The 113,531-nt window shown below is 66.7% G+C and carries 93 protein-coding genes and 2 tRNA genes (1 of these 95 running past the window's edge); 57 read left to right on the forward strand and 38 right to left on the reverse strand.

The window, feature by feature from the left end; all coding sequences use genetic code 11:
- Window positions 1–4: 4 nt before the first annotated feature.
- A tRNA-Asp gene (locus JHD77_RS01025) sits at window positions 5–81 on the forward strand.
- 287 nt (window positions 82–368) lie between these two features.
- Here the strand turns inward: JHD77_RS01025 and JHD77_RS01030 are convergent.
- Together JHD77_RS01030 and JHD77_RS01035 are read right to left on the reverse strand one after the other, a co-directional pair.
- The gene (locus tag JHD77_RS01030; protein ID WP_003116451.1) at window positions 369–1,406 is read right to left on the reverse strand and encodes an AraC family transcriptional regulator; all 1,038 of its coding nucleotides are present in this window, start codon (window positions 1,404–1,406) and stop codon (window positions 369–371) included.
- A complete protein-coding gene (locus JHD77_RS01035) occupies window positions 1,403–2,521 on the reverse strand; it encodes a carbon-nitrogen hydrolase family protein (protein ID WP_003113936.1) in 1,119 nt (372 codons plus the stop codon). Before JHD77_RS01035 ends, JHD77_RS01030 begins: the two co-directional genes overlap by 4 nt.
- A 214-nt stretch (window positions 2,522–2,735) precedes the next feature.
- Here JHD77_RS01035 and JHD77_RS01040 point away from each other — a divergent pair, with 214 nt between their 5' ends.
- The 3 genes from JHD77_RS01040 to JHD77_RS01050 all read left to right on the forward strand — a co-directional run bounded on the left by JHD77_RS01040 (window position 2,736) and on the right by JHD77_RS01050 (window position 7,488).
- Window positions 2,736–4,775 carry an NADPH-dependent 2,4-dienoyl-CoA reductase gene (locus JHD77_RS01040; protein ID WP_003103513.1) on the forward strand — a complete coding sequence of 680 codons (2,040 nt, stop codon included), beginning with the start codon at window positions 2,736–2,738 and terminating at the stop codon, window positions 4,773–4,775.
- Between the two features lie 336 nt (window positions 4,776–5,111).
- On the forward strand, window positions 5,112–6,551 hold the full coding sequence (locus tag JHD77_RS01045) for a hypothetical protein (protein ID WP_003119759.1): 1,440 nt from the start codon (window positions 5,112–5,114) through the stop codon (window positions 6,549–6,551).
- Between the two features lie 37 nt (window positions 6,552–6,588).
- Entirely contained in the window at window positions 6,589–7,488 is a 900-nt protein-coding gene (locus tag JHD77_RS01050) for a 1-aminocyclopropane-1-carboxylate deaminase/D-cysteine desulfhydrase (protein ID WP_003091346.1), read from the forward strand.
- On the opposite strand, the gene JHD77_RS01055 is transcribed toward JHD77_RS01050, so the two are convergent.
- Window positions 7,489–8,454, reverse strand: coding sequence for a DUF1853 family protein (locus JHD77_RS01055; protein WP_031756474.1), 966 nt, complete (start codon window positions 8,452–8,454; stop codon window positions 7,489–7,491).
- Between the two features lie 124 nt (window positions 8,455–8,578).
- Here JHD77_RS01055 and JHD77_RS01060 point away from each other — a divergent pair, with 124 nt between their 5' ends.
- From JHD77_RS01060 to JHD77_RS01105, 10 genes are all read left to right on the forward strand, one after another.
- Window positions 8,579–9,466 carry an NAD(+) kinase gene (locus tag JHD77_RS01060; protein ID WP_003091343.1) on the forward strand — a complete coding sequence of 296 codons (888 nt, stop codon included), beginning with the start codon at window positions 8,579–8,581 and terminating at the stop codon, window positions 9,464–9,466.
- Window positions 9,466–10,446 (forward strand): metallophosphoesterase, encoded by a 981-nt coding sequence (locus tag JHD77_RS01065; protein WP_003091336.1) that lies wholly within the window; start codon window positions 9,466–9,468, stop codon window positions 10,444–10,446. Before JHD77_RS01060 ends, JHD77_RS01065 begins: the two co-directional genes overlap by 1 nt.
- Entirely contained in the window at window positions 10,443–11,303 is an 861-nt protein-coding gene (locus JHD77_RS01070) for a rhomboid family intramembrane serine protease (RefSeq protein ID WP_003104987.1), read from the forward strand. Before JHD77_RS01065 ends, JHD77_RS01070 begins: the two co-directional genes overlap by 4 nt.
- 83 nt (window positions 11,304–11,386) lie before the next feature.
- Window positions 11,387–11,650 (forward strand): YeaC family protein, encoded by a 264-nt coding sequence (locus tag JHD77_RS01075; protein ID WP_003104989.1) that lies wholly within the window; start codon window positions 11,387–11,389, stop codon window positions 11,648–11,650.
- Complete coding sequence (locus tag JHD77_RS01080; RefSeq protein ID WP_003091329.1) at window positions 11,650–12,483, forward strand: DUF2797 domain-containing protein; 834 nt, start codon at window positions 11,650–11,652, stop codon at window positions 12,481–12,483. Before JHD77_RS01075 ends, JHD77_RS01080 begins: the two co-directional genes overlap by 1 nt.
- 18 nt (window positions 12,484–12,501) lie before the next feature.
- The gene (pepN, locus tag JHD77_RS01085; protein ID WP_003104992.1) at window positions 12,502–15,159 is read left to right on the forward strand and encodes an aminopeptidase N; all 2,658 of its coding nucleotides are present in this window, start codon (window positions 12,502–12,504) and stop codon (window positions 15,157–15,159) included.
- A 446-nt stretch (window positions 15,160–15,605) separates the two neighbouring features.
- Window positions 15,606–17,570 (forward strand): DUF1302 domain-containing protein, encoded by a 1,965-nt coding sequence (locus JHD77_RS01090; RefSeq protein ID WP_003104994.1) that lies wholly within the window; start codon window positions 15,606–15,608, stop codon window positions 17,568–17,570.
- Between the two features lie 58 nt (window positions 17,571–17,628).
- Window positions 17,629–18,996 carry a DUF1329 domain-containing protein gene (locus tag JHD77_RS01095; protein ID WP_034022135.1) on the forward strand — a complete coding sequence of 456 codons (1,368 nt, stop codon included), beginning with the start codon at window positions 17,629–17,631 and terminating at the stop codon, window positions 18,994–18,996.
- 179 nt (window positions 18,997–19,175) lie between these two features.
- Window positions 19,176–20,273: a WD40/YVTN/BNR-like repeat-containing protein gene (locus JHD77_RS01100; protein WP_023091158.1), complete on the forward strand. Its 1,098-nt coding sequence runs from the start codon at window positions 19,176–19,178 to the stop codon at window positions 20,271–20,273.
- Between the two features lie 12 nt (window positions 20,274–20,285).
- The gene (locus JHD77_RS01105) at window positions 20,286–22,667 is read left to right on the forward strand and encodes an efflux RND transporter permease subunit (protein WP_003104998.1); all 2,382 of its coding nucleotides are present in this window, start codon (window positions 20,286–20,288) and stop codon (window positions 22,665–22,667) included.
- Window positions 22,668–22,737: 70 nt separating this feature from the next.
- Here JHD77_RS01105 and cprS read toward each other — a convergent pair whose 3' ends face one another.
- The 9 genes from cprS to JHD77_RS01150 all read right to left on the reverse strand — a co-directional run bounded on the left by cprS (window position 22,738) and on the right by JHD77_RS01150 (window position 32,716).
- Window positions 22,738–24,033: a cationic peptide sensor histidine kinase CprS gene (gene cprS, locus JHD77_RS01110; RefSeq protein ID WP_003105000.1), complete on the reverse strand. Its 1,296-nt coding sequence runs from the start codon at window positions 24,031–24,033 to the stop codon at window positions 22,738–22,740.
- Window positions 24,030–24,701: a cationic peptide response regulator transcription factor CprR gene (gene cprR / locus JHD77_RS01115; protein ID WP_003091311.1), complete on the reverse strand. Its 672-nt coding sequence runs from the start codon at window positions 24,699–24,701 to the stop codon at window positions 24,030–24,032. The genes cprS and cprR overlap by 4 nt, the downstream gene beginning before the upstream one ends.
- 61 nt (window positions 24,702–24,762) lie before the next feature.
- Window positions 24,763–25,842: an alpha/beta hydrolase fold domain-containing protein gene (locus JHD77_RS01120; protein WP_003105002.1), complete on the reverse strand. Its 1,080-nt coding sequence runs from the start codon at window positions 25,840–25,842 to the stop codon at window positions 24,763–24,765.
- Window positions 25,843–25,895: 53 nt separating this feature from the next.
- Entirely contained in the window at window positions 25,896–27,527 is a 1,632-nt protein-coding gene (locus JHD77_RS01125; protein ID WP_003113945.1) for a BatD family protein, read from the reverse strand.
- On the reverse strand, window positions 27,524–29,284 hold the full coding sequence (locus tag JHD77_RS01130) for a VWA domain-containing protein (protein ID WP_003119769.1): 1,761 nt from the start codon (window positions 29,282–29,284) through the stop codon (window positions 27,524–27,526). Before JHD77_RS01130 ends, JHD77_RS01125 begins: the two co-directional genes overlap by 4 nt.
- Window positions 29,281–30,303, reverse strand: coding sequence for a vWA domain-containing protein (locus JHD77_RS01135; protein WP_004350938.1), 1,023 nt, complete (start codon window positions 30,301–30,303; stop codon window positions 29,281–29,283). Before JHD77_RS01135 ends, JHD77_RS01130 begins: the two co-directional genes overlap by 4 nt.
- The gene (locus JHD77_RS01140) at window positions 30,296–30,790 is read right to left on the reverse strand and encodes a DUF4381 domain-containing protein (RefSeq protein WP_003107434.1); all 495 of its coding nucleotides are present in this window, start codon (window positions 30,788–30,790) and stop codon (window positions 30,296–30,298) included. The genes JHD77_RS01135 and JHD77_RS01140 overlap by 8 nt, the downstream gene beginning before the upstream one ends.
- Window positions 30,787–31,725, reverse strand: a complete 939-nt coding sequence (locus tag JHD77_RS01145) for a DUF58 domain-containing protein (RefSeq protein WP_003091295.1) — start codon at window positions 31,723–31,725, stop codon at window positions 30,787–30,789. Before JHD77_RS01145 ends, JHD77_RS01140 begins: the two co-directional genes overlap by 4 nt.
- A 10-nt stretch (window positions 31,726–31,735) precedes the next feature.
- A complete protein-coding gene (locus JHD77_RS01150; protein WP_003103494.1) occupies window positions 31,736–32,716 on the reverse strand; it encodes an AAA family ATPase in 981 nt (326 codons plus the stop codon).
- 339 nt (window positions 32,717–33,055) lie between these two features.
- Between JHD77_RS01150 and JHD77_RS01155 the strand changes: the two genes are divergently transcribed.
- The 12 genes from JHD77_RS01155 to pelG all read left to right on the forward strand — a co-directional run bounded on the left by JHD77_RS01155 (window position 33,056) and on the right by pelG (window position 53,843).
- The gene (locus JHD77_RS01155) at window positions 33,056–33,826 is read left to right on the forward strand and encodes a hypothetical protein (RefSeq protein WP_003091293.1); all 771 of its coding nucleotides are present in this window, start codon (window positions 33,056–33,058) and stop codon (window positions 33,824–33,826) included.
- A 272-nt stretch (window positions 33,827–34,098) separates the two neighbouring features.
- Entirely contained in the window at window positions 34,099–38,961 is a 4,863-nt protein-coding gene (gene gdhB, locus JHD77_RS01160; protein ID WP_003103491.1) for an NAD-glutamate dehydrogenase GdhB, read from the forward strand.
- 147 nt (window positions 38,962–39,108) lie between these two features.
- Window positions 39,109–39,552, forward strand: coding sequence for a MarR family winged helix-turn-helix transcriptional regulator (locus JHD77_RS01165; protein WP_003109601.1), 444 nt, complete (start codon window positions 39,109–39,111; stop codon window positions 39,550–39,552).
- A 42-nt stretch (window positions 39,553–39,594) separates the two neighbouring features.
- On the forward strand, window positions 39,595–40,167 hold the full coding sequence (locus JHD77_RS01170) for an isochorismatase family cysteine hydrolase (protein ID WP_003103486.1): 573 nt from the start codon (window positions 39,595–39,597) through the stop codon (window positions 40,165–40,167).
- A 12-nt stretch (window positions 40,168–40,179) separates the two neighbouring features.
- On the forward strand, window positions 40,180–41,166 hold the full coding sequence (locus tag JHD77_RS01175; protein WP_031756479.1) for an FUSC family protein: 987 nt from the start codon (window positions 40,180–40,182) through the stop codon (window positions 41,164–41,166).
- A 481-nt stretch (window positions 41,167–41,647) separates the two neighbouring features.
- Window positions 41,648–44,494 (forward strand): bifunctional glycoside hydrolase 114/ polysaccharide deacetylase family protein, encoded by a 2,847-nt coding sequence (locus tag JHD77_RS01180; RefSeq protein ID WP_031756481.1) that lies wholly within the window; start codon window positions 41,648–41,650, stop codon window positions 44,492–44,494.
- Entirely contained in the window at window positions 44,472–48,053 is a 3,582-nt protein-coding gene (locus JHD77_RS01185) for a tetratricopeptide repeat protein (RefSeq protein ID WP_003119775.1), read from the forward strand. Before JHD77_RS01180 ends, JHD77_RS01185 begins: the two co-directional genes overlap by 23 nt.
- Before the next feature lie 39 nt (window positions 48,054–48,092).
- A complete protein-coding gene (locus JHD77_RS01190) occupies window positions 48,093–48,611 on the forward strand; it encodes a pellicle/biofilm biosynthesis outer membrane protein PelC (protein ID WP_003091288.1) in 519 nt (172 codons plus the stop codon).
- A 5-nt stretch (window positions 48,612–48,616) separates the two neighbouring features.
- Window positions 48,617–49,984: a PelD GGDEF domain-containing protein gene (locus JHD77_RS01195; RefSeq protein ID WP_003116463.1), complete on the forward strand. Its 1,368-nt coding sequence runs from the start codon at window positions 48,617–48,619 to the stop codon at window positions 49,982–49,984.
- Entirely contained in the window at window positions 49,962–50,951 is a 990-nt protein-coding gene (locus tag JHD77_RS01200; protein WP_003116464.1) for a tetratricopeptide repeat protein, read from the forward strand. Before JHD77_RS01195 ends, JHD77_RS01200 begins: the two co-directional genes overlap by 23 nt.
- Window positions 50,948–52,471 (forward strand): GT4 family glycosyltransferase PelF, encoded by a 1,524-nt coding sequence (pelF, locus tag JHD77_RS01205; protein WP_003103472.1) that lies wholly within the window; start codon window positions 50,948–50,950, stop codon window positions 52,469–52,471. The genes JHD77_RS01200 and pelF overlap by 4 nt, the downstream gene beginning before the upstream one ends.
- 1 nt (window position 52,472) lies before the next feature.
- The gene (gene pelG, locus JHD77_RS01210) at window positions 52,473–53,843 is read left to right on the forward strand and encodes an exopolysaccharide Pel transporter PelG (protein WP_191519424.1); all 1,371 of its coding nucleotides are present in this window, start codon (window positions 52,473–52,475) and stop codon (window positions 53,841–53,843) included.
- 40 nt (window positions 53,844–53,883) lie between these two features.
- Here the strand turns inward: pelG and JHD77_RS01215 are convergent, their stop codons facing one another.
- Complete coding sequence (locus tag JHD77_RS01215) at window positions 53,884–54,114, reverse strand: hypothetical protein (RefSeq protein ID WP_003091282.1); 231 nt, start codon at window positions 54,112–54,114, stop codon at window positions 53,884–53,886.
- A gap of 125 nt (window positions 54,115–54,239) precedes the next feature.
- Here JHD77_RS01215 and JHD77_RS01220 point away from each other — a divergent pair, with 125 nt between their 5' ends.
- Window positions 54,240–54,716: a helix-turn-helix domain-containing protein gene (locus JHD77_RS01220; RefSeq protein WP_009313801.1), complete on the forward strand. Its 477-nt coding sequence runs from the start codon at window positions 54,240–54,242 to the stop codon at window positions 54,714–54,716.
- Window positions 54,717–54,753: 37 nt separating this feature from the next.
- The gene (locus tag JHD77_RS01225) at window positions 54,754–55,230 is read left to right on the forward strand and encodes a helix-turn-helix domain-containing protein (protein WP_003115353.1); all 477 of its coding nucleotides are present in this window, start codon (window positions 54,754–54,756) and stop codon (window positions 55,228–55,230) included.
- Between the two features lie 116 nt (window positions 55,231–55,346).
- Here the strand turns inward: JHD77_RS01225 and JHD77_RS01230 are convergent, their stop codons facing one another.
- From JHD77_RS01230 to JHD77_RS01240, 3 genes are all read right to left on the reverse strand, one after another.
- A complete protein-coding gene (locus JHD77_RS01230) occupies window positions 55,347–57,251 on the reverse strand; it encodes a M14 family metallopeptidase (RefSeq protein WP_003103223.1) in 1,905 nt (634 codons plus the stop codon).
- 167 nt (window positions 57,252–57,418) lie between these two features.
- Window positions 57,419–58,420, reverse strand: coding sequence for an alpha/beta fold hydrolase (locus tag JHD77_RS01235; RefSeq protein ID WP_003103224.1), 1,002 nt, complete (start codon window positions 58,418–58,420; stop codon window positions 57,419–57,421).
- A 71-nt stretch (window positions 58,421–58,491) separates the two neighbouring features.
- On the reverse strand, window positions 58,492–59,373 hold the full coding sequence (locus tag JHD77_RS01240; RefSeq protein ID WP_003113960.1) for a DUF6685 family protein: 882 nt from the start codon (window positions 59,371–59,373) through the stop codon (window positions 58,492–58,494).
- 152 nt (window positions 59,374–59,525) lie between these two features.
- Between JHD77_RS01240 and JHD77_RS01245 the strand changes: the two genes are divergently transcribed.
- A complete protein-coding gene (locus JHD77_RS01245) occupies window positions 59,526–59,747 on the forward strand; it encodes a DUF2835 domain-containing protein (protein WP_003103227.1) in 222 nt (73 codons plus the stop codon).
- 56 nt (window positions 59,748–59,803) lie between these two features.
- Window positions 59,804–60,832 (forward strand): quinone-dependent dihydroorotate dehydrogenase, encoded by a 1,029-nt coding sequence (locus tag JHD77_RS01250; RefSeq protein ID WP_031756483.1) that lies wholly within the window; start codon window positions 59,804–59,806, stop codon window positions 60,830–60,832.
- Window positions 60,833–60,919: 87 nt separating this feature from the next.
- Here the strand turns inward: JHD77_RS01250 and rmf are convergent, their stop codons facing one another.
- Window positions 60,920–61,132, reverse strand: coding sequence for a ribosome modulation factor (gene rmf, locus JHD77_RS01255; RefSeq protein WP_003103238.1), 213 nt, complete (start codon window positions 61,130–61,132; stop codon window positions 60,920–60,922).
- 460 nt (window positions 61,133–61,592) lie between these two features.
- Here rmf and rlmKL point away from each other — a divergent pair, with 460 nt between their 5' ends.
- Window positions 61,593–63,770 carry a bifunctional 23S rRNA (guanine(2069)-N(7))-methyltransferase RlmK/23S rRNA (guanine(2445)-N(2))-methyltransferase RlmL gene (rlmKL, locus tag JHD77_RS01260; protein ID WP_003103239.1) on the forward strand — a complete coding sequence of 726 codons (2,178 nt, stop codon included), beginning with the start codon at window positions 61,593–61,595 and terminating at the stop codon, window positions 63,768–63,770.
- A gap of 69 nt (window positions 63,771–63,839) precedes the next feature.
- On the opposite strand, the gene dacB is transcribed toward rlmKL, so the two are convergent.
- Window positions 63,840–65,270, reverse strand: a complete 1,431-nt coding sequence (gene dacB / locus JHD77_RS01265) for a D-alanyl-D-alanine carboxypeptidase/D-alanyl-D-alanine endopeptidase (RefSeq protein WP_003160657.1) — start codon at window positions 65,268–65,270, stop codon at window positions 63,840–63,842.
- A 310-nt stretch (window positions 65,271–65,580) separates the two neighbouring features.
- Between dacB and JHD77_RS01270 the strand changes: the two genes are divergently transcribed.
- The 3 genes from JHD77_RS01270 to JHD77_RS01280 all read left to right on the forward strand — a co-directional run bounded on the left by JHD77_RS01270 (window position 65,581) and on the right by JHD77_RS01280 (window position 69,213).
- Window positions 65,581–65,925 carry a YggL family protein gene (locus tag JHD77_RS01270; RefSeq protein WP_003091271.1) on the forward strand — a complete coding sequence of 115 codons (345 nt, stop codon included), beginning with the start codon at window positions 65,581–65,583 and terminating at the stop codon, window positions 65,923–65,925.
- Between the two features lie 425 nt (window positions 65,926–66,350).
- Window positions 66,351–66,974, forward strand: a complete 624-nt coding sequence (locus tag JHD77_RS01275; RefSeq protein WP_003091268.1) for a response regulator transcription factor — start codon at window positions 66,351–66,353, stop codon at window positions 66,972–66,974.
- Between the two features lie 13 nt (window positions 66,975–66,987).
- Window positions 66,988–69,213, forward strand: coding sequence for an ATP-binding protein (locus JHD77_RS01280; protein ID WP_031756485.1), 2,226 nt, complete (start codon window positions 66,988–66,990; stop codon window positions 69,211–69,213).
- Window positions 69,214–69,223: 10 nt separating this feature from the next.
- Here the strand turns inward: JHD77_RS01280 and JHD77_RS01285 are convergent, their stop codons facing one another.
- From JHD77_RS01285 to JHD77_RS01300, 4 genes are all read right to left on the reverse strand, one after another.
- Window positions 69,224–70,555: a deoxyguanosinetriphosphate triphosphohydrolase gene (locus JHD77_RS01285; RefSeq protein ID WP_003091265.1), complete on the reverse strand. Its 1,332-nt coding sequence runs from the start codon at window positions 70,553–70,555 to the stop codon at window positions 69,224–69,226.
- A 116-nt stretch (window positions 70,556–70,671) separates the two neighbouring features.
- Window positions 70,672–70,995: a hypothetical protein gene (locus JHD77_RS01290; RefSeq protein WP_003103249.1), complete on the reverse strand. Its 324-nt coding sequence runs from the start codon at window positions 70,993–70,995 to the stop codon at window positions 70,672–70,674.
- A gap of 13 nt (window positions 70,996–71,008) precedes the next feature.
- Window positions 71,009–71,389, reverse strand: a complete 381-nt coding sequence (locus tag JHD77_RS01295; protein ID WP_003091263.1) for a phage holin family protein — start codon at window positions 71,387–71,389, stop codon at window positions 71,009–71,011.
- A 3-nt stretch (window positions 71,390–71,392) separates the two neighbouring features.
- Window positions 71,393–71,722, reverse strand: a complete 330-nt coding sequence (locus tag JHD77_RS01300; RefSeq protein ID WP_003091262.1) for a DUF883 family protein — start codon at window positions 71,720–71,722, stop codon at window positions 71,393–71,395.
- A gap of 469 nt (window positions 71,723–72,191) precedes the next feature.
- On the opposite strand from JHD77_RS01300, the gene JHD77_RS01305 reads away from it, so the two are divergent.
- On the forward strand, window positions 72,192–73,400 hold the full coding sequence (locus tag JHD77_RS01305; protein ID WP_003091258.1) for an ammonium transporter: 1,209 nt from the start codon (window positions 72,192–72,194) through the stop codon (window positions 73,398–73,400).
- Between the two features lie 184 nt (window positions 73,401–73,584).
- Here JHD77_RS01305 and opdQ read toward each other — a convergent pair whose 3' ends face one another.
- The 4 genes from opdQ to JHD77_RS01325 all read right to left on the reverse strand — a co-directional run bounded on the left by opdQ (window position 73,585) and on the right by JHD77_RS01325 (window position 77,430).
- Window positions 73,585–74,850 carry a porin OpdQ gene (gene opdQ, locus JHD77_RS01310; protein WP_003091257.1) on the reverse strand — a complete coding sequence of 422 codons (1,266 nt, stop codon included), beginning with the start codon at window positions 74,848–74,850 and terminating at the stop codon, window positions 73,585–73,587.
- 168 nt (window positions 74,851–75,018) lie between these two features.
- A complete protein-coding gene (locus tag JHD77_RS01315) occupies window positions 75,019–75,885 on the reverse strand; it encodes an MBL fold metallo-hydrolase (RefSeq protein ID WP_003109616.1) in 867 nt (288 codons plus the stop codon).
- Complete coding sequence (locus JHD77_RS01320) at window positions 75,885–76,817, reverse strand: pyridoxamine 5'-phosphate oxidase family protein (protein WP_031756487.1); 933 nt, start codon at window positions 76,815–76,817, stop codon at window positions 75,885–75,887. The genes JHD77_RS01315 and JHD77_RS01320 overlap by 1 nt, the downstream gene beginning before the upstream one ends.
- A gap of 16 nt (window positions 76,818–76,833) precedes the next feature.
- Complete coding sequence (locus JHD77_RS01325; RefSeq protein WP_003116471.1) at window positions 76,834–77,430, reverse strand: glutathione S-transferase family protein; 597 nt, start codon at window positions 77,428–77,430, stop codon at window positions 76,834–76,836.
- 165 nt (window positions 77,431–77,595) lie between these two features.
- Here JHD77_RS01325 and JHD77_RS01330 point away from each other — a divergent pair, with 165 nt between their 5' ends.
- The 3 genes from JHD77_RS01330 to JHD77_RS01340 all read left to right on the forward strand — a co-directional run bounded on the left by JHD77_RS01330 (window position 77,596) and on the right by JHD77_RS01340 (window position 80,209).
- Entirely contained in the window at window positions 77,596–78,153 is a 558-nt protein-coding gene (locus JHD77_RS01330) for a TetR/AcrR family transcriptional regulator (RefSeq protein WP_003103255.1), read from the forward strand.
- Between the two features lie 45 nt (window positions 78,154–78,198).
- Window positions 78,199–78,438, forward strand: a complete 240-nt coding sequence (locus tag JHD77_RS01335; protein ID WP_003113967.1) for a glutaredoxin family protein — start codon at window positions 78,199–78,201, stop codon at window positions 78,436–78,438.
- 367 nt (window positions 78,439–78,805) lie between these two features.
- Window positions 78,806–80,209 carry a cytochrome C Snr1 gene (locus JHD77_RS01340; protein ID WP_003103259.1) on the forward strand — a complete coding sequence of 468 codons (1,404 nt, stop codon included), beginning with the start codon at window positions 78,806–78,808 and terminating at the stop codon, window positions 80,207–80,209.
- A gap of 57 nt (window positions 80,210–80,266) precedes the next feature.
- On the opposite strand, the gene JHD77_RS01345 is transcribed toward JHD77_RS01340, so the two are convergent.
- From JHD77_RS01345 to mobA, 3 genes are all read right to left on the reverse strand, one after another.
- A tRNA-Pro gene (locus tag JHD77_RS01345) sits at window positions 80,267–80,343 on the reverse strand.
- A gap of 153 nt (window positions 80,344–80,496) precedes the next feature.
- Complete coding sequence (locus JHD77_RS01350) at window positions 80,497–80,718, reverse strand: YgdI/YgdR family lipoprotein (RefSeq protein WP_003091247.1); 222 nt, start codon at window positions 80,716–80,718, stop codon at window positions 80,497–80,499.
- A gap of 131 nt (window positions 80,719–80,849) precedes the next feature.
- On the reverse strand, window positions 80,850–81,446 hold the full coding sequence (gene mobA, locus JHD77_RS01355) for a molybdenum cofactor guanylyltransferase MobA (protein ID WP_003109495.1): 597 nt from the start codon (window positions 81,444–81,446) through the stop codon (window positions 80,850–80,852).
- A 66-nt stretch (window positions 81,447–81,512) separates the two neighbouring features.
- On the opposite strand from mobA, the gene moaB reads away from it, so the two are divergent.
- The gene (gene moaB / locus JHD77_RS01360; protein ID WP_003091240.1) at window positions 81,513–82,052 is read left to right on the forward strand and encodes a molybdenum cofactor biosynthesis protein B; all 540 of its coding nucleotides are present in this window, start codon (window positions 81,513–81,515) and stop codon (window positions 82,050–82,052) included.
- On the forward strand, window positions 82,049–83,266 hold the full coding sequence (locus JHD77_RS01365; protein WP_003116473.1) for a molybdopterin molybdotransferase MoeA: 1,218 nt from the start codon (window positions 82,049–82,051) through the stop codon (window positions 83,264–83,266). Before moaB ends, JHD77_RS01365 begins: the two co-directional genes overlap by 4 nt.
- Window positions 83,267–83,294: 28 nt before the next feature.
- On the opposite strand, the gene gliR is transcribed toward JHD77_RS01365, so the two are convergent.
- Complete coding sequence (gene gliR / locus JHD77_RS01370; protein WP_003116474.1) at window positions 83,295–84,326, reverse strand: AraC family transcriptional regulator GliR; 1,032 nt, start codon at window positions 84,324–84,326, stop codon at window positions 83,295–83,297.
- 176 nt (window positions 84,327–84,502) lie between these two features.
- On the opposite strand from gliR, the gene JHD77_RS01375 reads away from it, so the two are divergent.
- From JHD77_RS01375 to JHD77_RS01395, 5 genes are all read left to right on the forward strand, one after another.
- Window positions 84,503–86,098, forward strand: a complete 1,596-nt coding sequence (locus JHD77_RS01375; RefSeq protein WP_003119788.1) for an FAD-binding oxidoreductase — start codon at window positions 84,503–84,505, stop codon at window positions 86,096–86,098.
- 5 nt (window positions 86,099–86,103) lie between these two features.
- Window positions 86,104–87,684, forward strand: coding sequence for a glycerol-3-phosphate dehydrogenase/oxidase (locus JHD77_RS01380; protein WP_023084104.1), 1,581 nt, complete (start codon window positions 86,104–86,106; stop codon window positions 87,682–87,684).
- 20 nt (window positions 87,685–87,704) lie between these two features.
- A complete protein-coding gene (locus tag JHD77_RS01385; RefSeq protein WP_003160647.1) occupies window positions 87,705–89,264 on the forward strand; it encodes an FGGY-family carbohydrate kinase in 1,560 nt (519 codons plus the stop codon).
- A gap of 74 nt (window positions 89,265–89,338) precedes the next feature.
- Window positions 89,339–90,247 carry a lipid kinase YegS gene (gene yegS / locus JHD77_RS01390; RefSeq protein WP_003091230.1) on the forward strand — a complete coding sequence of 303 codons (909 nt, stop codon included), beginning with the start codon at window positions 89,339–89,341 and terminating at the stop codon, window positions 90,245–90,247.
- 102 nt (window positions 90,248–90,349) lie between these two features.
- Complete coding sequence (locus tag JHD77_RS01395; RefSeq protein ID WP_003113973.1) at window positions 90,350–91,156, forward strand: MOSC domain-containing protein; 807 nt, start codon at window positions 90,350–90,352, stop codon at window positions 91,154–91,156.
- Window positions 91,157–91,199: 43 nt separating this feature from the next.
- On the opposite strand, the gene JHD77_RS01400 is transcribed toward JHD77_RS01395, so the two are convergent.
- Together JHD77_RS01400 and slt are read right to left on the reverse strand one after the other, a co-directional pair.
- Window positions 91,200–91,586: a lysozyme inhibitor LprI family protein gene (locus JHD77_RS01400; protein WP_003118100.1), complete on the reverse strand. Its 387-nt coding sequence runs from the start codon at window positions 91,584–91,586 to the stop codon at window positions 91,200–91,202.
- A 56-nt stretch (window positions 91,587–91,642) separates the two neighbouring features.
- Window positions 91,643–93,571, reverse strand: a complete 1,929-nt coding sequence (slt, locus tag JHD77_RS01405) for a lytic transglycosylase Slt (protein ID WP_003119793.1) — start codon at window positions 93,569–93,571, stop codon at window positions 91,643–91,645.
- A gap of 225 nt (window positions 93,572–93,796) precedes the next feature.
- Between slt and JHD77_RS01410 the strand changes: the two genes are divergently transcribed.
- Together JHD77_RS01410 and JHD77_RS01415 are read left to right on the forward strand one after the other, a co-directional pair.
- Entirely contained in the window at window positions 93,797–95,719 is a 1,923-nt protein-coding gene (locus tag JHD77_RS01410) for an ATP-binding cassette domain-containing protein (protein ID WP_003091215.1), read from the forward strand.
- 149 nt (window positions 95,720–95,868) lie between these two features.
- A complete protein-coding gene (locus JHD77_RS01415) occupies window positions 95,869–96,555 on the forward strand; it encodes a DUF6901 family protein (RefSeq protein WP_003091213.1) in 687 nt (228 codons plus the stop codon).
- Window positions 96,556–96,584: 29 nt separating this feature from the next.
- On the opposite strand, the gene JHD77_RS01420 is transcribed toward JHD77_RS01415, so the two are convergent.
- Complete coding sequence (locus JHD77_RS01420) at window positions 96,585–97,022, reverse strand: universal stress protein (RefSeq protein ID WP_003091210.1); 438 nt, start codon at window positions 97,020–97,022, stop codon at window positions 96,585–96,587.
- 207 nt (window positions 97,023–97,229) lie between these two features.
- Between JHD77_RS01420 and JHD77_RS01425 the strand changes: the two genes are divergently transcribed.
- Window positions 97,230–97,664 (forward strand): hypothetical protein, encoded by a 435-nt coding sequence (locus JHD77_RS01425; protein ID WP_003119794.1) that lies wholly within the window; start codon window positions 97,230–97,232, stop codon window positions 97,662–97,664.
- Window positions 97,665–97,680: 16 nt separating this feature from the next.
- Here the strand turns inward: JHD77_RS01425 and JHD77_RS01430 are convergent, their stop codons facing one another.
- A complete protein-coding gene (locus JHD77_RS01430) occupies window positions 97,681–98,499 on the reverse strand; it encodes a hypothetical protein (RefSeq protein ID WP_003119795.1) in 819 nt (272 codons plus the stop codon).
- A gap of 427 nt (window positions 98,500–98,926) precedes the next feature.
- Here JHD77_RS01430 and fadB point away from each other — a divergent pair, with 427 nt between their 5' ends.
- The 6 genes from fadB to JHD77_RS01460 all read left to right on the forward strand — a co-directional run bounded on the left by fadB (window position 98,927) and on the right by JHD77_RS01460 (window position 106,498).
- Window positions 98,927–101,074: a fatty acid oxidation complex subunit alpha FadB gene (gene fadB / locus JHD77_RS01435; protein WP_003118095.1), complete on the forward strand. Its 2,148-nt coding sequence runs from the start codon at window positions 98,927–98,929 to the stop codon at window positions 101,072–101,074.
- A 30-nt stretch (window positions 101,075–101,104) separates the two neighbouring features.
- The gene (gene fadA / locus JHD77_RS01440) at window positions 101,105–102,280 is read left to right on the forward strand and encodes an acetyl-CoA C-acyltransferase FadA (RefSeq protein WP_003113978.1); all 1,176 of its coding nucleotides are present in this window, start codon (window positions 101,105–101,107) and stop codon (window positions 102,278–102,280) included.
- 193 nt (window positions 102,281–102,473) lie between these two features.
- A complete protein-coding gene (locus JHD77_RS01445) occupies window positions 102,474–102,737 on the forward strand; it encodes a DUF1653 domain-containing protein (RefSeq protein WP_003109484.1) in 264 nt (87 codons plus the stop codon).
- Between the two features lie 90 nt (window positions 102,738–102,827).
- Window positions 102,828–105,434 carry a type I DNA topoisomerase gene (gene topA / locus JHD77_RS01450; protein WP_003091201.1) on the forward strand — a complete coding sequence of 869 codons (2,607 nt, stop codon included), beginning with the start codon at window positions 102,828–102,830 and terminating at the stop codon, window positions 105,432–105,434.
- 106 nt (window positions 105,435–105,540) lie between these two features.
- Window positions 105,541–106,059, forward strand: coding sequence for a DUF6586 family protein (locus JHD77_RS01455; RefSeq protein WP_003113979.1), 519 nt, complete (start codon window positions 105,541–105,543; stop codon window positions 106,057–106,059).
- Window positions 106,060–106,264: 205 nt separating this feature from the next.
- The gene (locus tag JHD77_RS01460) at window positions 106,265–106,498 is read left to right on the forward strand and encodes a hypothetical protein (RefSeq protein WP_003109483.1); all 234 of its coding nucleotides are present in this window, start codon (window positions 106,265–106,267) and stop codon (window positions 106,496–106,498) included.
- Window positions 106,499–106,519: 21 nt separating this feature from the next.
- Here JHD77_RS01460 and sulA read toward each other — a convergent pair whose 3' ends face one another.
- Window positions 106,520–107,005, reverse strand: a complete 486-nt coding sequence (sulA, locus tag JHD77_RS01465) for an SOS-induced cell division inhibitor SulA (RefSeq protein WP_003091197.1) — start codon at window positions 107,003–107,005, stop codon at window positions 106,520–106,522.
- An 11-nt stretch (window positions 107,006–107,016) separates the two neighbouring features.
- On the reverse strand, window positions 107,017–107,631 hold the full coding sequence (gene lexA / locus JHD77_RS01470) for a transcriptional repressor LexA (RefSeq protein ID WP_003091196.1): 615 nt from the start codon (window positions 107,629–107,631) through the stop codon (window positions 107,017–107,019).
- A gap of 231 nt (window positions 107,632–107,862) precedes the next feature.
- On the opposite strand from lexA, the gene psrA reads away from it, so the two are divergent.
- The 3 genes from psrA (at window position 107,863) to JHD77_RS01485 (ending at window position 110,513) form a co-directional block, all read left to right on the forward strand.
- Complete coding sequence (gene psrA, locus JHD77_RS01475; protein ID WP_003091195.1) at window positions 107,863–108,564, forward strand: transcriptional regulator PsrA; 702 nt, start codon at window positions 107,863–107,865, stop codon at window positions 108,562–108,564.
- 201 nt (window positions 108,565–108,765) lie between these two features.
- Window positions 108,766–109,764 (forward strand): beta-N-acetylhexosaminidase, encoded by a 999-nt coding sequence (nagZ, locus tag JHD77_RS01480; RefSeq protein ID WP_003118092.1) that lies wholly within the window; start codon window positions 108,766–108,768, stop codon window positions 109,762–109,764.
- Between the two features lie 11 nt (window positions 109,765–109,775).
- Window positions 109,776–110,513, forward strand: a complete 738-nt coding sequence (locus tag JHD77_RS01485; protein ID WP_003091193.1) for an S-methyl-5'-thioinosine phosphorylase — start codon at window positions 109,776–109,778, stop codon at window positions 110,511–110,513.
- Between the two features lie 45 nt (window positions 110,514–110,558).
- Here the strand turns inward: JHD77_RS01485 and JHD77_RS01490 are convergent, their stop codons facing one another.
- Both JHD77_RS01490 and mfd read right to left on the reverse strand, forming a co-directional pair.
- Window positions 110,559–111,188: a CsiV family protein gene (locus tag JHD77_RS01490; RefSeq protein ID WP_015649141.1), complete on the reverse strand. Its 630-nt coding sequence runs from the start codon at window positions 111,186–111,188 to the stop codon at window positions 110,559–110,561.
- A 10-nt stretch (window positions 111,189–111,198) separates the two neighbouring features.
- A protein-coding gene (mfd, locus tag JHD77_RS01495) for a transcription-repair coupling factor (protein ID WP_003113980.1) crosses the window boundary here: on the reverse strand, window positions 111,199–113,531 show its 3' portion. 1,114 nt of this gene lie beyond the right edge of the window; the window shows 2,333 of its 3,447 coding nt (coding positions 1,115–3,447); its start codon lies beyond the right edge, outside the window; its stop codon occupies window positions 111,199–111,201.

Consider the following 113,531-nt stretch of genomic DNA (forward strand, 5'->3'; position numbering starts at 1 on the left):
ACGCGCAGCGGTAGTTCAGTCGGTTAGAATACCGGCCTGTCACGCCGGGGGTCGCGGGTTCGAGTCCCGTCCGCTGCGCCATACATCTTCACCACGCCGAGGCGGGGTGAGCCACGAAGAAAGCGGCCAATGGCCGCTTTTTTCGTTTCCGTCGTCCCCTGCGCCTTCCGTTTTCTCCTTGTTTGCCGGATTTCCTGCTCCGTCGGTCCGCGCGCGGTAATCCCGCTGTCATCTTCCTCGTCTACAGCTGAAAGACACAGACGAACGAAAGGTGATCCGCGATGGACGACTACCAGGAAGAACTGCTGGAGCAGCATGCCGCCGAATGCGATCTGCCAGAGCCGGCGGACGACGCCACCGAGATGTGATCAGGCGCTCTGTCGCTGGGCGCGGCGGAATTCGCCGGGCGTCTGCCCGCTCCAGCGCTTGAAGGCGCGCTGGAAGGCTTCCGCCGAGGCGAAGCCGAGCAGGTAGGCGATTTCGCCGAAAGCCAGGTCGGTCTCGCGGATGTAGACCATCGCCAGGTCGCGGCGGGTGTCGTTGAGGATGCTGCGGAACTGGGTGCCTTCCTCGGCCAGCTTGCGCCGCAGGGTCCAGGTCGGCAACTTGAGGCGCGCGGCGATTTCCTCGAGGTCCGGTTCGCGACCATTGAGCATCGGCCCCAGCAGGCGGCTGACGCGCTCGCGCCAACTGCGGGTGCGGGTCAACTGCTCCAGTTCGCGGTTGCAGAGTTCCAGCATCTGGCTCCAGGTGCTCGGACAGTGCTCGGCATTCGCCAGGGCCAGGCTGGCCTGGCTCAGGCGCAACTGGTTGGTCGGCGCGCCGAATTCCACCGGGCAGCCGAAGAATGCCTCGTAGCGCTCGGCCCAAGGCGGCGCTGGATATTCGATCTCCACCCGCTCCGCTTTCAACGGCTGCCTTGCCAGGGCGCCGAGATGGCTGATCCAGCCTGCCAGCACCGAATCGACGACGAAGCGGTTATAGGCGTTGTAAGGGCTGATCGAATAGAAGCGCAGCCAGGCGCCGCCGGCGTCTTCCACCAGGCTCGACTGGCCCCGGTAGTTCTGCGCGTAAAGCGGTTCCAGGTGGATCATTGCCCGCGCGGCGGCGCGCAGGTTGGGCGCCTGGGCGACGCTGACGCCGGCCAGGCCCATCTGTCCGAGACGGCTCAGGCGGCCCATCTGCAGGCCGAGGGCGGGGTCGCCGCTGAGCTGTATGGCGGCATGGCCGAGGCGCATGTAGCGAGGGATCGACAGGCGCGCCCCGGGTTCGGCCAGGCGCCGCTGGTCGAGGCCGTACTGCTCGAGCAGTGGTGCGGGCTCGACGCCGGCGGCGAGCAGGGCGTCGGCCAGCGCCTGGACGAAGCCGACCGAGAGGTCGCCGAGGCGAACCCGGGGCGCGCTCATAGCCAGAGATTGACCAGTTGCGCACCGCCGCCGGGATTGGCCTGGCGCATGCCCTGCGACGAACCGAGCAGGCTTTGGCCGTCTTCGGTGACGTTCCACAGGCGGCTATGGGCGAAGGCCACGGCGGCGCCGCGCGCACCGCTGGCCAGCAGGCGCTCGCCGACCGCCAGGCGCTGCCAGGCCTCGGCGTTGCTCAGGCTGTTCGGCGCCAGGCGTACGTCGCCGGGAACCAGCTCCGCATCGAAGCCGGGCCAGGGCTGCTGCCAGCGACCGCTCTGGTTCAGGGCGGCGGGGATCGCCAGCAGTTCGACGCCCTGTTCGACCAGGGTGGCGTAGGTGTCCGGGTACCAGCTGTCGGTGCCGATCAGCACGCCCAGGCGTCCTGCCGGCGTATCCAGCACCTGCAGGCGCTCGCCGCGACCGTTGTTGAGGTAGCTCAGTTCGTGGCGGGTCGGGAACACCTTGCGTTGCGGCTGGCCGAGCGGCCGGCCATCGGGACCGAAGGTCAGGCTGACGTTGTACAGCTGGCCGGTGCCGGGACGCAGCTCGCCGTCCTCGACCTCGGGGTCGGGCAGGACGATGGAGCCGGCGACCACCGTCACCTTGAAATCATGGGCGAGCCCGCCGAACAGGGTCTGGTAGTCGTGGGCCATGTCCACCGCCTTCATCCGGAACAGGGTGTCGGTGAGACGCTGATCGCCGCGCGCGGTGATCCAGCCGCGCGCCACCTTCAGTGGGTTGCTCGCGGCCATCCAGTCCATCGCCGTGGGCCAGTCGGCAGCGGCGTAGACCTCGGGCTTCTCGCCGCTGGCCACCAGCCAGGTGCCGACATGCTCGGGGAACACCACCACCGTGCGCTCGTTGAGCAGGCCCTGGCGGCGGGCATTTTCCAGGTAGGCGTGGAATTTCAGTTGCAACCGTTCGGCGCTCTGGTAGTCCGGCGTGAACAGTTCCGGCTGGACCGCCAGCAGGTTGCCGCGCTCGCCGGGCTGGCCCTGGACCACGCTGACCTGGCTGCGCAGGTCGGACAGGTAGTGGCCTACCGGGCGGCGTTCGGCCCAGCCGGCGTAGGCGGCGAAGAGGGTGATGAGGATCAGGAAGATCAGCTTGCGCATGCGGGTCTCCAAGGCAGCCCACAGGGTAGGGGAGTGGCGTCGGCTTGCCAAGCATCCCTGTGCATTCCGATCAGTAACTTGTCATTTAGGATCATTGAGCGCTCCGGTGGCGCTCCTTAGAGTCGTCGCCATACCGACCGCTGCCCGTCCCGCGCATTGCGCCCGAGGCCGCGGCATATCCGTGAACGCGTTTCGCCCGATGTGGAGACCCCCGATGACCGCCGCCGTTCCCTATCCGCACCTGCTCGCCCCGTTGGACCTCGGCTTCACCACCCTGCGCAACCGCACCCTGATGGGGTCCATGCACACTGGCCTGGAAGAGAAGCCGCAGGGCTTCGAGCGCATGGCGGCGTACTTCGCCGAACGCGCCCGCGGTGGCGTCGGCCTGATGGTCACCGGCGGCATCGGCCCGAACGAGGAGGGCGGCGTGTATTCCGGCGCGGCCAAGCTGAGCACGCCGGAAGAGGCGGAGAAGCACAGGATCGTGACCCAGGCGGTGCATGAGGCGGGTGGCAAGATCTGCATGCAGATCCTGCATGCCGGCCGCTACGCCTACAGCCCGAAGCAGGTGGCGCCGAGCGCGATCCAGGCGCCGATCAATCCGTTCAAGCCCAAGGAACTCGACGAGGAAGGCATCGAGAAGCAGATCGCCGACTTCGTCAACTGCGCCAGCCTGGCCCAGGTCGCCGGCTACGATGGCGTCGAGATCATGGGGTCGGAAGGCTACTTCATCAACCAGTTCCTCGTGCAGCACACCAACCAGCGCACCGACCGCTGGGGCGGCAGCTACGAGAACCGCATGCGCCTGCCGGTGGAGATCGTCCGCCGGGTGCGCGAGGCGGTGGGGCCGAACTTCATCATCATCTATCGCCTGTCCATGCTCGACCTGGTCGAGGGCGGCAGCAGCTGGGACGAGATCGTGCTGCTGGCCAAGGCCGTCGAGAAGGCCGGCGCGACCCTGATCAACACCGGTATCGGCTGGCACGAGGCGCGCATCCCGACCATCGCCACCAAGGTGCCGCGCGCGGCCTTCACCAAGGTCACCGCCAAGCTGCGTGGCGAGGTCGGCATCCCGCTGATCACCACCAACCGCATCAACACTCCCGAGGTGGCGGAGAAGGTCCTGGCCGAGGGCGATGCCGACATGGTCTCCATGGCCCGGCCGTTCCTCGCCGACCCGGATTTCGTCAACAAGGCCGCCGCCGGCCACGCCGAACGGATCAACACCTGTATCGGCTGCAACCAGGCCTGCCTCGACCACACCTTCGGCGGCAAGCTGACCAGTTGCCTGGTCAACCCGCGCGCCTGCCACGAAACCGAGCTGAACTACATCCCCACCACCAGGCCGAAGAAGATCGCCGTGGTCGGCGCCGGCCCGGCCGGCCTGGCCGCCGCCACCGTGGCCGCCGAGCGTGGGCACCGGGTCAGCCTGTTCGACGCCGCCGGCGAGATCGGCGGGCAGTTCAACGTGGCCAAGCGGGTTCCCGGCAAGGAAGAGTTCCACGAGACCCTGCGCTACTTCCGCAACAAGCTGGAGAGCACCGGTGTCGAACTGCACCTGAACCGCCGGGTCGACGTGGACGACCTGGTCGCGGGCGGCTACGACGAGATCGTCCTCGCCACCGGCATCGTTCCGCGCACACCGGCGATCCCCGGCATCGAGCATCCGAAGGTGATCAGCTACCTGGATGCGATCCTCGAGCGCAAGCCGGTGGGTGGCAAGGTGGCGGTGATCGGCGCCGGCGGCATCGGCTTCGACGTCTCCGAATTCATCACCCATGCCGGTCCGTCCACCAGCCTGGAGCGCGAGGCGTTCTGGAAGGAGTGGGGGATCGATACTCGCCTGGAAGCCCGCGGCGGCATCGCCGGGGTCAAGGCCGAGGTGCATCCGGCGGCGCGCCAGGTGTTCCTCCTGCAACGCAAGAAGAGCAAGGTCGGCGACGGCCTCGGCAAGACCACCGGCTGGATCCATCGCGCCGGCCTGAAGAACAAGCAGGTGCAGATGGTGAATGCCGTGGAGTATCTCGGGATCGACGACGCCGGCCTGCATATCCGCGTTGCCGAGGGCGAGCCGCAGGTGCTGCCGGTGGATACCGTGATCGTCTGCGCCGGCCAGGACCCGCTGCGCGAGTTGCAGGACGGCCTGCTGGCGGCCGGCCAGAGCGTGCACCTGATCGGTGGCGCCGACGTCGCCGCCGAGCTGGATGCCAAGCGCGCCATCAACCAGGGTTCGCGCCTGGCCGCCGAACTCTGAGAGCCTTTCCGCGATCTGTTGCGTAGCGGAGAAACTGCGTTGAAAACGGCTTTTCTCCAGCTCGCACAGGTTCTGCGTATCGCCCCTGTCCGCCCTCGTCGGCGCGGCGGGGCGCTGCGCACCGGTTCGGTGAACGGTGGCGCTCTGCCACGGTGATCTCCGTCCGCTCAAAACCCGACCGCTTCACAATTTCCCCTACCGCTCGGCGGGCCGTCCGGCATCGCCCGGGTGTCTGCCAACCCAGTCACATTGCCCGCGACATTTTTTCCCCTAGACTTGCCCGAACAACGAGATAGCGCCTGTTTTTCAGGTGACATGCCAGATGGGTACTGCCGGATGCGGGCCGCCTCGCCAGGCGTTCGAGGGTTAGCGATGAGCATGCAGAAAAAGCCACAGATGGCGGAGGCCGTGCTGTTCTTCAACGACAGCGGCGTCTGCAAGGAAATGCTGTATCCCGAATTCGAGGCGCTGCTCGATGGCCTGGTGCGCATGCCGGAATACGCCGACCGGCAGATGCACCTGGCCTATGTGTTGATCAATCCGCGCCTGCAGGCGCGGGCGGCGGTGTTCTTCTATCTCGATTTCGACGAGCAGGGCGGCGCCGACACCGGCTGGAACCTGCCTCTGCGCAACCTCGCCGAACGCGCCGGACGCGGCCCCGACATGGGCGGCGGGCCGATCCGCCTGGCCTGTCGCAGCCAGTGCCCGGTGTCCTGGCACCAGATGCACCTCTGGGACCCGGAGAGCAGCGCCGGACGCAACCATTTCGTGCTCATCCGCGACGCGCTCAGGCGCAACCAGCTGGGCCTGCTGGTGGACGAAGAGCCTGCCGCGGTGGAGCCGCAGCGGCTGCAGATGGCCGCCGAAGAGCAATGGTACGCCGCCGGTCCCGCCGCCCCGAAGGCACCGCCCGCGGAGCCTCCGCGCAAGCAGGAGGACGAGCAGACGGCGCGCCTGGCGCAACTGGTCAAGCAGCAGCGACAACAGCTCGCCGCCCTGGCCCGGCAGCAGGAGCAGCGCCTGGCCGGGCTCGCCCGGCAGCACGAAGAGGAACTGGCCAGGCGCGAACAGGACGCCCGCGGGCAACTGGACATCCTGCGCAGCGAAGTGCTCAGCCTGCAACAGGCCCTGGAACGGCAGGCGCGGGAGAACGCCGAATTGCAGCAGCGTCTGCTGGAGCAGGGCGAGCAGTTCCAGCGCAACCGCGAGGAACTGACCCGGCAACTGCGTTTCATCGAGAACCAGGGGCGCAACGAGACCGACCTGCTGCGCTCGGAGTTCGCCGACGAACTGGAGGCTCGAGTGGCGGCGGCGGTGGCCGGCTACAAGGAGCAGGTCTCGATCCGCGACGTCGAACTGGCCTACCGCAACGAGCTGGACCAGCAACTGGAGCAGGAACTGGCCGAGCTGCGCGCCGAGCGCGACCGTCTGGCCGCCCAGGGGCCGGAGCAACTGCTGGAGCGTCTATCCGGCCAGGGCGTGGTATTCGTCGCCTACCATCCCGGCGCCGGGCACCTGACCATCCCCTTGCAGGACATCCCGCGTTACCAGGACAATCCGCTGGCCTACGCGGCGGCCAAGTGCTTCGTCTCCGAGAGCCAGTACCGCCAGTGGCTGGACCACTTCCAGCAGCCGCGCTGCGAGGCGCTGCTGCCCGGCGGCGAACGCTGCAACCTGCCGCTCGACCGGGTCGACAACCCGGCGCGCTTCGTCGCCGGCGACACCAACTGCTGCGCCCGGCACAAGACCACGGGGCGCCTGCGCACCGTGAGCTGACTCCTTGCCGTTTCCCCACTGGTCACCGCATACACCCTTGCAGCGTCTCGAACTCGACTGGCTGCAACGGGCCGGGGTCGAACTGGCGCTGCTGCGCCTGGACCAGGCCGATCCGCTGATCTCCGGCAACAAGGGGTTCAAGCTCGCGCCACACCTGGCGCTGGCCCGCGAGCAGGGGCTGGACGGCCTGATCAGCCTCGGCGGCGCCCACTCCAACCACCTGCACGCGCTGGCCGGCGCTGGCGCGCGTTTCGGTTTCCGTTGCGTCGGCCTGTTGCGCGGACACGAAGTCGATACGCCGACGGTGCGCGACCTGCGCAGTCTCGGCATGGAACTGCACTGGCTCGGCTACGGCGGCTATCGCCAGCGGCATGCCGCCGGCTTCTGGCTTCCCTGGCGGGAACGTTACCCAGGCTTGCTGCCGGTCGCCGAGGGCGGTGGCGGGCTGCTGGGCGCGCGCGGTTGCATCGGGCTGGTGGAGCGCATAGCGACCCAGTTGCCGACGCTCGGCTGGGACGATTACGACGCGATCTGGGTGGCCGCCGGTACCGGTACGACACTGGCCGGCCTGGTGCTCGGCGAGGCCGGGCGGCATCCCGTGGTGGGCGCGCTGGCGGTGCCGGAGGACCACGGCGTCGCCGCCCAGGTCGCGGCGACCCTTGCCGAGGCGGGCTGGGCCGATACCGGCTATCGCCTGCTGGACGCCAGCCGTGGTGGTTTCGCCCGCCTCGATGGGCGATTGGCGCGGTTCATCGTCGAGTTCGAGACGGCCAGCGGCGTCGCCCTCGAACCGCTGTACACCGGCAAGCTGCTGCTCGCCCTGCGCGAGGCCGTGGAGAGCGGCGCGGTGGCTCGCGGCAGCCGGTTGGTGGCGCTGCACAGCGGAGGCCTGCAGGGCCGCCGGGCATTGCAGGAGCGTTTGCTGGCGTTGCTCTGATCAGGCATCCGCGGCCTGGCGCGCGCTACCCCACAGGCTGAGCCCCGGTGGCCAGTCGTCGCTGGCCAGGAACAGGCGCTCGGCCTCTACCCAGTAGCCGTCGCGCGGCACCACCCTTACCAGCATTTGCGGACGTGCCTCGCCGGCGAAGGTGATGTTCCAGTAGGCGCCGTCGCGCGGTGGGTCGAGCGGGTCCTGCCGCCGCATGGCCGGCGCCAGCCAGTGCTCGCGCGACAGATGCAGCCAATGCTGCCCGGTCTGCGGTCCGGCCAGGCTGGCCAGGTACGCCGGCCAGTCGCGCTGGCGGAGCCAGCGGCCACGCAGATGCCGTGGCTCGATGTCGGCGGGCAGGCTGCCCGGCCCGGGCCAGGGATGGAACAGGTAGCCGCTCAGCCACAATGCGGAAACGGCCGATTCGGCGCCATGGGCGGCCAGCACCTGGCGACCCTCGCGGGTCGCCGCCAGCGGCAACTGGTGTCGGCAGAGGTGTTCCAGCTTGCGTGACAGGCGGTCCTGGCCGCCGGGCCCGAGCCAGTCGCCGGGGCCGGACTGGGGCCCCAGGTAGAGTTTGATCGCCAGTTCCAGGTGGTGGATGCCGTCGTCGTCCCGCAGCAGCAGGTCGAGTTCGCCAAGGGTATGCCCGCCGTCGCGCACCGGCAGGTTGGCGGCGATCAGGCGCACGTCCGGGGCTTGTTCCAGGGCGAATTGCCAGAGATGTTCGTAGTACAGGCCGAGACGCTGCCGTGGCCATTGCGCGAGCCAGGCGGCGAGGTGCTGCGGCTGTCGCTCCTGTTCGCGCAACCAGGCGGCCAGGCGCTCCGGTTCCTGGCGCCAGCGGCTGGCGGCGAGCGGATGGCGCTGCGGCTCCGGGGTCCGGCGCAGCAACGGCGGGGCGAGCAGGGTCCAGGCCAGGTCGCGGACGGCCGGGTGGCGCAATTCGTCGAGCAATTCGGTCAGCAGCGTCATACCCAGAGGTTAGCCGGGTTGCGCCACTCGCGGCGATTTCCCATACATGCGCGGGTTTGCCGCTGTCCGCGGCTTTCGCCCATAATCCGCTCTATCCCGCCCGCCAGCTTTTCGCAGGAACCGCATGGAACCCTTTCGCAATATCGGCATCATCGGCCGCCTCGGCAGCACCCAGGTGCTGGACACCATTCGCCGGCTGAAGAAATTCCTGATCGATCGCCACCTGCATGTGATCCTCGAGGACACCATCGCCGAAGTCCTGCCCGGACACGGCCTGCAGACCTGCTCGCGGAAGATCATGGGCGAGATCTGCGACCTGGTGGTGGTGGTCGGCGGCGATGGCAGCATGCTCGGCGCGGCCCGCGCGCTGGCCCGGCACAAGGTGCCGGTGCTGGGGATCAACCGCGGCAGCCTGGGCTTCCTCACCGACATCCGCCCGGATGAACTGGAGGCCAAGGTCGGCGAGGTGCTGGACGGCCAGTACATCGTCGAGAGCCGCTTCCTCCTCGATGCCCAGGTGCGTCGCGGTATCGACTCGATGGGGCAGGGCGATGCGCTCAACGACGTGGTCCTGCACCCGGGCAAGTCGACCCGGATGATCGAGTTCGAGCTGTATATCGACGGCCAGTTCGTCTGCAGCCAGAAGGCCGACGGCCTGATCGTCGCCACGCCCACCGGTTCCACCGCCTACGCGCTGTCCGCCGGCGGTCCGATCATGCATCCGAAGCTGGATGCCATCGTCATCGTGCCGATGTACCCGCACATGCTTTCCAGCCGCCCGATCGTGGTGGACGGCAACAGCGAGCTGAAGATCGTCGTGTCGCCGAACATGCAGATCTACCCGCAGGTCTCCTGCGACGGGCAGAACCATTTCACCTGCGCCCCCGGCGATACCGTGACGATCAGCAAGAAGCCGCAGAAGCTGCGCCTGATCCACCCCATCGACCACAACTACTACGAGATCTGCCGGACCAAGCTCGGCTGGGGCAGCCGCCTGGGCGGAGGCGACTGATGCAACTCGACCCCGGACGTGGCTACGACCTGATCGGCGATGTCCACGGCTGCGCGCATACCCTGGACCGCCTCCTCGACCTGCTCGGCTACCGCCTGCAGGGCGGCGTCTGGCGCCATCCGCGGCGCCAGGCGCTGTTCCTCGGCGACATCGTCGACCGCGGCCCGCGCATCCGCGAGGCCCTGCACCGGGTGCACGCGATGGTCGACGCCGGCGAGGCGCTGTGCATCATGGGCAACCACGAATTCAACGCGCTCGGCTGGAGCACCCCGGCGGCGCCCGGCAGCGGCCGCCAGTACGTCCGCGAGCATACGCCGCGGCATGCCCGGCTGATCAAGGAGACCCTCGAGCAGTTCGAGGGCCACGACGCCGACTGGCGCGACTTCCTCGGCTGGTTCCAGCAACTGCCGCTGTTCCTCGATGCCGGGCGCTTCCGCATGGTCCATGCCTGCTGGGACGGCGAGCTGATCGCGACCCTGCGCCGGCAGTTCCCCGACGGGCGGATCAGCGAAGCCTTCCTGCAGGAGTCGGCGGAGCCCGGCAGCTTCGCCGACCTGGCCTGCAACCGTCTGCTGCGCGGCACCGACATGCGCCTGCCGCACGGTGCCACCCTGACCAGCAGCGATGGCTATACGCGCGCCTTCTTCCGCACCAAGTTCTGGGTCGAGGACGAGGCGCCGCGCACCTACGGCGATATCGTCTTCCAGCCCGACGCGTTGCCCGAAGCGATCGCCCGCGAGCCGCTCAGCGAGGAGCAGAAGTCCAGCCTGCTGACCTACGGCGCCGACGAACCGCTGTTGTTCGTCGGCCACTACTGGCGACGCGGCACGCCGGCGCCGATCCGGCCGAACCTGGCCTGCCTGGACTACAGCGCGGTGATGTACGGCAAGCTGGCGGCCTACCGCCTGGATGAGGAAACCCGCCTGGACCGGCACAAGTTCGTCTGGGTCGAAGTGAAGCGGCCGGAGGCTGACGAGTGAGCGCGGTGCAGGTCCTGAAGTTTCCCCTGTCGGTCGACCTGGCCGGCTTCGTCGGCCTGCTGCGGCGTCTGAACGTGCCGCACCGGGTCAGCGAGGAATCCGGCCAGCAGGTCCTCTGGGTGCCCGACGAGCGGCTCGCCGAGCAGGTCCGCGAGTTGTACCGGCGTTATCCCGAAGGCGATCCGCAGGCGACCCTGGAGGCCGCGCCGCGACCGGCGGGGCAGGGTTTCGTCCGGCAACTGCGGATGAGCCCGATGACCGCCGCGGTGTTGCTGCTGACCTTCGTCGTCGCCGCTGTCACCTACCTTGGCGACAACTTCGCGACGATGCGCTGGCTGACCTTCCAGGACTTCCGTATCCAGGGCCAGTACGCGCTGTTCACGCCGTTGGCCGAGAGCCTGGCGGCGGGTCAATGGTGGCGGCTGTTCACGCCGATGCTGATCCACTTCGGCTGGCTGCACCTGGCGATGAACGCCATGTGGTTCTGGGAGCTGGGCCGGCGCATCGAATTCCGCCAGGGCCGTCCGATGCTGCTCGGCCTGACCCTGCTGTTCGGCCTGGTGTCCAACGTGGTGCAGTACGCGGTGAGCGGCGCCAGCCTGTTCGGCGGGTTGTCCGGGGTGCTCTATGGCCTGCTCGGGCACTGCTGGATCTTCCAGTACCTGGCGCCGAACCAGGCCTATCGCCTGCCCAGGGGCGTCGTGGCGATGATGCTGATCTGGCTGCTGGTGTGCCTGTCCGGGGTGATCGACCTGCTCGGCTTCGGCTCCATCGCCAACGGCGCGCACGTTGGCGGGCTGCTGGTCGGTTGCCTCAGCGGTTTGCTGGGCGGCCTGCTGGCGCGGCGTCGCCGTTGAGCGAGGGGCTGCGGCAGCTTCGATGTGCGCCGCCGGCCCCGGCCCGGTAGAATGGCCGGTACGCCTTTTCACCGGAGCCGGCCATGTCGTCCTTCAATCAAGCGATCGAGAACATCACTCCTGAGATCTACCAGAACCTCAAGCTGGCCATCGAGATCGGCAAGTGGCCGGACGGCCGCAAGCTGACCCAGGAGCAGAAGGAACTCTGCCTGCAGGCGGTGATCGCCTGGGAGCTGCAGAACCTCCCCGAGGAGGAGCGCACCGGCTACATGGGCCCGCAGCACTGCTCCTCGCATTCCGACGAGCCGATCCCGAACATCCTGTTCAAGTCGGATTCCGTGCACTGATGGAAGAAATCGCCCGCGGCGCGCTGAGCAAGATGACGGCGCGCCTGGAAAGCAATGCTCCCGTGCAATACGCCTTCCGCCTCGACGACCGCGAAGTCGCGGTGAACCCGCTGATCGGCCGGCCGCTGCGCCTGGAGTACCTCGGCAGCATCTTCTGCACCCATTGCGGCCGCAAGACGAAGAAGAGTTTCAGCCAGGGCTATTGCTATCCCTGCTTCACCCGGCTGGCGCAGTGCGACAGTTGCATCGTCAGCCCGGAGAAGTGCCACTACGAGCAGGGCACCTGCCGCGAACCGGAGTGGGGCGAGCGGTTCTGCATGACCGATCACGTGGTGTACCTGGCCAACTCCTCCGGGGTGAAGGTCGGCATCACCCGCGCCAGCCAGATTCCCACCCGCTGGATCGACCAGGGCGCGCGCCAGGCGCTGCCGATCCTGCGCGTGGCCACCCGCCAGCAGTCCGGCCTGGTGGAAGACCTGCTGCGCAGCCAGGTCGCCGACCGCACCAATTGGCGGGCCATGCTCAAGGGCGAAGCCGAGCCGGTCGATCTGGCGGCAGTCCGCGAGCAGCTGTTCGACCAGTGCGCCGACGGCCTGCGCGAATTGCAGCAACGTTTCGGCCTGCAGGCGATCCAACCGGTTATCGACCTCGATCCGCTCGAGATCGCCTACCCGGTCGAGGCCTACCCGAGCAAGGTCGCCAGCCTCGACCTGGAAAAAACGCCTATCGTCGAAGGCACGCTTCGCGGTATCAAGGGCCAGTACCTGATCCTCGATACCGGGGTGATCAACATTCGCAAATACACGGCCTACCAGATCGCCGTGCATCACTGAGCAGAAGGGCCACAAGCCATGCGCACCGAGCAACCGAAAGTCATCCACCTCAAGGACTATCAGGCGCCGGACTACCTGATCGACGAGACCCACCTGAAGTTCGAACTGTTCGAAGACCACAGCCTGGTACACGCCGAGTTGAAGCTGCGGCGCAACCCCGAGCGCGGCGCCGGCCTGCCGCCGCTGTTGCTGCATGGCCAGCAACTGGAGCTGCTGGCGCTCGAACTGGACGGCCAGGCGCTCGGCGCGGACGACTACCAACTGGACGACGAGCAGCTCGGGGTGCAACCGCGGCAGGCCGAATTCGTCCTCAGGAGCACGGTGCGTATCCATCCGGAGAGCAACACCGCGCTGGAAGGCCTGTACAAGTCCGGCAAGATGTTCTGCACCCAGTGCGAGGCCGAGGGTTTCCGCAAGATCACCTATTACCTCGACCGTCCCGACGTGATGAGTCGCTTCACCACCACCGTCAGCGCCGAACAGCAGCGCTACCCGGTGCTGCTCTCCAACGGCAACCCGGTGGCCAGCGGTTCCGAAGGCAACGGCCGGCACTGGGCGACCTGGGAAGACCCGTTCAAGAAGCCGGCCTACCTGTTCGCCCTGGTCGCCGGCGACCTCTGGTGTGTCGAGGACAGCTTCCGCACCATGAGCCAGCGCGACGTGGCGCTGCGCATCTACGTCGAGCCGGAGAACATCGACAAGGTCCAGCACGCCATGGACAGCCTGAAGAAGTCGATGCGCTGGGACGAGGAGGTCTACGGCCGCGAGTACGACCTGGACATCTTCATGATCGTCGCGGTCAACGACTTCAACATGGGCGCGATGGAGAACAAGGGCCTCAACATCTTCAACTCCAGTTGCGTCCTGGCCCGCGCCGAAACCGCCACCGACGCCGCCCACCAGCGGGTCGAGGGCGTGGTGGCGCATGAGTATTTCCACAACTGGTCGGGTAACCGGGTCACCTGCCGCGACTGGTTCCAGCTGTCGCTCAAGGAGGGCTTCACCGTATTCCGCGACTCGGAGTTCTCCGCCGACATGAACTCGCGCACGGTCAAGCGCGTCGAGGACGTCGCCTTCCTGCGCACCAACCAGTTCGCCGAGGACGCCGGGCCGATGGCGCATCCGGTGCGCCCCGACTCGTTCATCGAGATTTCCAACTTCTACACCCTGACCGTCTACGAGAAGGGCTCGGAAGTGGTGCGGATGATCCACACCCTGCTCGGCGCCGAAGGCTTCCGCAAGGGCTCGGACCTGTACTTCCAGCGCCACGACGGCCAGGCGGTGACCTGCGACGATTTCGTCAAGGCCATGGAAGACGCCAATGGCGTCGACCTGACCCAGTTCAAGCGCTGGTACAGCCAGTCCGGCACTCCGCGCCTGGCGGTGGAAGGCGAGTACGACGCCGCCGCCCGCCGCTACACCCTGACGGTGCGCCAGAGCTGCCCGCCGACTCCCGGCCAGCCGAGCAAGGAACCCTTCGTCATCCCGCTGGAGCTGGGTCTGCTCGACGGCCAGGGCCACGAACTTCCGCTGCGCCTGGAAGGCGAGGCCGTGGCCCAGGGCGGCAACCGCGTGCTGGCGGTGACCGAGGCCGAGCAGCGCTTCGTCTTCGTCGAGGTGCCGGAGCAGCCGCTGCCATCGCTGCTGCGCGGCTTCTCCGCGCCGGTGAAACTGAGCTTCCCCTACAGCCGCGACCAGTTGCTGTTCCTCATGCAGCACGACAGCGACGGCTTCAACCGCTGGGAGGCCGGCCAACAGCTCTCGGTGCAGGTCCTGCAGGAGCTGATCGGCCAGCACCAGCGCGGCGAGCAACTGGTACTCGACCCGCGCCTGATCGAGGCCTACCGTACCCTCCTGGCGGACGAGGCGCTGGACCAGGCGATGGTCGCCGAGATGCTCTCGCTGCCCAGCGAGGCCTATCTCACCGAGATCAGCGAAGTCGCCGATGTCGACGCGATCCATGCCGCCCGCGAATTCGCCCGCCAGCGTATCGGCGAAGCGCTGTTCGAGCCGCTGTGGCAGCGTTACCAGGCCAACCGCAAGATTTCCCGTGACACCGCCTACCTCGCCGAGGCCTCGCACATAGCCCGGCGCAGCCTGCAGAACATCGCGCTGTCCTACCTGTCGCTGTCGGGCCGGGAGGAAATCCTCGCCGCCTGCCTGGAGCAGTACGAAGGCTGCGACAACATGACCGAGCGCCTGACCGCCCTGGCGGTGCTGGTCAACTCCGGCTTCGAGGCGGAGAAGGGCAAGGCCCTGGCCATGTTCGCCGATTACTTCAAGGATGACCCGCTGGTGATGGACCAGTGGTTCAGCGTGCAGGCCGGCTCGCCGCTGCCGGGCGGGCTGGAGCGGGTCCAGGCGCTGATGCGGCACCCGGCCTTCACCCTGAAGAACCCGAACAAGGTGCGCGCGCTGATCGGCGCGTTCGCCAACCAGAACCTGGTCAACTTCCATCGTCCTGACGGCGCCGGCTATCGCTTCCTCGCCGACCAGGTGATCGTGCTCAACGCACTCAACCCGCAGATCGCCTCGCGCCTGCTGGTGCCGCTGACCCGCTGGCGCAAGTACGACGAGGCGCGGCAGGCGCTGATGCGCGGCGAGCTGGAACGCATCCTGGCCTCCGGCGAATTGTCCAGCGACGTCTACGAAGTGGTGAGCAAGAGCCTGGCCTGATCCGCCAGCTTCGCCCGGAAGAGGGTGTTACTGGCCACTGGCTGGTAACGCCCTTTGTTACTTCTGGGAATCGCTTCACTGTTTTCCATTGATGGAGTCCGCTTAATCGTGTTTCGCGAACCTCCCTGCGCAGGCTCTGCGAAGGGACTTTTCGCGCCACCGGCGAAATTCGCCTGGCGCGTTTTGTCGGACACTTCCTGTTTTCTGGTCAGTGAATGAACAGTCATCCCGCAGGAAGTCCTGTTTTTTTCGCAATCCATTGAATTGCCTGGAGGATTCCGTTGAATTGGCATCCCGGTTGCACTGCCTCGTCGCGCGGTTCCCTTTCGTCGATGCGAGGCCGGTGACGCCGCGACCACCCATAACAAGGCCGCAGAGAAACGGCCGAACGGCGAACCGCCCGCAGTGGCGGCGCCCAACGCATGACCACATGGAGTGAGTTCCCGATGTACATCCCCAACCGCCAGCCCCGGCTGCGCTCCGCGCCGGCCCGGGCCGGCTTCGCCTTCGCCGGGCTGCTGCCGCTGCTGGGCGGCCAGGCCCAGGCCGTCGAATTCAGCTTCCTCGACAACGAGGTGTCCGGTTCGCTCGACACCACCCTATCCTACGGCACCCTGTGGCGGGTGCAGGGGCAGGACAAGAGCAACAACGACATCAACACCAACGACGGCAACCGCAACTTCGATACCGGCCTGGTTTCCGAGGTCTACAAGATCACCTCGGACCTGGAGGCGACCTGGCGCAACTATGGCGTGTTCATCCGCGGCACGGCGTTCTATGACACCCAGATCATGGACAAGCGCAACGACTACTACAGCCACAACGATCCATCGCAGCCGAGCCAGAGCTATCCCCACGACGACCGTTTCACCAGCCAGACCCGCGACATCGCCGGGCACAAGGCGGAAATCCTCGACGCCTACGTCTACGGCAGCTGGGACATCGGCAACATGCCGCTGAGCGCGCGCTTCGGCCGCCAGGTGTTCAACTGGGGCGAGGGCATCTTCTACCGTGGCGGGGTCAACACCACCAACCCGGTGGACGCCGCCAAGTACCGCCTGCCCGGTTCCGAGCTCAAGGAAGTGCTGATGCCGGTGGAAGCGCTGAGCTTCAACATCGGCCTGACCGACAACCTGTCGATGGAAACCTTCTACCAGTGGAACTGGAAGGAAACCCGCCTCGACCCGGTCGGTACCTTCTTCTCCGAGACCGACCTGTTCGCCGACGGCGGCAACACCGGCTACAGCGACTTCACCGGTACCGCGCTGGACACCCCGGTGCCCGGCTTCGGCAACGTCATCGGCCTGTACCAGGCGCTGGGCAACAATCCGCTGCTCAGCGGCGCGCTGAAGAACACCGGCCTCTATGCCAACGGCGTGACCCCGGCCTACGGCAACGTGATGAAGGTGTCGTCCATCGGCAAGGACATCAACGCGCGCAACGACGGCCAGTTCGGCGTGGCCTTCCGCTACATCGCCGAGGAACTGAACAGCACCGAGTTCGGCTTCTACTTCGTCAACTACCACTCCAAGGAGCCGACCCTGTACGCCGACATCGGCGACTATGCCGGGGCCGACCTAGCGGCGCTGGCCAACACCCTGCGGCCGATCGCCGGCAACCTCGCCGAAGCCCTGGCCAACGGCCTGGTGACCGCCGACGTGATGGGCAACATCAATGCCCGCCGCGAGTTCGCCGAAGACATCCGCATGTACGGCTTCAGCTTCAACACCACGGTGGGCGACGCCTCGGTGTTCGGCGAGCTGGCCTATCGGCCGAACCTGCCGATCGGCATCGCCGCCACAAACGACCTGATCGGCGACCTCGCCCACGGTGCGGCGGAAGCCGCCAACGGCGGGCAGATCAACGTCGGCGGGCAGATGGTCGGCCTCGGCGGGCAGATCCACAACTACGAGCGGGTCGAGGCGTTCAACACCTCCCTCGGGACCATCTACAACTTCGGCCCGTCGCTGAGCTTCGACTCGTTGACCGGCGTCGCCGAGCTGGCCTCGGAACACCTGCGTGGCAGCAGCCTGAAGTACACCGCCTACGACGGCAGCACCCGCTACTATGCCGGGCGCGGCAACAGCTCGTACGTTTCCGGCGGCGACCGTGGCGACCAGGTGAACCGCAACGCCTACGGCTACACCCTGCTGCTCAGCGGCACCTGGAACGACGTGTTCGCCGGGGTCAACGTGTCGCCCTACGTGGTCTACAAGGACGACTTCGAAGGCAACTCCTACCAGACCGGCAACTTCATCGAAGGTCGCAAGGCCTACACCCTGGGGATCAAGGCCACCTACCTGAACAGCCTGGAAGGCGAACTGCAGTACACCGAGTTCTACGGCGGCGGGCAGAACAACAACATCCGCGACCGCGACAACATCGGCCTGACCGTGAAGTACTCCTTCTGACCGAACCGATAACGACACGGGCGCCGCGAGCGCCCGGCACCTCACACGGAGAACCCTCATGTTGAACAAGCACCTGCTGATCGGCGCTTCCCTGGCGCTGGCACTGGGCAGCGGCGGCGCGCTGGCCGGCGTTTCCGCCGACGAGGCGGCGCAACTGAAGTCGAGCCTCACCCCGCTGGGCGCGGAGAAGGCCGGCAACGCCGCCGGCAGCATTCCCGCCTGGACCGGCGGCATCACCCAGGCGCCGGCCGGCTACAAGCCGGGCCAGCACCACCCGGACCCGTTCGCCGCGGACAAGCCGCTGTTCACCATCGACAAGGCCAACCTGGAGCAGTACAGGGAACACCTGACCCCGGGCCAGCTGGCGCTGTTCAAGACCTACCCGGACAGCTTCCGGATGCCGGTCTACCCCAGTCGCCGTTCCGGCTCGGCGCCGCAGTGGCTGTACGACAACACCTTCGCCAATGCCACCAGCGCCAGGCTGCTGGACGGCGGCAACGGGTTCGCCGACGCCTATGGCGGGGTGCCGTTCCCGATTCCGAAGAGCGGCGTGGAGGCGCTGTGGAACCACGTCGCCCGCTACCGCGGCACCTATGTCGTGCGCCGCGCTTCGGAAGTCGCGGTACAGCGCAACGGTAGCTATTCGCTGGTGACCTCGCAGCAGGAAGCGCTGTTCAAGTACTACCTCAAGGGCGGCAGCTTCGCCGACCTGAACAACCTGATGTTCTACTACCTGTCGTTCACCAAGAGCCCGGCGCGCCTGGCCGGCGGCGCGGTGCTGGTGCACGAGACCCTCGACCAGGTCAAGGAGCCGCGCCAGGCCTGGGGCTACAACGCCGGCCAGCGCCGTGTGCGGCGTGCGCCGAACCTTGCCTACGACACGCCGATCGCCGCCGCCGACGGCCTGCGCACCGCCGACGACACCGACATGTTCAACGGCGCGCCGGACCGCTATGACTGGAAGCTGCTGGGCAAGAAGGAAATCTACATTCCCTACAACAACTACAAGGTCAGCAGCCCCGAGGTGAAGTACGAGGAACTGCTCAAGCCGGGCCACCTCGATCCGCAATACACCCGCTACGAGCTGCACCGCGTGTGGGTGGTGGAAGGTACCCTGAAGCCGGGCGCGCGGCATATCTACTCCAAGCGCACCCTGTACCTCGACGAGGACAGCTGGAGCGCGGCGGTGGTCGACCAGTACGACGGTCGCGGCGAACTGTGGCGGGTGTCGATGGCCTACCTGAAGAACTTCTACGACCTGCCGTACACCTGGAGCGCGCTGGACGTGTTCCACGACCTGCAGGCGCGTCGCTACCACGTGCAGAACCTGGACAACGAGGAGCCGGGTACCATCGACTTCACCCAGGCGATACCGGACGACTCCTACTTCAAGCCCTCGGCCCTGCGCCGCCGCGGCACCCGCTGATCGCTCCGCTCGCCGGCGCCGACCGCTTCCCTCCGGGGAGGAGGGCGGCGCCGATCCCCCGTTACAGACGGCTTACACGCTTAACAAAAGATAACGTGGCTTCAATTGTCTCCGTCGCCAAACGCTGGCTATATAACGCTCACCACGAACCACTAATAACAACAACGGGGACGGTATCCATGCGTGAGCCCATGACGTGGCGCACTTCGCCCGGCCAAACCGCGGACGCTTCGCGGCATCCGGCCATTCCTTCCAGATCGCCCCTGGCCAGCAGGGCCCTGTCGTTTCTCGGGGTGCTTTCTCTTCTGACCTTCGCCGCCACCCCGGTCCTGGCCGAGTCGACGCCAACCGCCGCGCCGCCGCAATTCGCCGTGGAATCGCCGAAGGCCGCCAGCAGCCTGCTGCTCAGCGTCGCCCATGCCGGCAAGCGGCTGGTCGCGGTCGGCGACCGTGGGCATATCCTGCTCTCCGACGACGACGGCAAGACCTGGACCCAGGCCAAGGTGCCGACCCGCCAGTTGCTCACCTCGGTGTTCTTCGTCAACGAGCGCAAGGGCTGGGCGGTCGGGCACGATGCGCAGATCCTCGTCAGCGACGACGCCGGCAGCACCTGGACCAGGCAGTTCGAGGACCTCGGCCGCGAAGCGCCGTTGCTGGACATCTGGTTCGCCGACGAACAGCACGGCCTGGCCGTCGGTGCCTATGGCGCGCTGCTGGAGACCCGCGACGGCGGCCAGCACTGGGAAGACGTCAGCGAGCGCCTGGACAACGAGGACCAGTTCCACCTCAACGCCATCGCCGCGGTCAAGGACAACGGCCTGCTGGTGGTCGGCGAAGCCGGCAGCCTGTTCCGCTCGAAGGACTGGGGCGCCACCTGGGAAAAACTCGAAGGCCCCTACGAGGGCTCGCTGTTCGGCGCCATCGGTACCGCCGATGCGGGCGGCGTGCTGGTCTACGGCCTGCGCGGCCACCTGTTCCGCTCCGCCGATTTCGGCGACAGCTGGGAAGAGATACCGCTGAAGGCGGCGTCCGGCGACCTGGAATTCGGTCTCTCCGACGGCGCGCTGCTGGCGGACGGGCGTATCGTCGTGGTCGGCCACGGCGGCAGTGTCCTCGAAAGCACCGACGGCGGGCGCAGCTTCAGCGTGTTCAACCGTCCCGACCGGCTGTCCCTGGCCGGCGTCAGCGCCACCGGCGACGGCCACCTGATCCTGGTCGGCCAGGGCGGCGTGCACCTCGCTGCGGCGAACGGTGCCGCGCTCGAACAACAACAATAAGGCGGGGGTCGCATGAGTGCCATGAACCAGCATCAGCAAAACAAGGCGAGCCTGCTCGAACGCCTGATCTTCAACAACCGGCCGGTGGTGATCTTCCTCTGCCTGCTGGTCAGCGTCTTCCTGTTCTACCAGGCCACCCAGGTGCGGCCGTCCACCAGCTTCGAGAAGATGATCCCGCTGGAGCACCCGTTCATCCAGAAAATGCTCGAGCACCGCAACGACCTGGCCAACCTCGGCAACACCGTGCGCATCTCGGTGGAGGCGGTGAACGGCGACATCTTCACCAAGGAGTACATGGAGACGCTCCGGCAGATCCATGACGAGGTGTTCTACATCCCCGGCGTCGACCGTTCCGGCCTGAAGTCGTTGTGGAGCCCCAGCGTGCGCTGGACCGAAGTGACCGAGGAAGGCTTCGCCGGCGGCGAGGTGATCCCGCAGACCTACGACGGTTCGCCGCGGGCGCTGGAGGAACTGCGCAACAACGTGCTCAAGTCCGGGCAGATCGGCCGCCTGGTGGCGAACAACTTCAAGTCGAGCATCGTCGACGTACCGCTGCTGGAGATGTACCCGAACCCGAAGAACCAGAGCGAACTGATCAAGCTCGACTACCGCCAGTTCTCCCATGAGCTGGAAGAGAAGATCCGCGACAAGTACCAGTTGCAGAATCCCAACGTGAAGGTGCACATCGTCGGCTTCGCGAAGAAGGTCGGCGACCTGATCGACGGGCTGGTGATGGTGGTCGGCTTCTTCGGTATCTGCCTGCTGATCACCCTGGTCCTGCTGTACTGGTTCACCAAGTGCATCCGCAGCACCATCGCCGTGCTGATCACCACCCTGGTCGCGGTGCTCTGGCAGCTCGGCCTGCTCAACCTGGTCGGTTTCGGCCTCGATCCCTATTCGATGCTGGTGCCGTTCCTGATCTTCGCCATCGGTATTTCCCACGGCGTGCAGAAGATCAATGGCATCGCCTTGCAGTCCAGCGGCGCCGACAATGCGCTGATGGCGGCGCGGCTGACCTTCCGCCAACTGTTCCTGCCGGGGATGATAGCGATCCTCGCCGACGCCGTCGGCTTCATCACCCTGCTGGTGATCGACATCGGGGTGATCCGCGAGCTGGCCATCGGCGCCTCGATCGGCGTGGCGGTGATCGTCTTCACCAACCTGATCCTGCTGCCCGTGGCGATCTCCTACATCGGCATCAGCAAGAAGGCGGTGCAGCGCAGCAAGGATGACGCGGTGCGCGAGCACCCGTTCTGGCGCCTGCTGTCGAACTTCGCCAGCCCGAAGGTGGCCCCGGTGTCCATCGCCATCGCCCTGCTGATGCTCGGCGGCGGCCTCTGGTATGGCAAGCACCTGAAGATCGGCGACCTCGACCAGGGTGCGCCGGAACTGCGTCCCGACTCGCGCTACAACCTCGACAACGACTTCATCATCCGCAACTACTCGACCAGTTCGGACGTGCTGGTGGTGATGGTCAAGACCTCCCCGGAAGGCTGCTCCACCCACCAGGCCCTGGCGGCCATGGACGAGCTGGCCTGGAAGCTGGAGAACACCGAGGGTGTGCAGTCGGCGATCTCGATGGTCACCGTGTCCAAGCAGGTGATCAAGGGGATGAACGAAGGCAACCTGAAATGGGAGACCCTGTCGCGCAACCAGGACGTGCTGAACAACTCCATCGCCCGTGCCGACGGTCTCTACAACACCGACTGCTCGCTGGCGCCGCTGCTGGTCTTCCTCAACGACCACAAGGCCGAGACCCTCGACCGCGCGGTGGCGGCGGTGCAGGCCTTCGCCGCGGAGAACGACAAGGACGACCTGCAGTTCCAGCTGGCCGCCGGCAACGCCGGGATCGAGGCCGCCACCAACGAGGTGATCAAGCAGTCCGAACTGATCATCCTGGTTCTGGTGTACATCTGCGTGGCGGCCATGTGCATGATCACCTTCCGTTCCTTCGCCGCGACCCTCTGCATCGTCCTGCCGCTGATCCTCACCTCGGTGCTGGGCAACGCGCTGATGGCGGCGCTGGGCATCGGCGTGAAGGTCGCGACCCTGCCGGTGATCGCCCTCGGCGTCGGCATCGGGGTGGACTACGGGATCTACATCTACACCCGCCTGGAGTCTTTCCTGCGCATGGGCCTGCCGTTGCAGGAGGCCTACTACGAGACCCTCCGCTCCACCGGCAAGGCGGTGCTGTTCACCGGCCTGTGCCTGGCGATCGGCGTGGCCACCTGGATCTTCTCGGCGATCAAGTTCCAGGCCGACATGGGCCTGATGCTGACCTTCATGCTGCTCTGGAACATGTTCGGCGCCCTCTGGCTGCTGCCGGCCCTGGCGCGTTTCCTGATCAACCCGGCCAAGCTGCAGGCCAGGAAGGCCTCGGTGTTCGCTCACTGAGTCGCGCCGAGCCCCGCCAAGACCGCGGCCCAGGCCGCGGTTTTTTTGTGCGGAGGAAGGCCGCCGCGCTTCAGTCCGGTGTGGCGGGGAACAGCAGCTCGCAGCGGAAGCGCTGCTCGTCGCTGCTGTAATGCAGGCGCCAGCCGCTCTTCTGGCACAGGCGCTGGACCAGGTCGAGGCCCAGGCCATAACCGAACGCCATCGACTCCTCCGTGCCCTGGGCCGCGCCGATGGGGTTGCTGATCAGCAGGCTGCGGTCGCGCACGACGATTTCCACCACGCCCTCGTCGCTGTACTGCAGGGCGTTGCGCAGCAGGTTGCCGATGATGATCCGTGCGCGGGTCTGCGGCAGGCTGTGTGGCTCCACGTCGAGGTGGAAGGTCAGGCCGCGGCGCTGGCTCAGCGCCTGCTGTTCCTCGAGCAGTTCCTCCAGCAGGCGGCCGACCTCGATGTGTCCGTCGTCGCGCAGTTCGCCGCTCTCGCGGCTGAGCCAGAGCAGGGTCTCGGTCATCTGCTGCATGCCCAGCGCCGAGCGGCGGATGCGTTGCAAGGCATGCGGGGAGGGCGCGCGGCCGGGTTGGTCGAGCAGCTCCAGGTTCATGCCGATCACCGCCAGCGGGGTGCGCAGCTCATGGCTGGCGTAGCGCAGGAAGCGTTCCTCGCGCTGGCTGAAGTCCTTGATCCGGGTCACGCTGTTCCACAGGGTATCCGCCAGCACGTTGAGTTCGCGGTAGTTGAAGCGCGGCCGCTGGCTGTCCGGGGCGAGGTCGTCGAGGGTCATCGACCAGCGCGTCAGCTTGCGCAACGGCGCGACGATGAACCAGACCAGCAGGCCGACGGCGGCCAGCGAAGGCAGGGTGACCGATAGGGTGACGATCCAGGTCTGCCTGACGCGGGCGTCGATGATGGCGTCGGACAGCGGCGTGTCGATGCTGCCGGCGGCGTCGTTGTCGTAGAGGTAGAGCGTCTTGCCGTCGGCCAGTGGCTGGCGGACCACCACGTAGGCATCGTCGCTGGGCGCGTCGTCATCCTCCTCTTCGTCATCGTCGTCCCAGTTGCCGAGCAGTTGCATGGCGCCGATGCTCTTGTAGGGCGGGGTGTCGAGCATCTCCCTGAGTTTCGGCGGCAGCCCCGCGGTGCCGACGCTGCCCTTGAAGTAGTAGCTGTCCGGCGCCGGCGTAGCCGGGTCTTCCTGGTAGCGCTGGGCGAAGTACAGCCCTTCCTCTTCCATCATCATGCTGAGCAGGTAGAGGGCGCCGGTCTCGCCGTAGTCGCCGAGCATGCGCGTGTAGACCAGCAACACCCCGGCGAGGATCAGGGTGACGCCGCCGCCGACGATGGGGATCAGGCTCAGGCCGCGTTTCATTTGCGCTCCAGCTGGAAGCCGACGCTGTGCAGGGTATGGATCAGAGGGGTGGCGAACCCCTTGTCGACGGTGCTGCGCAGGTGGTGCATGTGCACGTTGAGGGTGTTGCTTTCCGGCGGTTCGTCGCCCCAGACGCTGCGCCCCAGCTGCTCGCGGGTGACCAGCGCGGGGCTGGCGCGCATCAGGCACTCAAGGATCTTCCAGGCGGTGGGGGACAGCGCCAGGGGCGTGCCGCCGCGGCTGGCCTGGCGGCTGTCGAGGTCCATCACCAGGTCGTCGACCTGCAGGCGCTGGGCCTGGCCGCTGCGGCGCCGGCTGAGGGCTTGCAGGCGGACCAGCAGCTCCGGCAGTTCGAAGGGCTTGAGCAGGTAGTCGTCGGCGCCGGCGTCGAAGCCGTCGAGCTTGTCCTGCAGGGTATCCAGGGCGGTGAGCATGAGTACCGGGGTCTGCAGGCCGGCTTCGCGTAGCTGGCGACAGACCTGCCGGCCGTTGATGCGCGGCAGCATGATGTCCAGCAGGATCACGTCGTAGCGGTTGGCGCGCGCCAGGTTGAGGCCGGCCTGGCCGTCGCGGGCGTGATCGCAGACCACCCCGGCGGCCTCGAGGTAGTCGATGACGGTGCCGGCGAGATCGAAGTTGTCTTCGACGACGAGTACGTGGATATGCATGGTATCTGTTCGCATGACGGATGGGACGCTGTGCCTGGTTCGCCGCGGGCGTTGCCCGCGCCTACTTGAGCACCTTGATCGGCTTCACCGGGGTGCCGTCGCTCCACTGGCCCATGCCGGTCTGCTCCGGCGTAGCGCCCAGGGCGTACTGGCGGTTGCGGTTGTAGAACGCCGCGTCGGTGAGGCCATCGAACAGCTTCCAGGTGCCGTACCAGTCGAGGGCGTCGATCACCAGCGGGTCGTGGCCGGTATAGCGGCCTTCGGCCTGCTGGACTTCGAGGCGCTTCTCGACGCGGTCGAGCAACCAGTCGCTGTCTTCTTCCTTCGGATACTGCGGGCCGAATACCGGCGCGGTGGGTGCCGCGTGGTTGGCCAGCAGCGGCGGAGCGCCGTGGCGATCGCTGCGCAGCAGCAGGAGGTTCTTGTCGCTGGGCGGAATGTGCCGGCTCTGGCGGTAGATGCGCTTGGCGTCGGTGCAGGCCACGTGGCTGTCCTCGTCGCCGCAGACCGCCAGCAGCAGGGTGCCCTTGGCCAGCCCCGACAGGCGTTCCTGGGCCACGCCGTCCCAGCGCTTGCCCTGGCTCTTGCCGGGCTCGACCACCATCAGCGCCTTCGCCGCCGGCAGCTTCAGGCGTTCGCTGGCGGCCGCCAGGTTGGCGGCGAGCAGTCCGCCGGCGGAGTGGCCGAGGTAGGCGACCTGGTTCAGCCGCGGGCGCACCCCCAGCTCGCCGGCCTGCAGGCGCCTGAGGGCGTCGCCGAGGGCGCCGGCGGCATTGTCGAGGAAGTCTGCGTTGGGCGTCTTCAGGTCCGGCTGGTAGCGCGGGTAGACCACCACCATGCCGCGGCGGACGATATGGTCGATCCAGGCGCGGTAGAGGTCCGGCTGCATCACGCTCCAGCCGTGCAGGAAGATCACCAGCGGAGCGTTGCCGGGGACCGGTTGCTCGGGGGTGAACACCCAGTATTCGCGAGCGCCTTCGCCGAAGTGCCACTGATGCACGCTGGCATGGCGATAGTCCGCGCCGCCCGGCCCTTCGGCCGGCTGCGTCGGCGGCGTGGGCGCGGTCGGCGGTTCGGCGGCCGTCGCGGCGTGGCCCAGGAGCAGGCCGCACAGGACGAGGTACAGGGTACGGAAGCGCATGCGGGCCCTCTTGCGGAATCGGAATGTCGTGCCAGTCCTAACCATAGCGCCGTTCAGCGCGGATAGAGCGGTGGCAGGCCGCCATTGTCGACCGCTCCCGCCGGCGCTTGTTCCGTGGTGGGCAGGGCGCGGATCGCCCGCCACAGGTCCTCGCCCTGCCAGGAATGGCCGCTCTCGCTGTACAGCGCGCCGTTGAGGCCATCCAGGGCGTCGGACAGCGGTACGAAGCGGGCCGCCATGTCGGCCAGGGTATCGGGTTGCTGACGGGCCCAGGCGTCCAAGGCCTGGCGGGTCGCCTGGGGATCGTTGGCCAGGCAGGCGCGGCGCAGCTCGTCGAGCAGGCTGCGGCTGCTCGGGCCGTTGGCCGCGGCGCGGATCACCGCCGGCAGCTGGCGGGCGCGCCACCAGAGGCCGAAGCCGAGCAGGGTGGTCAGGGCCAGCACGGCGGTAGCCAGTTGCCAGGGCCAGAGCGTCGGCTCCAGGCGTTCGCCGAGCGGCAGCGCCGCCGCCGGCGGCTCCGCCTCGGCCTGCGGCGCGGCGGCCACTTCCAGGGTGCGCGGTGGCAGGCTGGTGCGCTCCAGGCGGTCTTCGCGGGTGTTCCACCAGACCACTTCGAGCGCCGGCAACTCGATGCGCCCGGCCTGCTCGGGCACCAGCGCCTCGCGCTCCTCGCGACTGCCGATGAGGCCCTGGTCGGTGCTCTGGTCGGCCAGCTGCGGTTGGTCCGGGTAGCGCCGCAGGCCTTGCACGTCGGGCAGCGGCAACGGCGGAAGCTGGGTGCCGGAAAGCCCCTCGACCTTCAGCAGCACGTTGCGCGTCAGCGATTCGCCGACCTGTGCCTGCTCCGGCTGCGGGCTCCAGCTTTCGCTGATGCTCAGCGCGCGGGCCGGCATCCAGGGCGCGTCGGCCGGATAGTCGGCGGGCTTGGGCCGGACCTGCAGCGGGATGCTCGGCGAAGTCACCCGCATCTGCCGGCCGGGGCGCGGGCCGAAGGGGTTGTAGTCGTCGCTGCCACGGTCGACCAGGGTCGCACTGAAGGCTTGCGCAGGAATCTCCAGGGTGCCGCTCTTCTGCGGGAAGATCGCGTAGCGCACCTCGATCACGCCGTGGCGGATGCCGTTGATCTCCTTCTCGTAGGTGCGCGCCTCGCCGAGCTGTTCGACCTTCGCGTCGTTCATCGCCAGCGGGGTCAGGCTGCTGTCGTCGTATAGCGACACCGAGTGGTAGATGCGCAGGGTGAGGATCGCCTGGGCCTGCACGTAGACTGTCTCCTGGTCGACGCTGGCATCGATGAAGACCGGCGCCAGCTTGCTGCTCTTGGCGCGGTCGCGCGCCTCCAGTACGTGCAGCCTGATCGGCTGGGTGCTGCTGGCGCCGAGGCTGATCGGCGGGATCGCCACGTAGCCGCTCTGCTTCGGCAGGAGGGTGACGATCCAGCGGGTGGTGGCCTGGGCCCGGCCGTTCTGCGTGGCGAGACGGTTGACCTGGCGCGTGCCGAGGACCTCGAAGAGGGCGTCCAGCGGGCTCAGGTCGGGTTTGCCGAAGAGGGTCGGGTCGTCCGATTCCAGCGTCAGTTCGACGCTTTCCCCTTCGGTCAGGCGGGCGCGGTCGACGCTGGCGCTGAAGCTGGCATGGGCGGAAACGCAGAGGAGCGCGAGAAGCAGGCTGCAGAACAGGCGGATCATGGCGTGGCTTCCTGGCGTTGCTGCTGTTGGTACCAGAACTTGCGCCGCAGCAATTCGGCGGGATCGTCGGGAATCTGTCGCAGCCATTGCTCGAGGGCCTGGCGACGTTCGTCGTCGAGTCCGTCGTCGGCTTCCTCGTCGCCCGTCCGCTCGTCCTCGGCGTTGGGCTGCGGCTGCGCTTGGCCGGGTGCTCCGGCGGTCTTCTCGCCTTCGTCTTCCGGCAGGCTGGTCGAGGGCGCCGCGGCCTGGGCCTTCTGCGCATCGACGGTCGCCGCGTCGCGCGGCGGCCGCTGGCTGCTTCCGGATGGCGGGCTCTGCTGGCTCGCTTCCTGGCGCTGTTCCTTGTTCTCGCCGGCCTGCTGCTGCGCCGCCTGTTCCTGGCGTTGGCGCAGCAGTTCCTCGACCAGGGCCTTGTTGCGTTGCGCGGCGACCAGTTGCGGCTGGCGCTCCAGGGCTTGTTCGTAGGCGTCGACGGCGGCTTCCAGTTCGCCCTGGCGGGCCAGGGCGTTGCCACGGTTGTAGTGATCGTCGGCCTGGTCGCCTTGGGCGAAGGCCTGGGCCGCGGCGGCGTAGTCGCGGGCCTGGTAGAGCGACAGGCCTTTCCAGCGGAAGTCCTCGAAGCGCTTCGCCGCCTCGTCCGCCTGGCCCCGTTGCAACAGGCGCTGGCCTTGCTGGTCCGGACGCAGCCAGAGGTCTTCGAACTGGAAGGCCATGGCCGGTTGCGGCAGGCTCAGCATCAACAGCGGCAGGCAGAACAGCCAGCCGCGCCGTCCGGCACAGGCGGCCAGCAGGAGCAGCGGCAGGAGCAGCCAGTAACCCTGGTCGGCCCAGCGCTGCAGGCGCAGCAGGGCGTTCTCGCGATCTTCCTCCAGCGTGCCGCCGCGGGCCAGCAGGCCGAGGCTGTCGAGGTCGCGGTCGTTCGGCCGCAGGCGCTGGTAGCCGGCGCCGATCTCCGCGGCGAAGCGGCGCAGCCCGCTTTCGTCGAGCCTGGGCAGGAGGATGCCGCCCTGGTCGTCCTTGAGGAAGCTGCCATCCTCCTGCTGCACCGGAGCGCCCTTCGGCGTGCCGACGCCGAGCACGGCGAGGCGCGCCGCCCGGTGCTCAAGGGCGCTGCGGATGCCCTGGCGCTCGGGTTCGCTCAGCTCGCTGGTCAGCAGCAGCAGGCGGCCGCGGCCCTGGGCGCCCTGTTCCAGCAGGTCGAGGGCCTGGCGCACGGCGAGGTCGGCGCGCTGGCCGGGCTCGGGCATGATCGAAGGTTTCAGGGCGTCGAGCAGGTTGCGCGCGGTGAGCTGGTCGTCCGACAGCGGCACCAGGGTATGCGCGCTGCCGGCGTAGACGACGATCGCGGTCTGCGCGTCGTTGCGCGTGCGAAGCAGGTCGAGCAGCTTGCGCCGGGCCTGCTCCAGGCGGGTCGGCGACAGGTCGCCGGCAAGCATCCCGGGAGTCAGCTGGAGGATCGCCACCAGCGGGTCGCTACGCTTCATCGAGGGCTGTTCCAGTTGCTGCCAACTGGGCCCGAGCAAGGCCAGCAGGGCCAGCAGCCAGGCGATGCCGAGGCAGATCCAGGGCATGCGGTTCTGCCGCCCGGCGCCGCCGACCAGCAGCCAGGGCTGGAAGGCCGTCGGCAACAGCAACTGCCAGCGTCCGGCACGACGCTGGCGATGCAGCAGCTTCCACAGCAACCAGCCAAGCAGCGGCGCCAGCAGCAGCCAGTAGGGGCGCAGCCAGTGCGGCCAGGCGTCCAGCAACAGGTTCATGGTTGCCTCCCGGAACGGCGGCGCGGCCAGGTCCGGTTTTCCCGTGGCCAGAGTTCCAGCGCCACCAGCAGCACACTCAGGCCGAGGGCGGCGGCCAGCGGCCAACTGTACAGCGCCAGGGCCGGGCGCGCCCGGGTAGTCTGCTGGGCGACCGGTTCGAGGCGGTCGAGGGTCGCGGAAATGCTTTCCAGCTCGGCGCTGGATCGCGCGCGGAAGTATTCGCCGCCAGTGCTCTCGGCGATACCGCGCAGGGTCGGCTCGTCGAGATCGAGCCCCGGGTTGAAGCCGAACAGGCCGGGCACGCCGCCTTGCTGCGGGTCGGCGCCGATGCCGATGGTGTAGATCTTCACCTGTTGCTCGGCGGCCAGTTGCGCGGCGATCTGCGGGGCTATCTGTCCGCCGGTGTTGGCGCCGTCGGTGATCAGCACCAGCACCCGGCTTTCCGCAGGCCGCTGGCGCAGGCGCTTGACCGCCAGGCCGATGGCGTCGCCGATCGCCGTGTTCTTGCCGGCGATGCCGATCTGCGCCTCGTCCAGCCAGACCCGCACGGTGTGCCGGTCGAAGGTCAGCGGCGCCTGCAGGTAGGCCTGGCTGCCGAACAGGATCAGGCCGACGCGGTCGCCACGACGGTCTTCGATGAAGTCGCCGAAGAGTTTCTTGATCAGTTCCAGGCGGCTGATCTCGTCGTCCTGCCAGCGCATGTCGCGGTAGTCCATGGAACCGGAGACATCCACCGCGAGCAGCAGGTCGCGGCCGCTGGCGGGTAGCGGCAGGGGGTCGCCGACCCACTGCGGGCGGGCCGCGGCGAGCAGCAGGAGGAACCAGAGCAGGGCGAAGCGCACCTGCTGCCGCCAGGCCGGCAGGCGTGCGCGGGCACGACGTCCGGCGAGGCTTTCGAGTTCGTCGAGGAAGCTCACCTTGAGCGCCGCCTCGCCGCTGTCGGCGGCCGGCAGCACCAGACGCAGCAGCCAGGGCAACGGGGCGAGGGCGAAGACCCAGGGCCAGGCGAACTCAAACATGCTTGCGAATCCAGGTGGCGACGGCGGCGTCGAGGCCGTCCACGGCCTTGTCGTCGAGGGTGCAGTCGGCGCGGTAGCCGCCTTCCACCAGGATCATCCAGCGGGTCAGGCCGGCGGCCGGGCAACGGTTGTCGAGGAACGCCAGCCAGGCGCGGCCGCTGAGGGCGTGGCTGCCGCTATCTGGCCAGCGCGCCCTGCAGACCCGCTTGAGCAGGCCGTTGATGGCTTGCAGCCAGGGTCCGGCGGAAGCCCTGCCGTAGGGCTTGGCAAGCGCCGCCAGTTCGGCCAGGGCCGCTTCGCGCAGCGGATCCAGCGGCGCTTCGCCGCGGGTGGCGATGGTGCGCCGCGGCAGGTGCCGGCGCAGTCGCCAGAGCCCCCAGCCGAGCAACGGCAGCAGGGCGGCCAGCAACCACCAGCCGGGCGCCGGCGGCCACCAGCCGACGGGCGGGGGGGCGATCAGCGGTTCCAGCCGGTCGAGCGGGTTCATGCGCGATACCCCGGCTGGTGTTGTTCCAGCAGGTCCCGCAACTGCTCCACCAGGTCTTCCTGGGTCGACAGCGGCAGCAGCGGCACGCCCAGTCGCTGGGCCAGCCGCTGCCAGCGCGCGCGGCGCGCCTCGGCCAGTTCGCGATAGGCCTGGCGCAGCTCGTCGGCGTGGGTGTCCAGCTCGAGGTCGGCGGCGCCTTCGCGGAAGCGCAGCAGTCCGGCGGCGGGAAGGGCATGGTCGAGCGGGTCGGACAGCGGCAGCAGCACCAGGTCGGTATGGCGTGCGATCAGGCTGAGTTGCTGCTCGGCGACGTCATTGAGGGTGCGCTCGTCGCACAGCACCAGGATCAGGCTGCCCGGGCGCAGCACTTCGCGGGCGCGGCGCAGGGCCAGGCCGAACAGTTCGCCAGGCCGCTCGGCCGGCGTCTCGCGCAGCTCGCGATTGGCCCGCAATAGCTGGTTGAACAGTTGCAGCAGGCTGTGCTTGCTGCGTCGCGGCTTGATTTCGTGGCAGTCGCGGTCGCTGAATACCAGGCCGCCGATACGGTCGTTGTGGGCCAGCGCCGACCAGCCGATGAAGGCCGCCGCGCGTGCCGCCAGCACCGCCTTGAAGCACAGGCCGGAGCCGAAGAACAGGCGCTGGCTCTGTTCGACCAGGACGAACACCGGTCGCTCGCGTTCCTCGTGGAACAGCTTGGTGTGCGGCTCGCGGGTGCGCGCGGTGACGCGCCAGTCGATGGTCCGTACGTCGTCGCCGGGCTGGTAGATGCGCACCTGGTCGAAGTCCACGCCGCGTCCGCGCAGGCGCGAGTGATGCAGGCCGACCAGTGGGCTGCGGCGGTTCTGCGAGGAGAACAGGCGCGCTTCGTGGAGCCGGTGGCGCATTTCCAGAAGCTCGTCGAGGCCCAGTTCGACGCCCGGGGCGGCGCTCAGCATGGCGGCGGCCTCAGGCCACGGCGACCACGTCGAGGATGCGCTGCACGACCCGGTCCTGGTCGATGCCGGCGGCTTCCGCCTCGAAGGTCAGGATCAGGCGATGGCGCAGCACGTCGAACAGCACCGCCTGGATGTCCTCGGGGCTGACGAAGTCGCGTCCGGCCAGCCAGGCGTGGGCGCGCGCGCAGCGGTCGAGGGCGATGGAGCCGCGCGGGCTGGCGCCGTAGGAGATCCATTCGGCGAGTTCCGCGTCGTGCTTGGCCGGGGTGCGGGTGGCCATGATCAGTTGCACCAGGTATTCCTCCACCGCGTCGGCCATGTACAGGCCGAGGATTTCCTGGCGCGCGGCGAAGATGGTTTCCTGGGTCACCCGGCGCTCCGGCCGGGCCTCGCCGTTCAGTGCCTCGCCACGCGCCTGCTGGAGGATGCGGCGTTCCACCGAGGCCTCCGGGTAGCCGATCTTGACGTGCATGAGGAAGCGGTCGAGCTGGGCTTCCGGCAACGGGTAGGTACCTTCCTGCTCGATCGGGTTCTGTGTCGCCATCACCAGGAACAGCTGTGGCAGGTCGTAGGTGCTGCGGCCGACCGAAACCTGGCGCTCGGCCATGGCTTCGAGCAGCGCCGACTGCACCTTGGCCGGGGCGCGGTTGATCTCGTCGGCCAGCACCAGGTGATGGAAGATCGGGCCTTGCTGGAACACGAAGGTGCCGGTCTCCGGACGGTAGATCTCGGTGCCGGTGATGTCGGCGGGGAGCAGGTCGGGAGTGAACTGGATACGGTGGAACTCGGCTTCGAGGCCTTCGGCGAGGTCCTTGATGGCCTTGGTCTTGGCCAGTCCCGGCGCGCCTTCCACCAGCAGGTGGCCGTCGGCTAGCAGCGCGATCAGCAGGCGGTCGACGAGTTTTTCCTGGCCGAGGATCTGGCTCGACAGGTAGCCCTTCAGTCCCTGCAGGGCGCTCTTGTGCTGCGTGCTTTCTGGCTCGTTGCTCATTGTCTGGACTACCGGTTCCAAGGCCTGCTGGGGTGTCGCTCGGTGGCGCACGGCGAGGCCGGCGCGCGCGGGCGGGGAGAAGGCTCCGCTCTGCGGCGGATGACGCCCCCCGATCCCGCACATGTTAGCGCACGGCGACTGCCTAGCGTACTCTCCGACGCTCGTGCCGCGCCTATTCGTGAACCCGCGCGGGTATGCCGGTGAAAAGCCTCCGCCTCTCGCCGTGACCTGCCTCGCGAAGCGCGGCGGATCGACGCGCCCGGGGAACTTCGCCGGCTCAGGCGGGTCGGTTTCCGCGATGCGAACAGCGAATGGACAGAGCGTTTGTCAGGAGCGACATTGCCGGGGCTTGCCCGGCGCAAGGGGGAGGGCCGCGCCCGGCGTGGGTGGCGGCGCTGGGTCGGTGGGCTGCTGTTGCTGCTCGGCGCGCTCGCCAGCGGATGTTCGAACGCGCCGCGCAACGCCGCCGGCGAGGACACCAGCCAGGGTTCGATGCGCGCTGGCGAATTCCTCCAGACCGATGCCGATCGCATGGCCACCCTGGCCATGCGCGACAACCTGCAAAGCCTCTACCAGTTGCTCTGGAAGCTGTACAAGCGCAATCCCGCCGAATGGAAGAAGACCGGCCTGCCGAGCCAGGCCGACGCCGAGCTGGCGATCCGCCGGGCCATCGAGCAGAACCGCGAACTCAGCGACCTGGGCGGCCGCCGCGACATCGCCGCACTGTCCTACTCCCTCGATCCGGCGTTCAAGGGCGACCGCGTCGGTGCCTTCATATACTCCCTGGCCAGCATGCTGATCACCGCCCATGGCGGGCGCACCGAGTTCTACGTCTACCAGGGGATCGACGCGCAGTACGTCTACAACGCCGCGCGCAACGTCGAGGTCGCCACCTGGATGCTGGCTACCCGCAAGGACGACAAGGGTGCCCCGTTGCTGCTTTCCAACGCCCTCACCGACGACGCCAGCAACCTCAGCTACGCCCGCGAGTTCGCCAAGATCGTCGCGCGCCTGGACCTGCTCGCCGAGGTGCTCGGCGAACGCTACCGGCGGATCAGCGTGAACTACGCCCAGGGACTGCTGTTCATGCATTTCCTGCCGGTGCAGTGAGCCGATGCTCCCGGGGTGAACGAATATGTCGCAGCACGGTAAGTGTTTTGCCTTGCCGGCTCGTTAAGCTCTGTCGGATATGACCGGCGGGTCGCTCGCCGAAAAGGGCGGTTCCCGGTCAGCCTTTGCTGTGCGCCTGCCTGCCTGGATTAATGCTCAGCTTCTGCTGAACTTCATGGACGCAGCGAGGGTCGGTCCGAAGGTGCGTTGCTCGCGACCTTTCCCGCGAACCGCTCGCCTCCATGAAATAACAAGCCAAGCGGAGTACAACCATGGCGTTCTTCACCGCGGCCAGCAAAGCCGATTTCCAGCATCAACTGCAGACGGCACTGGCGCAGCACCTCGGCGACAAGGCGTTACCACAAGTCACGCTGTTCGCCGAACAGTTCTTCAGCCTGATCTCCCTCGATGAACTGACCCAGCGTCGGCTTTCCGACCTGGTCGGTTGCACCCTTTCCGCCTGGCGCCTGCTGGAGCGCTTCGACCGCGACCAGCCCGAAGTCCGCGTATACAACCCCGACTACGAGAAGCACGGCTGGCAATCCACCCACACCGCGGTGGAAGTGCTGCACCCGGACCTGCCGTTCCTGGTCGACTCGGTGCGCATGGAACTGAACCGCCGCGGCTACAGCATCCATACCCTGCAGACCAACGTCCTCAGCGTGCGCCGCTCGGCCAAGGGCGAGCTGAAGGAAATCCTGCCCAAGGGTAGCCAGGGCAAGGACGTCAGCCAGGAATCGCTGATGTACCTGGAGATCGACCGTTGCGCCCACGCCGGCGAACTGCGGGCGCTGGAGAAGGCCATCCTGGAAGTGCTCGGTGAAGTACGCGTGACCGTCGCCGACTTCGAACCGATGAAGGCCAAGGCCCGCGAACTGCTGACCTGGCTTGGCAAGGCCAAGCTGAAGGTGCCGGCGGAGGAACTGAAGGAAGTACGCAGCTATCTCGAATGGCTGCTGGACAACCACTTCACCTTCCTCGGCTACGAGGAATTCAGCGTCGCCGACGAGGCCGACGGCGGGCGCATGGTCTACGACGAGAAATCCTTCCTCGGCCTGACCCGTCTGCTGCGTGCCGGCCTGAGCAAGGATGACCTGCACATCGAGGACTATGCCGTCGCCTACCTGCGCGAACCGGTCCTGCTGTCCTTCGCCAAGGCTGCCCATCCGAGCCGTGTGCACCGCCCGGCCTACCCGGACTACGTGTCGATCCGCGAGCTGGACGGCAAGGGCCGGGTGATCCGCGAGTGCCGCTTCATGGGCCTGTTCACCTCCTCGGTGTACAACGAGAGCGTCAACGACATCCCCTTCATCCGCGGCAAGGTCGCCGAAGTGATGCGGCGCTCCGGTTTCGACACCAAGGCCCACCTCGGCAAGGAACTGGCCCAGGTGCTGGAAGTACTGCCGCGCGACGACCTGTTCCAGACCCCGGTGGACGAGCTGTTCAGCACCGCCCTGGCGATCGTCCGCATCCAGGAGCGCAACAAGATCCGCGTGTTCCTGCGCAAGGACCCCTACGGTCGCTTCTGCTACTGCCTGGCCTACGTGCCGCGCGACGTGTATTCCACCGAGACGCGCCTGAAGATCCAGCAGGTCCTGATGGAGCGCCTGCAGGCCAGCGACTGCGAGTTCTGGACCTTCTTCTCCGAGTCGGTGCTGGCCCGCGTGCAGTTCATCCTCCGCGTCGACCCGAAGTCGCGCATCGACATCGACCCGGCGCGCCTGGAGGAAGAAGTGATCCAGGCCTGCCGTTCCTGGCAGGACGACTACAGCAGCCTGGTGGTGGAAAACCTCGGCGAGGCCAAGGGCACCAACGTCCTGGCTGACTTCCCGAAAGGCTTCCCGGCCGGCTACCGCGAGCGCTTCGCCCCGCACTTCGCGGTGGTCGACCTGCAGCACCTGCTCAGCCTCTCCGAGCAGCGCCCGCTGGTGATGAGCTTCTACCAGCCGCTGGCGCAGGGCGAGCAGCAACTGCACTGCAAGCTGTACCACGCCGACACCCCGCTGGCCCTGTCCGACGTCCTGCCGATCCTGGAGAACCTCGGCCTGCGCGTGCTCGGCGAATTCCCCTACCGCCTGCGCCACCAGAACGGCCGCGAATACTGGATCCACGACTTCGCCTTCACCTACGCCGAAGGGCTGGACGTGGACATCCAGCAGCTCAACGAGATCCTCCAGGACGCCTTCGTCCACATCGTCAGCGGCGACGCCGAGAACGACGCCTTCAACCGCCTGGTGCTGACCGCCAACCTGCCGTGGCGCGACGTCGCCCTGCTGCGTGCCTACGCGCGTTACCTGAAGCAGATCCGCCTGGGCTTCGACCTCGGCTACATCGCCAGTGCGCTGAATGCCCACACCGACATCGCCCGCGAGCTGGTGCGGCTGTTCAAGACCCGCTTCTACCTGGCGCGCAAACTCACCGCGGAAGACCTGGAAGACAAGCAACAGAAGCTGGAGCAGGCGATCCTCGGTGCCCTCGACGAAGTCCAGGTGCTCAACGAGGACCGCATCCTGCGGCGCTACCTCGACCTGATCAAGGCGACCCTGCGGACCAACTTCTACCAGCCCGACGGCAACGGCCAGAACAAGAGCTACTTCAGCTTCAAGTTCAACCCGAAGGCCATTCCGGAGCTGCCCAGGCCGGTGCCCAAGTACGAGATCTTCGTCTACTCGCCGCGCGTCGAGGGCGTGCACCTGCGCGGCGGCAAGGTGGCTCGCGGCGGCTTGCGCTGGTCGGACCGCGAGGAAGACTTCCGCACCGAGGTGCTCGGCCTGGTCAAGGCCCAGCAGGTGAAGAACGCGGTGATCGTGCCGGTCGGCGCCAAGGGCGGCTTCGTCCCGCGCCGCCTGCCGCTTGGCGGTAGCCGCGACGAGATCCAGGCCGAGGCGATCGCCTGCTACCGGATCTTCATTTCCGGCCTGCTCGATATCACCGACAACCTCAAGGAAGGCGAAGTGGTGCCGCCGGCCAACGTGGTCCGCCACGACGAGGACGATCCCTACCTGGTGGTCGCCGCGGACAAGGGCACGGCGACCTTCTCCGACATCGCCAACGGCATCGCCGCCGAGTACGGCTTCTGGCTCGGCGACGCCTTCGCCTCGGGCGGCTCCGCCGGCTACGACCACAAGGGCATGGGGATTACCGCCAAGGGCGCCTGGGTCAGCGTGCAACGGCACTTCCGCGAGCGCGGCATCGACGTGCAGAAGGACAACATCAGCGTCATCGGCATCGGCGACATGGCCGGCGACGTGTTCGGCAACGGCCTGCTGATGTCGGACAAGCTGCAACTGGTGGCCGCCTTCAACCACATGCATATCTTCATCGACCCGAACCCGGACGCCGCCAGCAGCTTCGTCGAGCGCCAGCGCCTGTTCAACCTGCCGCGTTCGAGCTGGGCCGACTACGACGCCAAGCTGATCTCCGCCGGCGGCGGGATCTTCCTGCGCAGCGCCAAGAGCATCGCCATCACCCCGGAAATGAAGGCGCGCTTCGACATCCAGGCCGACAGGCTGGCGCCCACCGAGCTGATCCATGCGCTGCTCAAGGCGCCGGTCGACCTGCTCTGGAACGGCGGGATCGGCACCTACGTGAAGTCGAGCAAGGAAACCCACGCCGATGTCGGCGACAAGGCCAACGACGGTCTGCGCGTCGACGGCCGCGAGCTGCGCGCGAAGGTGGTGGGCGAGGGCGGCAACCTGGGCATGACCCAACTGGCGCGGGTCGAGTTCGGCCTGCACGGCGGTGCCAACAACACCGACTTCATCGACAACGCCGGTGGCGTGGACTGCTCCGACCATGAGGTCAACATCAAGATCCTGCTCAACGAAGTGGTGCAGGCCGGCGACATGACCGAGAAGCAGCGCAACGCGCTGCTGGTGAAGATGACCGACGCGGTCGGCGCCCTGGTGCTGGGCAACAACTACAAGCAGACCCAGGCGCTGTCCCTGGCGCAACGTCGCGCCCGCGAGCGGATCGCCGAGTACAAGCGGCTGATGGGCGACCTCGAGGCGCGTGGCAAGCTCGATCGCGCCCTGGAGTTCCTGCCTTCCGACGAGGAGCTGGCGGAACGCATCAGTGCCGGCCAGGGGCTGACCCGCGCCGAGCTGTCGGTGCTGATCTCCTACAGCAAGATCGACCTCAAGGAATCGCTGCTGAAATCGCTGGTGCCGGACGACGACTACCTGACCCGCGACATGGAGACCGCCTTCCCGGCATTGCTGGCGGAGAAGTTCGGCGACGCCATGCGCCGCCATCGCCTGAAGCGCGAGATCGTCAGCACGCAGATCGCCAACGACCTGGTCAACCACATGGGCATCACCTTCGTGCAGCGCCTGAAGGAGTCCACCGGCATGAGCGCGGCCAACGTCGCCGGGGCCTACGTGATCGTCCGCGACGTGTTCCACCTGCCGCACTGGTTCCGCCAGATCGAGAACCTCGACTACCAGGTGCCCGCTGATATCCAGCTGACCCTGATGGACGAACTGATGCGTCTCGGTCGCCGCGCCACCCGCTGGTTCCTCCGCAGCCGCCGCAACGAGCTGGACGCGGCGCGCGACGTGGCCCACTTCGGCCCGCGCATCGCCGCCCTCGGCCTGAAGCTCAACGAGCTGCTCGAAGGGCCGACCCGCGAGCTGTGGCAGGCGCGCTACCAGACCTACGTCGACGCCGGCGTGCCGGAACTGCTGGCACGCATGGTGGCCGGTACCAGCCACTTGTACACGCTGCTGCCGATCATCGAGGCGTCCGACGTGACCGGCCAGGACACCGCGGAAGTGGCCAAGGCCTATTTCGCCGTGGGCAGCGCGCTGGACCTGACCTGGTACCTGCAACAGATCACCAACCTGCCGGTGGAGAACAACTGGCAGGCGCTGGCCCGCGAGGCGTTCCGCGACGACCTCGACTGGCAGCAGCGGGCGATCACCGTCTCGGTGTTGCAGATGCAGGACGGACCGAAGGAGGTCGAGGCTCGCGTCGGCCTGTGGCTGGAACAGCACCTGCCGCTGGTCGAGCGCTGGCGGGCGATGCTGGTCGAACTGCGTGCCGCGTCGGGTACCGACTACGCCATGTACGCCGTGGCCAACCGCGAGCTGATGGACCTGGCGCAGAGCAGCCAGCACGGTGTCTGCATCCCCTGATGCGACCGGACTGACGGCAAGCAAGAGCCCCGCCCTAGTGCGGGGCTCTTTCATTTCAGCTGTCGTGCCGTCGGTCGGGTCCCATGGCGGGCGGCGTTGGATGTGTTATTTTGCTATGAAAATATAGCTATGATTATGTAGATAAATATGCCCACCAACCAGGATCTCCAACTGGCAGCGCATCTGCGCAGCCAGGTCACCACCCTGACCCGCCGCCTGCGTCGCGAGGCGCAGGCCGATCCGGTGCAATTCTCGCAACTGGTCGTGCTTGGCGCGATCGACCGCCTTGGCGGCGACGTCACACCTTCCGAGCTGGCCGCCGCCGAGCGGATGCGCTCGTCGAATCTGGCCGCGCTGCTGCGCGAACTGGAACGCGGAGGGCTGATCGTCCGTCACGCCGATCCGCAAGATGGGCGCAGAACCCGCGTGTCGCTGAGCTCGGAGGGCCGGCGAAATCTCTACGGCAACCGCGCCAAGCGCGAAGAATGGCTGGTGCGTGCCATGCACGCCTGTCTCGACGAGAGCGAGCGCGCCCTGCTGGCGGCGGCCGGTCCGTTGCTGACACGCCTGGCGCAATTCGAGGAGCCCTGAATCCAGGGCTTTGGGTTCCGGCAGATGGAAGAGGAGTTCCCGATGAACACAGCACTGATCGGTCTCGACTACATCGTCGATATCATGCATCCCGACGGTAGGATTGCCCGCTGTGCAGAACAGGCCGCCTTGCGTGGCGTGGTCGCGCGTTTCAACCGCGCTCTCGCCGTCGCCGAGCAGCGTGGCTGGCTGCGGATCGCGGTGAGGGTGGGCTTCGAGCCCGGCTATCCGGACCTGCCGGAACATTCGCCGATCTTCGCTGCCGCGCAGGCACTCGGCGCTCTCGACCTCTGCGGGCGCGGTTGCGCATTTCATCCTGACCTGAAGCGGGATGCCGTGCAGATGGAAGTGCTCAAGCCGCGCATCAGCGCCTTCTATGCCACGCGCCTGGAGGCCGTGTTGCGGGCGAGGCGGATCGAGCGCCTGGTGCTCGCCGGTGTCAGTACGACCTGGGCTGTGCAGGCCGCCGCGCGCGATGCGCACGATCGCGACTACCAAGTGCTGGTGTTGGAGGAGGCCTGCGCGGCGGCCAGCGACGAGGAGCACCGGCGCTCCATCGAGGTCCTGGGCGGCATCGCGCGGATCGTCACGCTCGACCAGTTGGCAGCGCTCTAGGCGGCGCGTCGTGTGTGCGCCTCGCTGACACGCCTGTTCGACGGCCGCGCCATGGGGCGCGCGCTCGCCGTGTCGCTGCCGCTGTTCGTGCTCTACAGCGCCAGCGGCGATGCCAACTGGCTGCTGGCGAATATCGCGACGATCTCCGTGGCGGTCGTCGTCGAGCGGGTCGGTAGCGCACCGCTCGCGGCGCTCGGCCAGGGGGTGGCGATCATCCTCGGCTTTCTCGGCCTGTCGTTCGCGCTCGCCTGGGGAGCGGCGTTTGCCATCGCTTGCGCAGCGCTCGCCGCTGCTGCTGTCGCGCTATCCGGCCTGGATACGCGCTTGCGCACGCTGGGCAATTTCGTCTTTATTCCTGTGCTCTATCTGGCCTGCGAGGTTGCCGCGACGCACCGCGCTGCGCTGTCCCTGGTGCCGTATCTCGTCGTCGCGATGCTACCATCGGTGGCGCTCGCCGGTGTCGATACCTTGCGCCACGCAGCGCTCGCACGCCGTTACGGCACCCTGCTGCGCTGGCGTGGGGCGCACTTGACGGGCCACGCGGCCGCGCATGACGAGCTGCTCCAGGCTGTGTTGGCGGTCACACTCGCCGTAGCCTGCAGCGCGACCTTGGTGGCGTGGCGGCACATCGAATACGGCCAGTGGGCGATCTGGTCGTCCGCCAGCGTGGTTACCGGCAATGCCGCCAGCGCGCACCTGAAGCTGCGCGATCGCGGGCTTGGCGCGCTGCTCGGCGTACCGCTCGGCCTCGCGGTAGGGGCCGCTCTACCGCATGTTCTATTGGTCCACACCTTGGCGACTCTTGCCTCGGTCCTCACCCTCGTCGGATTCCGTCACTACGCGACAGGCTTTGCCGCGCGTTGCGCGTGCATCGCCTGCGCCTCCTGGGCGATTCAGCAGTCGCCCCTGGTCGCCTCGCTGCGGGTCGCCGAAGTACTGGCGGGTGGGGCGATAGGCGTCGCCTCGGTGTGGCTGGTGCGGTTCCTCGCACGCAACTGAAGGCGGTGCGACCGCACGCGCGTGCGCCAAATGCCCGGCGCCTTTCGTTGGCCGGAAAAGACAACCTGTTTCACGGATTTAATAAATATTTAGTTATTAGCGAACGGCATCTACCGAACCGATGGGTCTAGACGAAGTGACTTCCGGGGGCTTCCGGAGGGCCGTCGACTTTCCTGATGAAGTGCGTGAAACCTGGGCTTTCCACTTTGCCACACCGGTGTCTCGGAAAGCGCGGAGTTGACCTGCAAAGCGTCACGGGCAGGCAAAAGGACACCATGGCGTCATGTATGTGCCTAAAAATTGACAGTTTCCGCTTAAAAATTTAGCAATTAGCATATTTAGTCATTAGATTGACGTTAATCGCCTGCGGCTGCTTTGGCTGTGCCCGCACTGTCAGGGATTCGACGTTGCCACCGGAAACCGCATCCATGCTTCCGACCTGCCGCTTCGGTCGGTATCGACCCTGCCGCGTAGGCTGGGCATGCGGTTCAGCAAGAAAGGAATCGCCGTGCTGCGTCTGCCGTCCCGCCGTAACACCCTTCGACCCATCGAGCGCCCGCTCGCCTGGCTTGCCGGCCTGGCGCTGGCGCTTTGTGCCGGCACTGCCGCAGGGGCTGCCGGCGGGCCGTCCAGCGTGGCGTTCTGGTACGCCGAGCGGCCGCCGCTGGCCGAGCTTTCCCAGTTCGACTGGGTGGTGCTCGAAGCGGCGCACCTCAAGCCGGCCGATGTCGGGTATCTGAAAGAGCAGGGCAGCACGCCCTTCGCCTATCTGTCGGTCGGCGAGTTCGACGGCGACGCCGCCGCCATCGCCGACAGCGGCCTGGCCCGGGGCAAGAGCGCGGTCCGCAACCAAGCCTGGAACAGCCAGGTAATGGACCTCGCCGCGCCGAGCTGGCGGGCGCACCTGCTCAAGCGCGCCGCGGAGCTGCGCAAACAGGGCTACGCCGGCCTGTTCCTCGATACCCTGGACAGCTTCCAGCTACAGGCCGAGGAGCGCCGCGAGGGCCAGCGCCGGGCGCTGGCCAGTTTCCTCGCCCAGCTGCATCGCCAGGAGCCGGGCCTCAAGCTGTTTTTCAATCGCGGTTTCGAAGTGCTGCCGGAGTTGCCCGGCGTCGCGTCGGCGGTGGCCGTGGAGTCGATCCATGCCGGTTGGGACGCCGCTGCCGGGCAATACCGCGAGGTGCCCCAGGAGGATCGCGATTGGCTGAAGGGCCACCTGGATGCCCTGCGCGCCCAGGGCATGCCCATCGTCGCCATCGACTACCTGCCGCCGGAGCGGCGTGACGAGGCGCGCACGCTCGCTGCGCGCCTGCGTAGCGAAGGCTACGTGCCGTTCGTCAGCACCCCGGCGCTGGACTACCTGGGGGTGAGCGACGTCGAGGTGCAACCGCGACGCATCGCGCTGCTCTACGATCCCCGCGAGGGCGACCTGACCCTGAGCCCCGGTCACGTCTACCTCGGCGGCCTGCTCGAATACCTCGGTTATCGGGTCGACTACCTGCCCACCGACCAGCCGCTGCCCGAACGTCCGCTGAGCGGTCTCTACGCCGGGGTAGTCACCTGGATGACCAGTGGACCGCCGCTGGCCAGCGACGCCTTCGACAACTGGATCGCTGCACGTCTCGACGAAAAGGTGCCGGTGGCGTTCCTCGCCGGCCTGCCTACCGAGAACGACGGCCTGTTGCAGCGCCTGGGTATTCGCCGACTGTCGCAGAAACTCAAGGTCAAGCCGAGCACCGAGACCCACGACCAGGCGCTGCTTGGTTCCTTCGAAGCGCCGCTGGTGATCCGGATCCGCGACCTGCCGGCGCTCACCGTACTCGATCCGGCGCGGGTGACCCCGGCGCTCAAGCTCAAGGGCGACGGCAAGGAGTACGTGCCGGTGGCGACCGCCGACTGGGGGGGCTTCGCCCTGGCGCCCTATGTGCTGGAGGAGGGTAGCGAGCACCGGCGCTGGATCCTCGATCCGTTCGCCTTCCTGCGCAAGGCCTTGCGTCTTGTGCCGCTGCCGAGTCCCGACGCGACCACCGAGAATGGCCGGCGCATCGCCACCGTGCACATCGATGGCGACGGCTTCGTCTCCCGTGCCGAGGTGCCCGGCAGTCCCTATGCCGGCCAGCAGGTGCTGGAGGACTTCATCAAGCCCTATCCGTTCCTCACCTCGGTCTCGGTGATCGAAGGCGAGGTCGGGCCGAAGGGCATGTACCCGCACCTGGCCAGGGAACTGGAGCCGATCGCCCGGCGCATCTTCGCCGACGACAAGGTGGAGGTCGCCAGCCATACCTTCAGCCATCCGTTCTTCTGGCAGCCGCAACTGGCCGAGCAGGGCGAGAACTTCGAGGCCCAGTATGGCTACAAGATGGCCATCCCGGGCTACGACAAGGTCGACTTCGTACGCGAGGTGATCGGCGCCCGCGACTACATCGAGCAGCGCCTGACCACCCCGCGGAAGCCGGTCAAGATGATCTTCTGGTCCGGCGACGCGCTGCCCGACGCCGCCACCATCAAGCTCGCCTACGACGCCGGGCTGATGAACGTCAACGGCGGCAATACCGCGCTGACCCGGGCCTTTCCCTCGCTGACCGGACTCTACCCGCTGATCCGGCCCACCCGCGGCGGCGTGCAGTACTACGCGCCGATCATCAACGAGAACGTCTACACCAATCTCTGGCAGGGGCCGTACTACGGCTTCCGCGGCGTCATCGATACCTTCGCCCTGACCGACAGCCCGCGCCGCCTGCGCGGCCTGCACCTGTACTACCACTTCTATTCGGGGACCAAGCAGGCCTCGATCCGCACCATGCACCAGATCTACGCGGCGATGCAGGCGGAGCATCCGTTGTCGCTGTGGATGAGCGACTACATCCCGCGCCTGGAAGGCCTGCATCGCGCCAGCCTGGCCAAGCGTGCCGATGGCAGTTGGCAACTGCGTGGCTTCGCCGCCTTGCGCACGGTGCGCCTGGACCCGGCGCTGGGTTGGCCGGACCTCGGCCGCTCCACGGGAGTCGCGGGCGTGCGCGACCTGCCCCAGGGGCGCTATGTGCACCTGAGTGCGGCGAATGCGCGCCTGGTCCTGCGCGACAGCCGCGATCCGCGGCCGGCGCTGGAGGAGGCCAACCTGCCGCTGAAGCACTGGCGCTACCGCGACGATGGCCGCGTCGAGTTCGCCTTCGCCGGGCACCTGCCATTACGCCTGGTGGTGCGCGCGGCGGGCGATTGCCGGCTGAGTGCGGCCGGCAAGGCCTTCCCGGGAAAGGCCGGCAACGGCCTGTGGACGTTCGAGTTGCCGATGGAGCAGGTGCGCGATGGCCAACTCGTCTGCCGCTGACAAGCATCCCCAGGCGCGCCTGCTGAATCCCTGGGCCCTGCTGCCGGTCGCTCTCGGGGTGGCGCTGGTGCTGTGGCTGACCTTCAACAGCGAAGAAGTATTCATGCCCAGCGGCGATGGCGAGCCCGACGCGGTCTCGGTGAACTACGCCGAACTGCTGTTGCAGGCGCACCCGGAGAACGACGCGCTGCGCCTGACCCTGATCGACCTGCTGGTCAAGCTCGGCGACTTCGAGCAGGCGCGTCATCACCTCGCCCGTCTGCGCGGCAAGGACCGCCTGGCAACGCCGTTCTACGAGGTGGAACTGGACATCCTTGGCGCCCTGGCCAGGCCCGAGGGCATGGATGAGGAGCAGACGCGCCGATTGCTGGAGCGCCTGCGCAAGATCGAGCACGTTTCGTTGAACGACGCCATGCTCGAACGACTTGCCCGTCATGCCCTGGCCCTGGACGCGCCGGACCTGGCGGCGCGGACCTTTGCCGAACTGGCCGGCCGCGACCCGCAGGGCCGGCAGCGCTGGCTGGACGAGGCGGCGCGCTGGTACCTGGCTTCCGGCGAGCCGCTGCCGGCGGCGGACATCCAGCGGCAACTGGCCGAAGCGCAAACCGAGCCGGCGAAGCGCCTGGCCTATCTGCGCCAGGCCTTCGCCAGCCTGCTCGCTGGCGAGCGCGGCGAACAGGCGGCGTTGTTGCTGGACGAGCGGCTGGACGCCTTGCCGGAGGATGAATCGACCCTGGCCTGGCTCGCCCAGGGCGTACGCGCCGCCGAAGGCAGCCAGCGCTACGACCTGGCCGAACGCTTCATCCGGCGCTGGCGCGAATTGCGCCCCGAGGACCATGAGGCGCTGGCCGCCGACCTGCGTCTGAACATGGCCGCCGGGCGGGTCGAGCGGGCCTGGGAGGTCGGCCAGGAGTTGCTGGCCCTGCGCCCGGAGGACAGGACGCTGCTGGCCGATCTCGCGCGCCTTGGCGAATGGACCGGCAACGGCCCGCGGGCGCTGGGCCTGTGGAAGCAACTGCTGGCCGGCGCCGATGACCCGGCCCTGCGCGGGCATGCCTGGCGCCTGTCGCTGCAGATGTTCGATTTCGACAGCGCCATCGAGCTGCTGGCGCCCATCGGTGCGCAGCGACAGATGACCGACGAGGAACTCGATGCGCTGGTCTACAGCCATGAAACCCGCGGCACGCCGGAAGAGGGCGAGGCATGGCTGCGCGGCTACGTGCAGCGTTATCCGAAACAGCGCCTGGCCTGGCAGCGCTTGCAACAGATTCTCGAACACACCCAGCAGTTGCAGGAAGAGACCGGGGTCTGGGCGCGGATGGCCCGGCATTTCCCGCTGAGTGTCAAGGAACGCATGCAGTGGGCGGAAACCCACTGGAACCTGTTCGATCCGCGCCAGGCCTGGAAGGTCCTCGCCGGCGTGGATACCCGCGCGATCCGCGAGCCGGAGTTCTGGCGCCTGCGCGCGGCGCTGGCCTGGGCCCTGGAGCAGGACGACGATGCCCGCGCCGCCTACGAGCGCATGCTGGCCCTGGACATCCGCCTGAACAGCAGCGACGAGGACCAGTTGATCGCCCTGTACCGGGACAGCAATCCGAAGCAGGCCTTGCAGGTGCTTATCGGCAGTTGGCAGCGCAGCCGCGATCCGCGGCGCCTGGCCAGCGCCCTGCAACTGGCGGAGAACCTCCACGACTGGCCGGCCCTGAAGAGCCTGCTGGCCGAGGCCGAAGGCCTGCCGGAAGCGCAGGGCAGCCCCTATTACTGGGTGGCCAGGGCGCGGCTGGCGGAACAGGAAGGCCATGGCGACGTCGCCGAGCGTCTGTACCGGGAAGCCCTGGTGCGTTTCCCCGGCGAGAACCTGGTGCGCGAACGCCTGCTCTGGTTCTACATCGACCGTGGCCGTCGCGACAGCCTGGCGCCCCTGTTGGCGCAGTGGCATGGCCTGGCGCTGCGGGACAGCACGCTGTGGCTGCCGTTCGCCAGCGCCAGCCTGCTGCTCGAGCGTAACGACCAGGCGCTGGCCTGGTTCCGCCTGTACCTCAAGTCCAATCCCAACGACTGGCTGGTGCAGGCCGCCTACGCCGACGCACTGGATGCCAGCGGCTACCAGGACAAGGCCCTGCGCCTGCGCCGACTACTGCTCCGGCGGCTCGACCGCGAGGCGGTCAGGGCCACCCCGGACAGCTTCGCCGCCTACCTGCGCCTGCTCGCCGTGGCCCAGGGGCCGCTGCTCGCCCAGGGCGAGGCGCGGCGGGCCTGGAATGGCGAGCCGGCGATGCTGCAGCTGTGGTTCGAGCAGTTCCTCGACCAGCTCGCCGCCACCAACCAGGAGCCGCTGAAGGATGACTGGCTGGCCTGGGCGCGCGGCCGGGGCCTGAAGATCGGGCGCAACGAAGAGATCCAGGCCGCCCTGCGCAGCCAGAATCGCGCCGCCCTGCAACGCCTGCTGGAGCGCGGCGAGCTGGATCCGGCGCAGCGGGTCGAGGCGCTGGTGCGTCTCGGCCATGGCGGCGAAGCGCTGGGCGAGGCCCTGGGCGCACTGGGCGACGGCCACTCGCGCGACAACCGCGAGCAGCTGCGGCGGCAGGCGGCGGAAATCCTCGAACGCACTCCCCAGGGCCTGCAACTGGGTTGGAACAAGCGCGACTTCGGCGGTCTCGACTTCAAGGGGCCGACGCTGCGCGCGGCGCGCCACCTCGGCGACGACTGGTACGCCGATCTCGAACTGGGCAGTGGCCGCTATCACGGCGATGCGCTGGATAGCTCGCTCCTCGGTAGCGAACGCAACGCCAGGCTGACGTTGCGGCGCGAACTGGCCGATGGCTTCGCCGCGGCGACGCTCGATGGCAGCTGGCGCGACGACGAGGACCGCCACGGCCTGGGGGTGCTGCGCAATTGGCGGCTGAGCTCGCGCGACGAACTGGAAGCGGGCCTCGACTGGCACCGCGAGACCGACGAGACCGGCCTGATGCGAGCCCTCGGCATGCGCGACAGCCTACGGCTCGGCGGCCGCCACACCCTCAGCGGGCGCGACCAGTTGAGCTGGTCGCTGGCGCACAACCGCTTCTCCACCCGCCAGGGCGACGACCTCGGCAACGGCGAGGCGCTGTCCCTGGAATGGGCCCACACACTGTTCTTCGACGGCCCGGCCTGGCAACTGCGCGGCGGCATCGACTACCAGCGCAATCGCCTGGAGAACCGCGTGCCGGACGACCTGCTGGCGGCCCATGGCGGTGCGCTGGCGCTCGATGGCGCGCGCAGCCAGGACCTGCTGCAGGACCGCTATGGCCAGGTCTACCTCGGCAGCACCTGGCGCCGTGGCTTCCCTGGCGCGCTGAACCGCAGCCGTCCGCAATACACCTGGATCGTCGACACCCTGGCCGGCTGGCAGTGGACAGAGAAGGAGTTCAACTACGGCATCGATCTCGGCATCGGCATGGAGCTGCTGGGCGACGACGAACTGGCGTTCACCTTCGGCTACCAGTCGGCTCCCCAGGGCGGCGGCGGCGATGCCGGCGGCACGCTCGGGGTGACCTACAGCACGCGCTTCGGCCGCTGAACGCGGCCCGGATACGGAATTCAACAGGAGGAACACAACATGCAATCCATCCGCTGCCTGGCTCTCGCGGCCGTCGCCCTGTTCATGGCGGGCTGCTCCAGCTTCACCAGCGAAAGCGCTACGCCGCTGGCGCGCGGCGCGCAGTGGGGCCTGGTGCCGCTGCTCAATTACTCCCAGGCGCCGCAGGCCGGCGAGCGTGCCGAGCAGATCCTGCTCAGCGTGCTGGCCGAGGAGGGCGTGCGGCCGCGCCTGTACCCGGCGCAACCGCAAGGCGACCTGCAACTGGTCGACGACCGCGAGCGCCAGCAGCGCGCGCTGGACTGGGCACGCCAGCAGAAGCTGGCCTACGTGGTCACCGGCAGCGTCGAGGAGTGGCAGTACAAGAACGGCCTGGACGGCGAGCCGGCGGTGGGCGTCAGCCTGCAGGTGCTGGAGCCGGCCTCCGGGCGGGTGCTCTGGAGCACCAGCGGGGCGCGCGCCGGCTGGTCCCGGGAAAGCCTGGCGGGCGCCGCGCAGAAAGTCCTGCGCGAGCTGGTCGGCGACCTGCGGCTCGAGTGACGGCGATGTCCGCGCACAAGGATTTCGCCCTCGCACCGCGCGCCAGCGGCAGCGTCTCCTGGGTCGAGACGCTGGTCATCAGCGCGCTCGCGCTGGGCCTGGGCTGGTGGTTCAGCCCGGACGACCCGCTGCAGGTCAACGCCACCTTTCCCTGGGTGATCCTCGCGCCCCTGTTGCTGGGCATGCGCTACGGCTTCGTCCGCGGGTTGGCCAGCGCGGCGCTGCTGGTGGCGGCGCTGTTCGCGTTTCGCGTCCAGGGCGTCGAGGCCTATGCCCAGGTACCGGCGGCCTTCATCGTCGGCGTGCTGCTCTGCGCCATGTTGGTGGGCGAGTTCCGCGACATCTGGGAACGCCGCCTGGAGCGCCTGGAGCTGGCGAACGAGTACCGCCAGTTGCGCCTCGACGAATTCACCCGCGCCCATCACATCCTGCGCATCTCCCACGATCGCCTGGAACAGCGGGTCGCCGGCAACGACCAGAGCCTGCGCAGTTCGCTGCTCGGTCTGCGACAACTGCTGCGCGAGCTGCCGGGCGATGAGGCACCGCTCGATGCGCTGGCGGAAACCGTGCTGGCGCTGCTGGCCCAGTACGGTTCGCTGCGCATCGCCGGACTCTACCGGGTGCGCCACGACCGCACCCCGGAGCCGCAATCCTTGGCGACGCTCGGCGAGATGCCGGCGCTGGACGCCGACGATCTGCTGGTGCGCACCTGCCTGGAGCGCGGCGAACTGGTCAGCGTGCGCCAGGAACTGCTGGAGCGCGGCGAGCAGCGTGCGCACAGCGCGCTGCAGGTGTGCGTGCCGCTGGTCGACACCGATGGGCGGATCCTCGCCCTGCTGGCGGTGGAGCAGATGCCATTCTTCGTCTTCAACGAACGTACCTTCAGCCTGCTGGCGATCCTCGCCGGGCACATCGCCGACTTGCTGCAGAGCGACCGTCGCGCACTGCAACTGGCCGACATCGACGCCCAGCGCTTCTCCCAGTACCTCAAGCGCTCCCTGCTGGACGCCCGCGACCATGGGTTGCCGGCCTGCCTGTATGCCTTCGAGTTGACCGATGCGCGCTACGGCGAAGAGGTCCAGCGTCTGCTGGAAGGCAGCCAGCGTGGCCTCGACGTGCAGTTGCGACTGCGCAACGACGAGGGCCGGCGGGTCCTGCTGGTGTTGTTGCCGCTGACTTCCGCCGAAGGCTCCCAGGGGTATCTGCAGCGCCTGAGGATTCTCTTCGCCGAACGCTTCGGCCAGGCCCGCGAGCTGGAGTCGCTGGGCGTGCGCATCCGCCAGTACGAACTGGACGCCGGCAACGATCGGCAGGCGCTGGGACATTTCCTTTTCAACGAGTGCGGCCTGAATGATCAGCAAGTGGCTGTTTAGCGGCGCCTTCCTGTTCGAGCTGAGCAGTTGGGCGAGCGTCTTCGCCGACCTGCCGTTCGGCCAGGCGCTGGCGCTCTACCTGTTCGCCCACGGCCTGGGCAGCGCGCTGCTGTGCGTCGGCGTATGGCTGCTGCTGCCGCGGCGCTACAAGTTCCCGCTGCCGTGGAGCCCGCTGTTCCTCTTCAGCCTGGCCTTCTTCGTGCCGCTGATCGGAGCGGTCGGCGTCGCTGCGGCGGTATTCCCGGCGCTGTACCTGCCGCGCCAGCGTGGCGAGCAGGCCTGGCAGGCGATGGGCGTCCCCGAGCTGCCGTTCCGGCCGAAGGAAAAGCGCCTCGACATGATGTTCAGCGACGGCGGTCTGCAGGACGTCCTGCGCCATGCGCCGGACCCGAACCAGCGGCTCACGGCGATCTTCGCCACCCGGCGGATGCCCGGCAAGGAGGCGATCCCGATCCTCAAGCTGGCCCTGCGCGACCCCGCCGACGACGTCCGCCTGCTGGCCTACTCGATGCTCGACCAGAAGGAAAGCCGGATCAACCAGCGCATCGAGGCCGCCCTCGGCCGCCTCGCCGGCGCCACGCCGGCGCGACGCGGCGCGCTGCACGGAACCCTGGCGCGCTGGTACTGGGAACTGGCCTACCTGGGGTTGGCCCAGGGCAGCGTGCTGGAGCACATCCTCGAGCAGGCGCGCGAGCATACCGACCAGGCGCTGCGCGGCGCACCCTCGGCCGACCTGCATCTGCTGGCCGGGCGCATCGCCCTCGAACAAGGCCGCCTGGAGGATGCCGGACGCGCCCTCCAGGCCGCCGAGGAGGCGGGAATCGATAGCGCCCAGCTGGCGCCGTTCCGCGCCGAGGTGGCGTTCTTCCAGCGGCGCTACCGGGACATCCCCCGGCTTCTCGCCGGAATGCCCGACGACATGCTGCAACGGCCGCCCTTCGCGGCCCTGGCGAGATACTGGACATGACCGAACACACCGCTCCGACGGCGCCCGTCGCCGATGTCTGCCTGCTGCTGGAGGGCACCTGGCCCTATGTCCGCGGCGGCGTCTCCAGCTGGGTCAACCAGTTGATCCTCGGTCTCCCCGACCTGACCTTCTCGGTGTTCTTCATCGGCGGCCAGAAGGATGCCTACGGCAAGCGCCACTACCCGATCCCGGACAATGTGCTGCACATCGAGGAACACTTCCTGGAAACCGCCTGGAGTTCGCCGAACCCGCAGACGCGACAGGGCAGTAGCGAGACCGAAAAGGCGTTGCGCGATCTGCACCGTTTCTTCCACTACCCGGAGACGCCGGACGTGGAGGAGGGCGACGCGCTGCTCGACCTGCTCGCCGAGGGCCGCATCGGCCGCGAGGACTTTCTCCACAGCAAGGCCAGTTGGGAGGCGATCACCGCAGGCTACGAGCGCTATTGCACCGATCCGTCCTTCGTCAATTACTTCTGGACCCTGCGCTCGATGCAGGCGCCGGTGTTCATGCTCGCCGAGGCGGCCCGGCGGATGCCGCGGGCGCGCATGCTGCACTCGATCTCCACCGGCTACGCCGGCCTGCTGGGCTGCATCCTGCAACGTCGCTGGGGCTGCCGCTACCTGCTCAGCGAGCACGGCATCTACACCAAGGAGCGCAAGATCGACCTGGCCCAGGCCAACTGGATCGCGGAGAACCCCGACGAGCAGCTGAGTACCGGACTGGATGCCGAGGTCAGCTACATCCGTCGCTTGTGGATCCGCTTCTTCGAGCGTGTCGGCCTGCTCACCTATCGCGCGGCCAATCCGATCGTCGCCCTCTACGAAGGCAACCGCCAGCGCCAGGTACTCGATGGCGCCGAGCCACGGCGCACCCGGGTGATCCCCAACGGCATCGACCTCGATGCCTGGGCCGGCGCCCTCGAACGGCGGCCGCCGGGGATTCCGCCGGTGGTCGGGCTGGTCGGCCGGGTAGTGCCGATCAAGGACGTGAAGACCTTCATCCGCGCCATGCGCGGGGTGGTCAGCGCGATGCCGGAGGCGGAGGGCTGGATCGTCGGTCCGGAGGAGGAAGATCCGGACTATGCCAGCGAATGCCGCAGCCTGGTGGCCAGCCTCGGCCTGCAAGACAAGGTGAAGTTCCTCGGTTTCCGTCGGATCGGCGAGGTCCTGCCGCAACTCGGCCTGATGGTCCTCACCTCGATCAGCGAAGCGCAGCCGCTGGTGATCCTCGAAGCCTGGGCTGCCGGCGCCCCGGTGGTGAGCAGCGACGTCGGCTCCTGCCGCGAACTGATCGAAGGCGCCGACGCCGAAGATCGCGCCCTGGGTCGCGCCGGGGAGGTGGTGGCGATCGCCGACCCGCAGGCCACTTCGCGGGCGATCCTCGCCCTGCTGCGCAATCCGCAGCGCTGGCAGGCGGCCCAGGCAGTCGGCCTGCAACGGGTCGAACGCTACTACACCGAGGCGCTGATGCTCGGACGTTACCGCGGGCTGTACCGCGAAGCCACGGAGATTGCATGACATGGCCGGCATCGGCTTCGAACTGCGGAAGATCCTTTCCCGCGATTCCTATACGGCGACCCTGCGCGCCTACCTCTACGCCGGGCTGATCAGCTCCGGTCCCTGGGTGCTGTCGATCGTCAGCGTGATGCTGATCGGCGCGCTGAGCCTCGGCGTGGTGGTGCCGGACGTGCTGGTCCGGCAGTTCCTGATCACGGTGACCTACCTGATGGCGCTGTCGCTGATCTTCACCGGGGGACTGCAACTGTTCTTCACCCGCTTCATTTCCGATCGCCTGTTCGAGCGCAAGCACGAGGCGATCCTGCCCAACCTGGTGGGCGTGCTGTTGCTGGTGACGTTGGCGGCGGGCCTGCTCTCGGCGATATTGCTGGCGACCCTGTTCGATGAGCCGTTCGCCTACCGCCTGCTGGTGATGGCCAACTTCGTGGTGCTCTGCAACCTGTGGCTGGTGATCATCTTCCTGTCGGGAATGAAGGCCTACAAACGCATCCTGCTGGTGATGTTCATCGGCTACGCGCTGATGGTCGCCTGTGCCTACCTGCTGCGTTTCATGCAGATGGACGGCCTGCTGCTGGCATTGCTGATCGGCCACGCCAGCCTGCTGTTCGTCTTCCTCTACGACATCCTCCGCGAGTACCCGGCCAGGCGCATGGTGGCCTTCGACTTCCTCGACCGCCGGCAGGTCTTCGTCAGCCTGCTGCTGACCGGCCTCTGCTACAACCTGGGAATCTGGATCGACAAGTTCATCTTCTGGTTCAACCCCTCCACCTCGGACCTAGTGATCGGCCCGCTGCGCGCCTCGATCCTCTACGACCTGCCGATCTTCCTCGCCTACCTGTCGATCATTCCCGGCATGGCGGTGTTCCTGGTGCGCATCGAGACCGACTTCGCCGAGTGGTACGAGCGGGTCTACGAGGCGATCCGCGGCGGAGAGACCCTGCAGCACATCGGCCTGCTCAAGGAGCAGATGATCCTCGCCATCCGCCAGGGCCTGCTGGAAATCTGCAAGGTGCAGGGGCTGGCGGTGGTCCTGCTGTTCCTGCTGGCGCCGCAACTGCTCGGCTGGCTGGGAATTTCCCGCTATTACCTGCCGCTGTTCTACATCGACCTGATCGGGGTGAGCATCCAGGTAGTGTTCATGGCCTTGCTCAACGTCTTCTTCTACCTGGACAAGCGCCGCATCGTCCTCGAACTCTGCGTGCTGTTCGTGATCGTCAACGGCGCCCTGACCTTCGTCAGCCTGCTGCTCGGGCCGAGCTTCTTCGGCTACGGCTTCACCCTGTCGCTGCTGGTCTGCGTGCTGGTCGGGCTGTACCGCCTGACCACCGCGCTGGACGACCTGGAGTACGAGACCTTCATGCTCAATCGCTGAGGGGTTTCGCCGGCGGCAGGGTCTTTCAGAAAGGGCCGATTCACCCGGTTGAATCGGCCCCTTTTTTTGCTTCCTCGATGCGTTTTTGCAGCTTCTGCATATCCACCAGGCGTTGCGTGCCGAAGGTTCGCATCGGCAGGTCGCCGCTCTCTATCCAGGCGTAGAGCAGGTCCGGCCGGTCGCTGAGGCCGGTCAGGAAGGCGAAACGCATCAGGGTTATATAGCGGGGGCACTCGGCGAAACCCTCTTGGGGGAGTTCTTCCACTTTCATCAGGCGTCCTGCACCATGGTCCGATGTTGGAGGGGAACCCTCGGTCTAGAGGGCTTGGATTCATATTGATCTACTAACAGTTAGTGAATCAATATGCATAGGGAACCATCAGACGCGGACTACACATGGTAAAGAATCGACGTTTGTTCACTGCTGGCAAGCGCTTGCGCGCCCTGCGCGAGCTGATGGGCTTGAGCCGTCCGCAGTTCGCCGAGTTGGTGGGGATGACGGCCAAGCGCCTGGAGAACATCGAGAACGAGCTGCAGCGCATGCACGACGAGGACTTCGAGAAGGTCTGCGGAACCTTCCCGGAGTTCAGCGACTGGATCGCCTATGAAGGCAGCATCGAGCCGCAGTCGATCGCCTGGAAGGTCGCCGACTCGGCGCAGGCGGCCGCGGTCTACCTGGTGGAGCGCAACCCGGTGCTGCTGGAGCGGCACGGCATCGACATGCAGGCCTGGCGCGAACGCCACCGCGAGATACGCGAGGCGCTGCTGGCGGCGGAACAGGCGCCGGAGGCGGAGCCGGCGCCCCTGGAAGAGCCGCCGGAACCCAGGCGCCAGCGGAAGAGGAAAACGCCCGCGAGCGGCAAGGGCGACTGAGGCGCATCGCGCCAGAAACGAAGGGAAGTATCCGTACATGGTCTATGTAGTGAGGAAGCGCTGCCTGTTTCGCGCCGGCGAGCGCCTGTTCGGGTTGCGCGGGCTGACGGGGTTGAACCGACCGCAGTTTTCCGAGGTGGTCGGCATGGATCCCAAACGCCTTGAGAACATCGAGAGTGGCCGGCAGCGCATGCACGACGAGGATTTCGAGAAGGTCTGCGGGACCTTCCCGGAGTTCAGCGACTGGATCGCCTATGAAGGCAGCATCGAACCGCAGTCGATCGCCTGGAAGATCGCCGAGGCCGCCCAGGAAGCGGCGGTCTATCTGGTGGAGCGCAACCCCGAGCTGCTCGAACTCCACGGTCTCGACGTGCCGGCCTGGCGCGAGAAGCATCGGGAAATCCTCAAGAAGGTGCGCAAGCGGGAGTTGTCGCCGCCACCCGAAAAACCACCGAAACCCAGGCGCAAGCGCAAGCCGAGAAGCAACCTGCCCACACCCACCGACGGTACCTGAGACCGGCTCCCTCTCCCCAGCCCTCTCCCGCAAGCGGGAGAGGCAACGGGGCTCCCGAAGCCCAGCGGTAGGGTGGATAACGCGCAGCGTTATCCGCCGTCAGCCCCAGGTGGGCCTCAGAACACCACTCCTACCGGATAGACGAAGGCGTTCACGTCGTAGAACGGCGTGCGCTGGTAGAACCATTGCAGGCGCGCCTGCGGATCGGCGGCGAAGGCCTTGTCCTCGCGCAGGCGTTTGTCGAAGGCGGCCTTCAGCGCCGGGTCTTCCGCCAGCATCTTGCGCGCCATCGGCTCCATCACGTATTCCTCCGGCTCCTCGGCGGCCACCAGGGTGGAATTGAAGAAGCCCCAGGACCAGAAGGAATCCGGACTCTGCGGTTGCAGCAGGTCGATGGCCAGGACGCCCAGCGGCTGGGCGGTGTCGATCGACAGCGAGCCGGCCGGGAAGGTCTGCAGGCGCTGGAACGGCTTCGGCGTGCCGCTGACCAGCAGGCGACCTTCGTAGCCCGGAATCCGGTTGCCTTGCACGCGATCCGGTTCGAAGCCATCGGCGAGCTTGATGTCGTCCATGCGGTACAGGGTCACGGCGATTTCGGTCGGACGCTCCAGGGTGCTATAGCGGATGCCATGGGCCTTGATCCGGGCGATCACCTCGTGCCACTGCGCCGGGACGATGAAACGCTGGGGACGCGGCACCACCAGGTCGGGTACGCCGTTGTCGGTCACCGGTAGTTTCAGCGTCTTCGGCCGGTTGCTCCAGACGATGGTGCGGGCTCCGGTGACCGGCGATTGCTCGTAGCGGTAGTCGCCCACCACGAACGGCGTCTCGGCGGCCTCGCCCGGCTTCCAGGTGAGGATCACCTCCTTCTGCCGCAGCAGGCGCTCGCGGTCGCTGGCGATGGCCTGGCGCAGGCTGGCGGCCTGCTCGCCGATCACCTCGAACATCGCCTTGAGCATCACGTAGTTGCCCAGCACCTGGGTCTTGTACGGATGCAGGGCGTGTTGCTCGATGAGGATCGACGGCACGTTGCGGATGTCGCCGTACTGGTTGGAGAAGCGCGCCAGGTCGGTGCGGTAGGGGTAGTAGCCCTGGGTCGGATCCTGGTTGTCGTTCAGGCTGATGCATTCATGGACCATGTGCCCGAGGCTTTCCAGCGCCTGGTACACCGGCTTGCGCATGACCTGGTCCATCCAGGCGCTGCTCGCCGGTGACCAGCCGTTGCCGTTGTGGCAGTAGGAGCTGTCGTAGGGATACATGGCGCCGTCGGTGGAGTGGGTGTCGGCGAAGAAGCTCAGCTCGTAGTGGTTGAACACCCAGGCGACGTTGCGGATCTCCGCGCTGTCGAGCTTGGTGAAGTCGCGGTTGAGATTGAGATTGCGGCCGTTCACCCGCCAGCCGGTCTCCTGCGGGCCGTTCTGGTTGATCCGCCCGTAGGCGCTGCGGCGCAGGTCGCCGTCGACGTTGACCACCGGGATGAACAGCAGGTTGATCTTCTCCAGCAGCCCGGCGAGCGGGCGGTCGGCAGCGCTCATGTCGCGCAGCAGCATGAACATGGCGTCCTTGCCGTTGGCCTCGCCGGGATGGATCTCGGCTTCCACCAGCAAGGTCGGCTTGGCGGAGCGCTTCAGGCCGGCGGCGGACTTGTCGGCCTCGGTGGAGGCGGTCACCAGCAGCATCGGGTGACCCTCGGCGCTGCGCTCGGGCAACTCGCGCAGGGCGATGCGGCCGGAGGAGGCGGCTACCAGTTTCTCCAGGTAGGCGCGGGTCTCGCGGTAGTCGCTGGTACGCTGGAAGTCGCTGCTCTCGGCCTGGGTGATCAAGGGGTCGCCGGGCTTGGCGAGGTAGCGCAGGCTGCCCAGCCTCTGCTCGAACATCGGTGGCAGGATGCGCTGGCGGGCCGCGGCCGGGTAGGCGCTGTCATCGATGTAGGCGGGCGCGTGGGGCAGCTCCGCGTGAGCGGGCAGGGCGCTCGCCAGCAGGACGCCGGCGAGTAGCGAACGGGGTAGGCAAGGGAACACGATGAACCTCCATGTGGATGGGAACGGCCGCGGCGTGGGCGGGCCTGCGCGACGCGAGCCACGCGTCGTCGCGCAGCCAGTGCAGTGAAACGCCGGCGGCAGGCATCGGTGTTGACGCCGGGCAAGGCGCGGCGAAGCCGATGGCGAGAGCGCCGCCGGTGGATGGTTCAGGGCTGGGTTTGCAGACCCTCCAGCAGTGCCTGGTGGAAGCGTTCCGGAGCCTGTATCTGCGGGGTATGGCCAAGGTCGGGGAATTCCACCAGGGTCGCCTGGGGAATCCGTCGGGCGGCGTCCTTGCCCAGTTGCGCGTAGTTGCCCAGCCTGGCTTTCAGTTCTGCCGGCGCGGCGTCCTTGCCGATGGCGGTGTTGTCTTTCTCGCCGATCAGCAGCAGGGTCGGCATCTGCAACCGGTCCAGTTCGTAGACCACCGGCTGGGTGAAGATCATGTCGTAGGTCAGCGCCGAGTTCCAGGCCACCGACTCGCGCCCCTTGCCGCGATACATGCCGGCCTGCATCTGTACCCAGCGATCGAACTCGGGGCGCCATTCGCCGGCGTAGTAGGTGGCTTGCTGGTATTGGCGAATGCCTTCGGCGCTGGTCTGCAAGTCGCGCCTGTACCAGTCGTCGACGCTGCGCCAGGGCACGCCCAGGGCCTTCCAGTCCTCCAGGCCGATGGGGTTGACCAGCACCAATCGTTCGACCTGCCGCGGATAGAGCAGGGCGTAGCGGGTAGCGAGCATGCCGCCCATGGAGTGGCCGATCACGCTGGCCCGGGCGACGCCGAGCCGTTCCAGCAGGGCGTGGGTGTTGGCTGCCAGTTGCTGGAAGCTGTACTGGTAATGGGCCGGCTTGCTCGACTTGCAGAAACCGACCTGGTCGACGGCGATCACCCGGTAGCCGGCGTCGGCGAGCACGTCGATGGTGCGCTCCCAGGTCCCGGCGCAGAAATTCTTGCCGTGCATGAGCAGGATGGTGCGGCCGTTGGCTTTCTTCGGCGCGACGTCGAGGTAGGCCATGCTCAGCGGCTGGCCCTGGGAGGTGAAGTCCAGATAATGCACCGGATAGGCGTAGTCGAAGCCTTCCAGGCGTTCGCCGTAGACCGGCGCCTGGCTGGCCAGCGCCGGCCCGCAGGCGAGGGCGAGACAGAGGCTGAGGCGGGGTAGGGACATGCGATCGCTCCTGTGTGGGTCTGCTGGAGGATGCACGTCAGGGCGCGAGCTGGCCAGTCCTGGCCGGTTGCCTACAGTTGCTTCAGATACTTCACCACGTCTGCCGCGCCAGCCGCCCGCAGACCTTCGCCGAGGGCATCGGCGCGTTCGTCGTTGCGGGGCAGCAACAGGCACTCCGGGGTTTCCGGAGTGAACAGGGCGAGTCGCGCATAGGGCAGGCCGGTATCCAGCAGCAGGCTCATGAAGGTCGGCTCGGACCAGGCCTCGGTCGGAATCCGCAGCATGTGGTAGCGCTGTTCCAGTTCGTCCAGCGCGCCGGGCTCCAGTTCGTAGCGTTCCAGATGTGCCGGCAGCTTCAGTTCCAGTTCGCGGCGGCGGGCGTAGACGATCGCCGCGGCGAAGGCGCAGGCCTGGCGTTCGCCCGCCCAGAACAGGCGCTCGCCGTGCCAGGCGGCCTGGCGCAGGCGGATGCTGTCGCCGTTGGTGAAACGCGGCAGGGCCAGGCTCAGGGCCTTGACGAAATCCTTGTAGCTGATGATCCGTACGCCCCGGCAGACCTCGGCCGTGGCCAGGTCTTCCAGGCGTGGGCAAGGTGCCTGGACGAGGATCTCGCGGCTGCATACGCCTTCGATGGTCTTCAGGTCGACCGACTCCAGGGTGGAGTGGCTGACCCGCACCAGGCGCTTGAGGACCGCGTGGGCTTCCGCCTTGTCTTCCTGGACCGGGCCGGACAGCGCGCCGCGCGGCAGGTCGACCAGGGTGTGCAGGGGCGGTCCGGCCTGCCACCAGACGCTCGGCTCCGGCCGTCGCAATGGCTGGAACGGCAGCTCGAGGGCGGCCGCCCGTTCGCGCAGCTCCCGGCCATCGCTTCGCGCGGCACCCAGGCGCAGGCGGTTGGCGAGTGCGGAAAGGCGACCGGTGAAGGTGCTGTTGCTACGCGAGTTGGAACTCATGATCGACGGAGGGCTCCTCGGGCTCGGCGACCGACGCGGAAAGGGGTGGGAGGGGACGGCGACGGTCCGTCCATTGAAGCACAGGTTCGGGCGTGACATTCAACCGCGTGGTTTGTGGCAAGCTGTCGTGGTTCATTCAAGCGGGGGGCTCCATGCCCAGTCTCATCATGGATATCGCCCTGTCCGGCGAACGCCTGCAGGCCATCTACGGCGGCAGGGCCAATCGGGTCCTGCTGCGCAGCCGCGACGGTCGCCGGGTGAATCTGCCGGCCCATCACCTGCGTCCGTTCATCGGCCACGATGGCGTGCATGGCACGTTCCGCCTCGATTTCAGCGAGGATGGCCGCCTGCTGGCGCTGCAACGCCTCGCCTGAGCGGGCGCTCGACGGCTATAATCGGCACCCTTCATTCTGCCGACCGATACCTGACCATGTACACCCTGGCCCGCCAGCTGCTGTTCAAACTGTCCCCGGAAACCTCCCACGAACTGTCCATCGACCTGATCGGGGCCGGCGGCCGCCTGGGCCTGAACCGCCTGCTGACGCCCAAGCCGGCCAGTCTGCCGGTCTCTGTGCTGGGCCTGGAGTTTCCCAACCCGGTGGGGCTGGCCGCGGGCCTGGACAAGAACGGCGACGCCATCGACGGGTTCGGCCAGCTCGGTTTCGGCTTCATCGAGATCGGCACCGTCACTCCGCGACCGCAGCCGGGCAATCCCAGGCCGCGCCTGTTCCGCCTGCCGCAAGCCAACGCGATCATCAATCGCATGGGTTTCAACAACCACGGCGTCGACCACCTGCTGGCACGGGTGCGCGCGGCGAAGTATCGCGGCGTGCTGGGGATCAACATCGGCAAGAACTTCGATACCCCGGTGGAGCGCGCGGTCGACGACTACCTGATCTGCCTGGACAAGGTCTACGCCGACGCCAGCTACGTCACCGTCAACGTCAGCTCGCCGAACACGCCCGGCCTGCGCAGCCTGCAGTTCGGCGATTCGCTCAAGCAACTGCTGGATGCACTGCGCCAGCGCCAGGAAGCGCTGGCGCTGCGGCATGGCCGGCGGGTACCGCTGGCGATCAAGATCGCCCCGGACATGACCGACGAAGAGACCGCGCTGGTCGCCGCGGCGCTGGTCGAGGCGGGGATGGACGCGGTGATCGCGACCAATACCACTCTCGGCCGCGAAGGCGTGGAAGGCCTGCCGCATGGCGACGAGGCGGGTGGCCTGTCCGGCGCGCCGGTGCGGGAAAAGAGCACGCACACGGTGAAGGTGCTGGCCGGCGAACTGGGCGGACGGCTGCCGATCATCGCCGCCGGCGGTATCACCGAGGGCGCGCACGCGGCGGAGAAGATCGCCGCCGGGGCGAGCCTGGTGCAGATCTATTCGGGTTTCATCTACAAGGGACCGGCGTTGATCCGCGAAGCGGTGGATGCCATCGCCGCTTTGCCGCGGCGGAATTGAAAAGGGCTCCTTGCGGAGCCCTTGGGCTTGCGCCCGCCGCCCGGATGGGGCGTGCCTTGGGGAAATCGGTGCTATCCGTGTTGTCGCTTACACGTGCTGGAGTTGATTGAGACGTTGTAAGCCGGCCGTGCCAGTGAGGCCGTCCCAGTTGTCGCCACGGCCCTCGCGCCAGCCGTTGAGCCAGGACTGCCGCGTCGTAGGATGGGTGAACGGACAAAGATCACGAGATTTACCGGTTATGCCGTTCTGATAACCACGCAAGAAGGCTCTTTCCAACGGATCACGCTTAAGTCTTCTCATAGGGTGTTGCCCTCACTTGTTGACTGTTATGTCCCGTTGGCCCCCAGGGGAGGCCTGGCGAAGCTTTCGCCGAAAGGGGTCGTTGCCGGCGTGACGACCCTCGCCCGACACCGTTGCGGTGGCGGATTAACTGGAGTTCTAACCAAAGCGTTCAGGCGTGTGAATGACCGATTTGTCATAAAGACTTAACGCTTTCGTCGATAGGGCCATATGTTGCAGGCTCATGACGCCTGGTTTCCGGCGCTAACGCCGCAGGGTCGCGGGGTTGCGCCTTATAACGATTTGTACCCCCACCAATTGAGATTTCCTCGCATTCCGACGAAGGGTCGCCCAGACTGCGACTCGGGGTCGCAGCGAGCAACGCCGGGAGCGTTCCGGCAATCGAACCACGGCACCTGGTGCCAAAGAAGTGCCCATGAGGGTGCTTCCACTGACAAGGGCTACGGCCCGGGAAGGCGATATGGCTGATGTTTACGAATTGTTTCTGACCTGCCCGAAAGGCCTGGAAAGCCTGCTCCTCGAAGAGGCGCAGGGGCTCGGCCTGGACGAGGCGCGCGCCCAGGTGTCGGCGGTGCGCGGACAGGGCAGCCTGGAGGTGGCCTATCGCCTCTGCCTGTGGTCGCGCCTGGCCAACCGGGTCTTGCTGGTGCTGGCGCGATTCCCGGTGGAGAACGCCGAGTCCATGTACATGGCGGTCCACGCGGTGAACTGGGAAGACCACCTGGACGCCGGCGGCACGCTGGCGGTGGAGTTCAGCGGCAAGGGCTCGGGCATCGACAACACTCATTTCGGGGCGCTGAAGGTCAAGGATGCGATCGTCGACAACCTGCGCGAGCGCTCCGGCCGACGCCCGTCGGTGGACAAGGTCAATCCGGACGTGCGCGTCCACCTGCACCTTGACCGCGGCCAGGCGACCCTCTCCCTGGACCTCTCCGGGCATAGCCTGCACCAGCGCGGCTATCGTCTGCAGCAGGGCGCCGCGCCGCTGAAGGAGAACCTGGCGGCGGCGGTGTTGATCCGTGCCGGCTGGCCGAAGATCGCCGCCGAGGGCGGTGCCCTGGCCGACCCGATGTGCGGCGTCGGCACCTTCCTGGTCGAGGCCGCGCTGATGGCTGCCGATATCGCGCCGAACCTCAGGCGCGAGCGCTGGGGCTTCAGCAATTGGCTGGGTCACGTGCCGGCGCTGTGGCGCAAGCTCCACGAGGAAGCCCAGCAGCGCGCGGCGACCGGCCTGGCCAGGCCGCCGTTGTGGATTCGCGGCTACGAGGCCGACCCGCGCCTGATCCAGCCGGCGCGCAACAATATCGAGCGTGCCGGAGTGGCCGACTGGGTGAAGATCTACCAGGGCGAACTGGCGACTTTCGAGCCGCGCCCGGACAAGGGCCAGACCGGCCTGGTGATCTGCAACCCGCCCTATGGCGAGCGTCTCGGCGACGAAGCCAGCCTGCTGTATCTCTACCAGAACCTCGGCGAGCGCCTGCGCCAGAGCTGCATCGGCTGGAGCGCCGGGGTGTTTACCGGGGCGCCGGAACTGGGCAAGCGCATGGGCATCCGCAGCCATAAGCAATACGCGTTCTGGAACGGCGCGCTGGCCTGCAAGCTGCTGATGATCCAGGTCGAGCCGCGCCAGTTCGTCACCGGCGAGCGTGGCGAACGCAACGACGAAGGCCTGGCGCGGGCGCCGAGCGAGCCGGCACGGCTGAGCGAGGGCGGGCAGATGTTCGCCAATCGCCTGCAGAAGAACCTCCGGCAACTGGGCAAATGGGCGCGCCGCGACAAGATCGAGTGCTATCGCCTGTATGACGCCGACATGCCGGAGTATGCCCTGGCGGTGGATATCTACGGCGATTGGGTTCACGTCCAGGAGTACGCCGCGCCCAAGTCGATCGATCCGGCAAAAGCCCAGGCGCGCCTGTTCGACGCCCTGGCGGCGATTCCGCAGACCCTGGGCGTTGCCCAGGAGCGAGTGGTGGTCAAGCGCCGCGAGCGCCAGGCCGGCAAGAAGCAGTACGAACGGCAGAGCAGCGAGGGCAAGTTCCTCGAGGTGGGTGAGGGCGATGTGCGCCTGCTGGTGAACCTGACCGATTACCTGGATACCGGGCTGTTCCTCGATCACCGGCCGATGCGCCTGCGCATCCAGAAGGAGGCGGCCGGCAAGCGCTTCCTCAACCTGTTCTGCTATACCGCCACGGCCACCGTGCATGCGGCCAGGGGCGGCGCGCGCAGCACCACCAGCGTCGACCTGTCGAAGACCTACCTGGACTGGGCGCGCCGCAACCTGTCGCTCAACGGCTTTTCCGACAAGCAGCGCCTGGTGCACGGCGACGTGATGGAGTGGTTGCGGGAAGACGATGGCCAGTACGAACTGATCTTCATCGACCCGCCGACCTTCTCCAATTCCAAGCGCATGGAAGGCGTGTTCGACGTGCAGCGCGACCACGTCGAACTGCTCGACCTGGCCATGGCGCGGCTGGCGCCGGGCGGGGTGCTGTATTTCTCCAACAACTTCCGCAAGTTCGAACTGGACGAGAGCGTGCAGGCCCGCTATGCGGTCGAAGAGATCACTGGCGAAACCCTCGATCCGGATTTCGCGCGTAATCCGAAGATCCATCGGGCCTGGAGAATCACCGTTCGCTGAGGCGAGCGGCATTCATGCAAAAGGCCGCCGGCGGGCAACCGCTGGCGGCCTTTTTTTTCGTACTGCGCCTTATTTCCGCGCGTGCAGGCTCAGCAGTACCTGGTCGAGGATCGCCGAAGCGCCCCACGGCCGCGGGCTGTTGAGGATCGCCACCACCACCCAGTTGTGGCCGCTGGCGTCGCGGCTGAAGCCGGCGAGGGCGCGCACGGTGTTGAGGGTGCCGGTCTTCACGTGCGCCTCGCCGACCAGTGCGGTGCGCCGCAGGCGTTTGCGCATGGTGCCGTCGAGGCCGGCCAGCGGCAGCGAGGAGATGTACTCCGGTGCATAGGGGCTGTGCCAGGCGGCTTGCAGCATCGCCGCCATCTCACGGGCGCTGACCCGTTCCTGGCGCGACAGTCCCGAGCCGTTCTCCATCACCAGGCGCGGCGCGGTGATGCCCTTGCGCGCCAGCCACTGCCGCACCACCCGCTGCGCGGCCTGGGCGTCGTCGCCGTCGGCGCTGTTGCGGAACTGCGCGCCGATGGAGAGGAACAACTGTCGGGCCATGGTGTTGTTACTGTATTTGTTGATGTCGCGGATGATCTCGACCAGGTCTGGCGAGAAGGCCTTGGCGATCAGCGTGGCGTTGCGCGGTACGCTGCCCTGGCGGTCCTTGCCGAGGATGCTGCCGCCCAGTTCTTGCCAGATGCCGCGCACCGCGCCGGCGGTGTAGCCGGGGTGGTCGAGCAGCGACATGTAGGTCTGCGCGCTACAGCCCTGGGGAATCTGTCCGGTGGCCAGCAGGGTGGTGCCGTCGAACTGGGTCACCGGGCTGAAGCGCAGCTTCGGCCAGGCTGGGCAGGTGGCCGGCGCGGTCATCTTCACCTGGTTGTCGATGCGTACGTTGGCCAGCGGCGGGTCCATCTGCACGTTGACCTTGTTGCCGTCGGTGCGCACCACCATGCGCACGCTCTTCAGGTTGACCAGCAGCGAGTCCGGACCGACCAGGAACGGCTTGGTGTCGTCGCCGCCGTCGTCGTTGAATACCGGCAACTGCGGGATGTTGAAGTAGCTGCGGTCGAGTACCAGGTCACCGGTGACCTTGGTCACGCCATTGGCGCGCAGGTCGCGCATCAGCAGCCAGAGCTTCTCCATGTTCAGTTTCGGATCGCCGCCGCCCTTGAGGTAGAGGTTGCCGTTGAGCACTCCGTTCTTGAGCTGGCCGTCGGTGTAGAACTCGGTCTTCCACTGGTAGGTCGGGCCGAGCATTTCCAGGGCGGCATAGGTGGTGAACAGCTTCATGGTAGAGGCCGGGTTCACCGATACGTCGGCGTTGTAGTAGGTGGGGTTGCCCGGGCCGTCGAGCGGAATCAGCACCAGCGACAGATCGTTGCCGGTCAGCTTGTTGGTCTGCAGGGCTTTCTGCACGTTGGCCGGCAGGGTGGCGTTGACCTGGGCGAGGGTGGGAAGGGCGAAAGGCAGGAGCGTGGCGAAGGCAAGAGTACGCAGCGACTTGAACATTAATGAAGAACCCTTGAAGACGGAGGGTAGAAAATGAAATGAAGATGAAAAACGAAGCGAACCTGAAAAAAGAGACGGACATCACGCGAAGAGGCCGTCTTGCTCATTATGCCGCAAGGCGGATAACGATGCGCTGGAGTTTCGCGGAGTTCGCCGTCATATCGCCGAATGGTCGGAACTGGTAGAGTGCGCCGGCAATCCGGCCGCGCCGCGCGGAGCTTGCCGGGGTTCGCCCGCGGCTCCAGCGGCGTCGGCTACTGTCTGTAATGCGAGGCTCCGCCAATGGAGCGTCAATCCAGGAGATGCCGCCATGGCTACTAATCGTTCCCGCCGCCTGCGCAAGAAATTGTGCGTCGATGAATTCCAGGAGCTGGGTTTCGAATTGAACTTCCACTACAAGGAAGGCGTGGATGCCGATGCGGTGAACGCTTTCATGTTGCGCTTCATCGATCAGGCGATCGAAGCCAACGAACTGACCTATGGCGGCTGCGACGAATTCGGTTTCGTCTGCCTGGCGCGCCGTGGCTCGGTCAATGAAGAGCAGCGGGCCCTGATCGAGGCCTGGTTGAAGCAGCAACCGGAACTGGCCAGCGTCGAGGTCGGCGCGTTGGTCGACGCCTGGTACCCGGAACAGCCTGTCCTGCCGAAGCTCTAAGCGATAGCGCCGCCATCCCGCCCGAGGATGGCGGTCGCGTCTTCCCTCCCTTTCAATCCTGCTCCGGCGCTATCTGGCCCGGCGCCCGTCGTGCTTCCCTTTGCCCTGCCAAGGCATGTCGGCGGCTTGTGGCCGTACATGCGGATAGCAATACTCCGAAACCCCTGACGAACTATTCAACTCGCTCTGGCAGATAACGAGCCGGGAAGGCGCGTATATATGCGGGTGTTTTTCATGCAGATAACCAGGCCAATTGCTTGGCAATATACGAGGTTTTGAATTCGCCGTAAGAAATAAATTAAGTTTCCGTGAGAATATTCCTTAAAGTATATGAGTTGCCATCGAGTATCTCGACAATATGGCTCCCGTCTATATCTTGCTCAGGAGAATTTTTTCTGAATTTTTATTGGCAAGGAAATCAGACAATGAGCCGTATCCTGATAGTCGACGATCATCCCGTGATTCGCATGGCCATGAAGATGTTGCTGGAAGCCGAAGGGCACCAGATCGTCGGCGATACCGATAATGGCGTGGATGCCATCAGCCTCGGGCGGGAGCTGAAGCCGGACCTGGTCATCCTCGATATCGGCATTCCCAGGCTGGACGGCCTCGAGGTCATCAGCCGCCTGATGGTGCTGGCGTTGCCCCTGAAGATCCTCGTCCTGACCGGCCAGAGCGCCTCGCTCTTCGCCCTGCGCAGCATGCAGGCGGGCGCCGCCGGGTTCGTCTGCAAGCAGGGCGGACTGGCCGAACTGGTGACGGCGGTGAATGCGGTCGCCTCGGGATACAGTTACTTTCCCAGCTCGGCCATGCGTCCTGTGCAACAGGGCGCCTATTCCGACGATGTGGAATTGCTCGGACGCCTGTCCGATCGCGAAGTATCGGTATTGCAATACCTCAGCCAGGGTTATTCGAACAAGCAGATATCCGAGCAGATGTTTATCAGCAACAAGACCGTCAGCACTTACAAGGCGCGCTTGTTGTTGAAGTTGAACGCCGGCTCGCTGGTGGATCTCATCGAGTTCGCCAAACGCAATACGCTTATCTAAGGGCCGGAACCGAATGAAGTTCCAGAAACGCAGTGCGTGCATGCTCGGCCTGCTTCTCATATTCGCCTGCATGGCGGGATATGCCGTTCCGGCGAGGGCGACGGCTGGCGAATATTCTTCCATGCTCCGGATTCCCGCTCCGGATCGTCCGGGGGACGCCGATGTGGTCGACGAAGCGCCGCTACGCCAGGCTGCCGACGGGCTGAGCTCGCCATCCCCTTCCAGCCTGGTGCTCGGCCTGCTGGTGGCCTGCCTGGTCTGCGTCGGATGCCTGGGCTGGAATACCGTCCTGCAGCTCAGGCTCAGGCGTTGGCAACGTACCGAAGCCGACCTGAGCGGCCGCCTGGCATTGAAGCAGGCGCTGGTCGACGGGATTCCCTACCCGGTGAGCATCCGCACGCTCGACGGTCGCCTGCTGGCCTGCAACCGCAATTACCTGGAAAGCCTGCGGATGACCCGAGAGCAGGCCCGCGGCACCCTGTTGACCGATTCCGACTGGGTCGAGGGCAGCAAGGCACGGCTCATGCACCAGCAGTGCCTGGCGGTGGCTCGGGGAGGAACGGCGAGCTTCACCGACATGGCGGTGCGCATCGGCGGGCAATTGCTGGAGATCCACCATTGGGTCACGCCCTACAGGGATCGCCAGGGCCGGATGCTCGGCCTGATGAACGGCTGGATCGACATCACCGAACGGGAGCGCCTGGCCCGCCAGTTGCGCGAGGCGATGCGCCAGGCGGACGAGGCGAATCGGGCGAAGAGCGTCTTCCTGGCGACCATGAGCCACGAGATCCGTACGCCGATGAATGCGGTCATCGGCATCCTCGAACTGGTCCTGCAGCGCCTGGCGCCGGAGCAGCGCGAACGCGCCTCGCTGGAGGTCGCCTACGAGGCAGCGGGGTCGCTGCAACTGCTCATCGGCGACATCCTCGACGTCGCCAAGATCGAGTCCGGTCACCTGACCCTCACGCCCGAGCGGGTTCGCCTGCGCCATGTCGTGGAGTCGGTGCGCCGCATGTTCGAAGGCCTGGCCCGGCAGAAAGGCCTCAGGCTCGTTGTGGAGCTGGACGATGCCCCGGGACGGGACGTGCTGATCGATCCCCTGCGCTTCAAGCAGGTGCTCTCCAACCTGGTGAGCAATGCGATCAAGTTCACCGAGCGGGGACAGGTGACGATCCGTCTCCAGGAAAGGAGCCTGGACGAGGGGAGGGTGATCGTCCGGGTGGACGTGGAGGATTCCGGTATCGGTATCGCTCCGGCGGACCAGGCGCGCCTGTTCCAGCCTTTCATCCAGGTGGCCAAGGGACGCACGGTGCAGGGCGGGACCGGCCTTGGGCTGGCGATCTGTCGGAAGTTGGTGGACCTCATGGGCGGCGATGTCGAGATGCACAGCGAGCCGGGCAAAGGCACCCGGGTGTCGCTCGACCTGCTCTTGCGCCAGTGCGGGCCGAAAATGCCTGAATCCGGCCAGGACCCGCTGGCAGCATCCATGGAGCCGTCTCCCCGCCTGCATATCCTCATCGCCGACGACTATCCGCCCAACCGGGTACTGCTGCGCCAGCAACTGGAGTTTCTCGGCCACCGGGTGGCGGAAGCGGAGGATGGCCAGGTGGCGCTGGAGCTCTGGGCCGACGAGCGCTTCGAGGTGCTGATCAGCGACTGCAACATGCCGCGCCTGAACGGCTATCAGCTGGCACGCAGGATACGCATCCAGGAACGGTGCGAGCGACGCGCGCCGATCCTGATCCTCGGCTATACCGCCGACGCCGAGCCGGACGAGGTACAGCGCTGCCGCGACGCGGGCATGGATGATTGCCTGTTCAAGCCGCTCGGCCTGGAGACCCTGCGCAACTACCTCGCGACCTCTTTCGGACGCGACGCCGCGCAGCCCCGGGGGCTCTATGATGCAGCCGCTCTCAGCAGCCTCGGCGGCGGCCGCCCGGAACGGCTGCGCGAACTGCTGGAGACCCTGCTAGGCAGCAACCGTCAGGACCTCCAGCGCCTTGCCATCCTCCTGCGCGAGAGCGACAGGACCCGGCTCGCCGAGCATGCCCACCGCATCAAGGGCGCCGCACGGATGATCGGGGCGCGTACCCTGCTGGAGGCCTGCGAGGCCCTGGAGGACGCCTGCCGGCGAAGTGGCGACGGGGAGTGCCTGCAGACGCCTGGCGAAAGACTCCGGCTGGCCCTGGAGGCGTTGCAGGAGGAACTCCAGGAGCAGTTGGCGGGCGCTGCGGTATGAGCCCTTCCTTTCAGGAGGGGCTCGAGCGTCCGGTCATTTCCCGGGCCATTTCCGTGGCGTAGCTGTCGGTCATGCCGGCGATGAAATCGATCACCTGGAGGAAGGCGCGGTACAGCGGCCACTGCGGGTCGGGCGCGTTGCGTCCGAGCAGGTCGAGGATGCGCCGGTTCTTGAACGACGGCGTATGCCCGCCGTATTGCTCCAGCGCGGCGCCACAGAAGGCGTTGAGGAGGATCTCCAGAGTGGTGTAGGCGCCGATCTCGTGGAGGGTCTTGCGCTTGTCCTGGAAGATCTTTTCCCGCGCGATGGCCTTGGCCCGCTGCACGCAGAGCTTGGCCGGGCCATGCATGTGTTCCACCAGGTCGCCGGCAAGCTGCCCGGCGAGCAGGGCCTGCTGCTGGTCGACGAAGGCACGGGCGGCGGCATTGGTCAGGTGCTCGATGGCCTTGCCGCGGAGGATCGCCAGTTTACGCCGGCGGGAGTCCCTGGGGCCGAGTTGGCGATAGGTGTCGGGCAGGTCGTCGCCGACCAGGCCGAGCAACAGCGCCTCGACCTCGCTGTATTCGAGCAGCTCCATTTCCAGGCCGTCTTCGAGGTCGATCAGGCCGTAGCAGATGTCGTCCGCCGCTTCCATCAGGTAGACCAGCGGATGGCGAGCCCAGCGCTCGTCGTCGAGTTGCGGCATGCCGAGCTTATGGGTGATCTGCTCGAGCAGCGGCAGTTCGCTCTGGTAGCAGCCGAACTTGTGCTTCTTGTAGCCCAGCGCTTCGGCGTGGCGCGAGGTCCAGGGGTACTTCAGGTAGGTGCCCAGGGTGGCGTAGGTCAACCGCGTGCCGCCGTCGAACTGGTGGTATTCCAGTTGGGTGAGGACCCGGAAGCCCTGGGCGTTGCCTTCGAAGTGGAGAAAGTCGGAACGCTCGGCGTCGCTCATCTCGTCCAGCCAGCCACGTCCGGCGGCTTGCTGGAACCAGTTGCGGATCGCGTCTTCGCCGGAGTGCCCGAACGGTGGGTTGCCGATGTCGTGGGCCAGGCAGGCCGACTGGACGATGACCCCGAGGTCGCTGGGGTCGCACCACTCGGGTAGTTCCTCGCGGAGAATCTCGCCGACCCGCATGCCCAGCGAGCGGCCGACGCAGGCGACTTCCAGGGAGTGGGTCAGGCGGGTGTGGATGTGATCGTTGCTGGAGACCGGATGGACCTGGGTCTTGCGTCCGAGGCGGCGAAACGCGCCGGAGAAGATGATCCGGTCATGGTCCTTGTGGAAGGCGCTGCGGCCCAGTTCATCGTTGCTGTGTACCGGCTTTCCGAGCCGTTCGCGGGTGAGCAGGGTCTGCCAGTCCATCGGGAATTCCAGGGATGCGCTGAGGCGATGCGGACACGCTAACGGTTTGCCTCGGCAAGCTCAATCGTCGCGTTGGGGAAACGGAGGGCGCCGACCGTTGCCGGTCGGCGCATCCTTCAACGGCCTTTCTGCTTGCGCAGGCCGAGCAACAGCGGGGCCAGGGCGACGCCCAGGCGCAGCAGACGCTGCCAGCGTCCGCCCTTGCCAAGCAGGACGCCCAGCAGTGCGGCTCCGCCGGCGCCCCAGAGCGCCGCATTGCCACCGCCGAACAGTTGCTGGCTGAGGTTGTGGCCCAGCCCCTGGGCCTGGCGGAAGGGTTGCACCAGCAGTTGGCTTTCGCGGCGCAATTGCTGGCGCTGCATTTCCAGGCGCAGGCGGATCACCGCCTTGCGCAATTCGCGACGCGACAGGCCGGTCGCGTTCACCGGTAGTTGGCTCATGCGCGTTTCCTTGTCATGGCAGCAGTCGCTCGCGGTCGTTGGCCAGTTCTTCCAGGGTGGCGCTGAACGGCGAGCTTTCGTCGTTGATCGACTGGTACAGGCGCCAGCCGCAGAACAGCGAGCCGATCACGTAAAACAGGCACAACCCGAGCGCCGCTGCGAGCCGGTTGGTGTCCCAGAACACGATCAGCACCAGCAGCGACAGGCCGACCAGCAGGAGCAGGGCGAATACCAGGGCCAGCCCGGCGAACAGCAGCAGGCGCAGGGTGTTGGCCTTCTGTTCCTGCAGCTCGATGCCGAACAGCTCGACGTGACCGTGCAACAGGCCGAGGAAGGCGGCGCCGAAGCGCCGCAGGGAGGGGCGGCCGTCCGCCGGGTCCTTTCCTTCGCTCATGGCTCAGCGCCGGCTGACCAACAGGCCAAGCAGGAAGCCGACGCCGGCGGCGATGCCGATGCTCTGCCAGGGGTGTTCGCCGACGTACACCTCGGTGGCGTCCACCGCGGCCTGGCTGCGTTCGCGGACGTTGTCCTTCAGCGAGTCCTTGGTGTCGCGCAAGGTATCGCGAGCGCGCTTGAGGCTGTCGTGGATCTTGCCGCGGATTTCTTCGGCCTGGTCGCCCGCCACGTCGGCGGTGCTTTGCAGGAGTTTCTCGGTATCGGCGACCAGTGCCTGGAATTCAGCCAACAGTTCATCCTTTGCAGCGTTTGCAGTGGTCTTGCGGGGCATGACGAGCTCCTCTGGTCATGGGGTGTGTTTTTTTCGAGCCGAGCGCGGGGCGGAAGGTTCAACCGGTGGGTAATTTCCGCGCGTTGCCGGTCGCTCCCGGCGTTCCTTTCATTAAAGACTGCCACAGCGTGCCTGTCGGCGCGGCTGCGGCGAGATGACGCCCATCCGGCTGCCTCGCAACGGGGCGCGAACTGGTATGGCGCTTGCAATTCCCTGGTGCGCACGTCGGCCGGAATGCCCCTTGCGAGGGCGCCAGGCGCTCCCGGAGGGTACTTCGGGATGAACGTCCAACCCAATGAAAATCAAGGAAAGTCCGGGAGCTTTCCATGCTGCCTCAGGCACCTTGCGAAACGTCTGCCGAAGAAAAGCGGCGGTTCGCACGACGACTACTGCTTCGTCATGGTGCGTTGAAGGGCGGGCGTGGGCGTTTCTGGTGCTTTCTCTCTACGCGCGAAGGCTGCCTCAATCCATGGATAACCTGAATAGTGCGGTGCAAGTCCTGATCCACGGCTCCAATACCCTGTTCATCCTGCTCGGAGCGGTGATGGTGCTGGCGATGCACGCCGGCTTCGCCTTCCTCGAGGTGGGCACCGTGCGCCTGAAGAACCAGGTCAACGCCCTGTCGAAGATTCTGTCCGACTTCGCCATCTCGGCGCTGGCCTATTTCTTCGTCGGCTACTGGATTGCCTACGGCGTGACTTTCTTCCATCCGGCGGCGGCGCTGACCGTGGACAGTGGCTATGCGCTGGTGAAGTTCTTCTTCCTGCTGACCTTCGCCGCGGCAATCCCGGCGATCATCTCCGGCGGCATCGCCGAGCGTGCCAGGTTCGGTCCGCAGTTGTGCGCCACGGCGCTGATCGTGGCCTTCGTGTACCCGTTTTTCGAAGGCTTGGTGTGGAACGGCAATTTCGGCTTGCAGGAATGGCTGAAGCTGGAGTTCGGCGCGCCCTTCCACGATTTCGCCGGCTCCGTGGTGGTGCATGCGCTGGGCGGCTGGCTGGCATTGGCGGCGGTGCTATTGCTGGGCAGCCGCAACGGCCGCTATCGCGACGGCAAGCTGGTGGCGATGGCGCCGTCGAGCATCCCGTTCCTGGCACTGGGGTCGTGGATCCTGATCATCGGCTGGTTCGGCTTCAACGTGATGAGCGCCCAGACCCTCGCTGGGGTCAGCGGGCTGGTGGCGGTCAACTCCTTGCTGGCGATGGTTGGCGGCACCATGGCGTCGCTGCTGATCGGCCGCAACGACCCGGGTTTCCTGCACAACGGTCCGCTGGCCGGGTTGGTGGCGGTGTGCGCCGGTTCCGACCTGATGCATCCGATCGGCGCGCTGGCTACCGGCCTGGTAGCGGGGGCCCTGTTCGTCTGGGCGTTCACCGCGACCCAGGTGCGCTGGAAGATCGACGACGTCCTCGGTGTCTGGCCGTTGCACGGTCTTTGCGGGGTCTGGGGCGGGATTGCCTGCGGCATCTTTGGCCAGCAGGCATTGGGTGGGCTCGGCGGGGTGAGCCTGGCCAGCCAGGCGCTCGGCAGCCTGCTGGGGGTGACGGTGGCTTTCGCCGGCGGCCTGTTGGTCTATGGGCTGATGAAGGCGCTGCTGGGCATCCGCTTGAGCCAGGAGGAGGAGTACTACGGCGCGGACCTGTCGATCCACAAGATCGGCGCGATCAGCCACGAATGAGGGGGCGGACTTCCTTGGTCCGGTGGGGTATCGGCGGATAACGCCCCAGGCGCTATCCGTCCTGCACGCTGCGAGCGAGGCATCCCGCCATGAAAGAGGCCACCCAAGGGTGGCCTCTTCGTTCCGCCGCGGGGCTCTGGGGAGGGGCGGATGGCCGTAGCGCGGCTATCCGCGGGGCCTGCCGTTACCAGAGCGGCAGCGTGTAGCTGACGATCAGGCGATTTTCGTCGTAGTCGTTGGTGTAGTTGGTGCGCATGGTCGCGTTGCGCCACTTCACCCCGAGGTTCTTCAACGGGCCGCTCTGGAACACGTAGGCGATGTCCATGTCGCGTTCCCATTCCTTGCCTTCGCCCGAGGTGGTCAGCAGGTCGATGTTGTCGCCCTTGACGTAGCGGGTCATGAAGGTCAGGCCGGGAATGCCGACGCCGGCGAAGTTGTAGTCGTAGCGCGCCTGCCAGGATTTCTCGTCCTTGTTGGCGAAGTCGCCGATCTGGATGAAGTTCACCAGGTAGGGGTCGGCGCCGTTGATGTAGGCGAAGCCGGTGTCGCCGCTCATCTTCTGGTAGCCGACGCCGAAGGCGTGGTAGCCGAGGCTGTAGGTGAACATGGCGTTGAGCGCCTTGTTGTCGACGTTGCTGGAACCGTCGTCGGTGGAGCGCGCCCAGCGGATGTCGGATTTCAGCGACTGCTTGTCGGCGATCGGCAGGGTGTGCACCAGGCCGAGGTAATGCTGCTTGTAGAAGTTGTCGAGCTTGCCGTAGTGGTAGCTGGTGCTGAGGTTGTCGGTCCACTTGTAGCTGCCGCCGGCGAAGTCGAACTTGTCCGAAGTCAGCCCGGAACGGACCACGATGTTGCGCTTGCCGCCACCGGTGATGGTCATGTCCTCGTTGTCCGAGGAGTCGCGCTGGTTGACCTTCTTCAGGCGCCCGGCGTCGAGGGTCAGGCCGTCGATCTCCATGGAGTTCAGCGCGCCGCCCTGGAAGGTCTGTGGCAGCAGGCGGCTGTCGTTGGGCATGATCACCGGCAGCTTGGGGGTCAGGGTGCCGATCTTCAGGGTGCTCTTCGACGCCCGCAGCTTGGCGGTGATCCCTGCCTCGCCATAGTCGTCCTGGGCGCGGCCGGTCTCGCGGTCGCGCTTGAGCAGGCCGGTGCCGCTGCGGTCGGGGCTGGAATCGAGCTTCACCCCGAGCAGGCCGATGGCGTCGACGCCGAAACCGATGGTGCCCTCGGTGTAACCGGACTCGTAGCGCAGGAGGAAGCCCTGGGCCCATTCCTCGGCCTTGGACTGGCTGGCGCCTTCCTGGCGGAAATCACGGTTGAAGTAGAAGTTGCGGAGTTCGATGCTGGCCTTGCTGTCCTTGATGAACTCGGCATGGGCCAGGGTTGGGACGGTAATGCTGGAACCCAGCGCGGCAAAAGCCACGGCACGGGCGATCGGGGTCATGCTCATTGTTATTGTCTCCTCGAGCGCTTGGGGCAGGCCGATGGCGGCGGCGTGACGCCACGTCGGCCTGTGACAGCCCGGTTACTTAAGCACTACAGGAAGACGGCCACTGTTAGACATTAGTCGAGGGTGGCCGCGAATTGGCACGAACCCTGTCTAGGACGGGCTTTCCCGCTATTCCAGCCAGTGCGGGAAGTAGCCCAGGGCGGCCTGGACCCGCGCATCGTGCGCCGGAATCACGCTCAGGCGCGGGTCGCTGCGGAGCAGCAGGCGGATCTTCGCCAGTTGCGCGAGGGTGCGCGCGGGATCGCGATCGACCAGGGCGCGGCCGGCGAAGAATTTCTGCCGTGGGCCTTCGACGCCTTCGAGTCGCCAACTGGTGTCGCCGCTGAAGAACAGCCGGCGCCCGCTGTCGAGGGTGACGAACAGACCGACCGAGCCGGGCGTATGGCCGGGCAGGGGGACCAGCACCAGGCGGCCGTCGCCAAACAGGTCGAGGCTTTCGTCGAAGCCCATGAACGGCTGCGGATCGAAGCTGTAAGGTCGCCAGCGCACGCCATGGCGGAATTGGCTGGGGAAGGCGGCCGGCGGGGTGGCGATGCGGCTGAAGGCGATCTCCTCGTAGGGTGCCCAGACCGGTACTTCGGGGAAGTCGACCAGGCCCGAGGCGTGATCCCAGTGTGCGTGGGACAGCAGGATGCGATCGACGCGAATACCGGCTGCGTCCAGTTGGTCGCGCGCCGGGACGACTTTCTGGTAAGCGAACAGCGGCGCTGCCCACCAAGGCATGTCGGCGCGGAACTGGGCGTCGATGTCGCGCCCCAGGCCAGTGTCGAAGAGCAGGGTGGCGGCGTGGTGCTCGATCAGCACCGCGGTATGGCTGAGCGGCACCCGGCGCACCCAGGAGCCGCCGTCGACGGTGAGCGCATCGAGGGTTTCCACTCCCGAGGTGCGCAACAGGGCGACTCGCATTTCCGCCGCCTGCACCGGCAGGACGAGGAGGGCGATCAACAACGAGGCAAGGCGATACAGGAAAGGCATCAAGATTCACCGGGAGGAAGAAAAGGGGATGGCTGGGGCTCGCCGAATGCCAGCGGCAGGCGGCCGCGCCGCCAGCGCCAGCCTGCGGGGCGCAACGCCAGCAGGCGCTCGGCGCCGGCGGGCCAGGGGATGGATGGCTGCGAACCCGGCCAGAACAGCTCGGCCTCGGCGTGCAGGTGCAGCAGGTCGCCATTGTCGAAATCGATGAACAGGAGGCCGCAGCGAGGATCCTGGAGCAGGTTGCCGAGGGTATTGAACAGGCGGTTGCCGGCATAGTCGGGCAACCACAGGCGGCCATCCGCGCCGAGCCGGAGAAAGCCCGGCGGCCCGCCCCGATGGGAGACGTCGACGCCGCCTCTGAGCGGGTCGGCATGCTGGCTGGCGATGAACAGCGTATCGCTGCACGAGACCAGCGACAGCCAGCGTGGATCGAGTCCTTCGCCCTGCAATGCGGGACTTGCGATCCTGGAGACGGGCTGATGGCTGCGCGCCTGGATGTACTTGGGACAGTTTCCGAAGGATTGCTCGACGCCGACCGTGAAACCCTTTCCGTCCCGCGCCAGGACCCGTCCATTCATGCGGTTGCGGCGGCGGGTCGGCCATTCCAGGCCGAGGATGCCGAGGCGGGTGCCAGCCTCGAGATTGGCCGCCAGCGGATCGTCCGCTTGCGGCAGGTTGTCGATGCGCAGGCGGGTCGGTTCCGGCGAACGGGCGAAGCCGGGGGGGCCCCAGAGCACCGAGGCGCTGGGGTAGCCGTCGGCGTCGAGGCTGCCCACCAGCAACAGCGATAGCAGGGCGAAGAACTCCCGGTGCTGGTCCGGCATGAAGGTGCGGATCGCGCGGCTGCCGAAGCCGGCGACCTGTTCGCGAACGCCGGCGCGTTCCTGGATCGCCAGTTCGCCGGTGTGGAAGGGACTCTGTTCCTGGCTCATGCTGCCTCCTGCCGAGCTACAGGCCGGGCATCGGGATGTAGCCGGGCAGCGCGCGGATGCGGGCGATCCAGGCGTTCAGCGCCGGGTAGTGGTCCAGCGCCAGGCCGCCTTCGGGGGCGAGGGCCAGGTAGGGGTAGAGGGCCACGTCGGCGATGCTCGGCTGTTCGCCCTGGGCCAGCCAGCGATGCTCGGCTAGGTGCCGGTCGACCAGGCGCAGCACTTCCAGGCCTCGCTGGTGGGTTTGCTCGCGATCCAGCGGCAGGTTGAAGCGAGTGATCAGCCGGGCGCTGGCCGGGCCGTTCTGCACCTCGTTGGCCGAATAGCTGAGCCAGTAGGCGATGCGGCCCTGGCTGACGGGGTCGAGCGGATACCACTCGGGGCCGGCATGGCGTCGTGCCAGATAGACGAGAATGGCGTGGGAGTCGCCCAGTTGCAGCTCGCCGTCTTCCAGCACCGGGATCTGTCCGCGGGGATTCATGCGGAGGAAGGCCTGGGTCTTGTGCTCGCGGTTGAGGAAATCGACCGGCCGCAGCGTCGCCTCGCGGCCGATGAGGGAGAGGAACAGGCGGACCTTGTAGGCGTTGCCGGAGAGATCCAGGTCATGGAGTTTCATCTGAGGGTTCCAGGCGGGTATTGGTGCCTGGATATTAGACAGACAGGTCTGTATATTTCAAGGCGCGCGTTCGCCTTTTTCCGTCGGTATTCGTCCGGGGAGCGACGCAGAGCGGTTCAAGGGGGCGGCAGGGTCGCGCATAATGGGCCGCTCAGGAGGCTTTCCATGACATCCCGCAAACGCGAGCAACTGCTCAGCACCGCCGTCGACCTGTTCTATCGCGAGGGTTACCACGCCACCGGCATCGACCGCATCCTGGCCGAATCCGGGGTGGCGAAGATGACGCTGTACAAGCACTTTCGCTCGAAGGACGAACTGATCATGGCCGCCCTGGAGGTGCGTCGGCAGCGCACCGCCGAACGCATGCTCGAAGCCGAGGCACGGTTGCAGCCGCGAGCGGCGATCCTGGCGGTGTTCGATGGTCTGCAGGAGTTCCTCCAGGACGAGGCGTTCCGTGGCTGTGCCTTCATCCATGCCGCCGCCGAGTTCCATGAGCGCTCGCATCCGATCCATCGCCAGGCGGCCGAGCAAAAGGCCTTCGTTGAAGCCTATTTCCAGCGCCAGCTGGAGCGCCTGGGCGCGCGTTCGGCGGCACTGCTTGCGCGGCAGTTGCAATACCTAATGGAGGGCGCCCTGGTGATGGCGCACATTCATGGGCCGGCGGATCAGGCTCGCGAGGCCCGGCAGGCGGCCGAAAGTCTGTTGCAGGTCGCTGGCATCTGAGCGCGGGTGCTACCATCGCCGCGAAACACTGCACAGGTCCTTTCGATGCCCCCGGAATGCCAACTCTTCGGAACCCTCGGTTGCCACCTCTGCGAAGTCGCGGAGGCGGTGCTGATGCCCTTCGTCGAACATGGCCTGCTGGTCGAACTGGTGGACATCGCCGACGACGAAGCCTGGGTCGAGCACTATGGCCTGCGGATCCCGGTGCTGCGCCGCTGCGACAATGGCGCCGAGCTGAACTGGCCGTTCGAGGCCGAGCAGGTCGCAGCCTTCCTCAGCTGCTGATGCCTATTCATTCGCGCTAAGCGCGGCACCGCTGGTAACCCCGCGCTCTATGCGCAAACCGGACTGCGTTCCGCTTCCTTCCCCCATGCCGCGCGGTGCCTGGCTTCGGCGATGCTGGCGAAGCGATGCATAGGCGTTTCTCAATGGTTTTCATAGCCTGAGTCTATTGGCTCGGCAGGCTGCGTTCGGCTAGGCCTAAGGGCGATGGATAAACCCTGAGTTCCCTTCAGGACTGACTGGAAACAGCCGGGAACCCGCGTGGCGCAGGACGCGTCGCAGGTCGTTCGGTCCGCTGTCGCGGACCGCCGGGGTGTGGGGGTCGGGACGACGAGGCTCGGCGTTTCCTCATAACGAAAGAGGACGCCTGATGAAAACGCCCGCCTGGACGCGCCATGCCCTCTGGGTCATGCCGCTCGCCTTGGGGCTGCAATCCGCCGTGGTCGCGGGGGATGAGCAGCCAAGCAAGACTTCCAGCTATTCGCCGGTGGTGATCAATGAGGACTTCGCCACCATCATGAAGCGCATGACGGCGAACAAACCGTCGATCGAACAGGCCCACAAGACGCTTCTCGAGCAGCGTTACGATCTCAGCGACAGGCCGGCCAAGGGCGCCAGCATGACGCGCGGCAAGCCGCTGCAGGAAGGGATCCGGGTGAAGCTGCCGGCCGGCACCAGCTGGGAGGAACTGGCCAGGCTGAGCCCCGAGGAAATCCGCAAGCAGGGGCTGTTCCCCGGTGGCTTCCTGCCGCTGCCGCACCCTAACCATGCCGAAGGCGGGATGGTCTTTCCCAAGTTCCTCATCGACGAGATCAAGCGCCAGGAAAGCCGCGATCTGACTCGTTTCGACCTCGACTACGACCTGCCGGACCACTTCCTGCCGGAATTCCCGGCACCGATGTTCCTTACCACCCGGCCTGACCTGGGCGATGTGTCCAAGGGCAAGCTGGTGACCATCGACAACTATTTCGAGTTGTTCAACGGGATTCTCAATCCCAAGCAGCTGGAAGGGCTGCGCCTGCTGCTAACGGCCTTTCCGCAGCAGCAGTTCAACCTCACCGACGATCGCCGTAGCGAGCATCCGAGCCGCGGCGTAGCCTGCTTCGACTGCCATGCGAACGGCCACACCAATGCCGCTACCCACCTGGCCGGCGATGTGCGCCCGCAGCCGTTCCGCCACCGCATCGACACGCCGACGCTGCGCGGGGTGAACATCCAGCGGTTGTTCGGCTCGCAGAGGGCGCTGAAGACCGTCGAGGACTTCACCGAGTTCGAGCAGCGCGCCGCCTACTTCGACGGTGATCCGGTAATCGCCACCAAGAAGGGGGTGAACGTGCTCGAGCGTGGCAGTCAGGTGCATTTCATGGGTGAGTTCCAGGCGCTGCTGGACTTCCCCCCGGCACCGAAGCTGGATGTGGAGGGGCGGCTCGATCCGGGCAAGGCCAGCGAGCAGGAATTGCGTGGCGAAAAGCTGTTCTACGGCAAGGCGGCCTGCGCCGGGTGCCATGCGCCGCCTTACTTCACCGACAACCTGATGCACAACCTGAAGGTGGAGCGCTTCTACGATCCGAAACTGGTCAATGGCGTGATGGCGTCCGCCGACGGGCCGATCAAGACCTTCCCGTTGCGCGGGATCAAGGATTCGCCGCCGTACCTGCACGACGACCGCCTGCTGACCCTGGAGGACACCGTGGAGTTCTTCAACCTGGTGCTGGAGCGCAAGCTGTCCGCGGAAGAGAAGGGCGACCTGGTGGCCTACCTGCGTACCCTGTGAGAAAGGCCGAATCGCAGGCAATAAAAAACCCGCCGTTGAGGCGGGTTTTTCGGGATATGGTCGGAGCGACTGGATTCGAACCAGCGACCTTCTCGTCCCGAACGAGACGCGCTACCAAGCTGCGCTACGCTCCGTTTTGTTGGGGCGCATTCTACAGAAAAAGTTTTGGTACACAAGGGGTTAGATGAATTTTTTTTCGAGCCCCGGTTTCCCCGGGCGAAAAAGCAAAGACCCCGTCGCTCGTTCGAGTCGACGGGGTCTTCAGGAAAACCTGTTACGCGACGGTATCAGAGTTCCTTGACGGTGCGGACCTGGTCCTTGTTCACGCGGGCGCGCTTGCCGTCGAGCTGTTCGAACTCGTAGAAGCCGGAATCCTCGTCATAGGAAGGGGTGTCTACGGCCTGGATTTCACGTCCGTCGTTGAGGGTGATCACGGTAGGGCTGGAACAACCCGCGAGGGCGCCGAGGCCTACGGCGAGGAGGAGGGCGGGTAGCATCCGCTTGATCATTGCGCAGTTCTCCTGTGCGGTCAGACTTTGAAGTTACGAGTTTCTGACAGACGAGTTCTAGGAAGAGTTCCCCCCTAAAAACGAGTGTTCCCCCCACCTTCGAGAAAATTCGACTCGACGTCCCTTCCGTTTTACTTCAGTTCGCGGTGATTAGCCAACAGCTCGGGGGTGTTCAGGTTGGCCAGCCGCGGATCGCCCGCGGCCAGCTCGATGGCCTCCGCGCCAAGCGGCAACAGGACGTGGCGTGGGCTACGGTCGCCCTGGCGCCAGGCGTGTTCTATCTCTTCGGCCAGGTGCGTCGGGATCAGGCTGAACAGCGGTTCCCACTGGCCGCCGCAGCGCAGCATCCAGGGGCGCGCCGGTGTGCGGCCGGCGGCCTGCAGCAGGGTTTCCAGCAAGGCGCGGTCGATGCGCGGCGCGTCGCAGGGCAGCACCAGCAGCCAGGGATGCCGGGCCACCGCCAGGCCGGCGCGGATGCCGGCGAGCGGGCCGGGGAAGTCTCGGCTGTCGTCGCTCACCAGGCGGTCGGCATAGGCCGCATAGCGTTCCTGGTTGCGGTTGCAGGAGACGATCAGGTCATCGGTGAGCGGGCGCACCAGGCGATGCAGGTGGGCGATCAGGGGCAGGCCCTGCCACTCGATCAGGCCCTTGTCGCGACCGCCCATGCGCTGGCCGCGGCCTCCCGCCAGGAGAAGGATGGAGCAGGGGGGCAGGGCGCTATCGGGCATCTGGGGTCTCCGTGTCGGGCCTGTGATATAACACCGCGATCACGTCCACAAGCAAGGGCCAACCCCATGAGCCACAAGGCCGAAACGGCATTCGTGCCGTTGAACATCGCCGTCCTGACCGTCAGCGATACCCGTACCCTGGAAACCGATACTTCAGGCCAGTTGTTCGTCGACCGCCTGACCGAGGCCGGGCACAACCTGGCCGCTCGCGTGCTGCTGAAGGATGACCTATACCGGATCCGCGCACAGGTCGCGACCTGGATCGCCGAGGATAGCGTGCAGGTCGTGCTGATCACCGGCGGCACCGGTTTCACCGGCCGCGACAGCACCCCGGAAGCGGTGGCCTGCCTGCTGGACAAGCAGGTGGACGGCTTCGGCGAGCTGTTCCGGCAGATTTCGCTGGCCGACATCGGTACCTCCACCATCCAGTCGCGGGCCCTGGCCGGGCTTTCCAACGGCACCCTGGTCTGCTGCCTGCCGGGCTCCACCAACGCCTGCCGCACTGCCTGGGAAGGCATCCTCGTCGAGCAACTGGACGCCCGTCATCGCCCGTGCAACTTCGTCCCGCACCTGAAACAGGCGGCGCCCTGCGAGAGCCGCGGGTGAGCGGCTGCTGCGAACAGCCGGGGCTGATGCCGGTCGAGACGGCGCTGGAACGGCTCCTCGAACTGGCCGCGCAAACGCCTATCGATACGTGTGAGCAGGTGCCCCTGGAGCAGGCTGGCGGCCGCGTGCTGGCGGTCGACCTGCTGGCCGGCCTGGACCTGCCGCCGTGGCCGAACAGCGCCATGGACGGCTACGCCTTGCGCCTCGCCGACTGGAACGGCGAGCCACTGCCGGTCAGCCAGAAGATCTTTGCCGGACAGGCGCCGAAGCCGCTGCAAGCGGATACCTGTGCGCGGATCTTCACCGGTGCGCCGCTGCCCGAAGGCGCCGATCTGGTAGAGATGCAGGAAAACGCCGAAGCGCTCGACGATGGCCGCGTGCGCTTCACCCAGCCGTTGCGCGTGGGCCAGCATGTGCGCCCGCGTGGCCAGGAAATCCGCCAGGGCGACCTGGTCCTGCCGGCCGGCACGCGCCTGCGCTCCATCGAACTGGGGTTGGCGGCTTCGCTCGGCTACGCGGCCCTGGAGGTGCGACGCAAGCCGCGGGTGGCGCTGCTGTCCACCGGCGACGAGCTGGTCGAGGCGGGCCAGCCGCTGCAGGCCGGGCAGATCTACAACAGCAACCGTCCGTTGCTCAAGGATTGGCTGCAACGCCTGGGCTGCGACGTGCTCGACGCCGGCATCCTTCCCGACGACCTGGCACGTACTCGCGAGCGCCTGGCCGGGTTGGCCGGGGTGGACCTGATCCTGTCCACCGGCGGCGTATCGGTGGGCGAGGCCGACTTCCTCGGCATGGCGCTGCGCGAAGCCGGCGAGCTGACCCTCTGGAAGCTGGCGATAAAACCCGGCAAGCCGCTGACCGTCGGCCAGTTCCAGGGCATCCCGGTGATCGGCCTGCCGGGCAATCCGGCTTCGACCCTGGTCACCTTCGCCCTGCTGGCGCGTCCCTACCTGCTGCGCCGGCTTGGCGTGGCGCAGGTCGCGCCGCTGCGGGTGGAGGTACCGGCCGGCTTTGCCTGGACCAAGGCGGGGCAGCGTCGCGAGTACCTGCGTGGTCGCCTGGAGCAGGGCCGCGCGGTGCTCTATCCGAACCAGAGTTCCGGGGTACTGCGCAGCGCTTCCTGGGCCGAGGGGCTGGTGGAGGTCCGCGAGGGACGTACCCTCGTGGAAGGCGAGGGTGTGGCGTTCATTCCGCTGAGCGAACTGCTCGACTGAGCCGACGGTGGCCGGATGGCCGCCGTTCTCATTGCGCCGCCGGCTCCTTGCGCCGTTGCCGGTACTCGCCGGGCGTCTGCCCGGTCCAACCCTTGAAACTGCGATGGAACGAGCGCGACTCGGTAAAGCCCAGGTACTGGGCGATGTCCTGGATCGGCAGCTCGCTATGCAGCAGGTAGTGCTCGGCCAGTTCGCGGCGCAGTTCGTCGAGGGTCTGCTGGTAGCTGCTGCCGGCTTGCTGCAGGTGGCGTTGCAGGGTGCGTACGGTCATGCCGAACTTCTCCGCCACCCGTTCCTTGCGCGGCAGGCCGTCCTTGAGTAGCTGGCGCAGGGCGTTCTTCACCCGCAGCGGCAGCGGTTCGTCATCGTCTAGCTCGGCCATCAGCGCCAGGGCATGTTCCTCCAGGGTGCGCAGCAGCGTCGCGTCGGCCTGGCGCAGCGGCAGCGCCAGGTAGTCCAGCGGTACCAGCAGCGCCGAACAGGGTTGGGCGAAGCGCACCGGACAGCCGAAGAAGGTCTCGTAGTCTTCCACGCGGGTTCCGTCCGGCAGGTCGTGTTCCAGCCAGACCTCGTCCGGCGAACCTTCCAGGTCGGCGATCCAGCGCGCGTAGAGGACCCAGGAAGCCAGGACGTGCTCGACCATGTGGCGCCGTACCAGGGGTGTCTGGTGGCGGCAGTTCCAGATCAGCCGGACCTGCCCGCCGGCCGCCTCGATGCGGCTGGTGCCCATGTCGCCGACCAGCTTCTCGTAGGGCGTGATGCGGCTCATGGCCTCGCCCAGGGTGGCGCAGTTCATCGCGATGTAGCCGAGCACGCTCCAGGAGCCGGGCTGGACGAAACGCGCCGAATGCAGGCCGAACAGGGGATCGCCGGAATGCTCGCAGAAATAGCCGAGCAGGCGCTCGTGGGCTTCGCCCGGCAGGCGCTGGCGATTGTCGTTGAGCTGGTCGGCCTGGAGGCCGGCGGCGGCCAGGGCAGGGGCGATGTCCAGGCCGAGCCGTTCGGCATGGCGCAGGTATTTCAGCAGGGCCGGAACCGAGGTGGAGCCAAGGGTCTGCATGGTCGTTGTTCTTGTCGTGGCGGGTGGAACAGGCCGTCCGGCGTGCGTGCCGGCTGTCTTGATCGGTCACAGGGAGTGTCTCGATCCGACAGTGACAGGCGAGGGCGGCTGGCTAGTATAGGCAGCCAGAAAGGTTCCGATAAACAGGTTGCCGCGACAAGCGAGGGGAGAGGTTCATGCGCCGTTGGAATGGCTGGGGCGAAGAAAGCACCGTGGTCGAATTGCCGGACAGCGCCCGTGGGTTCCTGGCGGAACTGGTCGGGCAGGGCGCACGCTTGCCGGACGCCAGCCTGGAGGCGGCGCTGGCGAAGGTCCCGGCGTCGCGCCTGGAGGCCGATCCGCGCTACAGCATCGACCCCCGTGAGCGTCTGCTGCATGCCCGCGGGCAGAGCCTGCCGGACTGGCTGGCGATGCGCGAGGGCGACTTCGGCGTCTACCCGGACGCCGTGGCCTATCCGGAAACCGCCGAACAGATCCGCGAGTTGCTGGCCCTGGCCGACTCCCGCGACCTGCAACTGATTCCCTATGGCGGCGGTACTTCCGTGGCCGGCCATATCAATCCGCAAGCCTCGCGGCGGCCGGTACTGACGGTCTCGCTGGAGCGCATGAACCGCCTGATCGATCTGGACCGCGAGAGCCTGGTCGCGACCTTCGGCCCCGGCGCCGCCGGCCCGCAGGTGGAGAGCCAGTTGCGTGCGCTGGGCTACACGCTCGGGCATTTCCCGCAGTCCTGGGAGTTGTCGACCCTCGGTGGCTGGGTCGCCAGCCGCTCCAGTGGCCAGCAGTCGCTGCGCTACGGGCGGATCGAACAACTTTTCGCCGGCGGGACCCTGGAGACCTTCGCCGGGCCGCTTGAAATCGCTACCTTCCCGGCATCCGCGGCGGGACCGGACCTGCGCGAACTGGTGCTGGGCTCTGAGGGACGCTTCGGGATCATTTCCTCGGTGAAGGTGCGGGTCTCGCCGCTGGCCGAGGACGAGCGCTTCTACAGCGTCTTCCTGCCGAACTGGCAGCAGGCCCTGCAAGCCACCCGCGAGCTGGCACAGGCGCGCGTGCCGCTGTCGATGCTGCGACTGTCCAACGCCGTGGAAACCATGACCCAACTGGCCCTGGCCGGCCATCCCGGACAGATCGCCTGGCTGGAGAAATACCTGGCGCTGCGCGGCGCGGGCGAGGGCAAGTGCATGCTGACCTTCGGCGTGACCGGCAACCGCCGGCAGAACGGATTGTCGCTGAGCCAGGCGAAGGCCTTGCTGAAACGCTTCGGCGGGGTCTTCACCGGAACCCTGCTGGGGCGCAAGTGGGCGCAGAACCGCTTCCGCTTCCCCTACCTGCGCGAGGCCCTGTGGCAGGCGGGCTACGCCGTGGACACCCTGGAGACCGCCACCGACTGGAGCAACGTCGACGGCCTGCTGCAGAAGATCGAGGCCAGCCTGCGCGACGGCCTGGCGGCCGAGGGCGAGAGGGTCCATGTGTTCACCCACCTCTCGCATGTCTATGGCGAGGGGTCGAGCATCTATACCACCTACGTGTTCCGTCCGGCCGCGAGCTATGCGGCGACGCTGGAGCGCTGGAAGCGTCTCAAGCATGCGGCCAGCCAGGCGATCGTCGACAATCGCGGCACCATCAGCCACCAGCATGGCGTCGGCAAGGACCACGCACCCTACCTGCCCCGCGAGAAGGGCGAACTGGGCGTCGCCGCGCTGCGTGCCATGGCCGGTCACTTCGACCCGGCCGGGCGGCTCAACCGCGGCACCCTGCTGCAGGACTGAGCGGAATGACTTCAGCCTGGAACGAGGAGTGGCGTCGCCGCCGCCTGCCGGCGCTGGCGGGGCAGGAGTGGGACCTGATCGTGGTCGGCGGCGGCATCAGCGGTGCCGGCATCCTCCGCGAAGCCGCGCGGCGCGGCTGGCGCTGCCTGCTGCTGGAGCAGCGGGACTTCGCCTGGGGCACCTCGAGCCGCTCGTCGAAGATGGTCCATGGCGGCCTGCGCTACATCGCGAAGGGCCAGTGGCGGCTGACCCGCGACTCGGTGCGCGAGCGCCAGCGCCTGCTCGGCGAGGCGCCTGGGCTGGTGGAGCCGTTGAGCTTCGTGATGGCCCACTACCGCGGCGGCTTTCCCGGCCCGCGGCTATTCGGCGGCCTGCTGAGCGTGTACGACGCCCTTGCCGGGCGGCGCAACCACCGTTTCTACGACGCCGCCGCGTTGCGCTACCTGGCGCCGGGCCTGAAGGAACAACGGCTGCTCGGCGGCACGCGTTTCTTCGATGCGGTGACCGACGATGCGCGCCTGGTGCTGCGGGTGCTGGCCGAGGCGCGTCACGACGGCGGCGAGGCATTCAACGGCATGCGTGTGCGCGAATTGCTGCGCGAGGGCGGCCAGGTGGTCGGCCTGCGCGCCGAGGACCGCGAGAGCGGCGAGCTTCTCGACTTCCGCTGCCGCGCCCTGGCGCTGGCCACCGGGGCCTGGGCCGATGAGTTGCGCCAGCCCGGCGGAAGCGAGCACATCCGCCCGCTGCGCGGCAGCCATCTATTGCTGCCGGCCTGGCGCCTGCCGGTGGCCCATGCCTTCAGCTTCATGCACGCCACGGACCGGCGACCGGTGTTCGTGTTCCCCTGGGAGGGCGCGACGGTGGTCGGCACCACCGATCTCGACCATCGCGACGGCCTTGGGGAGGACGCGCGGATCAGCCGCGCCGAACTCGACTACCTGCTGGCGGCCTGCGCCCAGCAGTTTCCCGCCGCTGCCATCGAGGCGCGCGACGTGCTGTCGACCTGGGCCGGCGTGCGACCGGTGGTCAGCAGCGGCGACGACAGCGGCAAGCCTTCCGACGAGAAACGCGAGCATGTGCTCTGGCGCGAGCCGGGCTGCGTGACCCTGGCCGGCGGCAAGCTGACCACCTTCCGGCCGCTGGCGGTGGAGGTGCTACAAGCCTGCGCGCCGCTGCTCGGGCGCACGGTCACGGACGATGGCGCGGCGGTATTCGGCGCCTGCGAAGGTCCGCTCATCGACGGGCTCGGCAGTGGCCAGCGACGCCGCCTGGCCGGTCGCTACGGACGCGACCTGGTCCGCCTCAAGCGGCTGGTGGACACCCTCGGAACGGACTGCGTGGGTGCCAGCGAAACGCTCTGGGCCGAATTGGCGTTCGCCGCCGAGGCGGAAATGGTGCTGCATCTCGATGACCTGCTGTTGCGCCGCACCCGCCTCGGCCTGCTGTTGCCCGGAGGCGGCGCGGCATACCTGCCGCGTATCCGCGCGCTCTGCCAAGCGCGCCTGGGCTGGGACGACCCGCGCTGGGAACGTGAGCAACAGGCCTATCTGGACCTCTGGCGCCGGCACTACAGCCTGCCCGTCTGACCAGTCGAGACGAGAACGAGATGAACGACAAGAACTATCTGCTGGCGATCGACAATGGCACCCAGAGCGTGCGCGCCCTGCTGTTCGACCTGCAGGGCAACCTGCTGGGCAAGGGCAAGGTGGAGCTGGAGGCCTACTACTCGAAGCATCCGGGCTGGGCCGAACAGGACCCCGAGTACTACTGGGCGATGCTCGGCGAGGCCTGTCGGCGGCTCTGGGACCAGGTGGACATCGATCGCGGGCTCATCCGCGGGGTGTCGCTGACCACCCAGCGTGGCACGGTGATCCACGTCGATGCCGAGGGCAGGCCGTTGCGGCCGGCGATCCTCTGGCTCGACCAGCGCCGGGCGGAGGTCCGCGAGCGCATCAGGGGGCCTTGGGGCTGGCTGTTCAAGCTGGTCGGCGCCGAGGGCGCGGTGGAGCATTTCCGCGCCCAGGCCGAGGTCAACTGGGTGGCCCAGGAGCAGCCGGAGATCGCTGCGAAGACCGACAAGGTGTTGCTGCTTTCCGGCTTTCTCAGCCACCGCCTGACCGGCCGTTTCGTCGACTCGGTGGGGTGCTGCGTTGCCTACCTGCCGTTCGACTACAAGCGCCTGCGCTGGGCCGCGCCGCGCGACTGGAAATGGCAGGCGCTGGCGGTACGCCGCGAGCAGTTGCCGGAGCTGTTCAAGCCGGGCGAGCGGCTCGGCCAGATCAGCGCCGAGGCCAGCCGGCACACCGGCATTCCGCAAGGCCTGCCGTTGATCGCCGCGGGGGCCGACAAGGCCTGCGAGGTGCTCGGCGCAGGTGCGCTGGAGCCCACCATCGCCTGCCTCTCCTATGGCACCACGGCGACCATCAACACCACTCGCGCCCGCTACCTGGAAACCGTGCCGCTGATTCCACCCTATCCGGCGGCGATTCCCGATCATTTCAATACCGAGGTGATGATCTATCGCGGCTACTGGATGGTCAGCTGGTTCAAGCGCGAGTTCGGCTTGCGCGAGATGCAGCAGGCGCGCGAGCAGGGGGTCGAGCCGGAGCAACTGTTCGACGAACTGGTCAACGGCGTGCCGCCCGGCTCGATGGGCCTGACCCTGCAACCCTACTGGTCGCCGGGAATCCGCGAACCGGGACTGGAGGCCAAGGGGGCGATGATCGGTTTCGGCGACGTGCATACCCGGGCGCACATCTACCGGGCCATCCTCGAGGGCCTGGCCTATGCCCTGCGCCAGGGCAAGGAGCGCATCGAGAAGCGTTCGGGCACGCCGATCGTGCGCCTGCGCGTGGCCGGCGGCGGCTCGCAGAGCGACGCGGCGATGCAGCTCACCGCCGACATCTTCGGCCTGCCGGCCGAGCGCCCGCATGTCTACGAGGCGTCCGGCCTGGGTGCGGCGATCGACTGCGCGGTGGGGCTCGGCCTCTATCCGGACGTCGCCAGCGCGGTGGCCGGGATGACCCGCGTCGGCCGGGTTTTCCTGCCCCAGGCGGAAGCCCGGCAGATCTACCAGCGGCTCTATGGCGAGGTCTACCTGCGCATGTATCGCCAGTTGCGCCCGCTCTACCGCAGCATTCGCGAGATTACCGGCTACCCTGCCTGAACCGGGCGCCGCACTTCCGTCCCGGATACGCGGTCAATAGGCAAAGACAAGGCCACGACGAGGGGTTCGGTTCGATGGACAAGGACAAGGTTCTGCTGGTCCTGCACGGCAAGCAGGCGGGCAACGAAGAGGTTCGTGCCGCGGTCGCGGCACAGCGCGAGGCCGGGCGGGAGCTGGCGGTGCGGGTAACCTGGGAGGACGGCGACGCCCGGCGCATCGTCGAGGAGGCGCTGGCGGCCGGCTATGCGACGCTGGTCGCGGGCGGTGGCGACGGCACGCTGCGCGAGGTGGCCGAAGCGCTGGCGCGCGGGCGAGGCGAGGCGAGCCTGGCGATCCTGCCGCTGGGCACCGCCAACGATTTCGCCCGCGCCGCCGGGATTCCCCTGGAACCGGCCGCGGCGCTGGCGCTGCTCGACCAGACGGCGCGGCCGATCGACCTGGGCGAGGTGAACGGCAAGCTGTTCCTCAACATGGCCACTGGCGGCTTCGGTTCGAAGGTCACCGCGAATACCTCGGAGGACCTGAAGAAGGTTCTCGGCGGTGCCGCCTACCTGTTGACCGGGTTGACCCGTTTTTCCGAAGTGCATGCCGCCCAGGGCCGTTTCAGCGCCCCGGACTTCCAGTGGGAAGGCGAGTTCCTCGCCCTGGGCATCGGTAACGGGCGCCAGGCCGGCGGCGGGCACGTACTGTGTCCGCAAGCGCGAGTGGACGACGGCCTGCTGGACGTGAGCATCCTGCCGACGCCGCAGGACATGGTCGGTACCCTGGGCACCCTGCTCGGCGGTGGCAACGGAGTGGAAAGCCTGTTCGTCCGCGCGCGGGTGCCATGGCTGGAAGTGGAGGCGGCGGAAGGTCTCGACGTCAATCTCGACGGCGAGCCGCTGGAAGGACGCAAGCTGCGTTTCTCGGTTTCCCCGGGCGCGCTGCGCGTGCACTTGCCGGCCGGCTCGCCGTTGTTGCGCGAGCCGCCGCGCGAGGACTGAGGGCGGGGCCGACTGATCCGCTGCCTGGAGTGGCGTCTGTGTCTTGTCGGCCTTTCCCGCGACACCGTATAACAGCATCTTTCCACCAAGGATGCTGGTTCCATGTTCCGTCTCTCCGCGCTGTACCGCTATCCGATCAAGTCTTCCGCCGCCGAGTCCCTGGAGCGCGTCGCGCTCGATGCGCTGGGCGTGGTCGGCGACCGACGCTGGATGGCGGTGGACACCGAAACCGGACGTTTCTTCACCCAGCGCCTGCTGCCGCAGCTGGGGCGTATCCAGGCGCGCTGGGCGGCGCCGGAGGTCCTGCGGCTGAATGCGCCGGGGATGTCCGAGCTGAGCCTCGAAGTACCGGCAGCCGACGCCAACCTGCGTGGCGTCACGGTCTGGCGCGATACCTTGCAGGCGCCGGATGCCGGCGACGCCGCAGCGGACTGGCTGACGCGCTTCCTCGGCCGCCCGACGCGCCTGGTGCACATTCCCGAGGCGCGCGCGCGGCAGGTCGATACCGGCTACGCCGAACCGGGGCAGAAGGTGCATTTCGCCGACGGTTTCCCGCTGCTGCTGATCGGCCAGGCTTCGCTCGACGACCTCAGCCAGCGGGTCGGCCGGCCGTTGGAGATGCTGCGCTTCCGTCCCAACCTGGTGGTGGAAGGCAGCGCCGCGTTCGCCGAGGACGGCTGGAAACGCATCCGCATCGGCTCGGTCGAGTTCGTCGTGGCCAAGCCCTGTTCCCGCTGCATCCTCACCACCCTGGATCCGGCGACCGGCGAGCGCAACGAGGACCGCGAGCCGCTGACGACCCTGAAGACCTACCGGGAAAAGGATGGCGCGGTGCTGTTCGGGCAGAACCTGATTGCGCTGGGACAGGGCAGCCTGGAGGTGGGGATGCCGGTGGAAATCCTCGACTGAGGAACGGTCGCCCGCCGTTGCGGCGGGCGGCCCTTGCCGGCGATCAGAGCTTGGCGTCGACGCAACCGGTGCTCAGGCACTCGCGCTCGCGTTCGCGGAGGAAGTCGAGGCGCTGGCGGGTCTTCTCGGTGGCGCAGTCGAGGTTGACGAAATAACCGTTGTCCTTGCTTTCGCTGCAGGCCGCGTCGCGCTCCTTGATCCAGGCGATCTGGCTCTTCTTCAGCAGGGCTTTCTGGCCGTCGTTCAGGTGCTTGCGCAGGGTGCCGAACTGCTGGTTCAGCTCGCGGTCGGCCTGGGAAAACTCGCCGCTGCGGCAGTACACGCTGTCGAAGGCGTTGCGCGGCGTACCGCAGGCGTCGGCGGCCAGGGCGCCGTCGGCGAGCAGCAGGCTGGAGGTGGCGAGCAGGGCGGTGGCGAGGGGCTTGTTCATCTTGAGGTCCTTTTCAAGGTACTGGAAAGGCCCGGGCGTCCGGGCCGGGTTGGGGGTCAGAAATCGTCGAAGTAGCGTTCGTGCCAGTCGACGATGGGCTGCGGCGCATTGAGCTTCTGCCCGTAGATCACCGCATAGGACAGCACGTTCTGCACGTACTGGCGAGTCTCGTCGAACGGAATGGTCTCGATCCACACGTCGAAGGCCAGGTGGCGGGTATCTTTCAGCCACTGGCGGACGCGGCCCGGACCGGCGTTGTAGGCGGCCGAGGCGAGTACCCGGTTGCCGTTGAACTGGCCATGCACCTGGCTCAGGTAGGCGGCGCCGAGGCGGATGTTGACGTCGGGCACGATCAGTTGCTGGGTCGAGGCCAGCGGGATGCCGAACTTGCGCGAGGTCTCCTTGGCGGTGCCGGGCATCAGCTGCATCAGCCCGGTGGCGCCGACTCCGGAACGGGCATCGGACATGAACGCGCTTTCCTGCCGGGTGATGGCGAAGATCCAACTGGAGTGCAGGCCGCGGTTCTTCGCTTCGCGCACCAGGGTGGCGCGGTGCGCCATCGGGAAGCGGATGTCCAGGTCGTCCCAGTACTGCGCCTGGCTGATCGAGCGGATCGCCGGGAAATACCACTGCATGTCGTAGGCCAGCCTGGCCTGGGCGATCAGCTCGTCGCGATCGAACAGGCGCGCGGCGTGGTACCACTCGCGGCGGGCGTTGATCACTTCGCCACGGTTGAAGAACTCCATGGCCCGGCGCGTACTGGCGGCGTTGCGTACGCGTTGCAGGACGCGCGGGTCGATGTGCGCAGGACGGTTGCCGAGCTTGTACGGCACGCTCAGGCGGTCGGCGGCGAGGAAGCCGTAGAAGTCGCGCTCGCCGGCGAGCTTCTGGTACAGCGCGATCGGCTCCTTGCTGTTCGGCTGCGCCAGTTGCAGGCTGCGTGCCTGCCAATAGCGCCAGCGGCTGGTGGCGGCAAGATCCTGGGGCAGCTTGCGGGTCAGCGCGTAGGCTTCGTCCCAGCGGCCCAGGCGCAGCAGCAGGCGGGTGCGCCATTCGGTGACGGTGTTGTCGCGCAGGCCGGGATCGTACTGGGTCATCAGCGGCAGTGCGCGCGGATCGAAGCGCTTGGCCAGGCTGAGACCGATCTCGCGGGCGATGGCGACCTTCTCGTCGCTGGAGAAGGGTAGCGCCGAGCTGTAGTAGTCGAGCAGGCTAAGGGCCTTTTCCGGGTCCTGCCGCGCCAGGCGGCGCAGGCCGAGACCGACCACGTCGGCGGTGGCATGGTCGCGCTGGCTGAAGCGGCCGGTCTGGCTCAGCTGGGCGGGGTTCTGCGCCACGCTGACCATCAGCGCGCCCTGGTTGCCGAGGGTCGGCAGGCGCTGCGCGAGGTGCGAGGCGAGGCTGTAGTTGCGCGCTTCGGCGGCCAGCTTGAGGCGTTTCCAGACCTTTTCCTCGGTGAGCTGGCCTTCGCCCTGCCAGAGGCCGAACAGGGTGTCGCAGGCAGCCGGCTGCGACTTGCCGACCAGCCACAGGCGTTCGCTGGTGGCGTAGCCTTCGGCCTTCTGGCCGTGGCCCAGCTGGTACTGGCCATACAGGCAGTCGAGTTCGGTGAAGTTCAGCTTCGGATCGTAGTAGTTGACGAAGGTCTTCCAGTCGCCGCGGTCGGCCAGCAGGCGCAGCCAGCGCAGTTTCAGCCAGCCGATCTGCGGCAGGTCGCCGTGTTCGGTGAGGAAGCGCTCGACCTCCTCGTTGCTGGCGGACTTCAGCCGGTGGGTCAGTTCGTCGTAGGCCAGGTAGGGTTCCAGCGGGTAATCGCGCAGGGCGCTGCGCGAGGCCATGTAGGGCGCGCTGTTGCCCTTGGCCAGGGCGGCCTTGGCCTGGTCGTAGAGACGGCGTTGTTCGGTCAGGGAAGCGGCGTGGACCGCGTCGACGGAGGAAATACTGAGCAAAAGGCAGGAAACGAGAGTGAACAGGCGACCGCGCATGACTTATCCGGGCAGGTGATGTCGGGTAACGTCGGCAGGTCCGCAACGGCTGCCTACGGGCGTTTCGACCGCTCGCGGGACTGGCGCGCGACCGCTGTCGCGGGGCGCGCCCGAAGCCGGGCGGATGGCTCGCCTAAGCTTAGCCGTTGCGGCATGGCGGTGAAAGCGCCGTGCCATCCGATGCCTATCCGGCGTAAAATGCGCGCCCTGTTTCCGGAGGCGCCCATGACCCTGCTCAAGTTCACCGATGTATCCCTTGCCTTTGGCACCACTCCCTTGCTGGACAAGGTGTCGTGGCAGATCGGCCGTGGCGAGCGGGTCTGCGTGATCGGACGCAACGGTACCGGCAAGTCCAGCCTGTTCAAGGTGGTCAAGGGCGAACAGCAGGCCGACGACGGCGAAGTCTGGCGCGCACCGGCGCTGAAGATCGGCGAATTGCCCCAGGAACTGCCGCGTGCCGACGAACGGACAGTGTTCGACGTGGTGGCCGAGGGTCTGGCGGAAGTCGGCAAGCTGCTCGCCGAGTACCACCACCTGAGCCTGAACATCCATACCGACGACGACCTGGCGCGCCTCTCGCGGGTCCAGCAGGAACTCGAGGCGCGCGATGGCTGGCGCCTGCAGCAACTGGTGGACAGCACCCTCAGCCGCCTGCAGTTGCCGGCCGACAAGACCCTCGCCGAACTCTCCGGCGGCTGGCGTCGGCGCGTGCTGCTGGCCCAGGCGCTGGTCGCCGAGCCGGACCTGCTGCTGCTCGACGAACCGACCAACCACCTGGACATCGGCGCCATCGCCTGGCTCGAGGAAGCGCTGCTGGGCTTCAACGGCGCGGTGCTGTTCATTACCCACGACCGCGCCTTCCTGCAATCCCTGGCGACCCGCATCCTCGAGCTGGATCGTGGCCACCTGATCGACTGGAACGGCGACTACGCCAGTTTCCTGGTGCACAAGGAACAGCAACTGGCCGCCGAAGAAGCTGCCAACGCATTGTTCGACAAGCGCCTGGCCCAGGAAGAAGTGTGGATCCGCCAGGGCATCAAGGCCCGCCGCACGCGCAACGAAGGGCGGGTTCGGGCACTGAAGGAAATGCGTCGCGAACGCGCCGAGCGCCGCGAGCGCCAGGGCAAGGCCAGCTTCCAGCTGGAAAGCGCGGACAAGTCCGGCAAGCAGGTGATCGTGGTGGAGCACGTCAGCTTCGCCCATCCCGGCGGCCAGCCGCTGGTACGCGACTTCTCCATGGTCCTGCAGCGCGGCGACCGTATCGGCCTGCTCGGCGCCAACGGTACCGGCAAGACCACCTTGCTCAAGCTGCTGCTTGGCGACCTGCAGCCGACCTCGGGCAAGATCGAGGTGGGCACCAAGCTGGAAGTGGCCTACTTCGACCAGTTGCGCCATCAGCTCGAACCCGAGCAGACGGTGATCGACAATATCTCCGAAGGCCGCGAGTTCATCACCATCGACGGCCAGAACCGGCATGTGCTCAGCTATCTCGGCGACTTCCTGTTCAGTCCGCAGCGCGCCCGCACCCCGGTGAAGGCGTTGTCCGGCGGCGAGCGCGCGCGCCTGTTGCTGGCCAAGCTGTTCAGCAAGCCGGCCAACCTGCTGGTGCTCGACGAACCGACCAACGACCTCGACGTGGAAACCCTGGAACTGCTGGAGGAAGTCCTGCTCGGCTTCCAGGGCACCGTGCTGATGGTCAGCCACGATCGGGCCTTCCTCGACAACGTGGTGACCAGCACCCTGGTCTTCGAGGGCGAGGGCAAGGTTCGCGAATTCGTCGGTGGCTACCAGGACTGGCTGCGCCAAGGGGGCACGCCGCGCCTGCTCGGCGTGAGCGAGTCGAAGAGCGGCAAGGCCGAGCTGAATACCGCGCTGGCGCCCGCCGCCGAACCCGCGCCGGCTGCTGCGGCGCCGAGCGAGGCGCCGGCGAAGAAAAAGCTCAGCTACAAGTTGCAGCGCGAGCTGGAGGCTTTGCCCGGGCAGATCGACGCGGTCGAGGCGGAGCTGGCGGGTGTCCAGGAAACCATCGCGCAGCAGGATTTCTATCTGCGCCCGCAGGACGAGCAGCGCGAAACCCTGGCGCGGCTGGACGCGTTGCAGCAGGAACTCGATGCCTTGCTCGAGCGCTGGGCCGAACTGGAAGACTGATCCATCTCGAAAAAGTGAGCTGCATCAATGTGATAGCGGCTCATCTCGATGATCCTTGCGGGCCTTGCCGGCGGTGGGTGCAGTCCCCCGTCGGTCCCTCTGGCTGGCGTCATTGACGGGCCGGCCGTCTCCCGAGAAAGGATCAGTCCATGGCAATCGAGTACCGCATCACGCTGGACGACCAGCATCAGCTCAACTATCGCATCGAGCTGGAGCGGCACTACGACCCGCAGGCGGCTGCCGCAGCGCCGCGCTGGACGCGCCTGGAACACAATCGCTGCAGCAACTGCCCGCTCGATCGCGAACGCTACAGCCATTGTCCGGCGGCGGTCGACCTGCATGGGGTGATCGAGGATTTCCGCAACCTGCCGGCGTTCCGCAAGGCCGGCATCTGCGTGCGCACGCCGGAGCGCGAGTACATCAAGCAGGCGGGCCTGGAGGAAGGACTGCGCGCGCTGATCGGCTTGATCATGGCCAGCAGCGCCTGTCCGCTGCTGGCGCCGCTGAGGCCGATGGCCATGCAGCACCTGCCGTTCGCCAGCAACCAGGAGTTCGTGCTGCGGGTGGTGCCGCTGTACCTGATGCGCCAGTACTTCAACTTCCGCGAGGGGCGGCATGCCGATTGGGAACTGAAAGGGCTGGTGCGGCTGTTCCAGCAGTTGCAACTGGTCAACCAGGCGTTCTGGCAGCGAATCCACGACACCTGTGTCAGCGATTCCAACCTGAAGGCGTTCCTGACCTTCTTCTCGCTGTCGTCGAGCATCAGCTATTCGCTGGAAACCCAGTTGCAGAAGATCCGCCCGCTGGTGATGAGCGCCGAGGAAACGCTCGGCTGAGGCGCAGGCCCCGGCCGAGCGGGGAGAGATCAGGCTTTCTTCAGGTGCACCGCGAGCACGTCGCAGGGCGCGCCGTGCAGCACGTCGTTGGCAGTGGAACCGAGCAGCAGCGCCAGGCCGTGGCGACCGTGGCTGCCGACCACGATCAGGTCGCAGGCCTGTTCCGCGGCGAGGCGGTGGATTTCCTGGCGCGGTTGCCCGTAGACCAGGTGGCGCTGCTCGCTGCCGAGGTCCGGATAGCGTACGGCGAAGGCATCCAGGCGTTCACGGGCCTGGTCGAACTGCTGCTGCTGCAACATCGACAGGTCCATCGGCACGTCCCCACCGAAGGCCATGGCCATGGGCTCGACCACATGCACCACCGAGAGCCGGGCCTGGTTGCTGGTGGCCAGGGCCGCCGCACGCTTCATCACCGGGTCGCATTCGTCGGTCAGGTCGACGGCGACCAGAATGTGTTGATAGGGCATGAACGTCTCCTCCCAGAAGGGGATAGTGTTTTCATTATGGACTTTCGCGCCGCGCGTGGAACCTGTTCCGTTGCGCTGGGCAAAAAGCTGCTCCGCCGTGGTCGCATTCGCCTGTAAACTGCGCCTCCCTTGGCGACTGCGACCGATCCTGCCTGCGCGCGCGGATCGAGGCAAATGCCTTAACCGTTTTTCGAGTGTCCGTTCCTTATGACCACTTGGCTGGTGATCCTGCTGCTGGCTGTCATGCTCAGTCCCCTGGCCTGGCTGATGCCGTCCAACAGGCAGCGCGGCAGGATGGCCCTGCGCCTCGAGGCGCGCCGTCTCGGCCTGGCCATGCAGCTCGCGCGCCAGGATTGGCCGCATTGGCTGGAGAGCGCTCCGCCGACGTCCTGCGCGCAGTTCCACTGCCCGCGCCGACGCGGCCGGGAGGCCTGGTGCTATTGGCAGAATACCCCGGGCCAGTGGCTGAACCAGTGGCGCGAGCCGTGCGCGGACGATGAGTTGCTGGACGCCCTGCGCAGCCTCCCCGGGGATGTCTACAAGGTGGAGGCGACCGCCCAGTTCCTTGCCCTGTATTGGGGCGAGCGCGGCGATAGCGCCGACCTCGGGCGCATCGCCGAGTTTCTCCGCCAGCGCGCCTGAGGCGGCGCGCCGAGGTTCATTGGTTGCGCGCGGCATACAGCGCGGCGACCTTCTCCAGGCCATCGATGATCCGGTCTGCATTCTTGTTGACCAGGAACGGCACGCTGTTCTGGTTGTAGTTGCGCAGGGACTTCTCGATGTAGTGCCACTTGATCGCCACGCTGCGCAGCGCCCTGGCGATCTCCTCGTCGTTCTGCGGCGCCTGCTGCAGCTTCAACAGGTTGACCGAAAAGCGGCTGGCCAGGTCGTCCAGTGGACGCTCCTCGCCGCCGCCGAAGAAGCTGGCGCCCACCGACGCGTTGCGCGAGGCATAGTCCAGAGCAATGTCCTGCATCAGCAGGCTCTGTTCGCGGCTCTGCTCGGTGAGCGTCGGCACCGTGGCGGCGTTTTCCCGTTGCAGGCTGCGATACAACTGGCCGCCGAGGTCCATCAGTTGCTGGTTGCGTCGTGCCAGGTCGGCGACCGGTTGCAGGTCGCTGTAGCCCTTGTTGCGCACCGCGCCGGTCAGCTTGTCGAGGTCTTGCGCATAGTCCCGCCATTGCTCGCGAAGCTGGCCCAGCAGGCGCCGGGATTCGCTGCCGTTCACGCCGTCGAGTCGCTGCAGGCGGGCTTCCGCCGTCTGCGCCGAGCTTTCGATCAGGCTGGCGTAGCGTTGATCGCCTTCCTGGCCGACGTACATGAAGAAGGCGTTCAGGGATTTCTGCGTGGCGAGCCGCATCTGGTGCAGGGCGAGCAGGTCATCGGCGGTCCCTGCCGCGAAGACGGGGAGGCTCAGCAGGCCGAGCAGGGCCAGACAAAGAGTGAACGGACGGCAGATCATGGGTTCCATCTCCATGTGGCCCTGGAGGCCTTCTTGTTGTTCTTTTGTAACGGCCCGTGGCCGATCATGCATGGCGATCTGCGGCGACTCTAGCCTGCCTTTCCGCACCGGGACAAGCGCCCACGGCGCCGATCATCGAACATCTGAATGGTCCGACAGAGGCTGGCTGAATGGCCCTGCGCAGAGGGCCTGGAGGAGGGCAGGTGTTTTCCGGATGGCTGATTGACAATTCCCGGCTTTTGCCGGAATGTGTGCGCACCCAAGTCAAACGGGCGTATGAATCGAGCGTTTGCCTCGCGCAGGCCTCGACAATAGAGACCCGGTTATCGCGTCGGCGGGTGTGCCGAAGGGTTTGGGACTATGCTCGGCGGTTGCCGAAAGGGTCCCGACACGGCGTCCGATGTGTAAGTTCAAGCTTCCATAATAGCGTGGAGATCAGTTGATGATTTACCAAGGTAAAGCCATCACGGTTAAGCCTCTTGAGGGCGGCATCGTCGAGTTGAATTTCGATCTCAAGGGCGAGTCCGTCAACAAGTTCAACCGTCTCACCCTCAGTGAGTTGCGTGCGGCAGTCGATGCGATCAAGGCCGATGCATCGGTCAAGGGCGTGATCGTGACCAGCGGCAAGGACGTGTTCATCGTTGGTGCCGACATCACCGAGTTCGTTGACAACTTCCAGCTGCCCGACGAGGAACTGATGGCGGGCAACCTCGAAGCCAACAAGATCTTCAGCGACTTCGAAGACCTGGACGTACCCACCGTTGCCGCGATCAACGGCATCGCCCTCGGCGGCGGCCTGGAGATGTGCCTGGCCGCGGACTTCCGCGTGATGAGCGCGACCGCCAAGGTCGGCCTGCCGGAAGTCAAGCTGGGCATCTACCCGGGCTTCGGCGGCACCGTCCGCCTGCCGCGCCTGATCGGCTGCGATAACGCCGTCGAGTGGATCGCCTCGGGCAAGGAAAACAAGGCCGAGGACGCCCTGAAGGTCGGCGCCGTCGACGCCGTGGTCGCTCCCGAGCAACTGCAGGCCGCTGCCCTCGACCTGGCCAAGCGCGCCGTCGCCGGCGAGCTGGACCACAAGGCACGGCGCCAGCCGAAGCTGGAAAAGCTGAAGCTGAATGCAATCGAGCAGATGATGGCCTTCGAAACCGCCAAGGGCTTCGTCGCCGGCCAGGCCGGTCCGAACTACCCGGCGCCGGTGGAAGCCATCAAGAGCATCCAGAAGGCCGCCAACTTCGGCCGCGACAAGGCGCTGGAAGTCGAAGCCGCCGGCTTCGTCAAGCTGGCCAAGACCTCGGTCGCGCAGAGTCTGATCGGCCTGTTCCTGAATGACCAGGAACTGAAGAAGAAAGCCAAGAAATACGACGAAGTCGCCAAGGACGTGAAACTGGCCGCCGTGCTCGGCGCCGGCATCATGGGCGGCGGCATCGCCTATCAGTCGGCGCTCAAGGGCACCCCGATCCTGATGAAGGATATCCGCGAAGAGGGTATCCAGATGGGCCTGAACGAGGCCGCCAAGCTGCTCGGCAAGCGCGTCGAGAAGGGTCGCCTGACCCCGGCGAAGATGGCCGAGGCGCTCAATGGCATCCGTCCGACCATGTCCTATGGCGACTTCGGCAACGTCGACATCATCGTCGAAGCCGTCGTCGAGAACCCCAAGGTCAAGCAAGCCGTGCTCGCCGAAGTGGAAGGCGCGGTGAAGGAAGACGCGATCATCGCCTCCAACACCTCGACCATCTCCATCAGCCTGCTGGCCCAGGCGCTGAAGCGTCCGGAAAACTTCTGCGGCATGCATTTCTTCAACCCGGTGCACATGATGCCGCTGGTGGAAGTGATCCGTGGCGAGAAGACCGGTGAAACCGCCATCGCCACCACCGTCGCCTACGCCAAGAAGATGGGCAAGAGCCCGATCGTGGTCAACGATTGCCCCGGCTTCCTGGTCAACCGTGTGCTGTTCCCGTACTTCGGCGGCTTCGCCAAGCTGCTGAGCTTCGGCGTCGACTTCGTGCGCATCGACAAGGTGATGGAGAAGTTCGGCTGGCCCATGGGCCCGGCCTACCTGTCCGACGTGGTCGGCATCGACACCGGCCACCATGGCCGCGACGTCATGGCCGAGGGCTTCCCGGACCGCATGGCGGTCGAGGGCAAGACCGCCGTCGACGTGATGTACGAGGCCAACCGCCTGGGCCAGAAGAACGGCAAGGGCTTCTACGCCTACGAGACCGACAAGCGCGGCAAGCCGAAGAAGGTCACCGATCCGCAGGCCTACGAAGTGCTCAAGCCGATCGTGGTCGAGCAGCGCGAAGTGACCGACGAGGACATCGTCAACTTCATGATGATCCCGCTGTGCCTGGAAACCGTGCGTTGCCTGGAAGACGGCATCGTCGAGACCGCTGCCGAGGCCGATATGGGCCTGATCTACGGCATCGGCTTCCCGCCCTTCCGTGGTGGTGCTCTGCGCTACATCGATTCGATCGGTGTCGCCGAGTTCGTGGCCCTGGCCGACAAGTACGCCGAGCTGGGCGCGCTGTACCACCCGACCGCGAAGCTGCGTGAAATGGCCAAGAACGGTCAGAAATTCTTCGGTTAATCGCGGAACGACTAGAGCGAGAGTGAATTTATGAGCCTGAATCCGAGAGACGTCGTCATTGTCGACTTCGGCCGCACCCCGATGGGTCGTTCCAAGGGTGGCATGCACCGCAACACCCGCGCCGAGACCATGTCGGCGCACCTGATCAGCAAGCTGCTGGAGCGTAACCCGAAGGTCGACCCGGCCGAAGTGGAAGACGTGATCTGGGGCTGCGTCAACCAGACCCTGGAGCAGGGCTGGAACATCGCGCGCATGGCGTCGCTGATGACCCAGATCCCGCACACCAGCGCCGCGCAGACCGTCAGCCGCCTGTGCGGTTCGTCGATGAGCGCGCTGCACACCGCCGCCCAGGCGATCCAGACCGGCAATGGCGATGTATTCGTCATCGGCGGCGTGGAGCACATGGGCCACGTCGGCATGATGCATGGCGTCGACCCGAACCCGCACCTGTCCCTGTACGCCGCCAAGGCCTCGGGCATGATGGGCCTGACTGCGGAAATGCTCGGCAAGATGCACGGTATCAGCCGTGAGGCGCAGGACAAGTTCGGCGCGCGTTCGCACCAACTGGCCTGGAAGGCCACCCAGGAAGGCAAGTTCAAGGACGAGATCATCCCGATGGAAGGGTATGACGAGAACGGTTTCCTGAAAGTCTTCGACTTCGACGAGACCATTCGTCCGGAAACCACCGTCGAGACCCTGGCCGAGTTGAAGCCGGCGTTCAATCCGAAAGGCGGCACCGTGACCGCGGGGACCTCCTCGCAGATCACCGACGGTGCCTCCTGCATGATCGTGATGTCGGCCCAGCGCGCCCAGGACCTGGGCATCCAGCCGATGGCGGTGATCCGCTCCATGGCCGTGGCGGGTGTCGACCCGGCGATCATGGGCTACGGCCCGGTGCCGTCGACCAACAAGGCGCTCAAGCGTGCCGGCCTGACCATCGCCGACATCGATTTCGTCGAACTCAACGAAGCCTTCGCCGCCCAGGCCCTGCCTGTGCTGAAGGACCTCAAGCTGCTCGACAAGATGGACGAGAAGGTCAACCTCCACGGCGGCGCCATCGCCCTGGGTCACCCGTTCGGTTGCTCCGGTGCGCGCATTTCCGGCACCCTGTTGAACGTGATGAAGCAGAACGGCGGTACCCTTGGCGTGTCCACCATGTGCGTGGGCCTGGGACAGGGTATCACCACCGTCTTCGAGCGCATCTAAGCGTTCGTCGAAGGGGAAAGCCGGGGCCTCGTGCCCCGGCTTTCGTTTTTCAGTGTCAGTCGTTTCCGGCTGTATCGAGCGAATGACGCCCCGGGAGCGCGGGTTTGCCTATTGTGCGATCCGTGCCTATACCGGGCTGTTGTATGTCGGCATTGTGCCGTTGTTTTCCGATTTTCGAGACAAGGTAAGGAACATGGACCTGCAGGCTGGGCTCTATCGTCATTACAAGGGACAGAACTACCGGGTCCTGGGTGTCGCGCGGCATTCGGAGACGGAAGAGGCGCTGGTGATCTACCAGGCGCTGTACGGCGAATTCGGTCTCTGGGTGCGTCCGCTGGAGATGTTCACCGAGGCCGTGGAGGTCGATGGCGAGTGGGTGCCGCGCTTCGTCCTGGTGAGTCCCGAGGCCGATCCTCTGGGCTTGCAGAAAGCTCCCGGCGGGGAAGACCGCGCTTGACCTTGGCTCGTTCGCCACTATATATAGCGGTGCCGCGCTAGTCGCTCCCTCCTTTATATTCATCTTTTCGACGCAGGAACCTTCCGATCCATGGGTAAATCGCTGGTCATCGTGGAATCCCCGGCCAAGGCCAAGACCATCAACAAGTACCTGGGCAGCCAGTACGTGGTGAAGTCGAGCATCGGCCACATCCGTGACCTGCCCACCAGTGGTTCGTCGAGTTCCAAGGAGCCGGCGGCCAAGGGCCGCAAGAGCGCCTCCGAGGCGCCGGCGCTGTCACCGAAGGAGAAGGCCAGGCGCCAACTGGTCTCGCGCATGGGGGTCGACCCCGAGCATGGCTGGAAGGCCAAGTACGAGATCCTGCCCGGCAAGGAAAAGGTCATCGACGAGCTACGCCGCCTGGCCAAGGACGCCGACACCGTCTATCTCGCGACCGACTTGGACCGCGAAGGGGAGGCCATCGCCTGGCACCTGCGGGAAGCCATCGGCGGCGACGAAAGCCGCTACAAGCGCGTGGTATTCAACGAAATCACCAAGAAGGCCATCCAGGAGGCCTTCTCCCAGCCCGGCGAGCTCGATATCAACCGGGTGAACGCCCAGCAGGCGCGGCGTTTCCTCGACCGCGTGGTCGGCTACATGGTCTCGCCGCTGCTCTGGCAGAAGATTGCCCGTGGGTTGTCCGCCGGCCGCGTGCAGTCGGTGGCGGTGAAGCTGGTGGTGGAGCGCGAACGCGAGATTCGCGCCTTCGTCCCGGAAGAGTACTGGGAAGTGCATGCCGACCTCGGTACCGCCAAGGGCGCAAACGTGCGCTTCGAGGTTACCCGTGAGAAGGGCGAGGCCTTCAAGCCGCTCAACGAAGCCCAGGCCATGGCGGCCCTGGAAAAGCTCAAGGCCTCGGCCTATAGCGTCGCCAAGCGCGAGGACCGGCCGACCTCCAGCCGACCCTCGGCGCCGTTCATCACTTCCACCCTGCAGCAGGCGGCGAGCAACCGCCTGGGCTTCGGGGTGAAGAAGACCATGATGATGGCCCAGCGTCTCTACGAGGCCGGCTACATCACCTACATGCGTACCGACTCGACCAACCTGTCGGCCGATGCCATTGGCATGGTCCGCGGTTTCATCGAGGACGAGTTCGGCCAGAAGTACCTGCCGGGCAAGGCCAACGTCTACTCGAGCAAGGAGGGCGCCCAGGAAGCGCACGAGGCGATCCGTCCTTCCGACGTCAACCTCAAGCCGACCCAGCTGTCCGGCATGGAGCGTGACGCCGAGCGCCTGTACGACCTGATCTGGCGCCAGTTCGTGGCGTGCCAGATGACCCCGGCCGAATACCTCTCGACCAGCGTGAGCGTCACCGCCGGCGATTTCGAGCTGCGCGCCAAGGGCCGCATCCTCAAGTTCGACGGTTATACCCGGGTACTGCCGCAGCAGAGCAAGCCGGGCGAGGACGACGTCCTGCCGGAAATGAAGGAAGGCGAGAACCTCAAGCTGATCAAGCTCGATCCGAGCCAGCACTTCACCAAGCCGCCGGCGCGCTACTCCGAGGCGAGCCTGGTCAAGGAACTGGAGAAGCGCGGTATCGGCCGCCCCTCGACCTACGCGGCGATCATCTCCACCATCCAGGAGCGCGGCTACGTAACCACCCACAACCGCCGCTTCTATGCGGAGAAGATGGGCGACATCGTCACCGATCGGCTCAACGAGAGCTTCGCCAACCTGATGGACTACGGTTTCACCGCCGGGATGGAGGAGCATCTCGACGACGTGGCCCAGGGCGAGCGCGACTGGAAGCACCTGCTCGACGAGTTCTACGGCGATTTCAAGAAGAAGCTCGAGGTGGCCGAAGTCAGCGAGAAGGGGATGCGCGCCAACCAGCCGACCCTGACCAACATTCCCTGCCGCGAGTGCGGCCGGCCGATGATGATTCGTACCGCCTCCACCGGCGTGTTCCTCGGCTGCTCGGGCTACAGCCTGCCGCCGAAGGAGCGTTGCAAGGCGACCGTCAACCTGATTCCCGGCGACGAGATCGCCGCGGACGACGAGGGCGAGTCCGAGTCGCGGGTGTTGCGTGGCAAGCATCGCTGCCCGATCTGCAGTACCGCGATGGACGCCTACCTGCTGGACGAGAAACACAAGCTGCATATCTGCGGCAACAACCCCGACTGTCCGGGCTACGAGATCGAGGAAGGCCAGTACCGGATCAAGGGCTACGAAGGGCCGAGCCTGGAATGCGACAAGTGTGGCAGCGAGATGCAGTTGAAAACCGGCCGTTTCGGCAAGTTCTTCGGTTGCACCAATCCGACCTGCAAGAACACCCGCAAGCTGCTGAAGAATGGCGAGGCGGCGCCGCCGAAGATGGACGCCATCCGCATGCCTGAATTGAAGTGCGAGAAGGTGGACGATATCTACGTGCTGCGCGACGGCGCTTCGGGCATGTTCCTGGCCGCCAGCCAGTTCCCGAAGAACCGCGAGACCCGCGCGCCGTTGGTGAGCGAGATCATCCCGCACAAGGCCGAGCTGGATCCCAAGTACCATTACCTCTGCGACGCCCCGCAGAAAGACCCGGACGGCCGTCCCGCGGTGATCCGTTTCAGCCGCAAGACCAAGGAGCAATACGTGCAGTCCGAGGTCGATGGCAAGCCCACCGGCTGGCGCGCCTTCTACGATGGCGGCAAGTGGAAGGTCGAAGACAAGCGCTGATGGATGGCGCGCCCGCTTGCATGGGGCGCGCTTATACTGCGCGAAGGCCGGGCGCTGACCTGGCCTGCGCTCCGCATTCCTTCCAGTTTTAATCGGGAGTACCGGCATGGCCCAAGAGCTTTATACCCGCACCAACCAGAAGCTGTATTTCGCCGGGTTGGCTCTGGAGGCCTGGAAGCGAGCCGATGCCGAGCGGGCGATGAATGCCCAGGCGATCATCCAGGGGGAGCGCGAGTCGGCGCTGTTCCACCTTTATGGCGCAGTGCTCGGTGTATGCCATGAGATCGCCGGTTACTACCGTCTGCCGCAGGCTGCCGCTCCTCGCGTGGATGCATTGCTGAATGCCGAAGTGCTGGCGGCCGCGCCCAGCCCCGAGCTAGCTGAACTGGTGGAGTTGGCGTCGCAGCCGGAAACCTGGCTGGGCCAGTTGCTGGGCGCCTACTCCGAGCTGTTCCTGCCGCCGCGACCGACCAAGGCAGCGAAGATCGACCCCAGCACACCGTTGATCGTTGCCGTGAGTATCGACGAAGAAGCCCCCTTGCTTTCTCGCGAAACCCTCGAGGAATGGCGGCAGTCGCTGAAGCAATTGGTCCTGCGTTTTCGCGAGAGCCTGACGGAGCTGTAACGCCGTCGTCATTCGCCGATCAGCGGTAGGACATTTTCCTACCGTTCCACTCGGTTGATTTGCCAGCAAAAAAATTTAGCGGATGCCGTCCGGGCGCTCTGGAACCGCCGTTACAGGCGCGAGAGGGGAACCGGAAGGCGGATGCGGGCTAGGGATGCACTGGATGGGCTGTTACAATGTCGCGTCTTCGTAGAGAGCGTCTGTCATGCCAACATCCTTCCTTGAAATCGTAGAAATGCCCGACGGGCGCATCGTGCTGCGTCGCGCCGATGACGAGGAGGCGTTGGTGACCCTGGAGTTCTCCGGGGACGCGAAGAATTTCCTGCAAGGCCAGCATGTCGAAGTGGCCAAGGCCATGTTCAATGTCGGCGTGCAAATGGCCGGTCGTCTTGCCGAGGGCGAGATGGAACACGACGAAGGCCCCCGCGTCCTGCACTGAACGCTGTCCCCCGCCGTTTTTTCAACCCAGACGAATATTCAGGCTCTGTGCTTGGCCCAGTTGGGCGGCGCGGGACAGTTGCTTGCGCGCCGCCCGGCTCAGCGGTTCCAGCCAACTGACCACGGTGTGGCTGCGGCCCAGGCGCAAGGCCTCGCAACTGAGCGCCAGGGCAGCGGCGTTGTCCTTCGCCTGCAGTAGCAGGATGCGCTCGCGGTTCAGGCCGGCGCGGCGCAGCCATTCATGGGTCAGGCTCGCCGGCGGAGCGATCAGGGTCAGCCAGCGGGCATCCTGTTCCTCGCTGAGCTCGCGGAGAATCGGTGCGAGCAGGGTCAGGCAGTGCCCCGGCAGGCCGCTGAGCGAAAGTTCGCTAAAGGCAGCGGGTTCCTCGATGGAGGCGCTGGAAGGGCTGTCGATGACATCGTCGAGCAAGGGTGCGCCGTTGCTGGCCCAGAACGCTTCCTGGAACAGTGGCAACTGGGCGCTGGGCAGCGAGTGGGAGGTCTGCATGGTATCTCCTGTCAGCGCCGGATCACGCCGACGCTCAAGCCTTCGATGATCAGTTCCTGCTCCTTCAGATCGACTTCGATCGGAGCGAACTCAGGGTTTTCCGCCAGCAGCCAGACCTTGCTGCCTTCGCGCTTGAAGCGTTTCACCGTGACCTCCTCGCCGATCCGCGCGACCACCACCTGGCCGTTGCGCGCTTCGCGGGTGACGTGGACGGCCAGCAGGTCGCCGTCGAGGATGCCGATGTCCTTCATGCTCATGCCGCGCACGCGCAACAGGTAGTCGGCGCGAGGATTGAAGAAGGCGGGATTGATACGGCAGGATTCCTCGATGTTCTGTTCGGCGAGGATCGGTGCGCCGGCGGCGACCCGTCCGATCACCGGCAGGCCCTCATCGTCGTTGGCGGCATGCGGTTCGAAGCCGGGAATGCGGATGCCGCGAGAGGCGCCCGGAGTCATTTCGATGGCGCCCTTGCGTGCCAGCGCCTTGAGGTGCTCCTCGGCGGCGTTCGGCGACTTGAAGCCGAGTTCCTGGGCGATTTCCGCCCGGGTCGGCGGAAAGCCGTGGTCTTCCAGGCAGCGCTTGATGAAGGAGAGGATCTCGGCTTGGCGGGGCGTCAGCTTCTGCATGTCGTCGCTCTGTGTTTTTATCCAGTGACTGGGATTATATACAGTGAGCGGGGCGTGGCAATGATTTTCCGCATGACATTTCGTCCTGCGTCACGATGAAGTTGGCCAGTGTCTTGCTTCCGTTTTTCGGGACTTCTCTGTAATTTTCCTGACTGGTGCGTCATCTGCCGCTTGACAAGGGATGTGGCTGAAACGTATGTTTCAAACAAGTGTTTGTCAGGCGGAGAAACCATGGCCCAGTCGGAAACCGTCGAACGCATTCTCGATGCGGCGGAACAGCTGTTCGCGGAAAAAGGCTTCGCCGAAACCTCGTTGCGTCTGATCACCAGCAAGGCCGGGGTCAACCTGGCGGCGGTGAATTATCACTTCGGTTCGAAGAAGGCGCTGATCCAGGCGGTGTTCTCGCGCTTCCTCGGGCCATTCTGCGCCAGCCTGGAAAAGGAGCTGGATCGTCGCCAGGCCAAGCCCGAGGCCCAGCACGCCACCCTGGAGGACCTCCTGCACCTGCTGGTGTCCCAGGCGATGGCGGTGAAGCCGCGCAGCGGCAACGACCTGTCGATCTTCATGCGCTTGCTCGGCCTGGCCTTCAGCCAGAGCCAGGGGCACCTGCGCAAGTACCTGGAGGAGGTCTACGGCAAGGTCTTCCGGCGCTACATGCTGCTGGTCAACGAGGCTGCGCCGAAGCTGCCGCCCATCGAGCTGTTCTGGCGCGTGCACTTCATGCTCGGCGCGGCCGCCTTCAGCATGTCGGGGATCAAGGCCCTGCGGGCGATGGCGGAAACCGATTTCGGCGTGAACACTTCCACCGAGCAGGTGATGCACCTGATGGTGCCGTTCTTCGCTGCCGGCATGCGCGCCGAGAGCGGCATCGACGATCCGCTGCTGGCCGGGGCGCAACTGCGCCCGCGGAACAAGACGCCCGCCAAGGCCTGATCGCAGACGGCGCCCCAGGGCGCCGTTTTCCTTTCTCCTTTCTCTGTGCTCCGGGCGGAACTCCATGCGCCGGGCCGGCTCCATTGGCAGGCGCGCGGTACCGCCCCGGGACTTAAGTCTTTCTGCCGGGTGCAGTACAGTGTGCGCTGTCTGAGGCCCGTGACGGCGGGCTTCGCTGATTTCCAGGCCATAGGACTCTTCATGCAAGGCTCTCTGATGCTCGACATCGGCGGCACCTGGCTGACCGCCGAGGACCGCCAAATCCTGCGCCACCCCGAGGTGGGCGGGCTGATCATCTTCGCTCGCAACATCGAGCATCCTGCCCAGGTTCGCGAACTGTGTGCGGCCATTCGCGCCATCCGTCCCGACCTGTTGCTGGCCGTCGACCAGGAAGGAGGGCGCGTGCAGCGCCTGCGCCAGGGCTTCGTGCGCCTGCCGGCGATGCGCGCGATCGCCGACAACCCCAATGCCGAAGAGCTGGCCGAGCATTGTGGCTGGCTGATGGCGACCGAGGTGCAGGCGGTCGGCCTCGACCTGAGTTTCGCGCCGGTGCTGGATCTCGACCACCAGCGCAGCGCCGTGGTCGGTAGCCGCGCCTTCGAGGGCGACCCGGAGCGTGCCGCGCTGCTTGCCGGTGCTTTCATTCGCGGCATGCATGCCGCCGGGATGGCCGCCACCGGCAAGCATTTTCCCGGTCACGGCTGGGCCGAGGCCGATTCCCATGTGGCGATTCCCGAAGACGCGCGCAGTCTCGAGGAAATCCGGCGCAGCGACCTGGTTCCGTTCGCCCGCCTGGCCGGACAGCTCGACGCGCTGATGCCGGCCCATGTCATCTATCCGCAGGTCGACCCGCAGCCCGCCGGCTTTTCCCGGCGCTGGTTGCAGGAGATCCTGCGCGGCGAGCTGAAGTTCGACGGGGTGATATTCAGCGACGACCTGTCGATGGCCGGCGCCCATGTGGTTGGCGACGCCGCCAGCCGCATCGAGGCCGCCCTGGCCGCGGGCTGCGACATGGGCCTGGTGTGCAACGACCGGGCTTCCGCCGAGCTGGCCCTGGCTGCCCTGCAACGCCTGAAGGTGACCCCGCCGTCGCGTCTGCAACGCATGCGTGGCAAGGGCTACGCGAATACCGACTATCGCCAGCAGCCGCGCTGGCTGGAAGCACTGTCCGCGTTGCGCGCTGCGCAACTGATTGATTGAGGGAGCTGTCGATGAGTGTCTACGCGATTATCGGAGGAACCGGCCTGACCCAGCTGGAAGGGCTGACGCTGAGCGAGTCCCTGCCGATCGAAACGCCGTATGGCGCGCCGTCCGCGCCGCTCCAGCGTGGCCGCTACGCCGGGCGCGAGGTGCTGTTCCTGGCACGTCACGGTCATCCGCACCGCTTCCCGCCGCACCAGGTGAACTACCGGGCCAATCTCTGGGCGCTGAAGCAGGCGGGTGCCGAGGCGGTGATCGCGGTCAACGCGGTGGGTGGCATCCATGCGGCGATGGGAACGGGGCACCTGTGCGTGCCGCACCAGTTGATCGACTACACCTCGGGACGCGAGCACACCTATTTCGCCGGCGATATCGAGCATGTCACCCATATCGACTTCAGCCACCCCTATGACGAGCCGTTGCGCCAGCGCCTGATCGAGGCGTTGCGTGCGTTGGGGCTGGCGCACAGCAGCCATGGGGTCTACGCCTGCACCCAAGGACCGCGCCTGGAAACGGTGGCGGAAATCGCCCGGTTGGAGCGGGACGGCAACGATATCGTCGGCATGACCGGCATGCCCGAGGCGGCACTGGCCCGCGAGCTGGACCTGCCCTACGCCTGCCTGGCGCTGGTGGTCAATCCCGCGGCGGGCAAGTCGGCGGGGATCATCACCATGGCCGAAATCGAACAGGCGTTGCACGATGGCATCGGCAAGGTGCGCGAGGTGTTGGCGCGGGTCCTGGCCGGCTAGGCGGCCATCGCAACGAAAAAAAGGCCGCTATTGCGGCCTTTTTCGCTATTGCGCAGGAGGTGCGGCGTCGAAGCCGCCTTCGACGGGGGGCGCGTCCGCCGGTGCCTGCTGTTCTTCCATTTCCATGGGATTGGGGGCGGCGGGACGGGCGCCGACCGGCACCACCTTGATCAGGATGCCCAGGCTCGGATGGTCGAGATAGGTCAGTTCGCCATTCTTCAGCCGCGTGCCCTGCCTGATGTGCTGGCTGCCGGCGAGGAAACCGTCGTCGCCGAAGCGATTGACCCAGAAATCGGCCTCCATGTCGACGAAGCGCACCTGGCTGAGGGTCAGCGTACCTTCCACCGGGAAATGATGATCCTGTTCCTGGCCTTCGCTGAGGGCGATCTTCGCCGGGGTCTCGCCGATGTCCTGGCGCCAGGCCTTGTGCAGCAGCACGGTGTAGCCGTTGTCCTGGCTGAGCTTGGCGAGCTGGTTGTCGAGCGCGGTGGCGCGCAGGGCGTCGCTGGCCAGCGGCTGTGCGCCGGTGGCCCAGTCGTCCGGGGCCGGCTGGCTGGACGGCACGGCATCGCCGGCCTGGCGGAACACCACCAGTTCCACCTGGTAGGGACCGCCGGCGAATGCCGCGGGGGCGGCCAGTGAGAGCAGCAGGGCAAGGCAACGGAACAAGCGCATAGGCTAATCCTTAGGTGGTTTGCGGTGTCAGGCGCTCGAACAGCGCCTCCAGGGTATTGAAGCGTTCTTCCGGTCGTTCCATGGGCACCTGGAAGCGGAACAGGGTTGCGCCTTCGAACTTGTAGCGGTTCGGTTGGCCCTGGATCAGCTTGATCAATACCAGCGGGTCGACCTGGGTATCGGCGGCAAATTCTATACGACCGCCCTGCGGTCCGGCATCGACCTTGAGTATTCCAAGTTTTTCCGCCTGCAGTTTCAGAAGGGTCAGGCGCATCAGGTTCTTCGCCGGATCGGGCAGGAGCCCGAAGCGGTCGATCATCTCCACCTGCAACTCGCGCAAACCTTCCTCGTCAGGGGCGTTGGCGATGCGCTTGTAGAGGATCAGCCGGGCATGCACGTCGGGCAGGTAATCCTCGGGGATCAGCGCAGGCACCCGCAGGTTGACCTCCGGCCCGCCGCCCAGTGGCTGCTCGAGGTTCGGTTGCTCGCCCTTGCGGATGGCCTTCACCGCCCGTTCGAGCATTTCCATGTAGAGGGTGAAGCCGACCGCCTGGATCTGCCCGCTCTGGCCGTCGCCGAGCAACTCGCCGGCGCCGCGGATCTCCAGGTCGTGGGTGGCGAGGACGAAGCCGGCGCCCAGGTCCTGGGCGTTGGCGATGGCTTCCAGGCGTTTCTCGGCGTCCGGGGTCATCTGACGGCGCGGCGGTGTCAGCAGGTAGGCGTAGGCCTGGTGGTGGCTGCGACCGACGCGGCCGCGCAACTGGTGCAACTGGGCCAGGCCGAACTTGTCGGCGCGCTCGATGAGGATGGTGTTGGCGCTGGGCACGTCGATGCCGGTCTCGATGATGGTCGAGGCCACCAGCACGTTGAAGCGCTTGTGGTAGAAGTCGCTCATCACCTGTTCCAGCTCGCGCTCGTGCATCTGTCCGTGGCCGATGCCGATGCGCGCCTCCGGGACCAGTTCGGCGAGGTCGCGGGCGCACTTCTCGATGGTCTTCACTTCGTTGTGCAGGTAGTACACCTGGCCGCCGCGCAGCAGTTCGCGGAGCAGCGCTTCCTTGATTACCGCGTTCTGCTGCTCCATGACGAAGGTGCGCACCGACAGGCGGCGCGCCGGCGGCGTGGCGATGATGGACAGGTCGCGCATGCCGGAGACGGCCATGTTCAGGGTCCGCGGGATCGGCGTGGCGGTGAGGGTGAGGATGTCCACTTCGCTGCGCAGGGCCTTGAGCTGCTCCTTCTGGCGCACCCCGAAGCGGTGTTCCTCGTCGATCACGACCAACCCCAGGTTGGCGAACTTCACGTCTTCCTGGAGCAGCTTGTGGGTCCCGATGAGGATGTCGATCTTGCCTTCGGCCAGTAGCCGTGCAGCGTTCTCGACTTCCTTGGCGCTCTTGAAGCGGCTCATCACCTCGACGCTCACCGGCCAGTCGGCGAAGCGGTCGCGGAAGCTGTTGTAGTGCTGCTGGGCGAGCAGGGTGGTGGGCACCAGCACCGCCACCTGCTTGCCGCTATGCACGGCGACGAACGCCGCGCGCATCGCCACTTCGGTCTTGCCGAAGCCGACGTCGCCGCAGACCAGGCGGTCCATTGGCCTGGGCGCGAGCATATCGGCGACCACTGCCTCGATGGCGCTTTGCTGGTCCGGCGTCTCCTCGAACGGGAAGCCGGCCGAGAAGGTCGCGTAGTCGGCCTGCGGATCCTTGAACGCGAAGCCTTCGCGGGCGGCGCGGCGGGCGTAGATGTCGAGCAGCTCGGCGGCGACGTCGCGGACCTGCTCGGCGGCCTTGCGCTTGGCCTTCTGCCAGGTTTCCGAGCCGAGCCGGTGCAACGGCGCCAGGGCGTCGTCGGCGCCGGTGTAGCGGGCGATCAGGTGCAGGTTGGCGACCGGCACGTAGAGCTTGGCGTCCTCGGCGTATTGCAGCATGAGGAATTCCGCCTGCTGGTTGTCCACCTCGAGGGTGATCAGGCCCAGGTAGCGGCCGACGCCATGGTCGATGTGCACCACCGGCGCGCCTTCGCGCAGCTCGGTGAGGTTCTTGATCACCGCGTCGCCGCCGTCGCGGGTCTTTTCCCGGCGCCGGCGCTGCATGACGCGCTGGCCGAACAGCGGGCTTTCGGCGACCAGGGCGAGGGCCGGATGGTCCAGCAGCAGGCCCTCGTCCAGCGGCGCGATGCTGATCGCCAGGCGTGCCTGGCTGGCGAGGAAGGCCGGCCAGCCGTCGACTTCCTCGGGGCGCAGCTTCAGTCGGGCCAGCAGCTCCAGCAGGACTTCCCGGCGTCCGGCCGATTCGGCGCAGAACAGTACGCGGCCGGGGAACTCCTCGATGAACCGGCGCAGCG

Origin of the sequence: Pseudomonas sp. P20 (assembly GCF_016463925.1) — a bacterium.
GTDB lineage: Bacteria > Pseudomonadota > Gammaproteobacteria > Pseudomonadales > Pseudomonadaceae > Pseudomonas > Pseudomonas aeruginosa.

What these genes read in the sequence shown, in the direction of transcription:
- JHD77_RS01030 (WP_003116451.1), bottom strand. Translation starts at nt 1,406, where the DNA reads ATGAGCGCGCCCCGGGTTCGCCTCGGCGACCTCTCGGTCGGCTTCGTC.
- JHD77_RS01035 (WP_003113936.1), bottom strand. Translation starts at nt 2,521, where the DNA reads ATGCGCAAGCTGATCTTCCTGATCCTCATCACCCTCTTCGCCGCCTAC.
- JHD77_RS01040 (WP_003103513.1), top strand. Translation starts at nt 2,736, where the DNA reads ATGACCGCCGCCGTTCCCTATCCGCACCTGCTCGCCCCGTTGGACCTC.
- JHD77_RS01045 (WP_003119759.1), top strand. Translation starts at nt 5,112, where the DNA reads ATGCGGGCCGCCTCGCCAGGCGTTCGAGGGTTAGCGATGAGCATGCAG.
- JHD77_RS01055 (WP_031756474.1), bottom strand. Translation starts at nt 8,454, where the DNA reads ATGACGCTGCTGACCGAATTGCTCGACGAATTGCGCCACCCGGCCGTC.
- JHD77_RS01060 (WP_003091343.1), top strand. Translation starts at nt 8,579, where the DNA reads ATGGAACCCTTTCGCAATATCGGCATCATCGGCCGCCTCGGCAGCACC.
- JHD77_RS01065 (WP_003091336.1), top strand. Translation starts at nt 9,466, where the DNA reads ATGCAACTCGACCCCGGACGTGGCTACGACCTGATCGGCGATGTCCAC.
- JHD77_RS01075 (WP_003104989.1), top strand. Translation starts at nt 11,387, where the DNA reads ATGTCGTCCTTCAATCAAGCGATCGAGAACATCACTCCTGAGATCTAC.
- JHD77_RS01080 (WP_003091329.1), top strand. Translation starts at nt 11,650, where the DNA reads ATGGAAGAAATCGCCCGCGGCGCGCTGAGCAAGATGACGGCGCGCCTG.
- pepN (WP_003104992.1), top strand. Translation starts at nt 12,502, where the DNA reads ATGCGCACCGAGCAACCGAAAGTCATCCACCTCAAGGACTATCAGGCG.
- JHD77_RS01090 (WP_003104994.1), top strand. Translation starts at nt 15,606, where the DNA reads ATGTACATCCCCAACCGCCAGCCCCGGCTGCGCTCCGCGCCGGCCCGG.
- JHD77_RS01095 (WP_034022135.1), top strand. Translation starts at nt 17,629, where the DNA reads ATGTTGAACAAGCACCTGCTGATCGGCGCTTCCCTGGCGCTGGCACTG.
- JHD77_RS01100 (WP_023091158.1), top strand. Translation starts at nt 19,176, where the DNA reads ATGCGTGAGCCCATGACGTGGCGCACTTCGCCCGGCCAAACCGCGGAC.
- JHD77_RS01105 (WP_003104998.1), top strand. Translation starts at nt 20,286, where the DNA reads ATGAGTGCCATGAACCAGCATCAGCAAAACAAGGCGAGCCTGCTCGAA.
- cprS (WP_003105000.1), bottom strand. Translation starts at nt 24,033, where the DNA reads ATGAAACGCGGCCTGAGCCTGATCCCCATCGTCGGCGGCGGCGTCACC.
- cprR (WP_003091311.1), bottom strand. Translation starts at nt 24,701, where the DNA reads ATGCATATCCACGTACTCGTCGTCGAAGACAACTTCGATCTCGCCGGC.
- JHD77_RS01120 (WP_003105002.1), bottom strand. Translation starts at nt 25,842, where the DNA reads ATGCGCTTCCGTACCCTGTACCTCGTCCTGTGCGGCCTGCTCCTGGGC.
- JHD77_RS01125 (WP_003113945.1), bottom strand. Translation starts at nt 27,527, where the DNA reads ATGATCCGCCTGTTCTGCAGCCTGCTTCTCGCGCTCCTCTGCGTTTCC.
- JHD77_RS01130 (WP_003119769.1), bottom strand. Translation starts at nt 29,284, where the DNA reads ATGAACCTGTTGCTGGACGCCTGGCCGCACTGGCTGCGCCCCTACTGG.
- JHD77_RS01135 (WP_004350938.1), bottom strand. Translation starts at nt 30,303, where the DNA reads ATGTTTGAGTTCGCCTGGCCCTGGGTCTTCGCCCTCGCCCCGTTGCCC.
- JHD77_RS01140 (WP_003107434.1), bottom strand. Translation starts at nt 30,790, where the DNA reads ATGAACCCGCTCGACCGGCTGGAACCGCTGATCGCCCCCCCGCCCGTC.
- JHD77_RS01145 (WP_003091295.1), bottom strand. Translation starts at nt 31,725, where the DNA reads ATGCTGAGCGCCGCCCCGGGCGTCGAACTGGGCCTCGACGAGCTTCTG.
- JHD77_RS01150 (WP_003103494.1), bottom strand. Translation starts at nt 32,716, where the DNA reads ATGAGCAACGAGCCAGAAAGCACGCAGCACAAGAGCGCCCTGCAGGGA.
- gdhB (WP_003103491.1), top strand. Translation starts at nt 34,099, where the DNA reads ATGGCGTTCTTCACCGCGGCCAGCAAAGCCGATTTCCAGCATCAACTG.
- JHD77_RS01165 (WP_003109601.1), top strand. Translation starts at nt 39,109, where the DNA reads ATGCCCACCAACCAGGATCTCCAACTGGCAGCGCATCTGCGCAGCCAG.
- JHD77_RS01170 (WP_003103486.1), top strand. Translation starts at nt 39,595, where the DNA reads ATGAACACAGCACTGATCGGTCTCGACTACATCGTCGATATCATGCAT.
- JHD77_RS01180 (WP_031756481.1), top strand. Translation starts at nt 41,648, where the DNA reads ATGCGGTTCAGCAAGAAAGGAATCGCCGTGCTGCGTCTGCCGTCCCGC.
- JHD77_RS01185 (WP_003119775.1), top strand. Translation starts at nt 44,472, where the DNA reads ATGGCCAACTCGTCTGCCGCTGACAAGCATCCCCAGGCGCGCCTGCTG.
- JHD77_RS01190 (WP_003091288.1), top strand. Translation starts at nt 48,093, where the DNA reads ATGCAATCCATCCGCTGCCTGGCTCTCGCGGCCGTCGCCCTGTTCATG.
- JHD77_RS01195 (WP_003116463.1), top strand. Translation starts at nt 48,617, where the DNA reads ATGTCCGCGCACAAGGATTTCGCCCTCGCACCGCGCGCCAGCGGCAGC.
- JHD77_RS01200 (WP_003116464.1), top strand. Translation starts at nt 49,962, where the DNA reads ATGATCAGCAAGTGGCTGTTTAGCGGCGCCTTCCTGTTCGAGCTGAGC.
- pelF (WP_003103472.1), top strand. Translation starts at nt 50,948, where the DNA reads ATGACCGAACACACCGCTCCGACGGCGCCCGTCGCCGATGTCTGCCTG.
- pelG (WP_191519424.1), top strand. Translation starts at nt 52,473, where the DNA reads ATGGCCGGCATCGGCTTCGAACTGCGGAAGATCCTTTCCCGCGATTCC.
- JHD77_RS01215 (WP_003091282.1), bottom strand. Translation starts at nt 54,114, where the DNA reads ATGAAAGTGGAAGAACTCCCCCAAGAGGGTTTCGCCGAGTGCCCCCGC.
- JHD77_RS01220 (WP_009313801.1), top strand. Translation starts at nt 54,240, where the DNA reads ATGGTAAAGAATCGACGTTTGTTCACTGCTGGCAAGCGCTTGCGCGCC.
- JHD77_RS01225 (WP_003115353.1), top strand. Translation starts at nt 54,754, where the DNA reads ATGGTCTATGTAGTGAGGAAGCGCTGCCTGTTTCGCGCCGGCGAGCGC.
- JHD77_RS01235 (WP_003103224.1), bottom strand. Translation starts at nt 58,420, where the DNA reads ATGTCCCTACCCCGCCTCAGCCTCTGTCTCGCCCTCGCCTGCGGGCCG.
- JHD77_RS01240 (WP_003113960.1), bottom strand. Translation starts at nt 59,373, where the DNA reads ATGAGTTCCAACTCGCGTAGCAACAGCACCTTCACCGGTCGCCTTTCC.
- JHD77_RS01245 (WP_003103227.1), top strand. Translation starts at nt 59,526, where the DNA reads ATGCCCAGTCTCATCATGGATATCGCCCTGTCCGGCGAACGCCTGCAG.
- JHD77_RS01250 (WP_031756483.1), top strand. Translation starts at nt 59,804, where the DNA reads ATGTACACCCTGGCCCGCCAGCTGCTGTTCAAACTGTCCCCGGAAACC.
- rmf (WP_003103238.1), bottom strand. Translation starts at nt 61,132, where the DNA reads ATGAGAAGACTTAAGCGTGATCCGTTGGAAAGAGCCTTCTTGCGTGGT.
- rlmKL (WP_003103239.1), top strand. Translation starts at nt 61,593, where the DNA reads ATGGCTGATGTTTACGAATTGTTTCTGACCTGCCCGAAAGGCCTGGAA.
- dacB (WP_003160657.1), bottom strand. Translation starts at nt 65,270, where the DNA reads ATGTTCAAGTCGCTGCGTACTCTTGCCTTCGCCACGCTCCTGCCTTTC.
- JHD77_RS01270 (WP_003091271.1), top strand. Translation starts at nt 65,581, where the DNA reads ATGGCTACTAATCGTTCCCGCCGCCTGCGCAAGAAATTGTGCGTCGAT.
- JHD77_RS01275 (WP_003091268.1), top strand. Translation starts at nt 66,351, where the DNA reads ATGAGCCGTATCCTGATAGTCGACGATCATCCCGTGATTCGCATGGCC.
- JHD77_RS01280 (WP_031756485.1), top strand. Translation starts at nt 66,988, where the DNA reads ATGAAGTTCCAGAAACGCAGTGCGTGCATGCTCGGCCTGCTTCTCATA.
- JHD77_RS01285 (WP_003091265.1), bottom strand. Translation starts at nt 70,555, where the DNA reads ATGGACTGGCAGACCCTGCTCACCCGCGAACGGCTCGGAAAGCCGGTA.
- JHD77_RS01290 (WP_003103249.1), bottom strand. Translation starts at nt 70,995, where the DNA reads ATGAGCCAACTACCGGTGAACGCGACCGGCCTGTCGCGTCGCGAATTG.
- JHD77_RS01295 (WP_003091263.1), bottom strand. Translation starts at nt 71,389, where the DNA reads ATGAGCGAAGGAAAGGACCCGGCGGACGGCCGCCCCTCCCTGCGGCGC.
- JHD77_RS01300 (WP_003091262.1), bottom strand. Translation starts at nt 71,722, where the DNA reads ATGCCCCGCAAGACCACTGCAAACGCTGCAAAGGATGAACTGTTGGCT.
- JHD77_RS01305 (WP_003091258.1), top strand. Translation starts at nt 72,192, where the DNA reads ATGGATAACCTGAATAGTGCGGTGCAAGTCCTGATCCACGGCTCCAAT.
- opdQ (WP_003091257.1), bottom strand. Translation starts at nt 74,850, where the DNA reads ATGAGCATGACCCCGATCGCCCGTGCCGTGGCTTTTGCCGCGCTGGGT.
- JHD77_RS01315 (WP_003109616.1), bottom strand. Translation starts at nt 75,885, where the DNA reads ATGCCTTTCCTGTATCGCCTTGCCTCGTTGTTGATCGCCCTCCTCGTC.
- JHD77_RS01320 (WP_031756487.1), bottom strand. Translation starts at nt 76,817, where the DNA reads ATGAGCCAGGAACAGAGTCCCTTCCACACCGGCGAACTGGCGATCCAG.
- JHD77_RS01325 (WP_003116471.1), bottom strand. Translation starts at nt 77,430, where the DNA reads ATGAAACTCCATGACCTGGATCTCTCCGGCAACGCCTACAAGGTCCGC.
- JHD77_RS01330 (WP_003103255.1), top strand. Translation starts at nt 77,596, where the DNA reads ATGACATCCCGCAAACGCGAGCAACTGCTCAGCACCGCCGTCGACCTG.
- JHD77_RS01335 (WP_003113967.1), top strand. Translation starts at nt 78,199, where the DNA reads ATGCCCCCGGAATGCCAACTCTTCGGAACCCTCGGTTGCCACCTCTGC.
- JHD77_RS01340 (WP_003103259.1), top strand. Translation starts at nt 78,806, where the DNA reads ATGAAAACGCCCGCCTGGACGCGCCATGCCCTCTGGGTCATGCCGCTC.
- JHD77_RS01350 (WP_003091247.1), bottom strand. Translation starts at nt 80,718, where the DNA reads ATGATCAAGCGGATGCTACCCGCCCTCCTCCTCGCCGTAGGCCTCGGC.
- mobA (WP_003109495.1), bottom strand. Translation starts at nt 81,446, where the DNA reads ATGCCCGATAGCGCCCTGCCCCCCTGCTCCATCCTTCTCCTGGCGGGA.
- moaB (WP_003091240.1), top strand. Translation starts at nt 81,513, where the DNA reads ATGAGCCACAAGGCCGAAACGGCATTCGTGCCGTTGAACATCGCCGTC.
- gliR (WP_003116474.1), bottom strand. Translation starts at nt 84,326, where the DNA reads ATGCAGACCCTTGGCTCCACCTCGGTTCCGGCCCTGCTGAAATACCTG.
- JHD77_RS01375 (WP_003119788.1), top strand. Translation starts at nt 84,503, where the DNA reads ATGCGCCGTTGGAATGGCTGGGGCGAAGAAAGCACCGTGGTCGAATTG.
- JHD77_RS01380 (WP_023084104.1), top strand. Translation starts at nt 86,104, where the DNA reads ATGACTTCAGCCTGGAACGAGGAGTGGCGTCGCCGCCGCCTGCCGGCG.
- JHD77_RS01385 (WP_003160647.1), top strand. Translation starts at nt 87,705, where the DNA reads ATGAACGACAAGAACTATCTGCTGGCGATCGACAATGGCACCCAGAGC.
- yegS (WP_003091230.1), top strand. Translation starts at nt 89,339, where the DNA reads ATGGACAAGGACAAGGTTCTGCTGGTCCTGCACGGCAAGCAGGCGGGC.
- JHD77_RS01395 (WP_003113973.1), top strand. Translation starts at nt 90,350, where the DNA reads ATGTTCCGTCTCTCCGCGCTGTACCGCTATCCGATCAAGTCTTCCGCC.
- JHD77_RS01400 (WP_003118100.1), bottom strand. Translation starts at nt 91,586, where the DNA reads ATGAACAAGCCCCTCGCCACCGCCCTGCTCGCCACCTCCAGCCTGCTG.
- slt (WP_003119793.1), bottom strand. Translation starts at nt 93,571, where the DNA reads ATGCGCGGTCGCCTGTTCACTCTCGTTTCCTGCCTTTTGCTCAGTATT.
- JHD77_RS01410 (WP_003091215.1), top strand. Translation starts at nt 93,797, where the DNA reads ATGACCCTGCTCAAGTTCACCGATGTATCCCTTGCCTTTGGCACCACT.
- JHD77_RS01415 (WP_003091213.1), top strand. Translation starts at nt 95,869, where the DNA reads ATGGCAATCGAGTACCGCATCACGCTGGACGACCAGCATCAGCTCAAC.
- JHD77_RS01420 (WP_003091210.1), bottom strand. Translation starts at nt 97,022, where the DNA reads ATGCCCTATCAACACATTCTGGTCGCCGTCGACCTGACCGACGAATGC.
- JHD77_RS01425 (WP_003119794.1), top strand. Translation starts at nt 97,230, where the DNA reads ATGACCACTTGGCTGGTGATCCTGCTGCTGGCTGTCATGCTCAGTCCC.
- JHD77_RS01430 (WP_003119795.1), bottom strand. Translation starts at nt 98,499, where the DNA reads ATGGAGATGGAACCCATGATCTGCCGTCCGTTCACTCTTTGTCTGGCC.
- fadB (WP_003118095.1), top strand. Translation starts at nt 98,927, where the DNA reads ATGATTTACCAAGGTAAAGCCATCACGGTTAAGCCTCTTGAGGGCGGC.
- fadA (WP_003113978.1), top strand. Translation starts at nt 101,105, where the DNA reads ATGAGCCTGAATCCGAGAGACGTCGTCATTGTCGACTTCGGCCGCACC.
- JHD77_RS01445 (WP_003109484.1), top strand. Translation starts at nt 102,474, where the DNA reads ATGGACCTGCAGGCTGGGCTCTATCGTCATTACAAGGGACAGAACTAC.
- topA (WP_003091201.1), top strand. Translation starts at nt 102,828, where the DNA reads ATGGGTAAATCGCTGGTCATCGTGGAATCCCCGGCCAAGGCCAAGACC.
- JHD77_RS01455 (WP_003113979.1), top strand. Translation starts at nt 105,541, where the DNA reads ATGGCCCAAGAGCTTTATACCCGCACCAACCAGAAGCTGTATTTCGCC.
- JHD77_RS01460 (WP_003109483.1), top strand. Translation starts at nt 106,265, where the DNA reads ATGCCAACATCCTTCCTTGAAATCGTAGAAATGCCCGACGGGCGCATC.
- sulA (WP_003091197.1), bottom strand. Translation starts at nt 107,005, where the DNA reads ATGCAGACCTCCCACTCGCTGCCCAGCGCCCAGTTGCCACTGTTCCAG.
- lexA (WP_003091196.1), bottom strand. Translation starts at nt 107,631, where the DNA reads ATGCAGAAGCTGACGCCCCGCCAAGCCGAGATCCTCTCCTTCATCAAG.
- psrA (WP_003091195.1), top strand. Translation starts at nt 107,863, where the DNA reads ATGGCCCAGTCGGAAACCGTCGAACGCATTCTCGATGCGGCGGAACAG.
- nagZ (WP_003118092.1), top strand. Translation starts at nt 108,766, where the DNA reads ATGCAAGGCTCTCTGATGCTCGACATCGGCGGCACCTGGCTGACCGCC.
- JHD77_RS01485 (WP_003091193.1), top strand. Translation starts at nt 109,776, where the DNA reads ATGAGTGTCTACGCGATTATCGGAGGAACCGGCCTGACCCAGCTGGAA.
- JHD77_RS01490 (WP_015649141.1), bottom strand. Translation starts at nt 111,188, where the DNA reads ATGCGCTTGTTCCGTTGCCTTGCCCTGCTGCTCTCACTGGCCGCCCCC.